The sequence below is a fragment of the Zobellia alginiliquefaciens genome (genome assembly GCF_029323795.1).
GTDB classification, from domain to species: domain Bacteria; phylum Bacteroidota; class Bacteroidia; order Flavobacteriales; family Flavobacteriaceae; genus Zobellia; species Zobellia alginiliquefaciens.
The window spans coordinates 2941242-3056584 of the sequence record NZ_CP119758.1 but is presented as its reverse complement, the minus strand read 5'-3'; the positions used below and the strand labels follow the sequence as shown (position 1 = coordinate 3056584).

At 38.7% G+C, this 115343-nt stretch carries 93 protein-coding genes, 2 tRNA genes and 2 riboswitches (1 of these 97 only partly in view); of the genes, 30 read left to right on the top strand and 65 right to left on the bottom strand.

Annotated features, from left to right (window positions below):
• The 3 genes in view from P0077_RS12800 to P0077_RS12790 are tightly spaced (at most 23 nt apart) and all read right to left on the bottom strand, a layout consistent with a single transcriptional unit that may run on beyond the window.
• Positions 1–846 carry the 5' portion of a prephenate dehydrogenase gene (locus P0077_RS12800; RefSeq protein WP_276165625.1) on the bottom strand. It extends 15 nt beyond the left edge of the window, so the window shows 846 of its 861 coding nt (coding positions 1–846); its start codon is at positions 844–846; its stop codon lies off the left edge, out of view.
• 23 nt (positions 847–869) lie between these two features.
• A complete protein-coding gene (locus P0077_RS12795) occupies positions 870–2015 on the bottom strand; it encodes a pyridoxal phosphate-dependent aminotransferase (protein ID WP_276165624.1) in 1146 nt (381 codons plus the stop codon).
• Complete coding sequence (locus P0077_RS12790; protein ID WP_276165623.1) at positions 2012–2839, bottom strand: prephenate dehydratase; 828 nt, start codon at positions 2837–2839, stop codon at positions 2012–2014. The genes P0077_RS12795 and P0077_RS12790 overlap by 4 nt, the downstream gene beginning before the upstream one ends.
• A 414-nt stretch (positions 2840–3253) precedes the next feature.
• On the opposite strand from P0077_RS12790, the gene gldA reads away from it, so the two are divergent.
• Entirely contained in the window at positions 3254–4150 is an 897-nt protein-coding gene (gene gldA / locus P0077_RS12785; RefSeq protein ID WP_276165622.1) for a gliding motility-associated ABC transporter ATP-binding subunit GldA, read from the top strand.
• A 60-nt stretch (positions 4151–4210) separates the two neighbouring features.
• Here gldA and P0077_RS12780 read toward each other — a convergent pair whose 3' ends face one another.
• The 16 genes from P0077_RS12780 to P0077_RS12705 form a co-directional block, all read right to left on the bottom strand.
• On the bottom strand, positions 4211–4678 hold the full coding sequence (locus P0077_RS12780) for a hypothetical protein (RefSeq protein ID WP_276165621.1): 468 nt from the start codon (positions 4676–4678) through the stop codon (positions 4211–4213).
• A 110-nt stretch (positions 4679–4788) separates the two neighbouring features.
• The gene (locus P0077_RS12775; RefSeq protein WP_276165620.1) at positions 4789–6165 is read right to left on the bottom strand and encodes a serine hydrolase domain-containing protein; all 1377 of its coding nucleotides are present in this window, start codon (positions 6163–6165) and stop codon (positions 4789–4791) included.
• A gap of 82 nt (positions 6166–6247) precedes the next feature.
• Positions 6248–7066, bottom strand: a complete 819-nt coding sequence (locus P0077_RS12770; protein ID WP_276165619.1) for a head GIN domain-containing protein — start codon at positions 7064–7066, stop codon at positions 6248–6250.
• A gap of 13 nt (positions 7067–7079) precedes the next feature.
• A complete protein-coding gene (locus P0077_RS12765) occupies positions 7080–8144 on the bottom strand; it encodes an acyloxyacyl hydrolase (RefSeq protein WP_276165618.1) in 1065 nt (354 codons plus the stop codon).
• A gap of 103 nt (positions 8145–8247) precedes the next feature.
• Positions 8248–9201 (bottom strand): methylenetetrahydrofolate reductase [NAD(P)H], encoded by a 954-nt coding sequence (gene metF, locus P0077_RS12760; protein WP_276165617.1) that lies wholly within the window; start codon positions 9199–9201, stop codon positions 8248–8250.
• A gap of 140 nt (positions 9202–9341) precedes the next feature.
• Positions 9342–9596 (bottom strand): hypothetical protein, encoded by a 255-nt coding sequence (locus tag P0077_RS12755; RefSeq protein ID WP_276165616.1) that lies wholly within the window; start codon positions 9594–9596, stop codon positions 9342–9344.
• Positions 9589–12327, bottom strand: a complete 2739-nt coding sequence (gene metH, locus P0077_RS12750) for a methionine synthase (protein ID WP_276165615.1) — start codon at positions 12325–12327, stop codon at positions 9589–9591. Before metH ends, P0077_RS12755 begins: the two co-directional genes overlap by 8 nt.
• Positions 12328–12391: 64 nt before the next feature.
• Positions 12392–13393, bottom strand: a complete 1002-nt coding sequence (locus tag P0077_RS12745) for a homocysteine S-methyltransferase family protein (RefSeq protein ID WP_276165614.1) — start codon at positions 13391–13393, stop codon at positions 12392–12394.
• Between the two features lie 132 nt (positions 13394–13525).
• Positions 13526–13633: riboswitch (SAM riboswitch) on the bottom strand.
• A 151-nt stretch (positions 13634–13784) separates the two neighbouring features.
• Positions 13785–14846: an NAD(P)/FAD-dependent oxidoreductase gene (locus P0077_RS12740; RefSeq protein ID WP_276165613.1), complete on the bottom strand. Its 1062-nt coding sequence runs from the start codon at positions 14844–14846 to the stop codon at positions 13785–13787.
• Positions 14847–14916: 70 nt separating this feature from the next.
• Positions 14917–15711, bottom strand: a complete 795-nt coding sequence (gene cobA / locus P0077_RS12735) for a uroporphyrinogen-III C-methyltransferase (protein WP_276165612.1) — start codon at positions 15709–15711, stop codon at positions 14917–14919.
• A 2-nt stretch (positions 15712–15713) separates the two neighbouring features.
• Positions 15714–17804, bottom strand: a complete 2091-nt coding sequence (locus P0077_RS12730; RefSeq protein WP_276165611.1) for a HEPN domain-containing protein — start codon at positions 17802–17804, stop codon at positions 15714–15716.
• Between the two features lie 119 nt (positions 17805–17923).
• Positions 17924–19171: a sulfate adenylyltransferase subunit 1 gene (locus P0077_RS12725; protein ID WP_194528124.1), complete on the bottom strand. Its 1248-nt coding sequence runs from the start codon at positions 19169–19171 to the stop codon at positions 17924–17926.
• A gap of 81 nt (positions 19172–19252) precedes the next feature.
• Positions 19253–20155: a sulfate adenylyltransferase subunit CysD gene (gene cysD, locus P0077_RS12720; protein ID WP_215941688.1), complete on the bottom strand. Its 903-nt coding sequence runs from the start codon at positions 20153–20155 to the stop codon at positions 19253–19255.
• A 71-nt stretch (positions 20156–20226) separates the two neighbouring features.
• Complete coding sequence (locus P0077_RS12715; protein ID WP_276165610.1) at positions 20227–20850, bottom strand: phosphoadenosine phosphosulfate reductase domain-containing protein; 624 nt, start codon at positions 20848–20850, stop codon at positions 20227–20229.
• Between the two features lie 8 nt (positions 20851–20858).
• On the bottom strand, positions 20859–21122 hold the full coding sequence (locus tag P0077_RS12710) for a DUF2061 domain-containing protein (RefSeq protein WP_215441174.1): 264 nt from the start codon (positions 21120–21122) through the stop codon (positions 20859–20861).
• Between the two features lie 179 nt (positions 21123–21301).
• Entirely contained in the window at positions 21302–21712 is a 411-nt protein-coding gene (locus P0077_RS12705; RefSeq protein ID WP_276165609.1) for an RrF2 family transcriptional regulator, read from the bottom strand.
• A gap of 677 nt (positions 21713–22389) precedes the next feature.
• On the opposite strand from P0077_RS12705, the gene P0077_RS12700 reads away from it, so the two are divergent.
• A complete protein-coding gene (locus P0077_RS12700; protein ID WP_276165608.1) occupies positions 22390–23037 on the top strand; it encodes a hypothetical protein in 648 nt (215 codons plus the stop codon).
• Positions 23038–23118: 81 nt separating this feature from the next.
• On the opposite strand, the gene P0077_RS12695 is transcribed toward P0077_RS12700, so the two are convergent.
• The gene (locus P0077_RS12695) at positions 23119–23595 is read right to left on the bottom strand and encodes an OsmC family protein (RefSeq protein ID WP_276165607.1); all 477 of its coding nucleotides are present in this window, start codon (positions 23593–23595) and stop codon (positions 23119–23121) included.
• A 166-nt stretch (positions 23596–23761) separates the two neighbouring features.
• On the opposite strand from P0077_RS12695, the gene P0077_RS12690 reads away from it, so the two are divergent.
• On the top strand, positions 23762–24502 hold the full coding sequence (locus tag P0077_RS12690) for an SDR family oxidoreductase (RefSeq protein ID WP_276165606.1): 741 nt from the start codon (positions 23762–23764) through the stop codon (positions 24500–24502).
• Positions 24503–24657: 155 nt separating this feature from the next.
• A complete protein-coding gene (locus P0077_RS12685) occupies positions 24658–25314 on the top strand; it encodes a hypothetical protein (protein WP_276165605.1) in 657 nt (218 codons plus the stop codon).
• A gap of 21 nt (positions 25315–25335) precedes the next feature.
• On the opposite strand, the gene P0077_RS12680 is transcribed toward P0077_RS12685, so the two are convergent.
• Entirely contained in the window at positions 25336–26100 is a 765-nt protein-coding gene (locus tag P0077_RS12680) for a helix-turn-helix domain-containing protein (protein ID WP_276165604.1), read from the bottom strand.
• A 48-nt stretch (positions 26101–26148) separates the two neighbouring features.
• Positions 26149–27288 (bottom strand): MFS transporter, encoded by a 1140-nt coding sequence (locus tag P0077_RS12675; RefSeq protein WP_276165603.1) that lies wholly within the window; start codon positions 27286–27288, stop codon positions 26149–26151.
• Positions 27289–27461: 173 nt separating this feature from the next.
• Here P0077_RS12675 and P0077_RS12670 point away from each other — a divergent pair, with 173 nt between their 5' ends.
• The 3 genes from P0077_RS12670 to P0077_RS12660 all read left to right on the top strand — a co-directional run bounded on the left by P0077_RS12670 (position 27462) and on the right by P0077_RS12660 (position 31791).
• The gene (locus P0077_RS12670) at positions 27462–28022 is read left to right on the top strand and encodes a carboxymuconolactone decarboxylase family protein (protein WP_194526125.1); all 561 of its coding nucleotides are present in this window, start codon (positions 27462–27464) and stop codon (positions 28020–28022) included.
• 311 nt (positions 28023–28333) lie between these two features.
• On the top strand, positions 28334–31081 hold the full coding sequence (locus P0077_RS12665; protein ID WP_276165602.1) for a T9SS type A sorting domain-containing protein: 2748 nt from the start codon (positions 28334–28336) through the stop codon (positions 31079–31081).
• The gene (locus tag P0077_RS12660; protein ID WP_276165601.1) at positions 31078–31791 is read left to right on the top strand and encodes a hypothetical protein; all 714 of its coding nucleotides are present in this window, start codon (positions 31078–31080) and stop codon (positions 31789–31791) included. The genes P0077_RS12665 and P0077_RS12660 overlap by 4 nt, the downstream gene beginning before the upstream one ends.
• Before the next feature lie 63 nt (positions 31792–31854).
• Here the strand turns inward: P0077_RS12660 and P0077_RS12655 are convergent, their stop codons facing one another.
• The 6 genes from P0077_RS12655 to P0077_RS12630 form a co-directional block, all read right to left on the bottom strand.
• Positions 31855–33018, bottom strand: a complete 1164-nt coding sequence (locus tag P0077_RS12655; protein WP_276165600.1) for a trans-sulfuration enzyme family protein — start codon at positions 33016–33018, stop codon at positions 31855–31857.
• 43 nt (positions 33019–33061) lie between these two features.
• The gene (gene thrA, locus P0077_RS12650) at positions 33062–36448 is read right to left on the bottom strand and encodes a bifunctional aspartate kinase/homoserine dehydrogenase I (RefSeq protein ID WP_276165599.1); all 3387 of its coding nucleotides are present in this window, start codon (positions 36446–36448) and stop codon (positions 33062–33064) included.
• A gap of 75 nt (positions 36449–36523) precedes the next feature.
• A complete protein-coding gene (locus tag P0077_RS12645) occupies positions 36524–37798 on the bottom strand; it encodes an O-acetylhomoserine aminocarboxypropyltransferase/cysteine synthase family protein (protein WP_276165598.1) in 1275 nt (424 codons plus the stop codon).
• A gap of 127 nt (positions 37799–37925) precedes the next feature.
• Positions 37926–38037, bottom strand: a riboswitch (SAM riboswitch).
• A 76-nt stretch (positions 38038–38113) separates the two neighbouring features.
• Positions 38114–39370 carry a methionine adenosyltransferase gene (metK, locus tag P0077_RS12640; RefSeq protein WP_276165597.1) on the bottom strand — a complete coding sequence of 419 codons (1257 nt, stop codon included), beginning with the start codon at positions 39368–39370 and terminating at the stop codon, positions 38114–38116.
• A gap of 262 nt (positions 39371–39632) precedes the next feature.
• Positions 39633–42311 (bottom strand): TonB-dependent receptor, encoded by a 2679-nt coding sequence (locus P0077_RS12635; protein ID WP_276165596.1) that lies wholly within the window; start codon positions 42309–42311, stop codon positions 39633–39635.
• Between the two features lie 48 nt (positions 42312–42359).
• On the bottom strand, positions 42360–43205 hold the full coding sequence (locus P0077_RS12630; protein ID WP_194526117.1) for a GLPGLI family protein: 846 nt from the start codon (positions 43203–43205) through the stop codon (positions 42360–42362).
• Between the two features lie 198 nt (positions 43206–43403).
• Here P0077_RS12630 and P0077_RS12625 point away from each other — a divergent pair, with 198 nt between their 5' ends.
• Positions 43404–44018, top strand: coding sequence for a deoxynucleoside kinase (locus P0077_RS12625; RefSeq protein ID WP_194526116.1), 615 nt, complete (start codon positions 43404–43406; stop codon positions 44016–44018).
• 7 nt (positions 44019–44025) lie between these two features.
• Here P0077_RS12625 and P0077_RS12620 read toward each other — a convergent pair whose 3' ends face one another.
• Complete coding sequence (locus tag P0077_RS12620; RefSeq protein ID WP_276165595.1) at positions 44026–45033, bottom strand: App1 family protein phosphatidate phosphatase; 1008 nt, start codon at positions 45031–45033, stop codon at positions 44026–44028.
• A 180-nt stretch (positions 45034–45213) separates the two neighbouring features.
• Between P0077_RS12620 and P0077_RS12615 the strand changes: the two genes are divergently transcribed.
• A complete protein-coding gene (locus P0077_RS12615) occupies positions 45214–45918 on the top strand; it encodes an energy transducer TonB (RefSeq protein WP_276165594.1) in 705 nt (234 codons plus the stop codon).
• 57 nt (positions 45919–45975) lie between these two features.
• On the opposite strand, the gene P0077_RS12610 is transcribed toward P0077_RS12615, so the two are convergent.
• The 4 genes from P0077_RS12610 to P0077_RS12595 all read right to left on the bottom strand — a co-directional run bounded on the left by P0077_RS12610 (position 45976) and on the right by P0077_RS12595 (position 52879).
• Positions 45976–48351, bottom strand: coding sequence for a sodium-translocating pyrophosphatase (locus P0077_RS12610; protein WP_276165593.1), 2376 nt, complete (start codon positions 48349–48351; stop codon positions 45976–45978).
• A gap of 108 nt (positions 48352–48459) precedes the next feature.
• Positions 48460–48987, bottom strand: coding sequence for an inorganic diphosphatase (locus tag P0077_RS12605; protein WP_276165592.1), 528 nt, complete (start codon positions 48985–48987; stop codon positions 48460–48462).
• 194 nt (positions 48988–49181) lie between these two features.
• The gene (locus P0077_RS12600) at positions 49182–51683 is read right to left on the bottom strand and encodes a DUF5686 family protein (RefSeq protein WP_276165591.1); all 2502 of its coding nucleotides are present in this window, start codon (positions 51681–51683) and stop codon (positions 49182–49184) included.
• A gap of 218 nt (positions 51684–51901) precedes the next feature.
• Complete coding sequence (locus P0077_RS12595) at positions 51902–52879, bottom strand: pyruvate dehydrogenase complex E1 component subunit beta (RefSeq protein WP_276165590.1); 978 nt, start codon at positions 52877–52879, stop codon at positions 51902–51904.
• Positions 52880–53053: 174 nt separating this feature from the next.
• Here P0077_RS12595 and P0077_RS12590 point away from each other — a divergent pair, with 174 nt between their 5' ends.
• From P0077_RS12590 to P0077_RS12555, 8 genes are all read left to right on the top strand, one after another.
• Positions 53054–53794 carry an electron transfer flavoprotein subunit beta/FixA family protein gene (locus P0077_RS12590; protein ID WP_276165589.1) on the top strand — a complete coding sequence of 247 codons (741 nt, stop codon included), beginning with the start codon at positions 53054–53056 and terminating at the stop codon, positions 53792–53794.
• 107 nt (positions 53795–53901) lie between these two features.
• Entirely contained in the window at positions 53902–54870 is a 969-nt protein-coding gene (locus tag P0077_RS12585) for an electron transfer flavoprotein subunit alpha/FixB family protein (RefSeq protein ID WP_276165588.1), read from the top strand.
• 85 nt (positions 54871–54955) lie between these two features.
• Positions 54956–55585, top strand: a complete 630-nt coding sequence (locus tag P0077_RS12580) for a bifunctional nuclease family protein (protein ID WP_194529711.1) — start codon at positions 54956–54958, stop codon at positions 55583–55585.
• A gap of 18 nt (positions 55586–55603) precedes the next feature.
• On the top strand, positions 55604–57061 hold the full coding sequence (locus P0077_RS12575) for a NupC/NupG family nucleoside CNT transporter (RefSeq protein WP_276165586.1): 1458 nt from the start codon (positions 55604–55606) through the stop codon (positions 57059–57061).
• Between the two features lie 106 nt (positions 57062–57167).
• Positions 57168–57992 carry a thymidylate synthase gene (locus tag P0077_RS12570; protein ID WP_276165584.1) on the top strand — a complete coding sequence of 275 codons (825 nt, stop codon included), beginning with the start codon at positions 57168–57170 and terminating at the stop codon, positions 57990–57992.
• 74 nt (positions 57993–58066) lie between these two features.
• Positions 58067–59227, top strand: a complete 1161-nt coding sequence (gene egtB / locus P0077_RS12565) for an ergothioneine biosynthesis protein EgtB (RefSeq protein ID WP_276165583.1) — start codon at positions 58067–58069, stop codon at positions 59225–59227.
• Positions 59228–59275: 48 nt separating this feature from the next.
• A complete protein-coding gene (gene egtD / locus P0077_RS12560; protein WP_276165582.1) occupies positions 59276–60247 on the top strand; it encodes an L-histidine N(alpha)-methyltransferase in 972 nt (323 codons plus the stop codon).
• A 68-nt stretch (positions 60248–60315) separates the two neighbouring features.
• Positions 60316–60597, top strand: coding sequence for a DUF427 domain-containing protein (locus P0077_RS12555; protein WP_276165581.1), 282 nt, complete (start codon positions 60316–60318; stop codon positions 60595–60597).
• 120 nt (positions 60598–60717) lie between these two features.
• Here P0077_RS12555 and P0077_RS12550 read toward each other — a convergent pair whose 3' ends face one another.
• Both P0077_RS12550 and P0077_RS12545 read right to left on the bottom strand, forming a co-directional pair.
• Positions 60718–61017: an isoamylase early set domain-containing protein gene (locus P0077_RS12550; RefSeq protein ID WP_276165580.1), complete on the bottom strand. Its 300-nt coding sequence runs from the start codon at positions 61015–61017 to the stop codon at positions 60718–60720.
• 169 nt (positions 61018–61186) lie between these two features.
• A complete protein-coding gene (locus P0077_RS12545) occupies positions 61187–62275 on the bottom strand; it encodes an aminotransferase class V-fold PLP-dependent enzyme (protein ID WP_276165579.1) in 1089 nt (362 codons plus the stop codon).
• 58 nt (positions 62276–62333) lie between these two features.
• Between P0077_RS12545 and P0077_RS12540 the strand changes: the two genes are divergently transcribed.
• Positions 62334–62723 carry a 2TM domain-containing protein gene (locus P0077_RS12540; RefSeq protein WP_276165578.1) on the top strand — a complete coding sequence of 130 codons (390 nt, stop codon included), beginning with the start codon at positions 62334–62336 and terminating at the stop codon, positions 62721–62723.
• A complete protein-coding gene (locus P0077_RS12535; protein ID WP_276165577.1) occupies positions 62720–63217 on the top strand; it encodes a dihydrofolate reductase in 498 nt (165 codons plus the stop codon). The genes P0077_RS12540 and P0077_RS12535 overlap by 4 nt, the downstream gene beginning before the upstream one ends.
• On the opposite strand, the gene murI is transcribed toward P0077_RS12535, so the two are convergent.
• Positions 63206–63994 (bottom strand): glutamate racemase, encoded by a 789-nt coding sequence (gene murI / locus P0077_RS12530; RefSeq protein ID WP_276165576.1) that lies wholly within the window; start codon positions 63992–63994, stop codon positions 63206–63208. The genes P0077_RS12535 and murI overlap by 12 nt on opposite strands.
• A 13-nt stretch (positions 63995–64007) precedes the next feature.
• Positions 64008–65669 carry an alkaline phosphatase PafA gene (gene pafA, locus P0077_RS12525; protein ID WP_276165575.1) on the bottom strand — a complete coding sequence of 554 codons (1662 nt, stop codon included), beginning with the start codon at positions 65667–65669 and terminating at the stop codon, positions 64008–64010.
• A gap of 112 nt (positions 65670–65781) precedes the next feature.
• Here pafA and P0077_RS12520 point away from each other — a divergent pair, with 112 nt between their 5' ends.
• Both P0077_RS12520 and P0077_RS12515 read left to right on the top strand, forming a co-directional pair.
• Complete coding sequence (locus P0077_RS12520; RefSeq protein ID WP_276165574.1) at positions 65782–66522, top strand: MlaE family ABC transporter permease; 741 nt, start codon at positions 65782–65784, stop codon at positions 66520–66522.
• Entirely contained in the window at positions 66519–67286 is a 768-nt protein-coding gene (locus P0077_RS12515; RefSeq protein WP_276165573.1) for an ABC transporter ATP-binding protein, read from the top strand. The genes P0077_RS12520 and P0077_RS12515 overlap by 4 nt, the downstream gene beginning before the upstream one ends.
• 18 nt (positions 67287–67304) lie before the next feature.
• On the opposite strand, the gene P0077_RS12510 is transcribed toward P0077_RS12515, so the two are convergent.
• The 3 genes from P0077_RS12510 to P0077_RS12500 form a co-directional block, all read right to left on the bottom strand.
• A complete protein-coding gene (locus P0077_RS12510; protein WP_276165572.1) occupies positions 67305–68786 on the bottom strand; it encodes a DUF389 domain-containing protein in 1482 nt (493 codons plus the stop codon).
• Positions 68787–68795: 9 nt separating this feature from the next.
• Complete coding sequence (locus P0077_RS12505) at positions 68796–69878, bottom strand: mannose-1-phosphate guanylyltransferase (RefSeq protein ID WP_276165571.1); 1083 nt, start codon at positions 69876–69878, stop codon at positions 68796–68798.
• Between the two features lie 83 nt (positions 69879–69961).
• The gene (locus tag P0077_RS12500; RefSeq protein ID WP_276165570.1) at positions 69962–70564 is read right to left on the bottom strand and encodes a SprT-like domain-containing protein; all 603 of its coding nucleotides are present in this window, start codon (positions 70562–70564) and stop codon (positions 69962–69964) included.
• A 115-nt stretch (positions 70565–70679) separates the two neighbouring features.
• Here P0077_RS12500 and eutB point away from each other — a divergent pair, with 115 nt between their 5' ends.
• Positions 70680–72995 (top strand): ethanolamine ammonia-lyase subunit EutB, encoded by a 2316-nt coding sequence (eutB, locus tag P0077_RS12495; protein ID WP_276165569.1) that lies wholly within the window; start codon positions 70680–70682, stop codon positions 72993–72995.
• Here eutB and P0077_RS12490 read toward each other — a convergent pair whose 3' ends face one another.
• The 6 genes from P0077_RS12490 to porV form a co-directional block, all read right to left on the bottom strand.
• Positions 72996–73676 carry an SDR family NAD(P)-dependent oxidoreductase gene (locus tag P0077_RS12490; RefSeq protein ID WP_276165568.1) on the bottom strand — a complete coding sequence of 227 codons (681 nt, stop codon included), beginning with the start codon at positions 73674–73676 and terminating at the stop codon, positions 72996–72998. It lies immediately after the preceding gene.
• A complete protein-coding gene (locus tag P0077_RS12485) occupies positions 73676–74707 on the bottom strand; it encodes a M28 family metallopeptidase (protein WP_276165567.1) in 1032 nt (343 codons plus the stop codon). The genes P0077_RS12490 and P0077_RS12485 overlap by 1 nt, the downstream gene beginning before the upstream one ends.
• 89 nt (positions 74708–74796) lie before the next feature.
• Complete coding sequence (locus P0077_RS12480) at positions 74797–76437, bottom strand: pyruvate dehydrogenase complex dihydrolipoamide acetyltransferase (RefSeq protein ID WP_276165566.1); 1641 nt, start codon at positions 76435–76437, stop codon at positions 74797–74799.
• An 8-nt stretch (positions 76438–76445) separates the two neighbouring features.
• The gene (gene pdhA, locus P0077_RS12475) at positions 76446–77441 is read right to left on the bottom strand and encodes a pyruvate dehydrogenase (acetyl-transferring) E1 component subunit alpha (protein WP_276165565.1); all 996 of its coding nucleotides are present in this window, start codon (positions 77439–77441) and stop codon (positions 76446–76448) included.
• A 157-nt stretch (positions 77442–77598) separates the two neighbouring features.
• Entirely contained in the window at positions 77599–78081 is a 483-nt protein-coding gene (gene cdd, locus P0077_RS12470; protein WP_276165564.1) for a cytidine deaminase, read from the bottom strand.
• A gap of 76 nt (positions 78082–78157) precedes the next feature.
• On the bottom strand, positions 78158–79309 hold the full coding sequence (porV, locus tag P0077_RS12465; protein WP_276165563.1) for a type IX secretion system outer membrane channel protein PorV: 1152 nt from the start codon (positions 79307–79309) through the stop codon (positions 78158–78160).
• Positions 79310–79773: 464 nt separating this feature from the next.
• Between porV and gldJ the strand changes: the two genes are divergently transcribed.
• The gene (gene gldJ, locus P0077_RS12460; protein WP_276165562.1) at positions 79774–81444 is read left to right on the top strand and encodes a gliding motility lipoprotein GldJ; all 1671 of its coding nucleotides are present in this window, start codon (positions 79774–79776) and stop codon (positions 81442–81444) included.
• Between the two features lie 70 nt (positions 81445–81514).
• Positions 81515–82789: a UDP-N-acetylmuramoyl-tripeptide--D-alanyl-D-alanine ligase gene (locus P0077_RS12455; RefSeq protein WP_276165561.1), complete on the top strand. Its 1275-nt coding sequence runs from the start codon at positions 81515–81517 to the stop codon at positions 82787–82789.
• 51 nt (positions 82790–82840) lie between these two features.
• Here P0077_RS12455 and P0077_RS12450 read toward each other — a convergent pair whose 3' ends face one another.
• The 4 genes from P0077_RS12450 to P0077_RS12435 form a co-directional block, all read right to left on the bottom strand.
• Complete coding sequence (locus P0077_RS12450; protein WP_276165560.1) at positions 82841–83665, bottom strand: mechanosensitive ion channel family protein; 825 nt, start codon at positions 83663–83665, stop codon at positions 82841–82843.
• Between the two features lie 18 nt (positions 83666–83683).
• The gene (locus P0077_RS12445; RefSeq protein WP_194529694.1) at positions 83684–83869 is read right to left on the bottom strand and encodes a hypothetical protein; all 186 of its coding nucleotides are present in this window, start codon (positions 83867–83869) and stop codon (positions 83684–83686) included.
• Positions 83870–83874: 5 nt separating this feature from the next.
• A complete protein-coding gene (locus P0077_RS12440; RefSeq protein ID WP_276165559.1) occupies positions 83875–84447 on the bottom strand; it encodes an RNA polymerase sigma factor in 573 nt (190 codons plus the stop codon).
• A gap of 973 nt (positions 84448–85420) precedes the next feature.
• A tRNA-Val gene (locus tag P0077_RS12435) sits at positions 85421–85495 on the bottom strand.
• A 429-nt stretch (positions 85496–85924) separates the two neighbouring features.
• Between P0077_RS12435 and P0077_RS12430 the strand changes: the two genes are divergently transcribed.
• Positions 85925–87295: a c-type cytochrome domain-containing protein gene (locus P0077_RS12430; RefSeq protein WP_276165558.1), complete on the top strand. Its 1371-nt coding sequence runs from the start codon at positions 85925–85927 to the stop codon at positions 87293–87295.
• Between the two features lie 132 nt (positions 87296–87427).
• On the opposite strand, the gene P0077_RS12425 is transcribed toward P0077_RS12430, so the two are convergent.
• From P0077_RS12425 to P0077_RS12395, 7 genes are all read right to left on the bottom strand, one after another.
• Positions 87428–87505 (bottom strand) — tRNA-Val (locus tag P0077_RS12425).
• 58 nt (positions 87506–87563) lie between these two features.
• The gene (locus P0077_RS12420; RefSeq protein ID WP_276165557.1) at positions 87564–88775 is read right to left on the bottom strand and encodes a bifunctional folylpolyglutamate synthase/dihydrofolate synthase; all 1212 of its coding nucleotides are present in this window, start codon (positions 88773–88775) and stop codon (positions 87564–87566) included.
• Positions 88772–89713 (bottom strand): energy transducer TonB, encoded by a 942-nt coding sequence (locus P0077_RS12415; protein ID WP_276165556.1) that lies wholly within the window; start codon positions 89711–89713, stop codon positions 88772–88774. Before P0077_RS12415 ends, P0077_RS12420 begins: the two co-directional genes overlap by 4 nt.
• Entirely contained in the window at positions 89713–90099 is a 387-nt protein-coding gene (locus P0077_RS12410; protein WP_276165555.1) for an ExbD/TolR family protein, read from the bottom strand. The genes P0077_RS12415 and P0077_RS12410 overlap by 1 nt, the downstream gene beginning before the upstream one ends.
• A gap of 10 nt (positions 90100–90109) precedes the next feature.
• Positions 90110–90802, bottom strand: coding sequence for a MotA/TolQ/ExbB proton channel family protein (locus tag P0077_RS12405; RefSeq protein ID WP_194526076.1), 693 nt, complete (start codon positions 90800–90802; stop codon positions 90110–90112).
• A gap of 51 nt (positions 90803–90853) precedes the next feature.
• A complete protein-coding gene (gene nhaD / locus P0077_RS12400; RefSeq protein ID WP_276165554.1) occupies positions 90854–92191 on the bottom strand; it encodes a sodium:proton antiporter NhaD in 1338 nt (445 codons plus the stop codon).
• 11 nt (positions 92192–92202) lie between these two features.
• Positions 92203–93435 carry a Glu/Leu/Phe/Val dehydrogenase dimerization domain-containing protein gene (locus P0077_RS12395; RefSeq protein WP_276165553.1) on the bottom strand — a complete coding sequence of 411 codons (1233 nt, stop codon included), beginning with the start codon at positions 93433–93435 and terminating at the stop codon, positions 92203–92205.
• A gap of 275 nt (positions 93436–93710) precedes the next feature.
• Between P0077_RS12395 and P0077_RS12390 the strand changes: the two genes are divergently transcribed.
• The 4 genes from P0077_RS12390 to P0077_RS12375 all read left to right on the top strand — a co-directional run bounded on the left by P0077_RS12390 (position 93711) and on the right by P0077_RS12375 (position 102115).
• Positions 93711–94853 carry an acyl-CoA dehydrogenase family protein gene (locus tag P0077_RS12390; RefSeq protein ID WP_276165552.1) on the top strand — a complete coding sequence of 381 codons (1143 nt, stop codon included), beginning with the start codon at positions 93711–93713 and terminating at the stop codon, positions 94851–94853.
• Between the two features lie 314 nt (positions 94854–95167).
• On the top strand, positions 95168–99676 hold the full coding sequence (gene gltB / locus P0077_RS12385) for a glutamate synthase large subunit (RefSeq protein ID WP_276165551.1): 4509 nt from the start codon (positions 95168–95170) through the stop codon (positions 99674–99676).
• A gap of 9 nt (positions 99677–99685) precedes the next feature.
• Positions 99686–101152 carry a glutamate synthase subunit beta gene (locus tag P0077_RS12380; protein ID WP_276165550.1) on the top strand — a complete coding sequence of 489 codons (1467 nt, stop codon included), beginning with the start codon at positions 99686–99688 and terminating at the stop codon, positions 101150–101152.
• A gap of 135 nt (positions 101153–101287) precedes the next feature.
• The gene (locus tag P0077_RS12375) at positions 101288–102115 is read left to right on the top strand and encodes a DMT family transporter (protein ID WP_276165549.1); all 828 of its coding nucleotides are present in this window, start codon (positions 101288–101290) and stop codon (positions 102113–102115) included.
• Between the two features lie 13 nt (positions 102116–102128).
• Here the strand turns inward: P0077_RS12375 and P0077_RS12370 are convergent, their stop codons facing one another.
• The 5 genes from P0077_RS12370 to P0077_RS12350 all read right to left on the bottom strand — a co-directional run bounded on the left by P0077_RS12370 (position 102129) and on the right by P0077_RS12350 (position 111463).
• The gene (locus P0077_RS12370) at positions 102129–103637 is read right to left on the bottom strand and encodes a sulfatase family protein (protein ID WP_276165548.1); all 1509 of its coding nucleotides are present in this window, start codon (positions 103635–103637) and stop codon (positions 102129–102131) included.
• A 47-nt stretch (positions 103638–103684) separates the two neighbouring features.
• Complete coding sequence (locus P0077_RS12365; protein ID WP_276165547.1) at positions 103685–105136, bottom strand: sulfatase family protein; 1452 nt, start codon at positions 105134–105136, stop codon at positions 103685–103687.
• A gap of 128 nt (positions 105137–105264) precedes the next feature.
• The gene (locus P0077_RS12360; RefSeq protein WP_276165546.1) at positions 105265–106716 is read right to left on the bottom strand and encodes a RagB/SusD family nutrient uptake outer membrane protein; all 1452 of its coding nucleotides are present in this window, start codon (positions 106714–106716) and stop codon (positions 105265–105267) included.
• An 18-nt stretch (positions 106717–106734) separates the two neighbouring features.
• The gene (locus P0077_RS12355; protein ID WP_276165545.1) at positions 106735–110193 is read right to left on the bottom strand and encodes a TonB-dependent receptor; all 3459 of its coding nucleotides are present in this window, start codon (positions 110191–110193) and stop codon (positions 106735–106737) included.
• 133 nt (positions 110194–110326) lie between these two features.
• Positions 110327–111463, bottom strand: coding sequence for a FecR family protein (locus P0077_RS12350; RefSeq protein WP_276165544.1), 1137 nt, complete (start codon positions 111461–111463; stop codon positions 110327–110329).
• 208 nt (positions 111464–111671) lie between these two features.
• On the opposite strand from P0077_RS12350, the gene P0077_RS12345 reads away from it, so the two are divergent.
• Complete coding sequence (locus tag P0077_RS12345) at positions 111672–112178, top strand: sigma-70 family RNA polymerase sigma factor (RefSeq protein WP_276165543.1); 507 nt, start codon at positions 111672–111674, stop codon at positions 112176–112178.
• A gap of 44 nt (positions 112179–112222) precedes the next feature.
• On the opposite strand, the gene P0077_RS12340 is transcribed toward P0077_RS12345, so the two are convergent.
• From P0077_RS12340 to P0077_RS12330, 3 genes are all read right to left on the bottom strand, one after another.
• Positions 112223–113344, bottom strand: a complete 1122-nt coding sequence (locus P0077_RS12340) for a hypothetical protein (RefSeq protein WP_276165542.1) — start codon at positions 113342–113344, stop codon at positions 112223–112225.
• A gap of 22 nt (positions 113345–113366) precedes the next feature.
• Positions 113367–114212 (bottom strand): sugar phosphate isomerase/epimerase family protein, encoded by an 846-nt coding sequence (locus P0077_RS12335; RefSeq protein WP_276165541.1) that lies wholly within the window; start codon positions 114210–114212, stop codon positions 113367–113369.
• A gap of 207 nt (positions 114213–114419) precedes the next feature.
• On the bottom strand, positions 114420–115301 hold the full coding sequence (locus P0077_RS12330; protein ID WP_276165540.1) for an AraC family transcriptional regulator: 882 nt from the start codon (positions 115299–115301) through the stop codon (positions 114420–114422).
• Positions 115302–115343 lie beyond the last annotated feature (42 nt).

Sequence of the window (115343 nt, the reverse complement as noted above, 5' to 3'; positions counted from 1 at the left end):
TGGTATTCCGTTTAAAATTTCCTTTATTTTATTTGTGTCGTTCATTTCGTTAAAAATTCCCGTGTAATCTCCTTTTTCCAACAGTTGTTTAAACTCCTGAAGGTTCTGTATATATTCGGTCAATGTCTCGACCACATTCTCTTTATTCTGTTCAAAAATGGGTGTCCACATGGCCGGAGAACTCTTTGCTAGCCTAACCGTACTTTCAAAACCACTGCCCGCCATGTCAAAAATATCACGTTCATTTTTCTCTTTATCGATTACGGTCTTTCCCAACATAAAAGCGCTGATATGTGACAAATGCGACACGTATGCAATGTGTTTGTCATGTGCTTCAGGGTTCATGTACCTTATGCGCATTCCTATCTGTTGAAAAAGCTCTAATGCTCTTTCCTGTAGCTTAAAAGCTGTCTTCTCAACTTCACAGATAATATTGGTCTTTCCTGCATACAAATTTTCTATTGCTGCAGACGGGCCTGAAAATTCAGTACCTGCAATGGGGTGTGCTGCCAAATAATTTCTTCGCTTTGGATGGGCATCCAAGGTTTTACAAATTAAACTCTTGGTAGATCCACCATCAAAAACTACGCAATCATCATTAACGGCATCCAATATCTTTGGAAGCTCCGTAACCATCACTCCCACCGGAATAGTCACAATCACCATATCGGCAATGGGCAGATCAGCGTAACTAGATGCGACATCAATAAAACCCAAACTTAAGGCCTCGCTCAAATGTGAATCGCTCGTATCTACTCCGTAAATTTTGCATTCTGGACGTAGACGTTTAATGTCCTTCGCAAAGGAACCACCTATTAACCCTACTCCAATTATAAAAACATTCATTCTATTAACTCTTCTTGGTCCTGCTAAAACCGACTAATTGCTTCCTTAATTTTATCCTCCGTAACGCATAGCGAAAATCTAATATACCCTTCGCCATTACTTCCAAAAATGGTTCCCGGTGTTATGAAAAGATTCTTATCGTACAACACCTCGTCTATGAATTCTTCTGCGGACTTACTTCCTTCGGGCAGTTTGGCCCAAACGAACATTCCTACGGCATCTGTATCATACGTACAATTCAACTTGTCCGCTAATTGATACATCAATGCCCTTCTAGTACTATATACCTCATTCAACTTATCAAACCACTCCTGACCGCTTTTTAGGGCTTCAATGGCTCCTTTTTGGATTCCGTAGAACATTCCTGAATCCATATTGCTCTTCACTTTAAGGATAGCATTAATATGATCCGTACCACCTAGGACCATGCCTACACGCCAACCTGCCATATTAAAGGTCTTGCTCAATGAATTCAATTCTAAGGCAACATCTTTTGCCCCATCTATGGACAAAATGCTTGATGGAGAATTATTAAGTACAAAACTGTACGGGTTATCGTTAACCAAAAGAATATCATTCTTTTTGGCAAAAGCGATCAACTTTTCAAACTGGGCTTTGGTAGCCTTTGCTCCTGTTGGCATGTGCGGATAACTCGTCCACATGATTTTTACTTTCGATAGATCATGCTCTTGTAGTTCTTCCAAATCCGGAAACCATCCACTTTCTGCCGTTAGGTTATAATATTTAGCTTCCGCTCCTACCAATTTCGTAACCGAAGTATACGTGGGATACCCTGGATTAGGAATCAAAGCTACATCTCCCTCATTCAAAAAAGCCATACTTATATGCATGATACCTTCTTTTGACCCCATCAATGGTAAAATCTCACTTGAGGCATCTAGTACAACCCCAAATTTTAGACTGTAAAAATCAGCTACGGCCTCACGCAATTCCGGCAAACCCTGATAACTTTGATACTGGTGCGCGCCGGCTTCCAAAACTGCTTCTTGCATGCTTTTAATTATCGCTTCAGATGGTGCCAAATCCGGACTACCAATACCCATATTGATAATTGGTCTCCCTTCGGCCATCAAACCACGTACTTCCCTAAGCTTCTTTGAGAAGTAATATTCTTCAACTGTATGTAAACGATTTGCCGTTCGTATCATATTCTAGCATTTTTATATTCACCCAACACCTTAAAATCCTCCGCCATGATGTTCAACAGTGATTTTGCCTTATCAAAATTGATGTAATCAGGAAAAGTAACATCCACAAAAAAGGCATATTTCCAAGGGGTCTCTATTATGGGCAAGGATTGTATTTTGGTTAAATTCAATCTACAATCACTCATAACATTAAGCACAGCAGCAAGACTTCCGCGTTTATGGTCCGTTACAAACCGTACCGATGCCTTGTTTATTTCCGCTTTTGGAAGCTCTTTATTTTTTGTCTTTACAATAATAAAACGGGTTGCATTATTTTGAATGGTCTGTATGTTGTCCGCTACGATGTCCAAATCATATAAACTGGCCGCAACCTCGGGTGCTATTGCCGCAATGTTCATTAATTGTTGATCTTGAATACGCTTTGCAGTCTCCGCCGTATCTACATCTTCCACCAATTTTATATGCGGATACTTACCAAAAAACTCTTTGCACTGCAACAGTGCCATTGGGTGTGAGCGAACTTCTTCAATATCAGAAATTTTCTGCCCTTTTAACACCATCAAATGATGATGAATATTTAAATAATGTTCACCAACCACATGTAAATCCTTATGATATACCAATGCATAATTAGGTATTATAGAACCTGCTATGGAATTCTCAATAGCCATTACGCCAACGTCCGCCTTTTTTGTCAAAAGTTGATCTACCAAAAAATCAAAAGACATACACTCTACCATTTCAACATTATCGTCAAAATATTCCCGAGCCACTTGATGATGGTTCGAACCCTTGATTCCCTGAATGGCTACTTTTAGTTTCATAACTACTTTCTTACTCGTGCTGACGCTTTTCTTAATTAAATTCCCAATAGGTATTGAACAAAAAAAGTCCCGTTTTTCACGGGACTTAAATTTGTTTATATCATGCAATATTTTACAACAGTCCCATACCTCTCTTAAAAAAGAAGTAAAAATAAAAACCGTTAAAAAAGAATTGCTTTGTCATAACACTTAAACTTCGGCTAAAGTAATAATTAAATTTAAAAATAAACCTTTAGATTACTTTTTTTTCCGTTTTATATGTATCTCTCAATCAGACCTTGATCATTTTTTGAATTCAACAACCTACTGTCTTAATTAAAATAGTGAATAGCTCTTTATTGCTTATTTTTGAGAAAGCAATAAAAAAGCTTTGCAAATAGTTCTTTGTAAAGAATCATATTTCAACAACGTATCATGTCAATAACCGTAAGCAATATCACTAAAAATTTCGGAACTCAAAAAGCTTTGAACAATGTTAGTTTTGAACTGAAAAAAGGGGAAATAGTAGGTTTTCTAGGCCCAAACGGAGCCGGAAAATCTACCATGATGAAAATATTGACTACCTATTACACTGCTGATGAAGGTGATGCGAAGGTCAATTCCTTTGATGTAAAAAATGAAAAGAAAAGTGTTCAAAAAAGTATTGGCTACCTACCGGAGCACAATCCGCTATACTTAGATATGTACGTAAAAGAATACTTGGCATTTAATGCCGATGTTTATAAAACCAACAAATCAAGAATTCCTGAAGTCATTGGGCAAACTGGCCTAACACCGGAAGCCCATAAGAAAATAGGACAACTTTCAAAAGGCTACCGACAACGGGTGGGCTTGGCTGCAGCCCTTTTGCACGACCCAGAAGTGCTGGTTTTAGATGAGCCCACTACAGGCCTTGACCCGAACCAACTTCTAGAAATAAGAAAACTCATAAAAGAAATAGGAAAAGAAAAAACGATTCTTCTTTCTACTCATATCATGAAAGAAGTAGAAGCTGTTTGTGACCGCGTACTTGTAATTAACAAAGGGGTTCTGGTTGCCGATAAAAAATTGAGCGAGCTAAGGGATGCAGACGAACAGATTATTGAAGTGGAATTTGATTACCGAGTTGAAGAAGCTTTTCTAAACAAATTACCAAATGTTACCCTTGTAAAGAATACTGGAGGTTTCGTTTATGAAATCACTTTTAATACCTCTAGGGATATGCGCCCCGTGGTTTTTGACTTCGCGCATGACAACGAACTAAAAACGCTTCAACTAAGCCGAAAGAACAAAAATCTTGAAAGCTTGTTTACCGAGCTGACTTCAAATTAAGCCAAAAAAAAATCCGGAAGTCAAAAAATTGAATTCCGGACCTTTAGAAAATCAGCTTAACTAAAATTTTAAGGCAAGTCCTACTCCATTTTCATTTACGGCAGGCACCATACGGAAAGAAGTTCCGTTACCTACGCTTTCATTATAATTCAGAATAGCTTCCTTTTTATTCTTCATAGCATGATGAAAGAAAATTGAACCAATAATTCCAGTTCCGGCAAAGGCAATTGCAGGTGCCGTAACACTTTTATCATCATTTTCGTTCACCAAAAACCAAATTGCAGTACCAAAATTAGCAACTCCAGCGGCCATTCCTCCCAACATTTGTTTCTTTGATTTCTGCCAGTTTACCTGAGCAACTTGGCTTTCGGACATTATTTTATTAATTTCTTTCCAGGACAATTTCTGTTTGTCCTGATAGAATTCCGGGCCGAATATTCCCGAGAAAGAAGTTATTTCCTGTGCACTCATGGTCAATGCAAAAAAACTGCATCCGAGGGCAAATAAAGTTGATTTAAAATTTTTCATCGCTTTTTTTATAAAGCTAATGGATTTACATACACAACACAATGTTCCAAGGGAATGAAAACCTTATGCATCAACCCTTTAAGTTTTTGGGTTAAAATTGAATGTAAAATCTAGCCCATTGGACTATCGGCAGAGATAAGTAAATCAATAATTGTATCCAGTTGGGACTGAATTTTTGGGTCTGTGCAATTGGTTAATATTGAAAAAACCATGTTTTCCTCCGGATATACAAAGAAGTTGGAATATCCACCCACACCATTGCCCACATGTCCAAAATAAGGTCTTCCTTTTGCATCTTCACTTACTTGCCAGCCCAAACCGTAATAAACTGAGGCTCCATTGACCTTTTGCGCCGATAGAAACTCCTTTCTAAGTTCCTTGTTCAATACCTTACCTTCTAGATAAGCTTGTCCGAATTTAGCAATATCCTTGGTTGTAGAAAGAAACCCTCCACCTGCTAGTTTATAAAAATTATCTACAGGAATAGCTTCCCTAAAACCTATTTTGTTCTTGGAGTAAAACTTGACCACATCGCTTGTTCTCGACTGCGCTCGAACTGACGCTCCTGAATATCCATCAGAACTCGACTGTGCTCGAACTGACGCTCCTGAATATCCATCAGAACTCGACTGTGCTCGAACTGACGCTCCTGAATATCCATCAGAACTCGACTGTGCTTGAACTGATGCTCCTGTATTTCCATCAGAACTCGACTGTGCTTGAACTGATGCTCCTGTATTTCCATCAGAACTCGACTGTTCCCGAACTGATGTTTCCTTTTCCTCTTCAAACGCCATTTGCGTTTGCCCCAACTCATCAGTTAGGCCAGACTGAGCGCAGTTAAAGACAGGCCAAAACGTATGGTCCATTCTTAAAGGCCTCAATACCTTCTGCTCCACATATTCTTCAAAAGCAATTCCACTTGCTTCTTGCATCGCAAGGGAAATCAGCACCCAATCAAAACTGTTATACAGATAATCCGTTCCGGGCTCGAAAAGGAGCTCATCGTCTTTAAAAATACCGATACTTTCCTTTATGGAATATGGTTTGTTAAGGCCATATTCTATACCACGATATCCGCGGATTCCAGCGGTATGGCTCGCCAATTGCCGAATAGTGAAATCATATTTTTTCTTGGGATAATACGGTACATAGGTATAAAAAAAAGCATCCAAATCAATCAACTTTTCATTGACCATATATGCCAAAGCAGTGGCGGCAATAGGCTTTGAAACACTCGCAATTCTAAAAACCGAGGTTTCCGGATTTACACGTGTTCCCTCTTCCCTATTGGCAAAACCATATCCTTTTTGAAAAAAAACCGATCCTTTTTTTAGAACTGTGATTGCCAAACCTGGGACTTTTTTCTCTTCAACCAAATTAGCAAGAAGCGTATCTGCAGACACCAACCCGTTTAGTGACGGATTATCACCTAAAACACGTTTTTTAGCGAACAGATTCGTTAGATATTTTTTAATGGGATGCATATGCGGTTTTGGTCAATGCAAAGTTACAGATTGCATTTATGCCTTATCAATAATGTAGATAGAAGTTTTAGCTCAAAAGGAATTACTCAAATACCAAACGCCCTTTGTACAGCTCTTCCACATCAATTTCAGCTGGTCGGTTTGAACAGAACACATCACCAACCCCACGAATAACACCTTTTATAGATTGTTGCGGATTGATAAACATATCGTTTGAGCCTCGGTGATTTAGATTCACATTTTGGGCAATAAGGTTCTCCGCCTCAATACGGGAATCACCGGCTGCTATTGTCAGGTTCAAGTCTACGGCAGCCCCTTTCAGTTTAAAATAAGCAATACCGTTTACTACAACGCTCAACGTTTCAGTATCTACCTCTAGATCAAACTCGCCATCTGTAGTTTCAGATGATGCATCAATAAAGCTTTCCGATACAAGTGACAACTGCGGATAAGCCAAAACTCCATCACTTGTTATAGGCCAGCCCGTACTGCTCCGTATTTCCGTAATATTGGGTGAAGTCACGTAAATTTTAGTCACTCCATAATCCCTAAAATAATTACAGTCGTTCGTGTCTCTCAATAGCAATCGTCCGTCTAAAACCTCAGCCGTAACCTCGTTTCGCAAAACGCTCCCTGTTTCAAGTTCTACTTTTTGTTCATCTCCCTGTTTCAAGATCATGGTCACGTTCTCATAAACAGTAATTTTGGTGAAATTTTCAACGGTAACTTCTTCCCGAACCGTATCACCAGTATTTTGAAAACAATCCGAAGCATTTTCTCCATTACACGAAATAAAAAGAACAATGCCGGACAGAATTATTAAAAAACGAGATGCGTGCACCCACTTTGCTATTGCTAAAAGTACAGTTTTGTTATCCCTATTTTTTGTTTCTCTTATCATCTTTCGCCCCTCTTTACAACCGTATGCCTATACCAAATTCTACTGCTTCCGCGGCAGCCCCATGGGATTTTAAGCTAACCGCCCCAAATATTTTATCTCCAAAATAACGTTTCAAACTAAAACGGTTATAGACCCTTCCCTCAAAATCAAAAGGATAATACACGTAATACCCCAATTGGGTTTCAATGGATAGTTTATTAATGAACAGTTCATGACCTACAAAGACTCCAACACGTTTAAAATCCGTATCGGCATCTATATTATTTTCAGGAAAAGCAATGGATTGATATTCTATCAGTTCTTTCAAGAAATTACTAAAGAACACGTCTGCTCCCAATTGTAATGCGCTTTTGCGGCCTAATCTTTTATCGGCATAACCCGAAAAAATATAAAACGGATACTGACCATGACCAATATTATCACTCTCGTTTATTCCCGTTCTAAACGCCAAATTATAACGAATAGGCTCAGTAACCTTCACTTTCTCACGATGAATATATTCAGTATCCTTACCTTCTAAAGTGTAAGTTATACCTGCGTTAAAAGCAAAGGTGTTGGTTGACGTGTTGGGTGCTTTTACATTCGCATTTGAATAGTGCATGATAGAAATACCCGCTTTAAAACCCAAGCCTTTGTATATGTTCTCTTTATGGTAGTTTATCATGGCGTAGGTTGAACTCAACAACTTGGAACCATACGCATTGTTCCTAAAATTGGTTTCCCTATCATAGGGGTTGGTCATATATGCCACGCCCTGCCCCACTCTAAACTGCAGGTTCCGCTTTAAAAAGTAAAAATTGAAATGAGCATATACTCCGTAGGCTTCACCCAAGGTAGAACTATTGGTGTTCTGATAAATGAAGGAGGCCCCAACATCTGGGTAATTGTATAACTGCTGCCACTCTTCAAGACCATAGGTCTTTCTGTTGTACGCTAGTATAATACCCGCAGGGTGGTCCGTAATTAAATGCGAAATATCAGGATTATGAAGGATAATAGAACCGTAAAATTGGTTCGCATCAAACGTATAGCTGTGGATTCTTTCGGGCTCTTGCGCAAAACAAAAACCGACACACATCAGAAAAAATAAAAACACCCTTGGGTTCATGGAGCGCAAAAATAATACTATTCGTTATTTTAAACCCAAGGATTGCTAATATTTTCCTACAATGGTAAAATTTCTAAAATATCTGTTCGGCAATAGCCTTAATATTATCGGACTTACCCATTGAGTAATAGTGAAGTACAGGTACGCCAGCCTCTTTTAGTTCTTTAGATTGTTGAATGGCCCACTCCACACCAACCTGGCGCACATCTTTGTTCGTGGCACAATTGTCTACCGCATCAATCAAATCCTGTGGCAAATCTATTCTAAAGACCTGTGGCAACAACTGCAAGTGCTTCTTTACAGCAATAGGCTTTATACCCGGAATAATAGGGATGGTAATGCCCATTTTCTTCGCCTCTTCTACAAATTCAAAATACTTCTGGTTATCAAAAAACATCTGCGTTACCACATAATCGGCACCGGCATCTACTTTTTCTTTCAATCTCTTTAAATCAGATTTTAAAGAAGGTGCCTCTAAATGTTTTTCAGGATAGCCCGCTACCCCAATACAAAAATCGGCACAGTTATCACTGTCCACCGTATCATGCAAATAGTTACCACAATTCAAATCATGAACTTGTTTTACCAAATCTACAGCATACGTATGACCCCCTTTTGTGGGCTGAAAATATTTCTCATCTTTCATGGCATCTCCACGTAAGGCCATAATATTGTCAATACCTAAATAGTGGCAATCTACTAAAAGATACTCGGTCTCTTCTCTGGTAAAACCACCACAAAGCACATGTGGCACGGTATCTACATCATATTTATGTTTTATGGAAGCACAGATCCCCACGGTACCGGGACGCATACGAGTCAGTTTTTTATCCAAAAGACCATCACGATCAATATACACATACTCCTCACGAGAAGTAGTCACATCAATAAACGGAGGCTTAAAATCCATTAAAGGATCAATATTATCGTAAAGCTGTTGAATCTGATGCCCTTTTACCGGTGGTATAATTTCAAAAGAAAATAAAGTTTTGCCTTTTGCTTTCTTTATGTGGTCCGTTATTTTCATGTATGCTACCCTGTTTTCAGGAAAATTTAATTTGTATTTTATTTTATGGCGTTCGAGCGGGCTATTCGCTAAATTTTTCAAATCCTAACGGACTTTAAAAAGATACCGCTTCTATCCCTAACGCATTTTTTCTCTTAAATCTAATAAGCGTCTGAAAGCATCTGTTTCACCTCTTCATAACTTTCTTCGTACTCCCAATAAATCCATCGGCCATCTAAATAATCGGTCAGGATATATTTTTCACTTACCGACTTAATACGATTCACCGCAACCAATTTTTTAGAAAATCCATCAACAACTACTCTTTCTTCAATTTCATTATTTTTTTGGTCGTATCCATGGCTTATCATAAAACTGCCCATGCCCACTTCTATAAATTTTTTCATATCAATCATCGGCAATATTAGGAGCTAACCATTTTGTAGCTTTCTCTACCGTGATGCCTCTGCGCTCAGCAAAGTCTTCTACTTGGTCCTCTTTTATTTTTCCTAATCCAAAATATCTAGATTCCGCATTACCAAAGTAATACCCTGAGACTGATGAGGCGGGCCACATGGCCAAACTATCCGTTAATTTTACACCTATACGCTCCTCCACCTTTAGCATATCCCAAAGGGTTAACTTTTCTAAATGATCCGGACAAGCAGGATACCCAGGTGCAGGACGAATACCCTTGTATTTTTCATCTATCAATTCATCATTTTCTAAATGCTCATCAGAAGCATAGCCCCAGTGCTTTGTTCGCACCTCTAAATGCAGGTACTCTGCAAAAGCTTCGGCCAGACGATCACTTAAAGCTTTTACCAAAATGGAATTGTAATCATCCAAATTTTCACGATACGTATCCGCCAATTCATCGGTTCCGAAACCTGTAGTTACACAGAAGCAGCCTACATAATCCTGTTTACCGGATTCTTTTGGCGCAATAAAATCGGATAAAGCATAATCTGGCACGCCCTCTCTTCTTTGCAATTGCTGACGTAACGTTCTAAACGTATACTTCTTCGTTTCATTACCGTCCTCTACATCAACCTCTATATCATCATAGTTTTCCAGCGTATTGGCAGGAAAGATACCGAACACCCCTTTTCCCGTTAACTTTTTATCCTTTAGAATATCATTCAACATTTTCTGAGCATCGGCAAAAAGCTCTGTTGCTTGTTCGCCCACAACCTCATCCGTTAAAATATCAGGATACTTTCCGTGCAGTTCCCAACTTCTAAAAAAAGGTGTCCAATCTATAAAAGGAACCAACTTCTCTAAATCAATATCTTCAATAACCTGAATACCTAACTCCTTAGGCTTTACGATTTCCGAAGCATCCCAATCAATTTTAAATCGGTTCTCTCTTGCAGCTTCTATAGTTTTGTACTCCTTCTTTTTTGTTCGGCTCAGGAACTTATCCCTGAAGACATCATAGTCTTCTTTGATTGCTTTCTTATACCCGGCCGATGTTTCTTTCTGGAGCAAGTCACCAACCACTGTCACTGCTCTTGACGCATCATTTACATGAACTACGGCCTCACTATATTGTGGGTCAATTTTAACCGCAGTATGAGCTTTACTAGTAGTTGCCCCACCAATGAGCAACGGCAGTTTAAAGTTCTTACGCTCCATTTCTTTGGCCAAATGCACCATCTCATCAAGAGAGGGAGTTATAAGTCCGCTGAGGCCTATTACATCTACGTTGTGCTCAATAGCAGCTGCTATAATTTTCTCGGGTGGCACCATAACCCCAAGGTCCACTATTTCATAATTATTACAGGCCAGAACAACGCTAACTATGTTTTTACCAATATCATGAACATCACCTTTTACGGTGGCCATCAATATTTTTCCATTCCCCTTATCGTCACCAATCTGAGGGTTTTTCAACTTCTCTTCCTCAATGTACGGTAGTAAATAAGCCACCGCTTTTTTCATTACACGAGCAGATTTCACTACCTGCGGCAAAAACATTTTTCCGCTTCCGAAAAGGTCGCCTACCACGTTCATACCGGCCATTAAGTTTCCTTCAATGACCTCAATTGGTTTGTCTGCCGCGACACGTGCCTCCTCTACATCTTCTATTATATATTGATCGATTCCCTTTACAAGAGCTCTCGTAATTCTATTTTGTAAAGGCTCTTCACGCCACGAAAGGTCTACTTTGCTTTCTTTGGCAGTACCCACAACGGATTCCGCAAAATCTAACAATCGTTCCGTTGCATCATCTCTACGGTTTAGAATAACATCCTCAACATGTTCCAACAAATCCTTTGGAATATCATCATATATCTCCAACATGGTCGGATTGACGATTCCCATGTTCATACCCGCTTTTATAGCGTGGTACAAAAAGACGGAATGCATAGCTTCACGCACAGGATTATTACCCCTAAAGGAAAAAGAAACATTACTTACCCCTCCACTAACACTGGCATGAGGTAAATTTTCACGAACCCACTTCGTTGCCCTTATAAAATCTAGCGCATTAAGTTTGTGCTCGTCCATCCCCGTTGCAACGGGAAATATATTCAGGTCAAAAATGATATCCTCGGGCGCAAAACCTACTTCGTCTACCAAAATATCATAAGACCGTTTAGATATTTCTATCCGCCTGTCATAATTATCGGCCTGACCTACTTCGTCAAAAGCCATTACGATTACCGCTGCTCCGTATCTCTTGATAAGCTTGGCGTGTCTTACGAACTCTTCCTTACCTTCTTTTAAACTAATGGAGTTTACCACACACTTGCCCTGAACCACTTGTAGACCTGCTTCAATAATATCCCATTTGGAACTATCTATCATGATAGGCACACGGGCAATATCAGGCTCCGCAATAACAAGGTTCAAAAATTTAACCATGGCTTCTTTACCATCGATCAAACCATCATCCATATTAATATCGATGATTTGGGCCCCACCTTCCACCTGATCTCTGGCAACATCTAGGGCTTCTTCGAACTTACGTTCTTTAATAAGTCGTAAAAATCGTTTAGATCCAGCTACATTGGTACGTTCGCCCACATTTACGAAATTGCTTTCAGGGGTGATGACCAAAGGCTCTAGACCGGATAGTTTTAAATGTCTAGTTGCTGGTTGTTGGTCGTTGGTTGTCAGTATATTTGAGTTGTCACTCATAGTATCTCAATCACTTTTGTGATAATTGATAATTGTTCTTTATTTGTTCACTGTATCTTTCCAATCAAGATGCCACGTTTATTCCTCTTGGATCATACTTGTTTACCAAGTCTGCAATTGCCTTAATATGTTCCGGTGTAGTACCACAGCAACCGCCAACGATATTGACTAGACCTTTTTCTACATATTCTTTTATCTGTGCCGCCATTTGCTCTGGCGTTTCATCGTATTCCCCAAAAGCATTTGGCAAACCGGCATTAGGGTGAGCAGAAATAGCATGTTCTGATTTGGATGACAAAACTTCTAAGTGAGGTACCAACTGGTCCGCGCCCAAAGCACAATTAAAACCAACCGAAAAGATTGGAATATGCGAAACTGAAATTAAAAATGCTTCAGCCGTTTGCCCTGATAAAGTTCTTCCCGAGGCATCGGTAATCGTGCCGCTTACCATTATTGGGACATCTATATTACGCTCTTCCTTTACTTCTTCTATTGCAAATAATGCCGCTTTGGCGTTCAACGTATCAAAAATAGTCTCAACCATTAGCATATCCACCCCTCCATCCAACAAAGCTTCTACCTGCTGTTTGTATGCTATTCGTAACTCATCAAAAGAAACCGCTCTATACCCAGGGTCGTTCACATCGGGAGACATGCTTGCCGTTTTATTGGTAGGTCCTAAACTACCCACTACAAAGCGAGGTTTATTTGGCTCTTTGGCCGTAAACTCATCTGCAACCATTTTAGCAATTCGCGCGGATTCAAAATTCAAATCATACACTAACTCTTCCATGTCGTAATCTGCCATGGCAATTGTTGTACTGGAAAACGTATTGGTTTCTACAATATCCGCTCCTGCGGCAAAGTATTTTCTATGTACTTCCGCAATGGCTTCGGGTTGGGTCAAAGACAACAAATCATTGTTACCTTGCACCGGAGATTTCCAATCTTTAAAACGCTCACCGCGAAAATCCTCCTCGGTAAATTTATAGCGTTGCAGCATAGTACCCATGGCACCATCTAACACCAATATGCGCTCTTTTAATATTTCTTGAATACTTTTCATTTTCCTTTACCCTTCTTATTAGGTATTCTGCTTTAATATCATCCGACTTAACCTATCGAAAAACATTATTCTAAAATCAATCTGCAGACAATTATCAAGTAAAAGAATAAGGACAAACATATTTGCCTCTCTTTGTTATCTGTCCCATGAACACATAGGATAGAATGTAGCACCTTCTTTATAAGAAAAGGGTTGCCAAGGTTTCAAAGGGTCTATTCCCTCCACCTTTCTTGATAACAGTCACGTATTTTAATGAACGGTCTGCAAAGTAACACCACATTGATATTAAAACCAAAGAAACCCAATTGTTTTTGGCGCTTTACAGTAGATAAAAGCCTTCCATCAAAATGAGATAACGGAAGGCTTTACCAATTATATGCACTAATACAAATTAAACTATACTCTTTACTACTTCTTTTTTCGCCACTTTTTTAGTACCGTCAAATCCTTCTACACCACCAACGGTGGTATATTTCATAACGTATCTCTTACCAGGGTTAATCAACTGATAAGCGTACTGACACATTACGGCAGCCTCATGGAAACCAGATAAAATCAGTTTTAATTTCCCTTCGTAGGTGTTCACATCTCCAATAGCAAAAACACCAGGTATGTTGGTCTGATAATCTTTGGCATTGTTTACTTTAATAGCATTACGCTCTATTTCAAGTCCCCAATCACCTATTGGTCCTAATTTTGGAGAAAGACCGAACAATGGAATAAAGTTATCTACCTCAACATAGCTTTCCCCTTTTTCTGCGTCATTATGTTTGATAACAACCGCTTCCAAATGGTCATCACCGTACAATTTTTTTACTTCGGCCTCAGTAAATAATTTTATTTTACCCGCTTTTGCCAATTCAGATGCTTTTTCCACAGAATCCAAAGCTCCTCTAAATTCGTTTCTACGGTGTACCAAAGATACTTCCGAGGCAACATCTGCCAAGAAAATAGCCCAGTCCAAAGCAGAATCACCACCACCGGCTATCACTACCTTTTTATCTCTATATACTTCAGGGTCTTTTACCATGTAAGCCACACCCTTGTCCTCAAAATCAGAAATGTTTTCGATAGGCGGTTTTCTAGGCTCAAAAGAACCGAGTCCACCAGCAATAACTACTACTGGCGCATGGTGTTTTGTACCTTTGTTTGTTGTTACGATAAAAGAACCATCTTCTTGTTTATCCAAAGTTTCAGCACGCTCACCCAAAGTATAACCAGCCTCAAAAGGTTTGATTTGCTCCATTAGGTTAGTTACCAAATCACCTGCAAGAATTTCCGGGAAAGCCGGGATATCATAAATCGGTTTCTTCGGATAAATTTCCGAACACTGTCCACCTGTTTGTGGCAAAGCATCTATCAAGTGGCATTTTAACTTCAATAAGCCTGCTTCAAATACCGTAAAAAGACCTGTAGGGCCTGCGCCAATGATGAGAATATCTGTTTTTATCATTACTTCTTTGTATTGAGTAATTAGAATTGAGTATTGAGCATGCTGAACTCGTTACCTGACATCAATTACTTTATTTAACTACTTCTAAAAATTCTTCTTTAAGGCTTTCGACACTTTCTCTGTGCCTAACTACTTCACCTATAATAATAATTGCCGGATTGGCCATCTGTTGCTTTTCCACTTCATATTCGATGGAAGCAATAGTACCTACCGCAATTTTTTCGTCTTTTCTGGTTCCGTTCTGCACAATGGCAATTGGGGTTTCAGCCTTGCCTTCGGCTTTGAACAATTCCGCTATTTGCGACAGTTTGCTCATGCCCATAAGAATAACCACTGTGGCATTGCTTTTAGCGGCCAAAGCAACATCAGCAGAAAGTTTATGCTCTTTTGTTGTACCCGTGATTACCCAAAAACTTTCGGCGGCACCTCTTTTAGTAACCGGAATGTTCTGATATGCCGGAACCGACAAACATGATGATATACCGGGCACCATAGCTACTTGCAACCCGTGGGCTGCAGCATACTCCATTTCTTCCGCACCACGACCAAATACAAATGGATCTCCACCTTTTAAACGTACCACATGGGCATTGGTTTTTGCTCGGCTAACGATCAACTCGTTTATCTGTTCTTGCTGATAGGCATAGCACCCCTTTCTTTTGCCAACAAAAATTTGTTCGGCATTAGGTGCATAGTCCAACAACTCAACGGACACCAACGCATCGTACAACACCACATCGGCACTTTCCAACGCCTTGATGGCCTTGAGCGTAATAAGCTCAACATCACCAGGACCTGCACCAATTACCGTAAAGCGACCGCCTACATGGGATAAAGTGTTGTTATTTTCGTTGGAATATTTCATTCTTAAGCTTCTGCTAATTCTTGTTGTCTAAACTTTTCAACTGCTTTTAAAAATGCTTTTGCATCTTCTAAATAGCTTTTTGCAAAAGCTTCAGTTGGCTCATTCTTGTTCAATTGTAAAGCAAGTTCTTCAAAACCTTGACCTAAATCTATTCTACCAGAGGCAACGAATTTTTCATCAAAATCCTTGATTATTCTTGCATGCGTGTTCACTTTCGCTTTTTCGGAAGTCAACATTGCTTTTGCAGAGTTTACCATTGAAGAATAGGAGTGATAGATACTAGCCGCCCATTTATTTTCTTCAAAAGCCTCTTGTGCATTCTGTATTTTTTCTTCGCTTTCGAAAAGTAATGTAGCGATAAGGTCAATTACCACACCGGCACATTCACCAATACCAATCGCTTTTTCGTATCGTTCCGAATTACCCCAGTCAATAAAATCTTCTGCAGTAAGATTCTCAACATCCGATAATGGCGTAAGAAAATCATAGAAATACATTTGTCCTTTTTCCTCGTAGTAATCGGCATACGATTTTCCGTTTCCGTTTTGGTCGTAATCGTCCAAAATCAATCGTAATGCTTCAGGACCTCTTTTAGAAGGAATTTTTACTACTTTATCTGCAAATCTTCCGCTTCCATCACCATCGTTACCACCGCCCAACAACACTTGAAGTGCCGGCGCCACCAACTTATCTTTGGTTCTTACACTCATACCCTGAAAACCGATATTGGCCATGTTGTGCTGACCACAGGCATTCATACACCCACTGATTTTGATTGCTACATCAGAGTTGCTGATGTACTGAGGATATTCCACCTTCATGATTCTTTCCAATTCCTCAGCAATACCCGTACTACTGGCAATACCCAAGTTACAAGTATCCGTACCAGGACAGGCCGTAATATCTATGGCTTTGTTATACCCTGCTTCTACAAAACCTAGTTTCTTAAGTTTGTTGTAGAAAAACGGAACCAAATCATTGGCTACGTAAGGAATCAATATATTTTGACGCAAGCTCAATCTCAACTCGCCAGCAGCATATTGCTCTACCAAATCAGCTAATAATCTTGCTTTATCCGTATAAAAATCACCTAAAAGTACTTTAATACCGATAGCCGAATACCCTTCCTGCTTCTGAGGTATAAGGTTCGTAGATTTCCAGATTTCAAAAGCTTCCGCATCTTCAATCTCCACTTGTGGCGCATCTACCTTAGCTACTTCAACTTTAGGATATGCATCTGCATCAATATGAAAAGTTTGAAAAGGAATCGCTTTTTGCTCTTCTTCCAATAGCGCTTTGAACCCGTCAAGACCTAAATCTTTCAACAAGAACTTCATTCTAGCCTTTGCCCGGCTCTTTCTTTCTCCGTAACGGTCAAACACACGTACCACACCTTCCATTAATGGAATAATTTTATCCGCTGCAAGAAATTCAAAAAGTAGCTCGGCATGACGTGGTTGTGAACCTAACCCACCGGCCAACATCACTTTAAAACCTCTTACGCCATCCTGTATTTTGGCAATAAAACCAAGATCGTGCATATACGAAAGACCCGTATCCGCATCGCTGGCAGAAAAAGAAACTTTGAACTTACGGCCCATTTCTTGACTGATCGGGTTACGTAAGAAATACTGAAAAAGTGCATGGGCGTATGGCGAAACATCAAACGGTTCGTCTACATCTATACCGGCAGTTTCACTAGCCGTTACGTTACGTACCGTATTACCACAAGCCTCACGAATGGTAACGTCATCTTTCTCTAGCTCCGACCAAAGTTCTGGTGTACGGTCAAGATCAACATAATGTATTTGAATATCTTGACGTGTAGTAATGTGCAATCTACCTCTAGAATATTCGTCAGAAACATCACTGATACGCTTTAATTGCTTAGAGGTAACCTTACCGTAGGGCAATTTAATACGAATCATCTGCACGCCAGGCTGACGTTGACCGTAAACACCTCTAGCCAAACGCAAACTGCGGAACTTTTCTTCATCTAAATTACCTTCTTTGAACTGGCGTATTTTAGCCTCTAAGGCCAAAATATCCTTTTCAACTACGGGATTTTCTATTTCTGTTCTGAAACTTTGCATGCTGTTTATATCTAGTTTCTTACCTTTTTATCGGTAGATTATTATTTATCTATTTTTCCTATGGATTTTATAGAGATATTTAAATGTCCCCTTTAATCCGTTGGATAACTTCTGGTTTCCTAACTTATGAAACCAGCCCCTACAGTACTGTTGGTCTGAGTATCGATTAAGATAAACGAACCATTGGTACGGTGATTTTCAAATTTGTCGTAAAAAATTGGCTTGTTTAATTTGAAGGTTACCTGAGCGATATCATTCATACCCAACCCTTGTACTTCTGTATCTATACCAGAATAATCAGGATTGATTTTATGGTGAATATTATCAACCTTGGCCAACACTTTGTTTACACCGTGTTGTACCACATATTTCTTACCTGCTGTCAATTGATTTGAATCCATCCAAGAAATAGTAGCGGTAAACTGCTTATCGATAGTAGGTAAATCTTCAGCTTTCACCAACATATCCCCTCTACTGATATTAATTTCATCTTCTAAAGTAATCGTTACCGAAGACCTTCTTGAAGCCGTCTGGAACTTCTTGTCGTAGAAATAAATATCCTTGATCTTAGACCTTGTTTGCGATGGAAGAGCCACAACCTCATCTCCAACACTCAACTCGCCACCGTAAACCTTACCGGCAAAACCTCTAAAGTCATGATGCTCATCTGTCTTAGGACGGATAACATACTGAACCGGAAAACGCGGTGTACCTACATTAAAAATATCCTTACGATCCAAAGCCTCAAAATGCTCCAATAAAGTAGGACCTGTATACCAAGGCGTCTTATCCGTTTTGTTCACAACGTTATCACCTTTTAAAGCACTAACAGGAATGAAGGTAATCTTCTGATCTTGGTAATCTCTTTTTGCCATCAACTCCTCAAAATCGGCTTTGATTGCATTGTACGTTTCCTCGGAATAATCAACCAAGTCCATTTTATTAATAGCTACCACAACATCTTTGATGCGCAATAGGTTATTGATAAAAAAGTGACGGTTGGTCTGCTCTATAACTCCTTTTCTAGCATCGATCAAAATAATTGCTGCTTGAGAAGTAGAAGCACCAGTAACCATATTACGTGTGTACTCTACATGACCGGGAGTATCGGCAATAATGTAACTTTTCTTTGCAGTTGAAAAATAGATATGTGCCACATCTATAGTAATACCTTGCTCACGCTCGGCCACTAGACCATCTGTAGCCAATGAGAAATCTAGGTAATCATACCCTTTGCTCTTACTGGTCTTTTCTATGGCTTCTAGCTTATCGCTAGTCAATGATTTTGTATCATACAGAATTCTACCGATCAAGGTACTTTTTCCGTCATCTACACTACCTGCTGTTGCTATCTTTAATACGTCCATGTTCTTTGGCTGTAAGCCTTAAGCATTATGCTCTTGGCGTTTTTTAATCAATATTTTAAACTAAATCCCCTGGTGAGAATTCTAAAAGTATCCTTGTTGTTTTCTTTTCTCCATTGCCGCTTCCGATCGTTTATCGTCAATACGGGCTCCTCTTTCAGAAATACTGGAATCACGAATCTCCTCCACAACAGATTCAATATCCGTTGCATCCGAAAATACGGCTGCCGTACAGCTCATATCCCCTACAGTACGGAAACGCACCATACGTTCCAACACTTCCTCATCTTCCTCTTGGTACACATAATCCGAATGTGACCAAATCAAACCGTCACGCAAGAATACTTTACGTTTGTGTGCAAAGTAGATAGAAGGTATTTCAATTTCTTCTTCTTTGATATAAGACCAAACATCTAACTCTGTCCAGTTCGAAATTGGGAACACACGTACGTTCTGTCCCAATTCTATCTGACCGTTCAACATATCAAAAAGCTCCGGACGCTGGTTACGTTCATCCCACTGACCAAAATCATCACGCACAGAAAAAATACGCTCTTTTGCCCTTGCTTTTTCCTCATCTCTACGAGCTCCACCTATACAAGCATCAAACTTGAATTCTTCAATAGCATCTAACAACGTAGTAGTCTGCAATGAATTTCTACTTGAGTACCGACCCGATTCTTCTTTTACCTTACCTTGATCAATAGAATCCTGAACATTTCTTACGATAAGTTCTAGACCCAACTCCTCAACCAATCTATCTCTAAATTCTATTGTTTCAGGAAAGTTATGACCTGTATCAATATGCATTAAAGGAAAAGGAATCTTTGCAGGCCAAAATGCCTTTTGCGCCAAACGCACCAATGTTATTGAATCTTTTCCGCCGGAAAATAAAAGTACCGGTCTTTCAAATTGAGCAGCTACCTCTCTAAAGATGTAGATGGCCTCGTTCTCTAAGGCGTTGATGTGTGATGTATCTTGGCTCATAATTTTATGAATATATTTTCGCTATCTGCTATGCTTCTATTATTATTTTTTCGCTTAAAGCGGAATCTCCTTTAGGTATGCAATCCACATTCGCGGTTCTCAAGAACTTTGGTCGGATCAAAATATTTATGCTCGTTAGGTAATTCTCTTTTTTCCAGGTAAGCATCTAACTGTGCGTCGCTCCAGTGATAAAACGGACTCACTTTAAGAACTCCGTCTTTGCTTACACTTAGAATATCCAACGAATCCCTCAACGCAGTTTGCCCCTTTCTAAGGTTGGTAAACCAAACATCTGGCTTATGCGCTTCCATAGCCCTTTTAAAAGGCTCCAACTTAACCTGTTCTGTAAAAACCGCATGCTTTGGGTCATCTATTTGAGGTATTCCCATTACACTATCACGATGAGCACTGGTTTGCTTTGGCACATACAAATCGATGTTCAAACCTAATTTCTCAATTAGCTCTTCCGCATGCTTGTAAGTATTGGGCGTATTATAACCCGTATCGCACCAAATCACAGGAATATCATTCTTTACATCGGCAACGGCATGTAAAATGGCCACCTCGTAAGGTCTAAAATTTGTAGTAACCACTGCATTATTGGCATTCTCAATGGCCCAATCGATAATAACCGAAGGGTCTGCATTTTCAAAACGCTCGTTAAGTTTCTTTATCTGATCTTCTGAAAAACTCATAACCTTATTTATTTACCCCAATTAATTTTGTTCCATAAACGCTCGTGAAAGAAGTACAAAAACATCTTGGTCACAAAATCTATGGAAGCAATAGAAGCTGCAATAGCCACCTCACTAGTTAACAAATAAGAAACCAGCAAGGTATCCAAAGTACCTATCACCCTCCAGCTTACCGCTTTGGCGATACTACGGATTGGCTTCTCAGATTTTTTATCTTCTGAATATTTCTTCTTGGAAGCTGCTTTATCTAAAATCAACTGATCTACTATCATTTTGGTGTTAATCTAATTACCCTATCAATTTAATAGAGTAAACAAATGTACTCCATTTTTATTGTGTTAGACGAGCAAAAGCAAAAGAATTTACTTTTACCCTATAGATTTAGTAGATTTTTAAAAAAAAGCAACTAAAATTGAAGATATTCTACCGGATATTGGCTTTGATCAGAAAATCAGGCTATTAAATCGGCCAAAGTATTGTTACGGTATACCTCAAGATTGGCATCGCGTACCATAAGCATGAGTTTATTTACGGAGCAAGTGGCTTCATCCGGGCAGTCCGCACATTTTTCGTAGAAATTAAGACTTACACAGGGCACCATGGCAATTGGACCTTCGAGTATGCGCATGACATCTGTCATTAGGATTTCTTTAGGGTCCTTAATTAAATAGTAGCCGCCACCTTTACCCTTTTTAGAGCCTAAAAATCCGCTCTTGCGCAAGGACAACAAGATACTCTCCAAAAATTTTTGCGAGATGTTTTCGGCCTTTGCAACTTCCGAAATTTGCACAGGCTGTTTGTCTTTCTGCGAAGCCAAGAAAGCCAACGCCTTTAACCCATATTTTGTCTTTTTTGAGAGCATGGGGTAAATATAGGAAAAATAGCTGTGGAACGTAAGTTTAGAAAGGGTCACCTCATCAAGATTCACAATTTGTCAACTCTCATCATCCAACACAAAATACATCCACAATACGAATCTAAAATATGTAAGATTTTACCTGTTTTGGTGACACCAATGATTTAGTATCCTTTAGACTCCTAAATTATACAAACGGTAAAAACATGTAAAAATTAGATATACCAAGAAGCGCCTAAACTTCAATATTATCATAACCTGTGTATGGGGTGTTCTTTCCGTTCTCACCACACTTTCGGATAGAAAAAAGGAATATATTGACTATGCCTTTTTCCTATCGTTATTAAAAAAGAACTTAGCTTGACCGCTTCGTATTACTTTCTCACTTTTAGACCTCCCAGCTATATGGACAGCCTGTGTTCCGTTTGTTTGTCAAACCGCCCCTTACCTTCACACACTATCTTCAATCAGCAAGACCGGGCTTACATTAGCCCTTAATGTTACGCGAACGTTAAATTGCTCATATCTAAGTAAATCCTACATGAAAAATATATTGAATCACCCATATTAATCGTATTATTGCAATAACACAATATGTTATTCATATAACCCATCAACAACGAATAAAAAAATTTGAATCAATTAATCGTTATATCGCAATAAGTAAATTTAAAATGACCCTCATGAAAACAAAAACTACACTCTCAACATTAGCTTTATTGCTATTTTTTCAATTAGCAATAAACGCACAGAAACTAAATTCTAAAATTGAAAAATCAGTGGTTCAGTTTAGCACAACGTTTGACGAAATTCCAAAAGACAGACAACTATTACTTGACCGGACCGCATCTACAATCTTACAAACGGCTGACAATGCAGGAAAAACGGATGTTGTCTTCATCGACAAAAATAACCAGCAGTCCAGTCAATTGGCTACAGTTTGGTTACAGACAGGAATGGTGTATTATAAACAACAAGATTTATTGAGCATACACTCTGCAGGAACAGCACCGGAAATTAAACCTATATCCGCCCTAGCTTCTTTAGATAACTATGGATTCAAAGTTAGGAATGCTCGCGGGGAAAATCCCATATCGTACAATGTGAAATATGGTTCCGATAGTTGGCTTATATACCCAAAATCATTGGATGCATTGCAACAATCCATAGATAGTAAGGTGAAAGTAATTTTGGAAAAAAACATCACCGAGGGTCATGATGAAAACTCCATAGAATTGATTGTCTCTGAACCTAATGACATTGCCAGAGAAATGCTATATCTAGCCAAGCAGTTGAATAAACTAAAAACTGCTAATGGGGTTACCAAATAAGGGTAAAAAAATATGCTGTAGGACGAATCAAAACAAAATACCCCTTTTTGATTCGTTCCTGCTGTTTTTCTTTATGCAAACTTAATTCTCAAGGCTCAAGCAACTGGCCTTATGCTTTACAACAAAGCTTACCGAATTGGCTATAAAACAAAGCGTGTTTGCCTTTTTATGTAATTCTTGTGCTTTCTCTACCATTTCAGACACCTTTACCGTAACCACTGGATGTAAGGTAACTTCACTAAAACGTCCACCTCCATCTGCGGTTTCTATCATGGTACCAGTAGCGTTATCCTTATAGTCAACGACAATAACGCCAGCTTCGGAACACAAATGCAGGTACCAAAGCATATGACATGAAGACAAAGAGGCTACCAACAGCTCCTCTGGATTATATTTTGTAGCATCACCTCTAAACGCAGGGTCCGAAGACCCTAAAATATCCGGTTTATTTTCAATGGAAATAGCATAGCTGCGTTCAAAATCTCTATAACCGGTGGTACCACTACCCGTGTTTCCGGTCCATTTAAGGTTTGCTTTGTAATGGTGCTCTTTTTTCATCTTGAGATGTATAGTTTTTAGCAACTAACTGCTTATCAAAAGTACTACAGCTCAAATTAACCTAAGTTCAATTTTAAATCCAATTCAGAAAATAACGTATTCTTAACTACAGCTAACAACCAATCTATAATACCTTTGTTCTTTGAGATTCTTATAAATTGGACAGATGAAAAACTTAAACGATAAAGTGGCATTGGTAACTGGGGCATCAAGAGGAATTGGTGCTGAAATTGCAATTCAACTGGCCTCTGCAGGCGCAAAAGTAATCGTGAATTATTCCGGAAGCAAACAAAAAGCGGATGATGTTGTGAACCAGATACAATCCAGTGGAGGTGAAGCTATTGCTCTACAAGCAGATGTTAGCATTACCGAAGACGTAAAAGCCCTTTTTAATAAGTCCATCAGTCATTTTGGAAAGATAGATGTATTGGTCAACAATGCGGGAATCATGACCAACAAACTGATAAAAGATACTACGGATGAGGATTTTGACAAACAATTTAATGTGAACGTAAAAGGCACTTTCAACACTATGAGGGAAGCAGCTACTAGTCTAGCCGATAATGGAAGCGTTATTAACGTGTCATCCACTACTACCCGCCTCATGTTACCAACTTACGCCACATACGTAGGCACCAAAGGTGCTGTAGAACAAATGACCCGGGTATTTTCCAAAGAAATCGGCACAAGGGGTATAAACGTAAATGCCGTATTGCCGGGCCCAACAAATACCGAGCTGTTCACAGAAGGTAAGTCCGACCACCAGATTGAACATTTGGCATCAATGAATGCATTTAACCGTCTAGCCGAACCCATTGATATTGCCAAAGTCATATGCTTTTTAGCCAGTGATGATGCCAAATGGATAAGTGGACAGACTATTGGTGCCAATGGTGCAATGGCATAACTAGTGATTAATTATTTAGCTCCGCTAGAATTCCTTTTGTCCATTTTAATATAGCTTTTTACAACTCAGCCTTCCATTATGACGATTCAGAAATCTAAGCTTCTCAAAATCAAATTATCATCCGATTTTTGATTCATCAACCAAAAATCACTATCATGGAAGAAATAATTACCAATTTAATTTACATTCATGCTTTTCTAGGCGGAATAGGATTGACCACAGGCATAGGTAGTATCATCGTCAAAAAAGGAAGTCCTTTGCATAAGAAGCTGGGTAAATTGTTTTCCATAGGTATGATAGGAAGCTCACTACTTTCTATACCTATTGCCATGATGCCCAACCACGAGAACCTCTTTTTATCGCTAATTGGTGTATTTACAATTTACTTGGTTCTTGTGGGTAACCGTGCCCTAAAATTTAAAAGGAAAACCAGAGCGGATATAACAGATAAAATAATTTCTGGGACTATGTTTTGCCTATCTATGGCCATGCTCGCAACAGGAATATACAATCTTATCAATTCCAGTTCAATAGGCACGTTATATGCCTTCTTTGGAGGGTTTGGCATATTCTTGACCGTTTCCGACTTTAAATTCTACCGTAATCCACAGAAAACAAAAAATGCTTGGCTGGCATCTCATATTGGCAGAATAATGGGAGCCTTGATTGCTTCCATAACCGCATTTATTATTGCAGGATTAAATATAAAGCATTTGATTGCATGGACGCTACCAACCCTGCTCGGAACCATCTATATTATGTATTGGAAGAGAAAAGTTACACCAAAGACTTTAGTGAAACCCAAACTCTAAACAGACCGGAACCCTAGGAGATTAACGATGATTTATCCTAAAGGTTGAAGGACTCTCCCCTACCGTTTTTTTAAAGAATCTAGAAAAACTGCTGAGCGAATCAAAACCTAAAAGAAAAGCTAGTTCTTTTATTGTGAGTTCACTTTTAATAAGTCTGCGTTTGGCTTCTGTAATCTGTCGTTGCTGAATAATCTGCTTTGCCGTCATATTCAACTTTTCCTTTAAAATCTGATTGAGGCGTTTTTCACTAATCCCAATTTGGGTAGCATAGTAAGCTGATGTAGTTTGTGTGAGAAATGTAATTTCCATCATTTCCAGAAATTGAAACAGACGTTTCTGATTAAGGTCTTGTCCAATAAAATCATCATTACGAAACCGGATCAAAGTTAGTAGCAACACCTTCAATACAGTTTTAAGCATGATGTAAGATGAATTGGGATTGTTGTATTCATCAACAACTAGATGCATCACCTTTTGAACTTGCTCAACTTCATTTTGCTTATCTAATTCTAATTGAGGCGATTGGTTAAAACAGGACATAACATCTAGCGCATACTCAATATCGTCTTCTTCTATTAAATCGCGTTCAAAATTGAACAGTATACCATTTTTAGTTCCATAGGCCCTTTCAGAAAATGATTCGTTCAAAGGCTTAAAATGTACAATTAAATTAGTCTCCGACCTGTATTCAACATAAATGCCAAAAGAGTTGACCGACAACATTTCTGTATTTCGGTCAAGCCCCTTGGCAATTTTAATTTTATCGGCCCAAACTTCCTTAGTCATAGATTCTTTATACCTAGACCAAAAGTAGAAAGAATAAAATTGATTTATCTAGGCATCAGATTTCTTAAAGGCAATATACATACCTATAGCTATAAAAAATGCCAAAACCGCTGCAAAACCATAAATCATTGCATAATCATTAGAAACATAATCTATAAAAGTAGATAAGAACTGTCCACCAAAAACACCCATAGAATAAAGTCCCAAATTCTTGCCCAAGTTCTTATTAGAACTTGCTTCGATCATCATATGGTTCAATAACGGAATTGTGAACCCAAATCCTATGCCGATAAAAATAGCGACTAAAATCAAGAATATGATACTGCCCGACATTACTAGGCTGGCATACCCTAAAAGGAAAAATACAAAGCCCAAAGCTATCGTATTACCATCGCCAATTTTCTTTACCACTTTAGGCATTTGACTGGCCGTAATTATGGCAACAACCGAAATGAAAGCCATATAATATCCGGTAACAGATTCACTAAAACCGAAGGTACTTGGCAAATAAATTGGTAAGGTCACGAAACTGACAAAAAACAAGACCATTGCCAATAGCGACGCATAGAAAATAAGCATTACATTATTGTTATTTTCCGTTTTAGCTTCATTAGACTCATCTACTACAGATTCCTTTTTAGTATAATTAGGTAATGTTTTAACCACAAGCAGCAAGCAGATAAGAGCTAATAAATAAATGTAGAACGGATATTGCCAGTGAAACTCACCGAGGACGCCACCAATCGATAAAAACAGCACACCGCCAAGTTCTATGGCCATCCCCTGCCATGCGATAAGTTTCATTCGTTTTTCGCCAGTAAAAAAATCGGCGATAAAAGAAGTTACCGATACTTGAACCGCCACGGTGGCCCCGCCAAGTAAAAACCGATCTACCATTAAAATATAATCATTCTCCAAATAGGCCCCTACGACACCTAATAAGGCATAGGGCAGCAATCCAAAACATAACATTTTAAACGACCCAATTTTAGGCAATAACCGCCCAACCAACGGTGCAAAAACGACTACACCAAGCGAAGGCAAGGTGATAAGCCAACCTGGTGAAAAGTTGAAATTTAAATTCTTTACTAGCCCAGATAATGCGGGCGCTATAACGGTACCTACCATAATGGTCAGACTACTGACCATCAGTAAGGTAAATATTCCAATGTTTGTTATTTTTTTCATGGTGCAAAGTTGCAGCGCTATTTGCACACATGTTTGACCACTTTTCTAAAAAACTATACCAAAATGGAAATGGGCTAAATAATTAAAATTCCGACACTTACCTTTGATATAAATACTATAAACGAAAGCCTTTGCAAGAAAATAAGTGTCTTGCATTACTTAAAGACAACAATATGAAAAATTTTACAAAACACACAATAGAAAGTGCACCTGAAGAATCAAAAGAACTTTTAAAATACGGAGAGAAAAAATACGGAACATTACCTAACCTTTTTAGATACATGGCGGGTGCCCCTGCTTCTTTGGAAGCTTACAATAGTTTATTCAAAATATTTGGAAAGACGACTTTTACCGCGGGTGAACAGCATTTAATTTTGTTATCTGCCAGCGTGGTGAACGAATGTGCCTATTGTACGGCTGCACACACTAGAGCAGCTAAAGCAAACGGAATCAGATCCTCTATTTTAAATGCGGTTCGCAAAGAGAAGCCTGTTGATGATGAAAGGCTGAATGTATTGGTAAACATTACAAAGAAACTAACAGAAACCAGAGGGCACATAGATAAGAACGACTTGGAAACCTTCTACAATGCCGGATTTTCGCCTGAAAATGTTTTGGAAATCATTACGGGTATCGCGTTGAAGACTTTAAGCAACTATATAAATCACGTTACAGAAAATGTAATTAATGAATCATTGGAGCCTTTTGCCGTTGGCAAAGAAATTGAAGATTAAATACCTTTTCATAAAACTTACTACGAAAAAAAAGCTTCCCGAAGGAAGCTTTTTTTTGCGATATACCCAATCATAACTTTTAGGTTCAGTTTAAAAATCACCAAAAAACACCACTATTTTTTAATGATATTTGACAATTCTGCAGTTTTACCTCAATAAACTACTAAAAACGAACTGATCAAACACTTGACAAAATACGCACATTGGTTATAATTAATCATTTGTTGTATCTATTTGATCATTTGCTTTTTGAGACTGTTCGCCATTCATATAGATTTGGTAGAATAACCCAGCTAATCAAAACTAAACCTATGCAAGTATCACTGAAACTGATATGCCTATCATTAGTATTATTTCTAGTTAGTATAAGTTCGTTCTCCAAAGATATCTACGTTGCCAAGAATGGAGATGATACCAATCCGGGAACGCTAGACAGTCCGTATTTGACTATTTCAATGGCAGCCAGTGTAGCTGTTGCGGGTGATGTTGTATTCATAAGAGAAGGCACCTACCAAGAAACCTTAAATCCCGTAAACTCGGGAAGCCCAGGTCAACCCATTATTTTTCAATCTTATCCTGGTGAAAAAGTTGTCATTTCCGCTATGGACACTTTATCCGGTTGGACTCAGGATAGTGGCTCGGTATATAAAATTACAATTCCTTTCCCATCCCTAGGGCAAGAAAATTTCGTCATGAACGATGCTACGGCTTTGGACTTGGCCCGTTGGCCCAACAAAACCGAACCCGACCCTTTTGCTTTGGGAACGATTAGAAATACCGGTGGCAGCAATGGCGATGTCATCAACGGTGCCCATTTATCGGAATCTACAATTCCAGGAATAGATTGGACCGGCGGAGCAGTATGGTTTTATGGGGATAAAAGTGGAAGCGGTTGGTTAGCCTGGAAAAGGCAAATTACCAGTAGTTCTTCCGGTAGGGTCAACTTCAACCTCACGACTACAAATAATGAAACATGGGTCCGAACATTTCATGCCCCGGCAGATTTAGGTGACTTTTACTTAGAAGGCGCAAAGGGTGCTTTAGACTACCAAAACGAGTGGTATTATGAAGAGTCTACTAATACGCTTTATGTGCAACTCCCCAACGGCAGTGCTCCGGAAGATGGTATGGTAAAAATGAGACGCCGTTTGGAAACCATCAATCTTAAAGACAAAAAATATATAGAAATACGTAATCTTGCCGTTTTTGGAGGTAGCATCAATATGGAAGATAGCTCTACTTGGTGGGGCGCCAACCCAAACAGTTTAACTACGAACAACGTACTTTTTGGGGTGACATCCCTTTATGGAAACCACACCCAAGGCATCACGGATAGTTCACGCACCAATAAGGCAAACGTACATGTGCAAGGTTCGAACAACAGAATCGAAAAATGTGAAATAGCCTTCAACGCGGGTGCCGGTTTGGTCGTAAGGGGCAATAATCATCAGATTCTAGACAATTACATTCATGACTGTAACTTTTTAGGATTTTACGATGGCCCGCTAGTGGTTAGAGGCATCAATAATACTTCGGTGAAAAACAATACCGTCTTTAGAGGTGGTAGGGATGCTATTCAATACAACGGGTCCGACAATGAGTTTTCGTATAATGATATCTCACAAAGTAATTTGGTTGCAGATGATTGCGCCCTATTCTATACGGTAGGGCCGCAATACACTACTGAAATTCACCACAACTGGTTTCATGACACGGCATCGGGAGGAACTAAATATAAGGCTGCAGGAATTTATTTGGACAATGATGCCGCAGGGTTTATAGTCCATCATAACGTGGTCTGGAATACCGAGTGGACCAGCGTACAGATCAACTGGAACGGAACGGATATTGACATTTTCAACAATACGCTTTGGAATGGTTCAGAGGTGATGGGAGCATGGCATAAAGAGGGAACATCATTCTCTAACGTTCGGGTTTGGAACAATCTGGGAAGCGATGAAAATTGGGAACCACAGTCGGACAAACAGAATAATCTAGTGGTTTCCCCAAATGTTTTTGTAAATGCGGATAATGCCGATTTCAAGCTAAAATCAGACACCTCACCTATTGATCAAGGCCGCGAAATTTCAGGAATTACCGAAGGCTATATAGGCAACAAACCTGATGTTGGTGCTTATGAAAATGGTGGTGAGCAATGGGTGGCCGGCATCACATGGAAACCCTTATACGGTCCTATTGGCTTAGGTTGCTACGGTCTTCCCGGAGAGGATTGTATCGCTTTTGACCCTAACGACAGTGATAGTGATGGGGTTGCAAATGTTGATGACGACTGCCCTGATACGCCTTTAGGCAGTACCATAAACACCACAGGTTGTAAAGTTTTTAGCCTTCCGGCGGATAATTTTAAGGTGAAAGGAACTAGCGAATCCTGTAGTGCTAACGATGACGGTATTATCTCGATTAGTTCTGCGGATACCTCTCATCAATTTAAAGCAAGTATTTCTGAAACCGGTGAAGAAAAGAATTTCAATTCAGACGTTTTGTTCAATGGTTTAAGCGCCGGCGATTATACCATTTGTATTACTACCTCTTCAGATGCCAGTTATGAGCAATGTTATATAGTTACCATAGACCAGCCGAAAGACCTATCTGTTACCTCTAAGGTAGACGACACAAAAAATCAGGTTACACTCAACCTAAAAGGAAGCATAAACTACAGTATTGACCTGAACGGACAAATAACACATACAGACCAGAGTGAAATTACCCTTGACCTCTCTAAAGGCCAAAATAACATATCCGTTCAGGCAGATAAAAATTGCCAAGGCACATACAATGAAATCATTAGTGTTTTTGAAGGGGTTACCGTTTTTCCGAATAAAGTAGAAGACCAATTGACCGTAGCCTTTTCTGATGACATTGAATCTTTGGTAACCCTAGAAGTAGTATCGGCTACGGGTAAAGTTGTAATGAACAAAACGGAAACAATTTTAAACCGAACCACAACGGTAGACACGGCAAACTTAAGTTCCGGTCTGTATTTCCTGAACATAACCGCATCTAACATAAACTCCCAAGCTAAAATCATCAAGCAATGATAGCCAACCGATATCTCAGATTAAGCCTTTTTTTTCTATGCCCGATTCTTTATAGCTGTAGCAGTAGTGATGGTGATAATGGAGGAAATGAGACTCCCCAAGATATTCTTCCGCCAAAAGCTTCTGTTTTAGTTTTGCCCGATAAAGGTGAAGAATGCAATCAAGGGGATATAATCTCCGCTACGCAGAGCCGGGTAACCTTTGAATGGGAGACCTCCGAAAACACGGACAGCTATATTTTGGTTCTCAAAAATCTAAAAACGAACGAAACCACAGAAAATGAAGCTCCCAACAATTCTTTGGCTTTATCTATATTAAGAAATACCCCCTATTCCTGGAGCATTATTTCAAAATCAAGTGGAACAGCATCTACAGCCACCAGTGAAACTTGGATGTTTTATAATGCCGGAGAAGGCACTGAAAGCTACGCACCCTTTCCCGCGGAGGCCGTAAACCCGACAATGGGTGCGACCGTAGCTTCTCCTACAACACTACATTGGCTAGGCAGCGATGTGGATAACGATATTGTTTCATACGAATTGTATTTAGGCACCAACAATCCGCCAACAAAATTACTTGAAACCACGGCTGACACTAGTTTAGAAAATACAGCGCTGAGTGGAAATACGGTGTACTTCTGGAGAGTAAAAACAATTGATGCCAAAGGTTCCAGCTCTCAATCTCCTGTTTTTGAGTTTAAAACGGAGTGATTTTAATGTATAAAAAAACCAGCGCATAGACGCTGGTTTTGAAATTGTAATTATCATCTTATCTTAACCCAAAGCCTGAGAAATATCGGCAATGATGTCATCTATATGCTCCAAGCCTACAGAAACGCGTACCATACCGTCCGTAACACCGGTTTCCGCTCTTTCTTCCGGCGAAAGTTTGCTATGTGTTGTTGATGCCGGGTGCGTGACAATACTGCGTGCATCGCCCAAATTCGCAGAAAGGGACAGTAACTGTATGGAATCAAAGAATTTTTGACCTGCTTCTACTCCACCTTTTACTTCAAAAGCTACTACGCAGCCACCCGCTTTCATCTGTTTTTTGGCGATTTCATATTTAGGATGCGATTTCAAATGCGGGTATTTAACCCAATTCACCTTTTCATGTCCTTCAAGAAATTCCGCCAACTTTAAAGCATTATCACAATGACGGTCTACCCGAACAGCAAGTGTCTCTAGACTCTTTGAAAGCACCCAAGCATTAAAAGGTGATAATGCAGGCCCCGTAATTCTAGAAAAGCGATATACTTTATCTATCAACTCATTTGAGCCCACCGTAATACCTGCAAGTACCCTACCTTGCCCGTCCATCAGTTTTGTTCCTGAGTGGATGACCAAATCGGCTCCAAATTTTATTGGCTGTTGCAAATAAGGCGTAGCGAAACAGTTATCGATTACCAAAATCAAATTATGTCTTTTGGCAATCTTTCCCAAAGCCTCTAGATCCAATACATCAACCCCTGGATTTGTTGGAGATTCTGCATATATTATTTTAGTCTTTGGCGTAATCAACTCCTCAAGCTTGTCTAGCTCATCAATCTTAAAATAGGTATGATCAATATTCCATTTTGGGAAGAAATTGGTGAACAGCGAGTGTGTAGAACCAAAGATGCTACGTGCAGATAATACATGGTCCCCACTATCTAATAATGCAGCCAATGTAGAAAACACAGCGGCCATCCCGGATGCAAATGCGAATCCGTTTTCGGCACCTTCCATTTGGCACACCTTTTCGATAAACTCAGAAGAATTGGGATTGGAATAACGCGAGTAAATATTTCGGTCTTTCTCTTCCGCAAACGACGCCCGCATATCTTCGGCATCTTCAAACACAAAACTAGAGGTCACGTACATAGGTACGGAGTGCTCTAAATTTTTAGTGCGTTCCAACTGCGTTCGGATGGCGTTTGTCTCAAATTTCTTTTCCATGTTCTTATAAATTGATGAAAGCTAACTTTCTCTTTTGCTTTGTTTATCCTTTTTCGGCTATACGGAGAATATCTCCAAAAACACCACGTGCCGTAACCGCTGCTCCGGCTCCGGCACCCTGAATTACCAATGGGTTTTCTCCATAGGATTCAGTATATATTTCTATTATTGAATCCGAACCTTTTACCTGCCCTAAAGCACTTTCTTTAGGTACAGAAACCAATTTTACATCTAGAATTCCTTTTTCCTCTTGAAGGTTACCGTGCAAATCGCCCACATATCTGAGTACATGACCAGGTTCTTGGTTCTTTTTTATTTCGTTGAATTTGGCATCTACCACATCAAGGTTGTCCAGAAAGTGGTTTACATCTCCATCTCTTAATTGCTTCGGAATTAAGTTTTCGATATTTATATCGTCAAACTCATTGCTCAAATCAAGCTCTCGTGCCAAAATCAGTAACTTACGCCCAACATCGTTTCCTGAAAGGTCTTCACGAGGGTCTGGCTCCGTAAAGCCACTTTTCATTGCGGCCCTTAATATGTTCGAAAACGGCTCTTCGCTTTCTGAAAAAGTATTGAAAATATAACTTAACGAACCGGAGAAGACCCCTTTTATTCCTGTTATATTTTCCCCTGAAAGATGCAACAACCGAATAGTATCAATTAACGGCAAACCAGCTCCTACATTGGTTTCGTATAAGTATTGTTTTTGATGTTTATCCAGTTCTTCACGTAACAGTTGATAGTAATCAAACCCAAGGGTGTTCGCTATTTTGTTTGACGAAACGATATCAAAACCGTTCTCTACAAACTCAAAATAGTGGGCCACAAAATCTTTATTTGCGGTATTATCAACCACGATAAGATTTTCTAAATGGTGCTCTTTTGTGTAAGCAATGACATCTTCAATTTGATACGGAACACCTTTTTTCTCAACAGCGGATTTCCAGTTTTTAGGAACCCCTTTTTTGTTCAAAAGTATCTTTCTAGAATTGGCTACGCCAAATACGTTCAAGTCGATTCCCTTTCGTTTCTGAATGGTTTTGTTCGACTTTAAAATTTGGTCAATGAGTGTTCCTCCTACATTTCCATGACCAAAAATAACCAAGTTTACTTTTTTGCTGATACCGAAAATCTGACCGTGCATCACGTTCAACGCTTTGCTTAAATCCGACTTTTTCAACACAAGACTTACGTTCTTGCCAGATACCGTATTATTGAAAAGTAAAGGCGCAATCTGATTTTTTATCAACGAGTTGTACGGCCTATGGAACGTACTCAAATCCTGCCCAACAATGGAGATAACGGAAACCTCATCAAGCACCGTAATCATATTAATGTCCTTGGACTCATAATCACTTTCAAACTCCCTATCCAAAGCTCGTTTTGCATCTAGGGCCCGGTCTGCATTTACCACCAAACCGATACCACGCTCCGAAGAACCTTGCGAAATAATACTTACACTGATATTGCTCTTTTGCAATGCGCTAAAAATACGGGCATCAACACCAACTTTACCTAAAAGCCCCCTACCCTCAACATTGATCAAAGAAACATTTTCAATAACCGATAGTGATTTTATACCACCTTCTTCGGTCTTGGCACTGATCAGCGTACCTTCATTATCGTTGTTGAATGTGTTTAAAATACGAAGGGGAATATTCTTTTCTATTAATGGGATGATCGTCTTAGCGTGTAAAATTGTTGCTCCAAAATTCGCCAGTTCATTCGCCTCACCATAGGAAAGGTGCGATATCCTTTTCGCATCGGAAACCAAATCCGGGTTGGCCGTGTAAACCCCATCTACGTGGGTAAAATTCTGAAGCTCTTCCGCATTTAGAAAATTAGCGAACAATGCAGCAGAATAATTACTACCGTTTCTACCCAAGGTGGTGGTTTCACCATTTTCATCAGAAGCTATAAACCCAGTAATAATCGGCACCGCATCTGTATCTAACTTAGCGAATCTGCGCAGCACATTTTCTTTTGACAAAGCCTCGTTCACGGAAGCATCCCCAAAATTAGAGTCGGTTTTTATCAGCTCCCTAGAATCGAGCATCACAGCATTGATACCTTTTCCGATAAGCAGCTTGGTGACCAGTTTTACAGAAATGAGTTCACCAAAAGACAACAGCTGGTCTTTAATTTTAAGGCTATAATCCCCTAAAAGGGAAACCCCTTCCAGCAACTTTGCCAAATCTTTAAATTCCTGCGAAAGATTGACATTCTTAAACGTATGCTTTTGATATTTCTCGAAAGCCTCAAAGTCTTTATAGTAGTTTTCCCCCTTGGCTGCTTTCTCCAAAATGGCCTCTAACTGGTCCGTAGCCTTTGCACGGGCAGACAAAACAACGGCAATGTTTTCTCCTTCTTCCACCTTATCAGAAACAATATTCAGAACACGTTCCAACCCTTCGCCATTGGCGAGAGATTTTCCACCGAACTTTAAAACCTTAGCGTGTTTTGACTTTCCGTTTCTACTGAAAACAGGTTCCAGAAGTCTTTCCATTTGGTCAAATTCAATTAAAAAAGCATCGTGACCATGCAGGGAATGTACCTCTCCGTACGTTACGTTTCCGTTCGCCTGTGCCAAACGTTTAAAAGTCTCTTTATTTTCCTTTGCCGTAAAGAACAAATCAGAGTCTACACCTATAATATGAATATTCGCATCACTATTTTGTAGGTCTACGAAATTCTGCTCACCATTTCTCATAACGTCAATGGTCTTGAGCAACTGGTTCATTAATTTATAGGCCGAAAGCTGAAAACGTTCTTGTAATTTTTCACCATGGTGCATTAACCAACTCTCCACGTTAAAAACCTGAAGTTCCTCATTGGTACTTCGCTTAAAACGGTCCTTGAACGATTCCGGCGTACGGTAACACAACATGGCATGCATGCGGGCATCGTGAACCGGCTGCTTACTGTTCACCAAAAATTGCTCCTGAATCTGGCAGTTACCGATCAACCAATCCGTAGATTTCCAGTCTGACGCCACAGGAATTAAATGCTCAGTAATCTTTGGGTTGAGTGCCGCCATTTCCCAAGCGATACCTCCTCCTAAAGAACCTCCTAAAAGAGCGAACAATTTACTGATTTCAAGTTGCTGAAGACCCAATAAGAAAATTCTAGCGATGTCTCCCGCTACAAAATCCTTATAATTATCGATTATGAATTTATCGTATCCGTTACCCGGAATATTAAACGATAAAATCGTGTATTTTTTGGTATCTATACACTTGCCTTCTCCAATAAGTGCGGACCACCAGCCGTCATCTCCCGTAACATTTGAGTTACCGGTTAAGGCATGGTTTACCTGAACTATGGGTGCCGTGTGCAATTCTTGACCGAACAATTGATAAGACAGCTCAATATCTTGAGTCACCCCACTGATCGTGGTATAGTTTGCTAATTTCAAATGATGTAGCATACGATATATGTTAGACCCGACCCTTGGTTAAAAGGGTCAGATCTTATTAATTTCTAAAAGAAAATTTTATATTGATTAAAGCGCTGAGAATGCGTTTTCCAAATCGGCCTTTAAGTCTTCAATATCTTCCAGACCAACTGACAAACGAATTAAGTCTTGACCTACACCCGCTCCTGCCAATTGCTCCTCATTTAACTGTTGGTGCGTAGTACTAGCTGGGTGAATGATCAATGACTTGGTATCGCCAATGTTGGCCAATAGAGAGAACACTTTAGTAGCATCGGTAAATTTCTTGGCAGCCTCAAAACCACCTTTAATTCCAAATGTTACCAATCCACTTTGACCTTTTGGCAAATATTCTTGTGCAAGATCATAGTATTTACTGCTCTTAAGTCCTGGATAATTTACCCACTCCACTTCATCTCTACCTTCTAACCAAGTAGCCAGTTCCAGTGCATTTTCACTATGTTGTTTGATACGAACATTTAAAGTCTCCAAACCTTGAATAATTTGAAAAGCATTAAACGGACTTAAAGCACCTCCAAAATCACGCAATCCTTCTAAAATTAATTTAAAAGTGAAAGCAGCGGCTCCTAAAGCTTCGCTATATACCAACCCGTGGTAGCCTGCGGAAGGCTCAGTAAATTCAGGGAATTTTCCGTTGGTCCAATCAAAAGTTCCGGCATCAATGATAGCTCCCCCTAAAGACGTACCTTGACCACCAATATATTTAGTAAGCGAATGAATAACCAAGTTGGCTCCGTGCTCAATAGGGTTTAAAAGTGCTGGCGAAGCTACCGTATTATCAACGATAAAAGGAACTTGGGCAGCTTTCGCCTGTTTTGAAATCGCTTTTAAATCAAGTACATCTAATTTTGGGTTACCCAATGATTCTACAAAGAAAGCCCTTGTATTGTCCTGAACCGCCTTGCCAAAACTTTCCGGATCGGAAGCATCAACAAAAGTGGTAGTGATTCCTAACCTTGGTAGGGTAACGTTCAATAAGTTGAAGGTACCACCGTATAAACTACTAGAAGCAACGATATGGTCTCCCGCTTTTAAAAGGGTCATTAACCCCGTAGAAATAGCCGAAGTTCCCGAAGCAAAAACAACTGCGCCTACTCCACCTTCAACTGCAGCTAAACGCTCTTGAAGAATTTGATTGGTAGGGTTGTTCAGTCGGGTGTATATAAAACCGAGTTCAGCAAGTGAAAATAAGTTTGCCGCATGATCCGTATCATTAAAAACATACGAGGAAGTTTGATAAATGGGCACGGCACGTGTACCTCCAGTCTGAGTTGTGTCATGTCCGGCATGCAATGCGTTGGTTGAGAATTTTTGATCACTCATAATTTCTGATTTTTAATTGTTATTTAAAATAATTAAAAGCCCGACCAACCTCAGCCATATATGTTATGGCAAGGTGTAATATCTAAAAAGTTATAAGAAAGTATAAGATTAGTATGAGTAATCTGTTTTGTTATCTGTCCCTGTATAAAAGGGATAGAATGTAGCACCTTCTCTGCACAAGTGGCAAAGGGTTGCTAAGGTTTCAAAGGGTCTATTCCCTCCACCTTTCTTGATAACTATTCAATACGTGTTTGAACTTTTGGAATTACAAATATATGGTCGGCGAATTTAAATTCACCAACATTTTTGAAAAATTTACAAATTAAACGCTTTTTTAACCTCGCCTACCTTATCCAACTTTTCCCAAGTGAACAATTCCACTTCTTTTTCGATACGACCGTTGTAGGGAGATTCAAAAACCTTAGTTACTATTTTAGGTTCTTTACCCATATGGCCATAAGCGGCAGATTCTAAATAAATAGGGTTTCGCAACTTTAACCGCTCTTCAATAGCATGTGGGCGCATATCAAAAAGCTCTTTGGTTTTGATGGCAATTTCACCGTCAGTCAAATCTACATTAGATGTACCGTAAGTATCTACAAAAATAGAGGTAGGTTCAACAACACCAATAGCGTAGCTCACTTGCACTAAAATCTCATCAGCGACACCTGCTGCTACTAAATTCTTTGCAATATGGCGTGCAGCGTAAGCCGCACTTCTGTCTACCTTACTCGGGTCTTTTCCGCTAAAGGCACCACCACCGTGCGCTCCTTTTCCGCCGTAGGTATCTACAATAATTTTTCTTCCTGTAAGTCCTGCATCTCCATGAGGACCACCAATTACGAATTTTCCGGTTGGGTTAATATGATATTTAATCTGATCATCAAAAAGAGCTTGTGTTGACTCCGGAAGCTGGGCTACCACCCTTGGTATCAAAATTTCTACCAAATCTTTTTTGATTTTGGCCAGCATCTTTTCATCATCAGTATTAAAAGCATCATGCTGCGTAGAGATCACGATAGTATCTATACGCTGAGGAACGTTGTCATCTGAATATTCTATGGTTACCTGAGACTTGGCATCTGGTCGTAGGTAATCAATAATCTTACCTTCGCGACGTAGTTCCGCTAAATTCTGCAATATTTTATGCGAAATATCAAGTGCAAGCGGCATGTAGTTTTCCGTCTCTTTCGTAGCATAACCGAACATCATACCTTGATCACCGGCACCTTGCTGCTCCTTTTCTCCACGGTCTACACCTTGACTAATATCTTGAGACTGTTCGTGAATTAGAGAAATAACTCCACAAGAATCACCACTAAATTGATATTCACCTTTGGTATAGCCAATTTTGTTAATGACTTCCCTAGCTATATTTTGAACATCTAAATAGGTATTGCTCTTAACCTCACCGGCCAATACAACCTGCCCTGTGGTCACCATGGTTTCACAAGCAACTTTACTTTCTGGGTCAAAAGCCAAAAAATTATCCAACAAGGCGTCACTAATTTGATCGGCAACTTTATCTGGGTGTCCTTCGCTTACGGATTCGGAAGTAAATAAATATGGCATAACAAACTTTTATTTTTTGTAAAAGGATTTGAAGATATGCCGAAAAGAAGATGATGTGAATAGTGCAACATCAACTGCTTTAGCATTTTTTCGTTTTTATTGCCGTTTTGGCTCAAAACAGAGGTTGCAATCAGTCAAATCCCTCCTCTTTATTTTAATTAGGACGCAAAAATATAAAAAATGTTGAGTTCCCTATCTTAATATGATGTTATTTATTGAATCAATTGATAAATTAATTTAACCCATATAGATTTAAGACAGGCTACAGGTCATATTTTACCGAGAAGAGTACATACCGTGGCTGTACAAAATAAGCTTCCGTTGTAAAAAACAAATCGTTTGTACTATCCCTATTTAATGTGGTCGTATTTAATAGATTAGTTCCTTTTACGCCATATTCCCAGCGGCTATCTTTCTTCTGGTAGGTTAAGTTAGATTCAAGAAAGCTATACTTATTATCGATTGTATTCTCCTTGTCCGTATAATTATAATAGTCATAATCTACCGTAAAAATAAAGTTCTTCAAAAAAGCGGCATCAAAACGGGCATACGGTCTACTGGTGTAATATGTGGTTTCTAAATTTCCGTTTTCATAGTTATTTACGGTATATCTGTAACCCAGTTCCAAGTTGGGGGCATTCTTAAAATTAGTTGATAATGCGCCCGTATAATTCTGAGTGAACGAATTAGAAGTACGTTGCTGACCGTCTACTAAGTTATTGGTTGTAGACCAACCAACATTAGCACGTGCAGATGCTTTTATCTTACCAAAGGTTCGCTCGTACCTTCCGTTTGCGGTTAACGACTCATCTTCAAAATTAGAATTGATCGTAGTACTTACTCTATTGATTCCAATTATATCGGCATTATTTTTTAGTGCGTCTATACGTTTGGTGTAGGCTACATTCGCAAAAATATTAGTAAAATTGAACATATTGAAGCTAAAGAAATTCAAGGAAAGGTTATGATTAAGTGCACTTTCCAAATCTCTATTCCCATTATAAAGCGAGTTATAATTATTCAATACATACCCTTGCGCAAAATTACTGACATCAGTAAAAGAGCGTGTCACCCTATAATTAAACCGTATGTTTTCTGATTTTTTAAGTTGTGCGTTTATATACATGTCCGGCAACAGTGACGTAAGGTTATCCTCTACCACACTACCCAATTGCTCGTTCTTAACATTATACTGATGGAGAGTAACCCCAGGATTAAATGTAAAAATTCCCGCTATTACTTTATAGTGAAACCCCAAATAAAGATCGGAGACATTGAAATTCACATCATTTTCAAAATCACTTCCCATCATATCCAAGGTGGTTTCATTATCTAAAACCTGAAAGATATCCGAGTTGAAATTCTGATGACTTTGCGTTGTACCCAACGTAAAATTTATATTGCTTTTAGAACCCAGCACCCTATAATAATCAACCTTTGCATCTACTTTATTGGTAACTATATTTTTAGATTGATTTAAATTATACAAGCTCTGATTTTCATCTACCGGAAAAATATCCACAAAGGCAAACTCATTACGAATTGCTTCATAAAAAGGGTCTTCATCTTGATATAAGTGTTGCGCCTCTACAGCAAAAATGTTCTTTTCATCTAAGGTGTAGTATATATTAAGATTTTGATTTACCGATAAAGGTTTTTGTTCTTTTACCTCAGAAATTTCATCCGTAATATCGGATATTGAAAGTACATCCACTACCTCATTATCATCGGATTGTTTTAAAAGTCCGTCATAGTCCAACTGAAAATTGGCATTGGGCTTATACCTCGCACTCAATTTTGCCAATCCAAGATGAACCGTCTGATCGGTATTGGTTGTAGCATTCTCCACATCATTACTAGCTATATAAGCAGTATTTCGCTCAGATTTCATAAGCGTTCCGGTATAGGAATAAATACCAAATCCACTTAAGTCAAGTCCATCCGTTGGCGCATAGCTAAAGTTTACCGCAGCAAACTTGGTATCTATATCGTTAGCCCTATTATTTTGAGTAGTAGAAAGGCCTAAACCATCTGCTCCCGTAGCAATGGAACTGCCTCCTCTAGAATTTATATTTCTAAAACCTCCCGTGAAATTCCTATAATCATTACGGGTAAACGGCACCTCGCCAATGTTATTTAAATCCGTAATAATATTGATGCTGTATTTAGGACTGTAATAAAACAATTTTGGGTGGGCCAAATACCTATCATCAGGACCATACCCCGCCGTTATCTCCCCAAACCAAAAGTTCTTTTTCCCTTCTTTTAACCTTATGTTCAAAGCCACATTATCATCGTCATTTGTAAGGCCTTTCATTTGTGAAACCTCATTAAAATTCCGTAACACTTCAACTTTACTCAACGCATTTGCCGGAATATTTTCAACGGCCAATTTAGAATCACCATCAAAAAAATCTTTCCCCTCAACCATAACTTTACTCACGGTTTTTCCTTCTACCTCAATCTGCCCATCATCATTTACCTCAATACCCGGTAGGTTCTCAAGCACATCTTTCAACTTTTTCTCCGTACCGGAAACAAAGGAGTCCGTGTCATAAACAATAGTATCGCCCTTTACAGACACCGGCATTTCATAGGTTACCTCTACCTCATCTAACTGCGCCGCCTGCTCTTGCATTACAATATCCTTAACCGCATCAACATCTGTAGCAGTAAACGTGAAAGATTCAGTCTTAAACCCTAAGTAACTTACCTTTACCGTATACTGAAATCCAGATTTAAGCTTCAATTTATATAGGCCTGCGTGGTTCGTAATTCCATAGGACTCCAAACCTTTAGTTTCGGTATTAATGGCTATAACATTGGCCATATCCACACCTACCCCCAGACTGTCCTTAACCGTACCTGTTAGCGAAATTTCTTGGGCCCAGCCCATTGCAACCACCAAGAAGAAGGTGATAAGAAATAATAGATTCTTCATTATTATTTTTGTAAGATGTGAAAAGTAACTTGTTTATGGAAAGAACTACTACTGGGGTCGTCCGCCTCCCCGACCTCCTCGGTTTCTGAAATTTTCACGCATCTCTTTCATTTTTTCTTGCGAGATTTTATCATATTCCGCTTGGGTCACTTTTTTACCCTTGCTAGGTGCCTTGATCTCTATTTTTTCATTTGGGTTCAAAGTAATTTCCGAGCATACTATTGTAGTAATATCATCACTTACAGCAAGTATTAATCCTGGAAGCCCCCAATATGTAGACGGACCTTGATTTACGGGTATTTCTGGTGTATACCATGCTACAACCTCTACTTCTTTTATTGTGAATTCCTCTTCTTTTTTCTCCTCTTCATTATCTCTATTGGGTCTACGGAAAATAGCCCTCATATTCGGTCTTTTTATTGTCTTGGTAGCCGTTGCTTTGAACGCCGTATAATTGCCTATTTGCTTGGTATCGCTCTCTAGTTTCCAGTCTAGTTTTTCCAACTCATCATCAACAAGAAAAATTTTACCCAAAAGCTCATTCTTTACTAAATACCTCTGGTCTTTTATATTCTTGTACAAATCTCCATCTGTACCTGACATTCCTCCAAACCTTGGACCACGCCCTCCTTGTCTACCTCCGGGCTGCTCTAATTGCTCTTCTTCTTCGTAAATGGATTCTGTTTGGTTAAAATTAAGTTCAAAGGTTTTTTCATTGGCCTTCTTTATACGCTCCATTATCTCTTTTTTACGATCTTCAGGCATTTGTCTATTGCCAAAATCCATATCTACTTGCGTCTTACTAAAGTAAACTGCCTTTCCCTGAAAATCTTGAGCTTGTAAGCTTCCGTAGAACAAAACAAAGACCAATACTATATACCATCTATTTTCCATAATGCTAGTTAGTTAATATGATTTTAAGACTGTTTAAATATCATTTGGTTTAATCCAACTAGAAAAAGAAATTTTTAAAACACCGTACATTTTTTATATTGTGAATAAAATATGTTTTTACTTCCTAGAGTTATCTTGTATCTTGTACCTTCTAATTCCACTAGGAACAACAACACAACCATTAATTAATAAAGCTCTATGCACATAGCAGTTGCCGGAAACATCGGTGCAGGAAAAACAACCTTAACAAGGTTACTAGCAAAACATTACAACTGGGAAGCCAATTTTGAAGATGTAGTAGACAACCCGTATTTAGATGATTTCTACAATCAAATGGAACGCTGGAGTTTTAACCTTCAGATTTACTTTTTGAACCATAGGTTTCGTCAAATCCTTCAAATTAGGGAAAGCGGCAAGGATATTATACAGGATCGTACCATTTACGAAGATGCCTATATTTTTGCGCCCAATTTACATGCCATGGGCCTATTGACCAATAGAGATTTTGAAAATTACAAGAGCCTTTTTGAGTTGATGGAGAGTTTGGTACAACCACCCGATCTACTTATTTATTTACGTAGTTCCATTCCTAATTTGGTAAAGCAAATTCATAAAAGGGGACGGGAATATGAAAATAGTATTTCCATTGACTACCTAAGCCGACTTAATGAACGTTATGAAGCTTGGATTCATGGGTACACAAAAGGGAATCTTTTGATAATTGATGTAGACGATTTGGATTTTGTTGATCAGCCTGAAGATTTAGGAACAATCATCAACAAAATAGATGCCGAAATTAATGGCCTTTTCTAAACGATCGTTAAATTACAAATCCATTTTCTCGCGCATGATCAATTGCCTGTTCACTACTTTCCACGAGTAGCACAGGTGTAGTTTTGTAGGTTTCAAACAATCCGCTTACGCGTTCCATTTTTCTTTTGTGAGCCACACTCCTCAAATAAATGGCACTTATTTGATTGGGATATTGTTCTGCAATTTCCTTATAGATATCCGCATCATGCTCACCACTATCCCCAATTAAGATAAATTTTAAACTCGGATAAGTTTTTAGAATGTTCAATATTTCCTTTTGTTTTTGGGGTTTTTCACCCTGCTTCCTTCTTAAGCCCAAACGCGGAAAGTTTCGCAATAGAATTGGCCCTTTAGGAAAATTATTTTTCTGCAGAAAAAATTCTAAATACCTATACAGGTTCCATGGGCTGTGACTCACATAAAAAATAGGATTCGCCTCTTTTCCGGAACTACCCCTATGCAATAACGAATAAAACTTGGCCGCACCTTCAAGAGGCGTACGCTTGCTTGCCCTTTTAAATAGCGTATTGAATACCACACGCCATTTTAATGATGATACAACACCTGTATGCAAAATGGTATCATCTATATCGCTAATCACCCCAAAACGGGCATTTTCCGATGGAATCAACAACTCACCCGGAAAACGGTTCTGATGTAAAACCTCCCGTCTTAAATTACTATTGGCATAAGACATTTCGTAGCTTAGCCAACCTTCTTCATTGGTCAGTTCCCTAAGATTTTCCAAGGGTTCATCAAAAATATAATACCCCCTACCATCCGTTTTTCCTGTAAACGACTTACCGCTACCTAGCTTCAACCTAACCGGCGTATTTCTGATCTCATCCGTTTCAAATCGCTTGTAGCTATTCCAAAGTAAGTTTATGAAACCCTTTCTAGACAAATCTATTTCCTCGTCCTCCAAAGCTCTTCCCCGCGCATAAAAATGCGAATCGGTACCATAGCTCTGAAAAGCAATAATCTGCAACTTATCTTTCTTACCGAATAATCCCATAGTAACATCAAATATACTTAAATATAGCACTTAACCCCACCTTTAAAGCCGTCAAAAGTCCGGTTCACGCATTCAAAGTAAAGCTTCACTCATTACCCATTTTTAATATAAAAGTCTAGAAGTAAGTTTAGATATGTTTAACCAAGCCGATTTAAACAAAAGGCATTAAATACATTGAATATGGAACTCAAGAAAAACCCTAAGAAAGATCTTAACCACCAACGCCCTATTTATTTTCTGTTTGGACTGCTATTTGTTCTCATGCTGACACTTGCTGCATTTGAATGGAAAACGTATGACAGTACCTATGATTACGATATCTCAATGAACATTGAGGACGAACTCACCGAAGAGCTCCCTATTTTAGTTGAATTTAAAACACCACCTCCACCAAAACAGATTCAGGCGCCACCAATTATTGAAGTGATCGATGATGAGGACGAGGAAATTGAAGATGTATTTGAATCTACCGAGACCGATCAAAACGAAGAAATTTTAGAAGTGTCCGATATTGAGGTTTTGGAAACGGATGAACCTGAAGAAATGTCATTTATGGTTATTGAAGATGTACCCGTTTTCCCTGGATGCGAAAATGAAAAAAACAAAAGAGCTTGTTTTCAAAAAATGATGAACAAACACATTGCCAAGAACTTTAGATATCCTGAACCTGCGCAAGAAATGGGCATTCAAGGCAGAGTGAATATCATGTTCGTTATTCAGAAAGATGGAAGCATTGGAAGTGTTCAATTAAGAGGACCGGACAAGAGTCTTGAAAAAGAAGCCAAGAGAATTATTGATAAGCTTCCACAAATGAAACCTGGTAAGCAAAGAGGTACACCTGTGCGGGTTCCTTTTAGCATTCCCATCAACTTTAAACTTCACTAGAAATCATAAATAAAGGGACTGTTTTACAGTCCCTTTTCCCACGTAAAATTGAATTAGCTATTTTTTAATATCAATTTTTTCAATGGTGATTTCGGTTTCTTTACCTTTATTCAACTGCACACCTTTTTCAAAAGCCATCAGTTGGTCCTTTACATCGGATTCGGTTCCTTTGAAAACCTTTTCTTGAACCAATTTCTCTCCGTTTACAACGGTAGTATAAGCAATTGTTCCCTCGGCCATATCCGCATCAAAGGCATTCATCTCAATTTTAATTTCGTTATTCTTTTCAATTTCAGCCAAACCCGTTGTATTCATTGCAATACTTGGCGCAATAACCAATGCCACTACGGACATTAATTTTAAAAGAATGTTTAACGAAGGGCCTGACGTATCTTTAAAAGGATCACCAACAGTATCGCCCACAACGGCTGCTTTATGCGCATCCGTACCTTTACGACCATCTGATTCTATCATTTTTTTAGCGTTATCCCACGCACCACCGGCATTAGATTGAAAGATTGCCATTAACACGCCACAGGTAGTTACACCAGCCAAAAGACCACCTAACATCTCTGCACCACCAATAAAACCTACTGCCACAGGTACAGCAATAGCCAGCAAACCTGGTAACACCATTTCTTTAATAGATGCTTTTGTAGAAATATCCACACATTTATCATATTCTGCATATCCATCAGCGGCATCAAAAATGGCTCGCTGCTCAGGCGTTGCCTTAGACATATCTGCATCTACTTCTCGCATAACCTGCAAAGCCGCTTTTAACTGAGGAATATCCCTGAATTGACGTCTTACCTCTTCAATCATAGCCATAGCAGCACGACCCACAGCGTTCATGGACAATGCCGAAAACACAAAAGGAAGCATACCTCCGACTAAAAGTCCAGCCATAATCTTAGGCTGAGAAACATCAATAGAGGTTACATTAGCCACCTTCATAAAAGCGGAAAAAAGAGCCAAAGCCGTCAGCGCCGCAGAAGCAATAGCAAAACCCTTACCAATTGCCGCTGTAGTATTACCAACCGCATCCAATTTATCCGTTCGCTCCCTAACCTCAGCAGGCAATTCTGCCATCTCTGCAATACCTCCCGCATTATCGGAAATAGGTCCGTAAGCATCTACCGCCAATTGGATTCCGGTATTCGCCAACATACCCACAGCAGCGATTGCAATACCATATAAACCAGCAAAATGATGTGATACCAAAATTGCAGAGGCTATTAAGATAATAGGAATCATAGTAGACATCATACCTACACCCAAACCGGCAATAATATTGGTTGCCGCACCTGTTTCCGATTGTTTTACAATGGAATTTACCGGTTTTGTTCCGGTGCCCGTGTAATATTCCGTAATCTTACCCACACCCAAACCAGCTACCAAGCCGGCAATAGTTGCAATGAATATACCCATTGCCCCCATTGGAAGACCTTCTACACTCTCAGGAATTAAAGCATTAATTATAAAATAAGAAGCAATTACCATAAGGCCCGCAGAACCAAATTCGCCAATATTCAATGCCGTTTGCGGGTTTCCGCCATCCTTTACTTTCACAAAGAAGGTTCCGATAATTGACATGATAATTCCCACCGCAGCAAGAACTAACGGTAAATACACGGCCCCCATTCCTCCAAAATCCGGAGTAATAATAAAAGCACCTAAAACCATGGTTCCGATAATTGAACCTACATATGATTCGAACAAATCTGCTCCCATACCGGCAACATCCCCCACATTATCACCAACATTATCTGCAATAGTAGCAGGATTCAACGGGTGATCTTCTGGAATACCAGCCTCAACCTTACCTACCAAATCCGCACCAACATCTGCTGCTTTCGTATAAATACCACCTCCTACACGTGCAAAAAGTGCAATAGAAGAAGCTCCTAAAGAAAATCCGGAGAGTACATTCAATACCAATCCTAAATTATCCGCGCCGGGCCACATGCCTTGGTATAACATAAAAAGACCACTTAGCCCCAAAACACCCAAACCAACAACACCAAGTCCCATCACAGCTCCTCCGGCAAAAGCAACCTCAAGTGCTTTACCCAAAGATGTACGCGCAGCCTGTGTTGTTCTTACATTGGCCTTAGTTGCTACTTTCATGCCAATAAAACCGGCCAACGCAGAACATATGGCTCCTACGATAAAAGATAGGGCAACCATTCCGTTAGAGCCTACCTCATTGCTTCCTTTAAAGTAAAGGAGCACTGCAACGGCCAACACAAAAATTGCAAGGATTTTGTACTCGGCTTTCAAGAAAGACATTGCTCCATCTGCAATGTTCTTTGCTATCCGTGCCATTTTGGCGTCACCTTCGTCCTGTTTGCTCACCCATACATTTTTGACGAAAACGAACACTAGCGCCAATATTCCAAATACTGGCAAAAATTTCACTACTAATTCCATTCGAGTTGATATTTAAGATTTCTAATGTCAACTAAAGTAATGAAATTGATCTTATAAAAAAAAGCCTTTTTTATTGCTAAAAAAGGCTTTTAATAAGGTGATAATTATTTATATCGTAAAAGTGCGTTTCTTCTTCAAATCACTTTCATCATAACGTTGAACACATTCGTGATAGATTTGAACGGCCTCTTCGGCATCGCCCCACCCACCGGTATCAACTTTCTTCTCTTCCAAATCTTTATATACCTGGAAGAAATGCTCAATTTCTTTTAAACGATGCGGATTTAAATCACTTATATCATTATTATTGCTCCAAATAGGGTCCGATACAGGAACACAGATAATTTTCTCATCAGGTCCCTTCTCATCGGTCATATGGAAAACACCAATTGGCTTAACTTCCATAACCACCATAGGATAGGTTGGCTCCGTACCCATTACCAAGACATCTAGTGGATCTTTATCCAAAGCCAAAGTTTCAGGAATGAAACCGTAGTCTCCAGGATACATCATAGATGAGAAAAGCATACGATCAAAACGTATCTTATTCAATGTAAAATCGTATTCGTATTTATTTCTACTTCCTTTTGGAATCTCAATTAAAACGTCAAAAGTTATGTTTGCTTTTTTTCCCATTTTTTAGGTTTATTTTACAGCTGCGAAGGTACAAAATTGCATACGTGCCAAACCCCAAATTTCGAAAAAACATCAGGCTTTTCTGTAATAATTAGAATTCTTAAATTCTTAAGACCTTCATGATGTAAATAATGAATTTATTCACAACAAATCCTAAACAATTCTAAACGAATGAACTACAAAAAAACATCCTACTAGAAGTCAAAACCAAATGTTCCGGTAACACTGAAAGGACGGGCATCTGGAGCATCTAAATAGTTACCCCTAAAATTAAAGTCTATTCTAAGAATCTTAAAGATGTTTCCAATACCGAACGAATACTCGTAGTAAATTTTATCCGAGGGTGCTTGCAAGGGTGTATTTACCGTAGCAGGTGCACTTAAGGCTATATTCTCATCGGATAAATCTCCCCAAACCCCTCTAAGTCCAATAATTTCACGCAAATTTAGTTTTCTCAATAAGGGCACCCTAGAAAAAAGGCGACCATTGAAATTATGCTGAAGGTGCAACGCGACATACGTATCCGTAACAAATTCATAAAAATCAAGATTAGGAAAAGTCCCGTAATTAGAAAAGAAGGTTTGGTTACCTGGCACAACATTCAACAGACCTAGGGGTACATCATTAAAGGTTTTTCCCATTTCCAAAGTTGAGAACAACCTACCAAAGCCCCCAATTTGCCATGGCTGGCTATATGAAAACTGTAATTTACTGTAACTAAAATCACTATCAAAAACCACATCTACCCCCTTTGTATAACTTAACAATAAGGTACTATAGTCATCGTTCATACCTTTACGTTCCACACCATAACCAATGGTTCTTTTTCCTGGAGTATAAATTAATAAGGCATTAAAATCAAATTGACGGATTTCCGAAGACACCCCTGTTGGCGATTCCGGATCAACATAATCTAGGCTAAAATCATCTGGTAACGCAGAACTCAAGGTCCTAAAAGCCCCTCCAACGCCAAACCTGAGGTTAGTTACAGGTTCTATTTCTATATTAAAGGTACTTAGGTTGATATTGGTAAGCCTATTATTGGCCCCTACCGTTACTAAAGATGAGGAAGCAATACTTCTGCCGAGCACATCATTGGTAGCCGTTAAACTCACCCCTAGCTGTTCAATATCCCGTCTATTACCTCCTGAAATTATAAGTCGGTTTTTTCTATCCAACAATAACTTACCGGATACACCATGCTTTAATTTATGATCTTCAAAACCATAAGCGGCATACCCCTCTACTCGCCATAGGTCATTTTCGCCAAAATAGGAACGAGCCCCTAAACGCACACGTGGTCCTTCTGCTTGGTTGTAACCAAAAACATCGTAAACAGAACCGATATCCATATTCCATTTATCTATTTCCACATAACCGCTTCCCAGGATACTGACCAGATTGTAGTATGATTTAAATTTGGGAACAGTCTTTAAGGTATCCAATAACTGATAGATTCCTTTTTCGTCCTTATTCAAGGATTCAAGTCTATTGTTTTCCCAAAAGGTACTATCCCTGTTTAAAACTGTTGGGTCATAAGGGTTACTCTCAACTTTATAAAATTCTTTGGGTTTCTTCTTATCGAACTCGTAGTTATCAAAAACGGTGGTACGTTTTCCATACATACCCCTTGACTCTTCTTTTTTCTGAAAGCTGAAATCGCTCATCATATAATCCCTCTTTAGAAGAAATACCGAATCGTTAACGACTTCAAAATCCTGTTCAATATAGATTTCCTTAACCCAGTTGATGTTGGCGCTTTTGGTAACCTCAAGATTAATGTTCTTTACAGCGTACGTACTATCGTTCACCCAGAAATCTCCCTTAAAGGTAAGTTCGTTCTTTCTTCTTGGATAATAGACAATATTGTAACACCACTTATCCTCTATAAAAGCACTGTCTCGTAACGCGTAATTATAAACATCAACACCTGTTCTTGACAAAGGACTTGTGAAACTTTTATCAAAGAATTTTAAGTAATTATCATATATATCATACTCTTGATAGAGATCGGCAACAAAAGCTATGATAGCCTGGTTGTTATCAAAACCTGAGTTTTTATTTCCTAAGATGTCTTCTTTTTCTTGATCAAGACGATTATCTCCATAGACTTTAGAGAAAGTTTCGTTCAAAAATATCGGCAGGTAGGTTTTGCCTGTTATGCGGGAAGTATCTAAATCTTTAAAGACAAACTCTAATCCTTTAAAAATCTTCTTTTTCATTAAGGCACTATCAATAGTATTGAGGTCAAACTCTACCTTTTCATACTTCTCAAAGGCATATTGATCAAACTTGCTCAGACCGTTCTCCCGCTTCTTTGCCCAAATTTTTCGCAAAATGTCTATGGCAGGGTTATTTTTCTTAGGTTGTTTTCCCCCAACAAGCACAACTTCATCTAATTGTTGTGAAGACTCTTTCATGATCACATTCATCTTATAGGTCACTTTAGAGGTAAGTGGCACCTCTACATTCTCGTAACCGATAAAAGATATAACAAGGGTATCATGAGTATCATCGGACTCCATGTAAAAATTACCATTGTCATCTGTGATCGTCCCCTCGTACGAACCTTTAAAAATAATATTGGCGAAAGCTACCGGCTGGTTATCTTCGTCTACAACTATACCGCCAACTTTTGTTTGCGCACCGGCAAGAAAAGAAAAAAGCAGCAACACACATAATAGAAGGTTTTTCATTGAAGAAATTTTCTCTGTACTTTATAAACAAATAATGTACCAGAAGAGATTATATTGTAAATCCAGGTTTGTTTTTATTCAAAAAATTAAAACGCTATCATATTTCTTTCACAAAAGCCTGAATCCATGCTAAAAAATTCAAAACCGAACCGTTAAAAAAAAATGCTTCGCCAACACTAAGTCGGCGAAGCAAAAGTACCTTTACAAATTTATTATATCTATTTGTATAACACTTTCTTAACAGCATTTACCACATCTGTATGATTTGGCAACCACTCTGCTAGCAATACAGGAGAATACGGAGCAGGTGTATCTGCAGTATTTATCTTCTCTATGGGCGCATCTAGGTAATCAAAAGCATTAGACTGTATATGAAAGGTTATTTCTGTCGCTACGTTACCAAAAGGCCAAGCTTCTTCTAAAATAACCAAACGGTTTGTTTTCTTCACTGATTTTAAGATAGCATCATAATCCAACGGCTTTACAGTACGCAAGTCAATGATTTCACAGCTAATCCCTTCTTTTTGAAGTTCATCTGCCGCCTTATCTGCCTCTTTAATTATTTTCCCAAAAGATACGACAGTAACGTCAGTACCTTCTCTTCTAATATCGGCAACGCCTATCGGAATAGTATATTCCCCTTCCGGAACTTCACCTTTATCACCGTACATCTGCTCAGATTCCATGAAAATAACCGGATCATCATCACGGATTGCAGATTTCAACAATCCTTTTGCGTCTGCAGGGTTAGATGGCACAATCACTTTTAGACCTGGACAGTTAGCATACCAGCTTTCAAAAGCCTGTGAATGCGTAGCTGCCAATTGACCGGCCGAACCAGTAGGTCCTCTAAAAACGATAGGACATGGGAATTGACCACCGGACATTTGACGAATCTTAGCCGCATTGTTGATGATCTGATCGATACCCACTAAAGCAAAGTTAAAAGTCATGAACTCTATTATAGGACGGCAACCGGTCATAGTAGAACCAACGCCAATACCAGCAAAACCAAGCTCGGCAATAGGTGTATCTATAACGCGTTTAGCGCCAAACTCATCTAGCATTCCTTTAGAAGCTTTGTAAGCGCCATTGTACTCGGCCACTTCCTCACCCATCAGGTAAACTGACTCGTCTTTTCTCATTTCTTCCGACATCGCCTCGACAATGGCTTCCCTAAATTGTAATGTCTTCATATTATATGGAGTATCTTTTTGTTATGAACGTTAAAAACGCAAGCAAAAATAGGAAAATATATATCAAATAAAGGGCTCTCAGAATCAAAAAAAGTTATAAAAAATACTATGCATGCATAGTATTTTTGAAAAAGTTTACATATCTTCGTGTGGATTATAAACAGCTTTATAGACATGAAAATATTAGTTTGCATAAGTAACGTTCCTGATACGACCTCCAAAATTAACTTTACGGATGGTGATACAAAATTTGATACCAATGGTGTACAGTTCGTAATCAACCCTAATGATGAGTTTGGTTTAACACGTGCCATGTGGTTCAAGGAAAAACAAGGCGCTACAGTACATATTGCCACGGTTGGCGAAGCTAGTGTAGAACCAACAATGCGTAAAGCATTGGCCATAGGTGCCGATGAAGCCATTAGAGTCAATGCTGCACCTACTGATGGATTTTTTGTTGCTGAACAATTGGCAAATATTATTAAGGACGGAGCCTACGACCTTGTTGTAGCCGGAAGGGAAAGTATTGATTATAACGGAGGGATGGTACCTGGTATTTTAGCCACACTTTTAGGGATGAACTTTGTAAACAGTTGTATTAGCCTTGAAGTTGAAGGGGCTACAGCCACCGCTATAAGAGAAATAGACGGCGGAAAAGAAACGGTACAAACATCATTACCTCTAGTTATTGGCGGGCAAAAAGGACTCGTACAAGAGAGCGATTTAAAAATACCTAACATGCGTGGTATTATGATGGCCCGAAAAAAGACGCTTAACGTAGTAGAGCCCATTGATGCTACAGTTGCAACCAAGGATGCCAAATTTGATAAGCCCGTAGCCAAAGGTGCCGTTAAGTTGGTTAATTCTGCAGATGAGCTAGTAGACTTACTTCATAATGAAGCCAAAGTAATATAAGTGCTATACAGATTTCCAATCTCATTAGATTGTTCCAATAGACCAAAAAAACATTGGAAATTAACTCAAATAGCAAAGATTATCTCAACAAAATAAAACAATACACAATGTCAGTATTAGTATATACAGAATCCGAAAACGGAAAATTCAAAAAGAGTGCTTTTGAAGTGGCATCATACGCCAAGGCTGTAGCAGACCAATTAGGTTCGTCGGTAACGGCAATTTCTTTTAATACCGAAAATAATGATGAATTGGGAGCTTACGGAGTTTCTAAAGTATTAAATGTAACTGATGACAAGTTAGCTACGTTCAATGCCTTAGCTTACGCCAACAGCATAGAGCAAGCCGCAAAAAGCGAGAGCACCCAAGTAATTATAGTAAGCTCTAGCACCAACAGTAAATTCCTAGCACCAATTCTAGCGGCAAAATTAAAAGCGGGTTATGTTCCCAACGTTGTTGCCGCACCAGAGAGTACTTCACCCTTTACGGTAAAACGTACTGCTTTCAGTAACAAAGGCTTTGCCCATACGGAAATCACTACAGAAACCAAGATAATAGGTGTCTCCAATAACGCTTTTGGCGTGAAAGAAAATCAAACCACTGCAGCAGTAGAAACGTTCAATGCAGAATTAAATGATACCGATTTTGCAGTTAAATCCATTGAAATAGATAAGGTCGCCGGTCAGGTTAGTATTGCAGATGCGGATATTGTAGTATCCGGAGGAAGAGGACTTAAAGGTCCTGAGAACTGGGGAATGATAGAACATCTTGCTGAAGTTCTTGGAGCGGCAACAGCTTGTTCCAAGCCCGTTTCAGATATGGGATGGAGACCACACGGCGAGCATGTTGGTCAAACCGGTAAACCTGTTGCATCCAATCTTTACATTGCTATTGGTATTTCTGGAGCTATTCAGCATTTAGCAGGAGTGAGTGCTTCTAAAACCAAAGTTGTTATCAACTCAGACCCTGAAGCACCATTTTTTAAAGCCGCAGACTACGGAATTGTGGGCGATGCCTTTGAAGTAGTACCAAAACTCATCGAAAAATTAAAGGAATTTAAAGCTCAGAACGCTTAATTTTTGTTAATTTGCGCTCATTAAAGGGCTGTTTAAATGCATGGTACGCCCGTATTTAAACAGTCTTTTTTATTTTAATGAATCTATGAGCTTAGTAAGGTTAAAAATAAAAGGTATTTCCTATAGCCAAACACAGAATGGGGCTTATGCCCTTATTTTAAATGAAGTGGAAGGCGATCGCAAACTACCCATTGTCATTGGTGCTTTTGAAGCGCAGTCCATTGCGATTGCTCTTGAGAAAGAAATAAAACCACCCAGACCTTTGACTCACGATTTGTTCAAAAACTTCTCAGACCGCTTTGATATTGTCATCAAACAGGTCATTATTCACAAGTTAGTAGACGGTGTTTTTTACTCGAGCATTATTTGTGAGCGTGATAAGATTGAAGAAATTATAGATGCAAGAACAAGTGATGCCATTGCTTTAGCACTTCGTTTTAATGCACCTATTTTTACGTATAAGACCATTTTGGACAAAGCGGGAATCTTCCTAAAATTCTCTTCAAAAGATAAAGAAAAAGAAGAAACGGACGACAGTATTGTGGTTGACGAAATTCTACAGGAAGGCGAAACCGTTGAAATTGAATCCGGTGCAACCGATGGCTATACAGAACTTTCAATTGATGAGCTTCATAAAGAACTTGATCAAGCCGTGGCCAATGAAGATTACGAAAAAGCGGCGAAGTTACGAGACGAGATCTCAAAAAGAAACTGATAAACAAGCAAGTACCTTATGAAAATCAACCCTTGGATTGTTCTGCTTGCCTTATTTTTTATTTTTCCATCCATAGCACAAGATAGTATTGCCACAGCTATCCCCGATGTCTCCGAAACAATTTTGCTTAATGATGTTGTTTCAGAAGGTGAGAATGGCATCAAACCTAACGCAGGCTTTAGCCTGAACAGTTTAGGCAGAGGTGTTTTAGGAATGGCAGTACTATTGATTATTTCATTTTTATTCAGCTCGAATAGAAAGGCCATAAACTGGAAAACAGTTGGCATAGGTCTAACGCTACAACTTTTCATTGCTATAGGAGTCTTAAAAGTACCTTTTATACAAAAGGGGTTTGAGTCCATTGGTGAAGTTTTTATCAGTATTTTAGGATTCACCCGTGCGGGTAGCAAATTCCTTTTTGAAGGTTTAGTTGTCGACACCAATACATTCGGCTACATTTTTGCATTTCAGGTATTACCTACCATTATATTCTTTTCCGCACTTACCTCATTGTTATTCTATTTAGGAGTAATCCAGAAAGTGGTTAGGGCATTGGCGTGGATGCTTTCTAAAACATTGGGTATATCTGGAGCCGAAAGTCTCTCCGTTGCCGGAAACATCTTTTTAGGTCAAACCGAAGCGCCGTTATTGATCAAGGCGTATTTGGAAAAAATGAACCGTTCGGAAATACTTCTGGTAATGATCGGTGGTATGGCTACCGTTGCCGGCGCTGTTTTAGCCGCTTACATTGGCTTTTTAGGTGGTGAGGACAAAATGCTGCAATTGGTTTTTGCGAAGCACTTACTAGCCGCTTCGGTCATGGCAGCACCAGGAGCTATCGTAATCTCAAAAATATTGCATCCACAAACGGAAGTCGTTAATACCGATATTGAAGTTTCAACGGAAAAAATCGGTTCAAATATGCTAGACGCCATAGCTAACGGAACAACAGAGGGTTTAAAGTTAGCTGTCAACGTCGGTGCCATGCTTTTGGTTTTCGTGGCTATGATCGCCATGGTCAATGGTATTTTAGGATATGCAGGAGACCTGACGAATTTGAATGATTGGATAGTAGAAAATACAGCTTATAAAAAATTCTCTCTAGAAGCCATTCTCGGGACCATATTTGCTCCCCTCATGTGGTTGATAGGCGTTGCAAAAGAAGACGTTATGTTCATGGGGCAATTATTGGGCATAAAGCTAGCAGCAAGCGAATTTATTGGCTACAAACAACTGGCCGAGCTTAAAGATTTAAGCAGAGGCGCTAACCTTACTTATAACAAATCTGTTATTATGGCCACTTATATGCTCTGCGGATTTGCAAATTTCGCTTCCATAGGAATTCAAATTGGCGGCATAGGCTCCTTGGCTCCAGGTCAGCGCAAGACACTTTCAGAATTTGGGCTTAAAGCGGTTTTAGGTGGCTCTATCGCTTCTTTATTATCTGCAACCATTGCAGGTATGATTTTGGGGTAACCCTGGATTTGATTTTCCAGCGAAAAAATTTCGGTTAATAAATTACTAATAACTCAGAGTAGTAATTCCTTCACCTTTTTCCATTACCCATTATCTTTACGCTACTATGAAACAATACCACGATTTACTAAAGCACGTACTCGAAAACGGTAATCAAAAAGGAGACCGCACAGGAACAGGAACATTGAGCGTTTTTGGACATCAAATGCGCTTTGACCTTAGCGAAGGTTTTCCCATGGTTACTACTAAAAAATTACACCTGAAGTCTATTGTTTATGAGTTGCTTTGGTTCTTGAAGGGAGATACAAATATTAAATACCTTCAAGAAAACGGCGTGCGTATCTGGAATGAATGGGCAGATGAAAATGGTGATTTAGGTCCTGTTTACGGTCATCAATGGCGCAATTGGAACAATGACGAGATAGATCAGATTAAAGATGTTATTCAATCTTTAAAAAATAATCCTAACAGCAGACGTATGTTGGTTTCCGCATGGAACCCAAGTGTTATGCCGGATACTTCAAAATCATTCTCTGAAAACGTAGCTAACGGAAAAGCGGCACTCCCTCCCTGTCATGCATTTTTTCAATTTTATGTCGCGGATGGAAAGCTTTCATGCCAGCTGTACCAACGTAGTGCAGATATCTTTTTAGGCGTACCCTTCAACATAGCGTCATACGCCTTATTTACCATGATGATGGCACAAGTCTGTGGATACCAGGCCGGGGAGTTCATTCACACTTTTGGTGATGCCCATATCTACAACAACCACATGGAGCAGGTAGAATTGCAATTGAGTCGCGAACCACGACCACTACCTAAAATGGTTATCAATCCAGAAATCAAGGATATTTTCGACTTTAATTTTGAAGATTTCACCTTAGAGGATTATAATCCGCATCCCCACATAAAAGGTGTCGTAGCTATTTAGAGTTCACTAAAATTACTATTGAGTCCATTTCATGCTTTCTATAATCCTTATATTTATAGGATAATAGAATTGCTATGACATTGACCGATTCCCTTTTAGATTTTTTTCTAGAGACCCGAGAACATACTGAAAACATTTGCAGGCCTTTAGAAATTGAAGATTATGTGGTACAGCCAATTGTTGACGTATCACCTCCAAAGTGGCACTTAGGTCATACCTCATGGTTTTTTGAAGAATTCATTTTAAAACCACATGATAGTGGTTATAAAGTTTTTGATGAAGACTTTTCTTTTGTCTTTAATAGCTACTACGAAACTGTTGGAAAAAGAGTTGTCCGTTCCGATCGTGGCAATCTATCTCGTCCTTCGGTAGACAGCGTATACACTTACCGTGCATATGTGACCGAGGCTATGAAAAATCTTTTTACTATCTCCCAAAATAAAGAGTTATATGACTTATTGGAAATAGGCATTCATCATGAAAAACAGCATCAAGAATTGCTGCTCACAGATATTAAATATATACTAGGCAACAATCCGTTACTCCCCTCCTATTCCGATAGTTTTAAGGAACACCCTCTAGAAAATACAGCTCAAGAATGGATTTCTATAGCGGAAGGAATTTATGAAATAGGACACAACTCGGATGCTTTCTGTTATGACAATGAATTAAGCAGACACAAGGTATACTTACATCCGTTTGAAATATCGAACAATTTAGTTTCCAACCAAGAGTATATTGAATTTATTGAGGCTGGAGGCTATCAAAAATTTGATCTTTGGCATGCCGCAGGCTGGGATTGGGTAAATCAAAATGAGATTTCCGCACCGCTTTATTGGCATTTAATAGATGATGTTTGGTACAACTACACATTAAACGGACTTCAAACAATCTCACTTGAAGCCCCTGTAACACATATTTCATATTTTGAAGCATTTGCATTTGCCCAATGGAAAGAATGCCGCCTACCCACGGAGTTTGAGTGGGAAGCCGCGCAAAACCGCTTCACTTGGGGCAAGCGTTGGGAATGGACAGAAAGTGCCTATTTACCCTACCCTAACTACACAAAAGCAGATGGTGCGCTAGGCGAATACAACGGTAAGTTTATGGTGAACCAAAAAGTTTTACGAGGAGGTTCCGTTGCTACACCAATGCGCCACACCAGACCCACCTATCGCAACTTTTTCCAGACCGATCTAAGATGGCAGTACACAGGCTTTCGATTAGTTAAATAAATTTCACCACACAGGTATAGTTTCTAAAAAAATCTCGACTTAAACATCATGCAAAAACCAACCGAAGTGCTTTTCGAAACCCAATTTGAAGAAGACGTTTTTACTGGTCTAACCACTTTTCCAAAACATTTGTCGTCCAAATATTTCTATGACGAAAAAGGCGACAAGCTGTTTCAAGATATAATGAACATGCCCGAGTATTATCTCACTCGCAAGGAATACGACATTTTAAAAAATCATACTACAGAGATTGCCAACTTGTTTGCGTCAGGAAACCCAAAATTCAAGCTTATAGAATTAGGTGCCGGAGATGGCAAAAAGACTAAAATTCTATTAAAACACCTTTCGGAAAATGGTTTTGATTTTAAGTATCAGCCAATAGATATTAGTCAAAACGTACTTAACGGTCTAGAAGACTCATTACAAAATGAACTTCCCAACGTTAAAGTAGAACCTCAACAAGGAACTTATTTTGAAGCTTTAAAAAAAATAAATGCTGAAAACGGCACTAAAAAAGTGATTTTGTTCTTGGGCTCAAATATTGGGAACCTTCTTCATGAGCAAGCCATAGTTTTTCTAAAAAGTGTACAACAGCTTATGGAAAAGGAAGACTTACTGTTCATTGGTTTTGATATGAAGAAAAACCCACAAACCGTATTGGATGCCTATAATGATCAAAACGGAATTACAGCGGCATTCAACAAAAATGTCCTATCTCGTATCAACAAAGAACTAGACGGAAATTTTGATTTAGATAAATTTCTACATTGGGAAGTGTATGACCCAGAAACAGGGACTGCAAAGAGCTACTTAGTGGCTAAAGAAGCACAAACTGTAAGTATTGCAAAGCTAGACGTACTAATTAATTTTGAGCAATGGGAAACGGTACACACCGAAATTTCTCAAAAATATGATGATAAAGTTGTTGCTTGGCTGGCTGAAAAATCCGGCCTAAAAATAGAAACTGAGTTTTGTGATACTGAAAAACATTACAAGAATTTTGTTCTTACAAAACAATAGCAACTTCCTTCTCATCATAATGCCATTACGAACCTACCATCTAACAAATGGTAAAAATATGTAGTACTATGAAAGCAATTTGGAACGATACGATAATAGCGGAGAGCAATGAAACCGTTGTTGTTGAAAACAATCACTATTTTCCAGCGGAAAGTATTAAAAAAGACTATTTTAAAACCAGTGAAACACATACTACTTGCCCATGGAAAGGACAAGCCCATTACTACACATTAGAAGTAGACGGTAAGCAAAATCCGGACGCAGCCTGGTATTACCCAGAGGTTAGTCCACTCGCAAAAAGCATAAAAGGTTATGTTGCTTTTTGGAAAGGCGTAACCGTGGAAAAATAAAAATAGGGCAAGCACCACATACTTTCATTTTTCAATAAGTGATGTGGATGTTGACTTAAAATTAAAAAGCCGGAGCATATAATAATGTTCCGGCTTTAATTATTTTTCTAACGAAAAAAACTATAGATCCAGAACGGCATTTTCGCCACCTGCATAATCGTTCCACTGGTAACGATCAGCTTCTGCTTCGTTTACGTAGTTTCCATCAATTATATATTTGAACTCAAAAGAAGCTTCTTTAGGAAGTTCTAAAGTGCCTTTGAAATTTCCATTTTTCAATTTTTTCAATGCACTTGCTTTGCTAGCTTTCCAGTTATTGAAATCACCAACTACAGCTACTTTTGTAGCCTCTTCCGCTGGAACGGTAAAAGTAACTTTACAAACGGGTTTTGTCTTTAGATACTGTTTTGAAATTGCCATGTATGTATTATTTTAAATTGATTTTTTTGTTTCGAAATCGGGGGTAAAACTAATATATTAAAATGCTCATATACAATGATTAACGCATTTTTATCATTTTCGCAATATTTACATAACAAATGGTGTGTAGATGCAAAAAAAGCAATTTTAATTTCTACATTACAAAGTGCTATGTAGCTGTTTCTATGATTTTTACAACCTTATCAATATCCTCTTCACTATTATAAAAATGAAAACTTAACCTTATGCCTTCTCCACGTTGCGAACAGATGACTCCGTTCTCCGTTAATTTTTGAAATAGAGCGCTATCTCCATTGATATTAAATATGGTACTATGGTCATCTCTCTCTAGTACAACCTTGGACAATAATCCCAACCGCCCAAACTCTTCTTTTGCTTTTATTGAGAGAAGTTTCAGCTGATTTTCAATAGTTGTTTTCCCTAAACTACTTAAATATTCCAAAGAAAATTTTAAACTCCCAAAATTCAACGTGTCCAAGTGACCAGGCTCAAATCGATTAGCAAAAGGTATTCTATCCCGCGCATCAATATCATGTCCCGATGCACTGTAACCTATGGTCTTAACGGGAAACATTTCCGCTAGCCCATCCTTAAATAACATAAACCCGTTTCCATAACCGGACAGCAACCATTTGTAGGCACTTGCCCCAAGAACATCCAAAGGTGAATTCTCAAAATTAAAATTAGTGGTACCACAAAACTGAGTACCATCTGCTATAATCTTCAAGTTAGGAAATTTATTTTTTATCTCCGTAAGAAAATTCATACTTATTTTAATGCCGTTAGTCCATTGCACCACACTCAAAGCCAAAATAGATATTTTTTCTTCTTGAATTTTATTTCTAATGCTTCCCTCCAGATTCGCATCCAACACTACATAATGGGTGTCAAAACCTCTATATTCAAACGGCCAGTTTAAAGACGGATAATCATCCTTGATCAATAAAACCTTATGGCTCTTATCCAAACCATCCAACAACATATTTAGGCCCAATGTAAAGTTTTGAACCAACGCCGTGTTTTCTTTTTTTGCAGCAAAGAAATTTGCCACCGCCTCACGTGTTTCGGGAATTAATTTAGTCACAGCTTTATTCCTAAAGTTACTGCCGCCGATCAGGTAATCCAAGTCATGCTCTTGACGCCACTCCATTAAATCATCATTAAGCAATCCTGCCGATGCAGTGTTCGCATAGATATACTGACTTAAAACAGGAAAGTGTTTTCTGGTATTTTTCATATGATATTTTCTGTGTCGGCAATTGCCTTATCTTTGTACTCTAAAGGTAACGATTCGTATGTTCTCTAAAAACAAAAACCGCTCTGAAGTAGACCTTGAGCAACATGAAATGCTCGAGAACGCTCAAACCCGTATCAAACAAAAGAAAAGGTTATTCACACACTTTGTAATCTTTCTTATTGGTAGTGTTTTCCTAATTCTGGTTAATAAGATTTTAAAATATGGTAATACGTATGACTGGTTCATTTGGGGTATTACCTTTTGGGCCTTTCTTTTTATTATACATGCCTTCAACGTTTTTGTAACTCAAAAATTCATGGGAAAGGAATGGGAACGCTCCCAACGTGAAAAACTGGTAGCAAAACAAAAGAAACGTATTGCCGAAATACAAAAAGAAATAGAGACCGATTTTCCCCTATCCAAAATCAACAAAAAAATAGAACCATGAACACCGTAGCTATGATAGCGGCAGCTGCCGAAAACGATGCTCTAGGAAAAGACAACGATCTCTTATGGTACCTTCCGGATGATTTTAAGAGGTTTAAAAGCCTCACATCTGGCCATACCATAATAATGGGTAGAAAAACATACGAAAGCTTCCCTAAACCTTTGCCCAACCGTAAACATGTTATTATAACGCGAGATAAGGATTATACCGTTGATTATGACGTTTGCGTTGTAGTACATTCATTAAACGAGGCCTTAGAACTGGTTAAAGATGAACCTTTGTCCTATATAATTGGAGGTGGAGAAATTTACAAGTTAGGCATGGAATACGCCAATAAACTTGAAATTACCCGTGTACATGGCACTTTTGAAGATGCCGATACTTTTTTTCCGGAAATAGACGAAACTATTTGGGAGCTTGCTACGGAACAGTATCACCCACAAGATGAAAAACACAAATACGCTTTCACCTATTTAACCTATCTAAAAGTCTAATCTTTGAACAGAAAGGGTAGCTTCTACGTCATTGACAAAACTCTCTAATACCTGCGGATTTATATTGGTAAACAATTCATGGATTGCTGAGTTATTGGATGTATTTAAAAGATCTTTTTTTTCCAAAACGGCTTTCACCTGCCGTGCAACTGCTTCACCTGAATCAATAATTTTCACATGGTCGGGTAAAATACTTTTTAAAGTAGGAATTAGATAAGGATAATGAGTACAGCCCAGTACCAGATGATCCATATCTTGTTCTAACATTGGACTTATATAGGTATTCAATAAGTTTATAGTTTCCTCAGTAGCTACTTTACCACTCTCTATTAACGGAACCAAACCCGTGCCCTCTTGTTCTATAATCTTAATTCCATTGGCATGGTTTTCGGATGTACTATGAAAAAGGCTACTAGCCAAGGTCCCCTTTGTTGCCAGTACTCCAACCGTCTTAGATTTAGACTGTAATGCAGCGGGTTTAATTGCAGGTTCAATACCAATAAAAGGGACCTTATATTGCGCCCGCAAGTTACTAATAGCATTTGTAGTTGCCGTATTACAGGCTACCACAATGAGCTTACACCCCTTCTCCAATAGTAACTCTGTATTTTTGATACTAAGTTGAAGAATCTCTTCTTGAGATTTTTCTCCGTACGGCGCATTCTTACTGTCAGCCAAATAAATGGTATCCTCATTTGGCAGCAGCTTTTGGATTTCCTTCCAAATGGAAGTCCCACCTACCCCTGAATCAAAAACACCTATAGGCTTACTACTCATATTCTCCCTTTAATTACTCCAAAACTTTTGCTATAGGGCTTCCTGTTGCCCCACTTGGAAAAGCGATACCCAGCAAAGATGCCACGGTAGGTGCAATATCGTCAATTTCAGTTTTTTCTACTGTACTGCCCTGCTTTATTCCGGCACCATAAAAAAGTAAAGGCACATGGGTATCATATATCTGTGGAGAACCATGTGTGGAACCTGTTTCAGGGTATGAAATCGTTCCTGGAGACAATACTACCAATACATCTCCTGAACGTTTTTGATTATATCCATTTTGAAGAATGTATGGAATACCGTGGGTATAATTATTCTGCCACATTTGGTACGCCGTATACACCCTATCAATTCCTTTATAAGTCAAGACCTCTTTGGCAATGGTCTCTTGTACCTCCTGAACACTTAAATCTAAATTTTCTATAATTTTGTGGTCCAAGAAATATTGCTCATTTGAAAAATCCTTAACAATGTCCGTGGTACCATAATTAAACTCTAAGAATTGAGAGAAATCGGCTTTCATGGCATCCCAACCTACATAATCCGCAGGTATTCTTTGATCTTTAAGGTACGCTGGCACATCAATTGCTGCGTGGTCTGCCGTTAAAAACACGGTATATTCCCCTTTGCCAACTTTACGATCCAGTTCTTTAAAAAGGCGCTCTAAATCTTCATCCAACCGCATATACGTATCTTGAACTTCTTTTGAGTTAACGCCAAACTTATGCCCTACATAATCCGTACTTGAAAAACTAACTGCCAAGAAATCCGTTATAGCATCTGCTCCTAACTGCTCTGCCTCTAATGCGGCTATAGCAAAATCCGCAGTCATAGAGTTACCAAAAGGAGTTGCTTTTAACATCTCATATTTTCCGTTCTCATCCCAAAGTTTTGGAAGGTCATGAGGAAAAACCGGAGACTTCTCTCCTTTAAACAAACCTTCGTAGGTATTGTAGTCTAGCCCACTTTCAACATAATCATTACTATTCTTTAAGGTTTTCCAAGGTTTTTTATAGGTATCAAAGGATTTCTCCGAATTAAATTTTTCGACCCAACTAGGTAATTTATCCATATAAAAAGAACTGGTTACCCATGCACCATGGCTAAACCAATAGGCTGCATTTGCCGTATGCCCACCAGGAAGTACGGCTCCTCTATCTTTTAAAGCTACCGCAATTGTTTTACCACGCATTTGGGTATGTAGCCTAAGCTCATCTGTTATAGTGGTAACCGTCATTCTATGGGGCGACATTTGCCCTGCTTCCGAAGTGGTACCAACTGAGTTATATGCAGAATCCCCGGCGCAGTACACATCTTCTTCTGCTGTTTTATCATACCAATTGTTACCTATTATTCCATGTACCGCCGGTGTTGTTCCAGTATAAACCGATGCATGACCAGGCCCTGTACTGGTAGGTGCGTAGTTAAAATGATTGTTTTTACAATTGAACCCTTCATTTACCAAGCGTTTAAACCCGCCATCACCATAATGGTTCCAAAACCGAGTGAGGTAATCATACCTCATTTGATCTACAACTATACCCACTACCAATTTAGGCTCAGTTTTTAATTGGGTTTTAGTTTGTTCTTTAGCTTTTCGTTGGCCAAATGAATTCGATGGTAAAAAAGCAATTGCAAAAAAGGTAAAAAATAAGATAAAAAAATTCTTGTGCATAGTAGATTTATTGAGGTAGCAAAAGTAAATAAATTCCCCTTTTAAACTTTAAATGCAGGTTAAATGAAATCGTTTATTGTTATTTTTGTTAGGATATACCTATTTTCATCACATGAACTACCTAACATCGATTGGCAGATATGCCATTATGATAAAAGAGGTCTTTAAGAAACCTACAAAATGGCGCATTATGAAGTCGCTGATTTTGAAAGAAGTAGATGAACTTATCTTCGGCTCCTTGGGCATCTTAATTTTCATTGCTTTTTTCATGGGCGCTGTTGTTGCCATACAGACAGCGTTGAATATAACTAGCGAACTTATTCCCAAAAGTTTAGTAGGTTTTGCCACAAGACAGTCCATTATTCTAGAATTCGCACCTACTTTCTGCTCTATTATCATGGCAGGGAAGGTAGGTTCCTATATTACATCCAGTATTGGATCCATGCGTGTTACCGAGCAAATAGATGCATTAGAAGTTATGGGCGTGAATGCACTCAACTATCTGGTTTTCCCTAAAATCGTTGCATTATGCCTGTACCCTTTCATTATTTCAATTGCCATGTATGTTGGTATTTTTGGCGGGTGGATGGCAGCTGTTTTTGGTGGATTTAGCACCAGCGCAGATTTTATAGAAGGGGTGCAATTAGATTTTATACCCTTTCACATAACCTATGCTTTTCTTAAAACTTTGGTCTTTGCTTTTGTTTTGGCCACAGTACCTTCCTACCATGGCTTCTACATGACCGGAGGTGCGCTAGAGGTAGGTAAAGCCAGTACTACCTCATTTGTATGGACAAGTGTGGTTATTATTGTTGCAAACTATATACTCACCCAACTCTTATTAGGCCAATGATAGAAGTAAACGACATACATAAGTCTTTTGACGAAGCCCATATCCTTAAAGGAATTACAACCAGTTTTCATAAAGGAAAAACTAACCTTATTATTGGACAAAGTGGATCCGGTAAAACGGTTTTCTTAAAATGCTTGTTAGGGCTTTTTACCCCTGAAGAAGGAACAATTAGCTATGATGGACAAGTTTATGCAGACCTTAGTAACGAGCAGAAAAGAGACTTGCGCCAAGAAATGGGTATGGTTTTCCAAGGAAGCGCCTTATTCGACTCCATGACCGTGGAGGGTAATGTAAAATTTCCCTTAGAGATGTTTACTAAGCAATCCAAATCCGAAATTCAAGACAGGACAGATTTTGTACTAAAACGTGTTAACCTCGTGGACGCACATCACAAATTCCCTTCCGAAATTTCTGGAGGAATGCAAAAGCGGGTTGCTATTGCCCGCGCTATTGTTATGAATCCAAAATATCTATTTTGTGATGAACCCAATTCCGGCCTTGACCCTAAAACAGCTATTGTAATAGACAACCTTATTAAAGAGATTACGGAAGAATATGATATAACCACTATTATCAATACACATGACATGAACTCTGTGATGGAAATAGGGGAAAAAATTCTTTTCCTAAAAGATGGATTAAAAGCTTGGGAAGGAAGTAATAAAGAAATATTTAAAACCGATAACGAGACCGTTACCGATTTTGTATACTCATCTAACCTCTTTAAAAAAGTGCGGCAAATGTATATTGAGGAGCGAAATTAAACACGGCCCCTTATAACTCTATTTAGAAGAGCCCCTTAACTGAATGGTAGTGTCTTTTAACCGTACTTTTAGCCACTCATGAACCCTTTTGTTTTCAGCAAGAATTTTACTTTGCTTTATACCTTCTTTCCACTTTACTTCAAAAATTGATAGTGTATCTATTTTATTAAAATCGGTGATTACCGCATTATCATATTGAAGAGAAACCAGATTTTCGTAATTAGCTTTTGCCTCCGCACTTATATCTTGAAAAGGTATTTGTTTCTGTCTGGAGGCATCTCTCTGAAGACGGGTAACCTCAGCCTCTAAAAAAGCAATTTTTTCAGCTTTACTCGATAATTGATTTTTCTGAGACTCGTATAGTTCGTTAATATATTTCAACTGGTCCCCTTGCTCATTTTGCGCTCCTTGTATCACATGTAACTCGGCATTACTTAACCGTTTATAATCTTCATCTTCTTTCAGCATGGTGTTCCACGAAGCAATGATATTTGCCGGAATGACTTCATTGCCCATACTAACAAGCTCAATTACAGGATTCTTTCCTTCGTTATATTCAATGGTCGTAAAATTGTCAAGATATCTACCTCCACTTGTAAACTGATATTTACCGATGGTAGCACTCACAAATTCTATAGCCTGTTTTTTAAACATGGACTCCTGAAAAACTTTATAGAACGTGTATCCTGCAGGAATCATTACCAATAAAGCAACCACCGAAGCAATACGTGCAATACGCCTTCTTTTGGCGGAATTCACATAACGAACCATTGGAAACTTCAATAGTTTTATGGTCAAAAATGTAGCAAGGGCTATGAAAATAGTGTTTATAATAAACAAATACATAGCTCCAAGTGCATAACCTGGGTTACCAATGGCCAAACCAAAGCCAACTGTACATAGCGGAGGCATCAAAGCCGTGGCAATAGCTACACCAAAAATAACACTAGCTATGGTCCCTTTCTTTGCTCGCGCGATTACCAGGGCAAGACCACCAAAAAATGCGATAAGAACATCACGAATATCCGGTGCGGTACGCGCTAAAAGTTCTGATGACTCATCTTGAATGGGGAAGAACTCAAAGAAAAGGTAAGCGGTCAATACACTAAGCACCACCATAACCCCAAAATTCTTTAGCGACCGTCTCAAGGTATCAATATCATTGATCGCCAAAGACATTCCCAGACCAAGAATAGGTCCCATTAGTGGCGAAATTAACATCGCTCCAATGACCACTGCAGTGGAGTTTGCGTTTAACCCAATAGATGCAATAAAAATTGAACAGATCAGAATCCAAGATGTGTGCCCCTTAAAAGGAATATCGGCAATAATAGCCTCCTTTGTAGCTTCCTGATCCGTATTCTCACGAATATCCAATAGTTCGCGCAAAAATCTTCGCAAACTTTCCAAAAGTCCTTTTGCATCTTTTTTTACCGCTTCTTGACTTTCCTTTGGCTCTTCAGTAGGCGTAATATTATCTTGGTTCAGTTTATCGCTCATATATTATTGTTAGGCATACTCATCTCCGTATTTATCCTTAACAGCACCTAATACCTTTTTGATATCTTGTTCTTTTGATTTCGGATATATTAAAAGTACTTCTTTTTTGTCTACGATGATATAGTCATTAAGGCCATCTACTACAACTATTTTATCTTTGGGAGACCTAATCATATTTCCCGAAGCATCAGTTGTTAAAGACTTACTGTTTACAACAGCATTATTGTCCTCATCCTTATCCAACTTATCATACAATGACCCCCAAGTACCCAAATCGTTCCAATCAAAAGTCGCCGGAAGCACAAATATGGCTTTCGAATTTTCCAAAATAGCGTAATCTATAGAAATGTTTTCCGCTTTTGGATAGTTCTCTTTTATAAACTCTTTTTCTTCTCCAGTATTGTAAGAAGACATACCAGATTCAAAAAGTGAATATTGTTCAGGTTGATAGTTTTTGAACGCACTTACAATAGTTTTCACGCTCCACATAAATATTCCGGCGTTCCATAGGAAGTTGCCCTGCGCCAAAAACTCTTTAGCGGTCTCATAATCCGGTTTCTCACGAAACTGATTTACCTTCTTAATTTCCTCTGTACTCTCTTTCTCAAATTCTATATAACCAAAGCCCGTATTCGGGAAAGAAGGCTTGATACCTAATGTACAAAGCACATCTTCTTTTTCACACTTATCAAAACAAGCTGTTACATCTTTTGCAAATGCTTCCTCATCTTCAATCCAATGATCACTAGGCGCCACGATCATTACACCATTTTCGTTCATTTTTTGAATCTTCAATGCTGCATATAAAATACACGGTGCCGTGTTTCGCATGGCAGGCTCCAACACTACCTGATCTTGTTTCACCAAAGGCAGCTGTTCCAGCACCAAATCGTTATAACGCTCGTTGGTCAAAATGAGAATATTCTCTGTGGGTACAAATTTATTCAGGCGCTTGAAGGTTTTTTGAATTAATGTATCGCCTGTACCCAACATATCATGAAATTGTTTTGGATAAGATGATGTACTAATTGGCCAAAATCTAGAACCGACTCCACCGGCCATTAAAACTGCGTAGTAATTTTTGTTTTTCATCTTTTGATTGCTATAGTAACGGAAGTCAAACGACCTTCGCCTTCTTAATTAAATAGTTAGTTATTCTTTGTTTCCTACAAATATCACTCAAAAACCAATTCAACCTCTGCATTTGGCTGAAAAAGATACGTTCGTCCTGTAGCGACTTCTACACATTCATATCGCTTTACTCTTCTATTTCCTTTTTTATACAATTTACCATTATATATACGAAAAATACTACCTAAAGGCACTTCAAACACGTAAGTTCTATTGGTTTGCTGTTCATCAAAATGCTTCAAAGCTATGGAAAGCCTAGCATCCGTGCTACTACTGGCCTTTGGATTCTTAAAATGATTAGCTAATAGCGGTAATAATTCAGTTGGAAATATTTCAGGACGAATAAATGGCAACATCAAATACTGAAAAATACGCTTCCATTCCTTACCATGGGGCTTTATACTCCTACCGTACTTTTCAAAAGCTACCAAGTGGGCAATTTCATGAATGAGTGTAATTAGAAATCTGTATTTATTTAGGTTTGAATTAACCGTTATTTGATGCTTACCGTTAGACATCCTTCTATAATCGCCATGACGTGTTACGCGTTCATTTACGATTTTCAAGTGGACACCCGTTTTTTGAATCAACTCCAAACATGATTCTACAGCCCTTTCGGGAAGATATTTTTGCAATACACTATTCACTGCTTACAAAAATAAGGGAACTTCATTAATAAATGGTTAAGCGAATGAAAGGCTTCATCAAAAATTTATAACTTACAGTATACCAACGAAGTGATTGAAAGATAAAAATTGAGATATGGGCCGTATAAACAGAAAACAATTCTTAACCAGAATGGGACTTCTAGGAATCTCATCCGTACTATTTAATCAAACCAGTCTTACCGCTCAAGCCTCTATTCCGCCACCTACAGAAGGTATTACCCTTTCAGAATTAAAAAAAGGAGAGTCTATTTTCGCTTACATCAAACGTCTAAAGGGAAAACTAGACCTAACACTTTATCGTCAAATACTGGGTGCTGCCAATGATTTTAAAGAAGGCGACCTAAGTTTGGGCCTAGCGGCTGCAGGCTCCGTTTCAAGAGAAAGAGCACGTACCTTGTTGAGTAATACCAGAATTAAAGATTTAAACGAAAAATCTATTTATATAGACGAAATAGCCAAACTGATCAGCTCTTCTACCCAGACCGATAGAACAATAGAAAATTGGACCATTGGAAAACTAAAAACTTACGTTTTGGACCAGCCCGAAGATGCCATCAAGAAAATCATGCCCTCACTCACTAGCGATATAATTGGTTGCTTGGTAAAACTGATGAGTAATGACGAATTAATACAGGTAGGCGAAAAAGTGTTTAACCCATTACCGAACAGCAAAATTGGGAGCAAAGGTTATTTGAGCGCAAGGGTTCAACCAAATTCACCTACGGATAATGAACAAGATATTTTATGGCAGGTATTCGATGCATGGTCCTATGGTGTGGGAGATTTGGTACTGGGCACCAACCCGGTATCTAGCGAAATAGAATCCGTTGCAAAAATAGAGCAGACTTTATTTGATGTTTTAACGGTTTTTGGACTGGAAAAAACAATGCCCAATTGCGTACTCTCCCATATTGATGTTCAAGCAGAAGTAGAAAAAATTCAACCTGGTACTACTGGCATTTGGTTTCAAAGTCTAGCCGGTACCGTAAATGCCAATACCACTTTTGATGTCAGCATTGAGAAAATGCAAAAGCATGTTGCCAACAGAACAGCACAGTATGGACTCTATGCCGAAACTGGGCAAGGAGCGGACTTCACCAATGGCCATGGAGAAGGTTTTGATATGGTTTTACACGAAGCACGCAAATATGGCTTTATCAGAGCTCTACAACTGAAAGCCAAACATGGAAAGCCAAATGAGAAAGCACCATGGTTCCATGTTAACGATGTGGCGGGTTTTATAGGGCCAGAGGTATTTAAGACCAAAGAACAGCTCGTTCGGTGTTGTCTGGAAGATACGGTTATGGGCAAACTACACGGACTAACTATTGGTTTAGACATCTGCTCTACCCTTCATATGGATGTTAGCCTTGAAGATTTAGATTGGTGCATTTCTGAAATAATGCCCGCCAATCCGGCTTATTTAATGGCTTTACCTACAAAGAACGACCCTATGCTAAGCTACCTTACCACTTCTTTTAGCGACCACGTGCGCATACGAGAACAGTTCGGATACAAAATTAACGATGCTATGTGGGATTTTTTCAAGCATATTGAAATCATAGACCAGAGCGGTAAACCTACAGAACATTTTGGAGACCCGCTGTGGGTATATTATAAATTCTGCAAAGCCAAAAAGGACAATAGGGACATAGCCGATATTTACGAGGAAGGAAGAAATATAATCGCACAGATAAAGGAACGTGGCGTTCCATTGGCGGAAGGGTATGGAGAAAATATCTGGAATCTTGATCCGCAACTGGAAAGAGAAGTAAAATTGCTTTATGAAGATGCCAAGGTTAGCTTATGGACAGAAATTACTCCAGAATTTATCTTAACCGTACCTCAAGCAATTTCAATTACAACAAACTCCACAGATCGCAAAGACTATGTTTACCATCCTGAATCAGGAGAACACTTAGGGCAAAAAGCGGTTAAAAGTTTAGAAAACTTACGTAATTCCTGGGCTGAAAATATTCCAGACATTCAATTTATAGTTTCTGATGGATTAAACCCTAGAGCCTTAATGGATGATGGTCACCTATTGCCTTACATTACCCATTTAAAAACCATCTTAAATAACAAAGGCTATTCCGTAAGCTCAAAGAATATCGTCATCAAACATGGTAGGGTACGTGCGGGATATGCCTGCGGAGAAATATTATTCGGACAACGCAACACTTCAGAAAATAAGGGCATTGTGCATATCATTGGTGAACGTCCGGGATCAGGGCACCATAATTTTTCGGCCTACCTCACCAGTGCACCAATGAGCACCTGGACAAACACAGGAGCCGTAGACCATAACATATCAAAAGTAGTTTCGGGTATTTCGGATACTTCATTAGCACCCGAAATTGCAGCAAAGCAGACCGTTACGATTCTTGACCGCCTGTTTACCGTATTTTAATTAAGGTGTACTATTGCTCACTTGCAGCAACTTTCCGTTGTAAAGTTGGTTTCCGGTCAACGCAAAACTCTTAATGTATTCTGCCATTTGCAATGCCGTAGTCGAAGCTTCATAACCAGGGAAGGCTTCCTCTAGCATTTCGGTTTGAACCGCTCCCAAGGCCAACACATTAAAAGAAGGTCCAGTTTCCTTGAACTCTTCCGCCCAAAGTTCCGTAAGTGTTATTACAGCTCCTTTACTAGAACTGTAAGCCGATAAACCCGGAAACTTAACGCTCCCCTGTACTCCGCCCATAGAACTAATGGTTACCACATGACCATTTTTCGGCATTTTAGGAATAACCCTTCTGGTCATTTCCGCAACACCGAACACATTCACCTTATAGACCGCTTCAAACTCTTCCGCTTCAGTTTCAAGGAATGGCTTGTTCAATAATCGTCCTGCATTATTGATCAACAGGTCTACAGAGTCAAAATTTTCATCTATGAAATCCTCCATCTTTTTAAAATCCGAAGGGCTTCCCAGATCAAATGGAAAGCTAGAGATATTTTCATGACCCAATTGAGAAATAGGCTTATCATTACGAGATAAAGCTAAAACCTTATGACCTTCGTCCGCAAATAATTTAGCAAGTTCAAAACCAATACCCCTGCTAGACCCGGTTATAATTACGTTTGCCATTAGTTGTATTTAATTTCTTTAGTTGATGAATTAGCGATGCCCTCAAGCACAGGTATACTTTTATTGATTAAGTTGGCCATATGACCAAAGTCCATCTCAGAAACCTCATCACCAACTTTGTGGTAGTGGTCAAAATTTGTAAAATCAAAAGTGCACAACGTTTGTGAAGGAACATTGAAAGCTTCGTGAAACGGATAATTGTCCGATCGTTTAAAAAGATTGAATTCTTTGGCTTTCGGTAAAAATCCAGCAAACTTTTCTGACGCATATGAATTTATGACCTCTGCCATATTAGACGCTTCATAACCCGTTAAATACGCCAAATAATTTTTTGCTACTAGAGGCACTCCTACCATCTCATAATTTATCATGGTATAAAGATTGAAATTCTGCTCTTTTAATTTCTGTGCCAAATGTTTTGAACCTAATAATCCTTTTTCTTCAGCGCTGAACAGTACGAATAGAATGCTACGCTTGTTAGTATTTTCTTTTCCAAAGTAACGCGCTAGTTCCAATACTGTAGTAGTACCGGCTGCATTATCATTGGCTCCATTTGCTATTTTATCTCCATTCTCTTCGGCAATCAGACCTATATGGTCATAATGGGCACCTACGATTATAAATTCATCTTTTAGTGAAGCATCGTTACCTTCTACTACACCAACAACATTAAATGCCGGTTGATCATAATTAGAAAGCTTATCCCTGTAGGAATCAAAATAAGGCTTGACATTGTTCTTGGAGAAGATATCTTCAATATACGTGGCCGCTTTATCTATGCCTTCACTACCGGTATCTCTGCCTTGAAGGTCATCCGAAGCTAAAAAATTCATCATAACACCCACTTGCTCCGCATTTGCAAATTGACTAGGAGATATACCCTCTAAATCACTGGCTTTTTTTGGCACTTCCATCAAGTTGCGGTCAAATTGAACCGCCTCTTCACTCTGAAGGGTTACCGATTCATCAATTTTTGAAGAACCACATGATAGGGCCAACATTCCAGCCAAAAACAGAATACTCTTTTTCATATGTGATATTATTTAAGGTACAATTTAGAAATAAAAAAAGGCATCCCGAAATAACCGAGATGCCTTTATTATAATAGTTTGCCATTGGTTTATGCCAGCATTGTCACCGGGTTTTCCAAATAAGCACGTAATGTCAATAAAAATTGAGCGCCTGTAGCACCATCAACTGTTCTATGGTCACACGCCAAAGTCACTTTCATTGTGTTACCCACTACAATCTGACCGTCTTTAACCACTGGTTTTTGAACAATAGCTCCAACCGAAAGAATTGCAGAATTAGGCTGATTGATAATTGAAGTAAACTCCGTGATACCGAACATACCTAAATTAGAAACCGTAAACGTACTACCATCCATTTCTGCAGGAGTCAGTTTTTTATTTCTTGCACGACCGGCAAGATCCTTAACCGCAGAACCTATTTGAGTAAGACTTAATTGTTCCGTAAACTTAACTACAGGAACAACAAGACCTTCATCTACCGCAACGGCAACACCCACATGTACATGGTGGTTATAACGCGTTGTATCTCCGTTCCAAGTGGTATTCACCTGAGGGTGTTTTTTTAATGCCATGGCACATGCTTTCACGACCATATCATTGAAAGAAACTTTAGTATCGGGCAATTCGTTAATCTGCTTTCTAGAAGCCATTGCGTTACCCATATCTACCTCTATTGTAAGGTAATAATGAGGCGCAGTGAATTTGGATTCAGATAAACGTTTCGCAATGGTTTTACGCATTTGCGAATTTTTCACTTCCTCAGAACTCTCTTCACCTACAGGTAAAATTACGGGAGCGCTTGCAGGAGCCGCGGCTTGGGAAGCTGCTTTTGGAGCTTGCGCTTCAGCAGCAGGTTTATAGCTTTCAATATCCTTTTTAACGATTCTTCCGTTGTCCCCAGAACCGGAAACATTAGATAGGTCAATTCCTTTTTCCTTGGCAATTTTCTTAGCTAAAGGTGAAGCAAAAATACGCTGACCATCATTTGTTGATTTAGAGCCCGATGTATCCTTAGCCGCCTCCTTCTTAGGTTCTTCTTTTTTGGTTTCGGCAGATGTACTTTCTTTTTTACCAGAAGATGGCTTAGCGCTCAAAACAGCATCAACATCCGTACCTTCTGGCCCTATAACAGCTAAAACAGCATCAACAGGAGAAGACTCACCTTCTTTAATACCAATGTATAATAAGGTACCAGAATAGAAAGATTCAAATTCCATTGTAGCCTTATCGGTTTCGATTTCAGCTAAAATCTCACCTTCTTCTACAGTATCGCCTACGTTTTTCAACCAAGCAGCTACCGTACCTTCTTCCATAGTATCACTAAGACGTGGCATCTTTACGACCTCAACTCCTTCAGGAATTTCTCCAGAAGCACTTGTATCATCAGATTCTTCCGAGCTTGAATTCTCCGGCTCATTACTTTCTTCCGCCTCGGCATCATCATCTTCAGAACTACCTGCACTACCGTTCAACAACGAAGAAATGTCCTCTCCTTCTTCACCAATAATAGCCAATAAAGAATCTACGGGAGCACCGTCTCCTTCTTCAATACCAATATGCAATAAAGTACCTTCATAGAAAGATTCAAATTCCATTGTGGCCTTGTCAGTTTCTATTTCTGCAAGTATATCGCCTTCCTCAACTTTGTCACCAACGTTTTTCAACCATTTGGCTACGGTACCTTCTTCCATGGTATCGCTCAAGCGGGGCATATTTATTACTTCTGCCATTTACTTAATTATTTATGTTGTACAAACGGAAAATCTTCTTGCTCATAGACCATATCGTACAATTGCTGTACTGGTGGATAGTCGGATTCATCTGCGAATTTTTCACATTCCAAAACCAACTCTTTCACCTTCTTGTCTATTGCCTTTATATCGTCTTCTGACGCGTACTCGTTCTCTTTAATAATATCGAGAACCTGAGTAATAGGGTCTATCTTTTGATATTCCTTTACTTCTTCTTTTGTTCTGTAGTGTTGGGCATCGGACATGGAGTGACCTCTATATCTATATGTTTTCATCTCAAGGAAAGTTGGTCCACCACCAGAGCGTGCTCTTTCTACAGCTTTACTAACCTCTTGAGCTACAGTTACAGGATCCATACCATCTACAGGACCACAAGGCATTTCATACCCTAAGCCCAATTTCCATATATCTGTGGAATACGATGTTCTTTCTACTGATGTACCCATGGCATACCCATTGTTCTCACAAATGAAAACCACCGGAAGCCGCCACAGCATAGCCAAGTTCAATGCTTCGTGAAACGAACCTTGGCGCACAGCACCATCGCCCATATAACACAAAGTAACATTATCCCTACCTGCGTACTTGTCTCCAAAAGCCATACCAGCACCTAAAGGAATTTGACCTCCAACGATACCATGACCTCCATGAAAACGATGTTCCTTAGAAAATATATGCATTGATCCTCCCATACCCATAGAGGTACCTGTAACCTTACCATATAACTCTGCCATCACTTTTTTAGGATCAACACCCATACCAATTGGTTGAACGTGGTTCCTATAAGCCGTAATCATACGGTCTTTGGTTAAGTCCATTGCATGCAATGAGCCAGCCAGAACAGCTTCTTGACCATTATACAAGTGTAAAAAACCTCTAACTTTTTGCTGAATGTAGACCTGTGCTAGCTTGTCCTCGAACTTGCGCCAGAACAACATATCTTCATACCATTTAAGATATACTTCTTTGGTAATTTTTTTCATCGATGCTAATAATTTGGATTCGTGGTTACAACATCCTGACTGTCCATTTTTATTTCACGGAGCCAACCAGAAGGGCAAAAATACATATTAAATCAATAGTTGAAAAAAATTGAAGTAAAAGGTTTGTTAGAATTTATCCCAAGGCCGTGAAGAACTGTTACAAAAAAGAGCTATTAAAGCCTAATGGTAAGATATCTGCCATAGAATTACATTTAAAAACCTTCCCCTTTTCCCCCATCATCATCAGGGCAATAGGCTTTTTCTGCTTCACTTCATATTCAGATATAGCCTGTCTGCAATTACCGCATGGAGCAGCTGGATCTGTCAACACATGATTAATGGATGTAGCCGTAATAGCTATTGTCTGGATACCTACTCCAGGATATTTAGCTCCCGCATAAAAAATTGCCACCCGTTCCGCACACAAACCTGACGGATAAGAAGCATTTTCTTGGTTGTTACCGGTAACAACTACGCCATTTTCCAACAGTATTGCAACTCCAACCTGAAAATTAGAATACGGGGCATAAGCATCCCCTCTTGCGGCTACCGCATCGTTCATTAACTTATTGTCTTCGGCAGAAAGCTCGTCAATTGAATCAAAAATGCTCAATTCAAAAGTTATATTTTGTTTTTGCATACTTCTTTTAGTGAGGGTCTAAAATAAGAAAACCTACCAAATGGCAGGTTTTCTTATGATATATTTATTCGATTACTTAATCATTGTAAAACTCGTCTCCTAAATTAAAAGTCAAAGAAAAGCGCAATGAATTTTCCACTGGGTTAGTAACTTTAGATGTAGAAAACAAGTATGAAAGGTCTATTTGAGCGGAGTTAAATTTAAAACCTGCACCAAGTGTAAAGTACTTTCTAAAGCCTTTTACATCACTCTCATTAAAATATCCCGTACGGAACATAAAAGCATCTTGGTATGTATATTCAGCACCTAAGGCCCAAGTCATTTCTTGAAGCTCTTCACTAAAACCGTCAGGAGCGTCCCCAAAAGATTTAAACACACCACTTAAGAACCCAATACTCTGATATTCATCATTATCTGCTGAATCTAAATTTCCATCGTCATTAAAATCCTGTGGAGTTGGCACCAACAGTTTATTGAATTCTGTTGTAAGACCAATTACGTTGTCTTGATCAAGAATAAAATCAAAACCAAAACCAAACTTTAAATTAGTCGGGATGAAGTTATCTTGCCCGTTTTCGTCATAAGCAATTTTACCTCCTAAGTTAGAGATATTAAAACCACCCCTCCAACGACCATCAAACCTATTATAAGCGATTTCTCTTGAACGATAAAAACCGGCTACGTCTACCGCAAAGGTACTTCCCGGTTTGGAATCTACATTATTGTCATTTTGAAATTTGAGGTTAGACCTAATATATCTACCCCCTACAGCCATTGAAAATGTAGGGCTCAATTTTAAGGAATAAGACCCATCAAAAGATAATTCATTAGGTTTAACTATAGTACCTACATCATCAAAAGTTTGTCTAAGCTCAATATCTCCCAACGTAAAGTAGCGAAGACTGACCGCAAACGCACTCTGATCATTTATCTTATTAAAATAACTGGCATTTAAAAGACCTATACCAGAAATAGCATTGCTCAAATACGGAGTATACCCCATACCAATACCCATTTTGCGTTCTGCGAATGCAAATTTCGCGGGGTTCCATTGTTGCGAATATGCATCGGTTGAAGTGGCTACACCTAAATCACCCATACCCGCCGCTCTGGCATCTGCTGTAATGTTTAAAAAGGGAACTGCTGTGGTAATAACTCGATCACCTGCTTCTTGGGCCGATATTTTGCAAGCAAATACAAGCAAAACAAGAATAGAAAGTTTTTTCATTTTTAAATAGAGCTAAATTTAGTCGGTCTAATGATACTATATAGTGTTACAATCCAAAAAAATATTAGATGTACTACATCTAAACGGGCATTTAAGGAATATCTTGTATAAAAAATGCAATATTTTTTAATTTACACTTCTAATTAAATACGCCGCGCAAAATACGTACATCTTTTGTAATTTCGTACTCCAATTAAAAAATCAAGCTTAGCTGGTGATTTTTAAGTAAAAGAAATGCAAGTAGCCATACTATAAACCTATTTGTACCGTTATGAATTTTAAGGCGGCATAGGTTATTTAGAAATACGAAGGCCCCAGTTTGACAAAATAATTTTTGGCAAATAAAATATTATGTGCAAAACATCGTTTTATATGCCGAAAGTGACACTAAAAATTAATCAAAATAAAATAACCAACTGCGCTACCATTTTAGCAGTGGTGCTATTTGAACTCAAGTCCTAATTATGAAAAAACAGTTTATCAAAGTTGTACTTTCTTGTGCAGTATTAGCTGGAGGTTTTACAGTTACTAGCTGTAAGAAATCTAGCTCTTCCAAAGATGTGTCGCGAGCCACAGGCTGGAAAATAAACGCCAAAGAAGGTGGTTTTCAATACAATACGGATTTCAAGGAACAAGAAACGGCGCCAGGCCTTGTATTTGTTGAAGGTGGTACGTTCACCAAGGGTAAAGTCCAAGATGATGTGATGCATGATTGGAACAACACCCCTACATCTCAACACGTACAGTCATTTTATATGGACGAGACCGAGGTAACCAATGTAATGTACTTGGAGTATCTTGATTATTTAAAAAGTGTTTACCCTCCGGAAAATCCGCAATATGCGAATATTTATAAAGGAGCCTTGCCCGATACTTTGGTTTGGAGAAACCGCTTAGGTTTTAACGAAACTATGACCAATAACTATTTGAGACATCCTGCTTACGCAGAATATCCTGTAGTTGGTGTTAACTGGGTTCAAGCAACACAATTTGCTGAATGGCGTACAGACCGTGTAAACGAAGTTATGCTAGAAAGAGAAGGATATTTGGCAAAAGATGCTAAATACCAAGCTGCACAAGGTGAGGTTGCAGGTACGTTCAGTACAGAAGCCTACCTTAACAGACCTGAATCAGTATATAACGGACAAATAGATTCTTTACAAGGGAAAGCTAAAAAAGACAGTGTAAATACATTCGCTAAAAGAAGTAGTGGTGTAATTATGCCAGAATATAGACTGCCAACGGAAACGGAGTGGGAATATGCCGCACAAGCTAACCAAGGTAACCGTGAGTACAACAATTACAGGGGTAGAAAAAAATACCCTTGGGAAGGCGATTATACTAGAAACGGACAACGTGTTGGTCGTGGTGATCAATTGGCCAACTTTAAACAAGGTAAAGGAGATTACGGCGGAATTGCCGGATGGTCTGATGATGGTGCCGATATTACTGCTCAAGTAATGTCTTACAAGCCTAATGACCTTGGTCTTTATGACATGGCAGGTAACGTTGCAGAATGGGTTGCTGATGTTTACAGACCAATAGTAGATGACGAAGTAAGTGATTTTAACTACTACCGTGGTAACATCTACATGAAAACTGCAATTGGTGAAGACGGTAAAGTCAACATCCTTAGAGATTCCGTAATGTATGACACCTTACCAAACGGAAAGATTGTTGCAGTGAACCTTCCAGGAGAAATTAAAATGGTTCCTGTAGACGAGGAAGAGACGTACTTAAGAACAAACTTCTCATCTAGTGACAACAGAGGATACCGTGATGGTGACCCAGGTTCTTCTAGATTCTTTGACCAATTTAGTGATGAAGACGAGGAGCAAGATGACAGCAAGAAAATGTACAACTCTCCTAAGCATAGTGTTGAACGTGATTCTGCAGGAAAATTGGTTAGACAATATGACCAATCAAACAATAGATCTACATTGATTAATGATGAAGTAAGAGTTTACAAAGGTGGATCATGGAGAGATCGCGCCTACTGGCTAGACCCAGCGCAAAGAAGGTATTTGCCACAATATATGGCTACTGACTATATTGGATTTAGATGTGCCATGTCTAGAGTAGGATCCAAGTCTAAAACAAAGAACAAAACACCAAGAGGCAAAAAAGTAAGATAAGCTCTTAAAACATAATTTTTATAGAAAGTCTCGGTACATAATGCCGAGACTTTTTTTATACTTTTACTTTATGAAAACAGCGCAACTGCACAGCATCTTTTTAGAGTTCCCCGAAATCTGTACGGATACCAGAAAAATAAAGGAGAACAGTATTTTCTTTGCTTTAAAAGGAGACAACTTCAACGGAAACAAATATGCTTCCGAAGCTCTTAAGAATGGCGCCGCTTACGCTGTTATTGACGAAAAGGAATTCGCAATATCCGACCAACACATTTTAGTTGATGATGTTCTGGTAGCCTTGCAAGAACTAGCTTCTTTTCACCGGAATTATTCTGGCGCTAAAGTTATTGGTCTAACAGGAAGCAATGGAAAAACGACCACTAAAGAACTAATAAATGCGGTACTATCTAAAAAATATCGCACCATTGCCACCAAAGGCAATCTCAACAACCATATTGGCGTTCCGTTAACCCTACTTGCTATAGAAGAAGATACCGAAATTGCTATAGTTGAAATGGGAGCCAATCATCAAAAAGAAATTGAATTTTTGTGCAGTCTAGCACAACCGGATTTTGGATATATTACCAATTTTGGAAAAGCTCATATTGAAGGTTTTGGTAGTGAAGAAGGGGTTATCAAAGGAAAGAGCGAACTGTATGATTACCTAATTAAAAACGGTAAGCACATTTTTATGAACGGTGATGATTCTATTCAATCTCAAAAACTAGGTAGTTACATAAAAAAATATGGCTTCAGTTCAGATCAAAAAGAGTTTTATACCATAGAGTTTTTAAGTGCGAATCCATTTGTAAAAGCATCCGTGGAAAATCAGGTTATAGAATCGCAACTCATAGGTAGTTACAATTTCACAAACTGTGCTGCTGCCATTCTTATGGGAAAGTATTTTAATGTACCCCTAACAGATATAAAAACAGCCATAGAAAGCTACGCTCCTAGCAACAACCGTTCTCAGATCATTACTCATAAAGGACATCAAATTATTCTTGACGCCTATAATGCCAACCCTACCAGCATGACGGCCGCTCTAAACAATTTCTCCCAAATGGAAGGAGAATCTAAAATTGCCTTTTTAGGCGATATGTTTGAACTGGGAAGTATTGCCTCTATCGAGCATGGAAATATAGCTGATTTAGCTAGCCAGCTAAACTTTGATACGACCTTAGTGGGTGAAAATTTTAACCGTATTAGTACAAATCTAAAAAAACACAGTTCATTTGATGAACTTAAAAAAAGTTTAAAAGACAAACCGTTACCTCCAAAAAGCCTAATTCTAATTAAGGGATCTCGCGGTATGGCCTTGGAGCGAATTTTAGATTATATTTAATAATTAAAAAAAAGGTAACACTCCCTAAAGCACCACCTCAACTACCTAATATTACTCCAACTTAACTCGGTTTTCTACAATCTCTTTAATAGGCACTATCAGCTTCCCTTCCTTGGTATTCAAGGTCACGCTAATACTATCTATAGCTACAATAGTACCTTCTATATCTGCAAATTTAATTTTATCTCCCGCAGCATAACTTTTTCTTGCATAAAATGTCTTCAGAAGACTTTCTACCACATTTCTAGACCCTAGCCCTAATCCTAGAGCAAAAGCCAATAAGAAAGCCCCTAATATAAGTGTGAAGTTACTGGTGAACATAGATGTATCTATGCCTGCCTGATTTAAGGCAGTTATAGTTACAAAAATTACGATAATATAGAAAACAATGCTACTAACAAGCTTTCCACCTCCAAAGCCCATAGAGTCAAAAACACCCTTAAGTGCAGATTTAATAAGTTTGGCAGCATACAGTCCGATCATAAAAATGACCATTGCACTTAACAAGATCGGCAAATAACGCAATAGGTTGGCAATCTCTTGTGAAATAATGGTCAACTCCACAATATCTGCCGCCACAATAATAAAGACAAGCAAAAGAATATACTTCACAAATTGAAGCAAGACCTTTTCTATATCGATTTTTACATTACTATCTCCAAACAATCTAGCTTCGTTGATTTTATCCGAAACTTTACTTAATTGTGCAATCTTGAATACTTTTTTCAAAATAAAGCGCACTACTTTACTAATGGCCCACCCTATTAATAAAATAACGATAGCTCCTAAGATATTAGGCAGTGCAGAAGCTATATCCGCCACAATGGTGCTTAAGGTATTAAAGGTTAAATTTTTCCACTCTGAAACTTTATCCATTTTCTTAGATATTACACGTTAAATAATGTCGGGGTTGGTTTTGAACATATCTTCTATTGCAGACTTATAATTGCATGTGAACAGGTTTGCCATGTCCATAACAAGTTTAGCCGAAGCTATATCATCCATAACCTTCTTCTTTAAATGAGGAGGAACCTCGTGCAACGAGTCTTCCATTTCCTTAAATGGGTTTTTCTTTTCCATAGACGTTATGGTATTTTATTATAAGCTTCCACTATCCTAGACTTTGCCCGTTTCAATCTCATTTTAACCGCGCTTTCCCCAATATCCAATATTGAGGTCAGCTCTTTTATAGAGATATCGTCTTGATATTTTAAAAGCAATATTTTCTTATCCTCAGGATCTACCAATTCCAAGGCCTTTTTGAGTTTTTCCGAACGCATATTAGCTATTTCCGTATCATCATCTACCACCGATATAGGTTTAGTTGATTGGGAAATAGAGTCGGATTTATCACTCATTAATCGTTGCTTATTCCTATTTAAATAGTTTACACAAAAATTATAGGTAAAAGCATACACCCAAGTAGAAAATTTGGACTTCCCTTTAAAGCTTGAAAGCTTAACAAAAAGCATCAAAAACACATCTTGAGTCAAATCCTGCGCTTCGGCCTGCGAATTAGCAAAACTATAGCACTTATTATACACTCTTTGCGCATACCTATCATAAAGTACCGCAAAAAGCAAAGCATCATTTTGCCTAGCTATCTTACGAACAAGTTCTTCATCCGATAATGATTCCGGTTGTACTTCTGTTTCCAATATTTGGTTCAGGTTGCTAGTTACTTAATTGTGACCCACAAATCAACAAAATGTCTCTTTATGTATCTTAACGGACTTGTCAACAACATGCAAAGGTAAAAATATAGTATAAGGAATTAGCTACAAAGCCAAAAGTAATTAGCATATTCTCTAAGAAGGCAAGATGAACCTATACAACAAATTTCAAAGAACATTAAAATCAAGCTTTCGTCATAACTTGATCAACTTAACAAAAATGAAATTACTTATCCGAGCATATTTCAACCCCAAGATTCTTATGCCTTTGACCATATGGTCTCCCAACCTCTTCTACTCCAGGTTTCTTTTTCATTTCGTCTTTGGCTACCAAAGATTTCTTCGTCTTAAACCGATTAGTTGAAAATAAAAAATTGGGTAACATAATTAGCATACCCAATAAAAAAATAGCAATGCTTATGCTAAAACAAAAAAATACAAGATCATTCATCATATAGCAATTTAGTTAGTGTATGTAGTTAGACACAGTGATTAACAAAAAGTCACTTTACTTAAACACACATGCAACTACTATCCTCACAAATAGATGGAATACAACAAAAAAACCTCTAATATTAAAACATAAATTCTATTCTGATTTTTCCTTCAATTTTTTTTGCCATTTAAACCCTTTCCGCAATCTGGTATAATTCCTACCTTCTTTAATATGCTTTTTAGAAGACAAAACAGAAGGTATTACAAACAACATAATCACTAGAAAAATGATTAGACTAATTGCTAAAAGCAGGACAAAGGGATTCAACACGCTTAGTAATTAATGGGTTATACACTTAGTAGGAAACCACTTAACGAAAAAAGTCACTAAAAAGGGCCAAAAAATCCATTTTTGCTACAAAACTTACATGAAATAGCGATTTATGGTTCATAAAGGCCAAAAAACTATGCCCATTTAATCAAGAAAAATAAATTTTGAGAAATAAATAGTGAAGAAACATTGTGGGTCATACTGGATTCGAACCAGTGACCTCTGCCCTGTCAAGGCAGCGCTCTAAACCAACTGAGCTAATGACCCCAAAATAGTGGGCCAAAGGTAAAATTAATTTCGGATTAAGAAAATATAAATTGCAGGGCTCAGATGATTAATTCACTACCAAACGTCAACACTTTTTTGATTAACTGTTCACAAAACCGTTAATCAAGCACAAATAAAACTTCAATATATAAAGTTATAACACACTATAATACTGAACTTTAAGACTTTTTAAAGTACACAAAAACTCAACATTACTTAAATTGACCATTTGTTGCACTATTGGTAACATTAGAAATACGTATTTTACGCCAACCGTATTAGATTTACTCGGTTTTATCAAAGTTTGCCTTAATATTTTAAAAGAAACTTAAACTACCGTTTATTTTTTAAGTAAAAGAGATATCCATAGAATATCGATAATTAATCAATTCACTCTCAACCGAAACAAACAGATTAGAACCAAAAATTATGATAGCATTAGAATTCTCAACATTTTTAGGCCGTTTTCACCCCCTTTTTGTACACCTGCCAATAGGCTTTCTATTCCTAGCTATTGTTTTGGAATGGTATGAAAGCTTTAGAAAAACTGAAGTTAAAAGTAAATTAATTCCAATAGCATGGTTACTGGGAGCAGTAAGTGCTGCTGGGGCAGCCGTTACCGGCTGGTTTTTAGGAGAAACAGGACTATATGAAGAAGAACATCTATTTTCCCACAGATGGCTTGGAGTAGCTCTTGTTGTAGTTGCTTTTATAGGGTGGTATTTAAAGAGTAAACCCAAAGCTTTCCCGGTTAAATTGCACCATGGTTTTAACATACTTCTCCTGGCCATGCTTTTTATTGAAGGTCATAAAGGAGGAAATTTGACGCACGGCGAAACCTATTTAACGGAATACGCTCCCGCACCCATTCAGAAACTTATAGGAGGCGGAGAAGAAAAAGATGCACTTCCTAAGTTTGCAACACCGGACTCCGTAAAAGTCTATGCGGATTTAGTAGCTCCAATTTTTGAGGCTAAATGTATAGGTTGCCATAATGATGAAATAAAAAGAGGCGGACTTAACATGAGTCACCCTGATTCATTACGAATGGGCGGTGATACCGAAAACATTGTTGCCGCTGGCAACACGGAGGGAAGCGAATTGTTCAAAAGAATTACACTTCCGCCTAAAAATATAAAATTCATGCCCCCTACCAACAACGCACTCACATATGATGAGATTAAAACCGTAGAGTGGTGGATCGAGCAAGGCGCCCCTTTTGAAGGTTCCCTTGCTAGTTTAAAGGTTACCGAAAATATTAAACCTATTTTACTAAGAAGATATGGTATTGATACAAATCCAAAGCCATGGTATGAAACCGTACAACTTCAAAAGTTAGATAGCACAAAACTTTCTATATTAGCACAAACTGGTTTTCAAGTTAAAACTTTAGGTCCTGACAATTCCTTACTGGACATTAAATACTCAGGTTCCGATCTTACTAAAGAGAAGCTCTCTGAGCTTGAAAAAGTAAAAGAATACGTTACTTGGCTATCCCTTGCCAATAGTAATGTTTCTGATGAATGGCTTTCTAGCGTTTCGCAATTCACTAACCTGACCCGTTTGGAACTAGAGAAAACAGAAATATCAGATAAGGGAGTAGCACATTTATCTGGATTAGAGCATTTAGAGGCGCTTAATCTTTACGGCACCAAAGTAACCGATGCCTGCCTTCCCCATATAGAGAAAATCAACAGCCTTAAGCGCGTTTATCTTTGGCAAACAGGCGTAAGCCCACAAACTGCCAAAAGCACGCAAGAAAACAACGAGAAGTTAAAAATTGTAATTGGAAAAGGCTAGACCGAACACCAGCCTTTGCAAGCCAAGACACCCATCTAAAAGAATTAGATGGGTGTCTTTTTTTATAGCATTAGATAATGACAAAACCTTATAAAACCAAAAAATCCTCAAACATTTAATGCTTGAGGATTCTGGTGGGCAATGAGGGATTCGAACCCCCGACCCCCTCGGTGTAAACGAGGTGCTCTGAACCAACTGAGCTAATTGCCCTAAAAGGTGTGCAAATATAAGACTCTTTTTTACTTCTCAAAAGAAAAAAGAAAAAAAATTAAATTACTTCTGAAACAGTGAACGTACTACCACCAACAAAGATAAAATCTTGCGGTCCGGCCTCCGCTAAAGCGGCATGATATGCAGCCTTAACCGTGGAAAAACTTTTGCCCGTTAAACCAAATTCCTCTGCCCTGTCTACCAATTCATTAACCTCTAGTCCACGGGAAATTTGAGGTGAGGAAAATAAATATTTCGCATCTTTAGGAAACAAGGGCAGTATGGTATTTAGGTCTTTCCCTTTTACAAAACCAAGAACAAAAATTAATTTTTTGAATTTTTGTTGAGACACCTGATTTATCACAATTGACAGTCCTTCTTTATTATGTGCCGTATCACAAATTACTTTTGGATTTTCCTGTAGTTGCTGCCACCTACCCATTAAGCCCGTGTTTTGGACCACATTTAGAAGTCCTGAACGTATTTGCTCCTGAGTTATATTAAAATCTTTAAGCTGTCTCACAACAGCTAAGACTCCTTTAATATTCTTTTTTTGGTACTCACCCAAAAGGGAGGTTTCATAAACCTCATCAATTTCCTTTTCAGCATAAATTAGTTTAGTACTTCTTGACCGAGCAACATTTTCAAAAGTTTCAGCAGTCTCTGGCTGATACTCACTAACAACTACCGTAACACCTTCTTTAATTATTCCAGCTTTCTCAAAAGCTATTTTAGGCAAAGTATCGCCTAGCATATCCGTATGATCTAATCCTATATTGGTAATAAGACTTACTTCGGGCATGATAATATTGGTGGAATCCAGCCTTCCCCCTAAACCAACTTCAACCACGGCAATATCTACTTTCTCTTTAGCAAAGTAATCAAAGGCCATCCCCACGGTCATTTCAAAAAAAGACAAATGGTTATTTTCAAAAAAAGATTGATTTTCGGCTATAAATTCAATTACAAAATTTTCAGGGACACATTCACCATTAATGCGAATACGCTCTCTAAAATCCTTTAAATGGGGTGAAGTATACAAACCGACCTTATAACCGGCCTCTTGAAGAATAGATGCCAACATATGACTACTAGAACCTTTTCCGTTGGTTCCAGCAACATGAATACTTTTAAACTTCGTTTCTGGATTATGAAGGTGGGCAGTAAAATTTTTAATGCCATTAAGCTTGGCATTAAAAGCAACTTTACCTTTTTGCTGATACATTGGAAGCTGTGCAAACATCCAATCTAAGGTTTCCTGATAGGTCACTCTCCCAATTTAAAGTTGACTACCACAAAACCTACCTGTTGACTAGGCGCATTAGAATCTAAGTTCCATTTATGCTTAAAAGCAGTTTTCTTTGCTGGATCCAATAGACAAGGACTATTATTGGTAGTTCCCTTAACACCTGGGGTGGCACTTACCACATTACCGTTTCGGTCTACAATGATTTTCACCACTACCCTACCTTCTTCGTTGCATTGCTGCTTTACCTGACCTTTACCGACCAAAGAACGGCCGTTAAGTCCGTAACCACCCGTTCCACTACCGGAGCCAGGGCTACCGTAATAACTTGTTGCATAAGGATCACCATCAGGTTGGCCTTTGTCCCCCGCTCTATTATCATCACCTTCACTACCCGAAGCGTTTCCATCGGATTTACTGATTCCGCCAATAAGAGCATCTAGCTTTTTCTTTTTGGCCTCTTGCTCTTTACGGGCCTTCTCCTCAGCAGCTTTCTTTTCTTGTGCCTTTTTTGCAGCTTCGGCCTGAGCTTTTTTCTGAGCGTCTTCCGCCTTTTTCTTGGCGGCTTTTTCTGCTTCTTCTGCTTTCTTTTTAGCGTCCTGAGCTTTTTTAATTTTAATGGATTCCTCGTTCTCTTGCGTCAAAACCTTTTCCGCAGGAGCTTCTTCAGCAACAACTTCTTCGGGCACATCTGCTGCTACATCCTCTACATCTTCAACAACTTCTTCTTGTTTAGAAGGTTCTACAGGCGGGGTCTCTACGGGTTCCGAACGAATCTTCTCTTTGGGCTGTACAGTACCACTACCAAAGTTGGTAGTACCGAAATTAACGGAAATCCCGTTTTCGATAGGTGGGTCCATATAGGTAAGGCCTATATAAAACAATACAAGCAAGAGCACGCTTAATAAAAAAGTAGTAAGCGTGAATGATTTTTTTTTGTGTCTCGTGTCTAGGAATGACATTAATCAGGTCGCACAGCCAAGATTACCTTATAACTATTTCTATTGGCAATATCCATAACGTTTACCGCTTCTTTGATGGCAACGCTTTCTTCCGCCCTTAAAATAATAGTGGGTTTATCTTGTCCTTCTAGTGCCTTTTTTAGTTCAATTTCTATGTATTCTCCGTTAATTCTCTCGTTATTGACGTAGTACTGTAAGTTCTTATCTATACTTACAGATACGTTTTGCGTATTAGTAGACTTACCTTTTGCCTTAGGAAGTAATAGATCCAAAGCATTGGGTGAGTTTGCAGTAAGCATGAAGAATATCAATAACAGAAATACGATATCTGTCATTGAAGACATGCTAAAATCCGGACTAACCTTGTTTCTTCCCCTTAGTTTCATGTCGTGTGAATTATAAAGGTTCGTTCAACAAGTCTAAAAACTCTACGGCATTAGCCTCCATTTTATGAACCACTTTATCGGTTCTGTTCACAAGGTGGTTATATCCTATATACGCTATAATACCAACAATAAGTCCCGCAACGGTAGTAGTCATGGCCGTATAGATACCCGATGCCAATGAGCCCATTTCGGCCTGTCCACCACTTGTTGCCATTTCATGGAATGCCAAAATCATACCAATTACAGTTCCTAGGAACCCGATCATTGGTGCAGCACCGGCAACAGTTGCTAAAATGCTCACGTTCTTCTCTAGTTTATACACCTCTAAGGTTCCTGCATTTTCAATAGCCGTATTGATATCATCCAACGGCTTTCCTATACGAGAAACTCCTTTTTCGGTTAATCTTGCAACCGGGGAATCGGTTTGCGCACAAAGTAATTTTGCCGCTTCCAATTTACCATTGGTAACATGATCCCGAATCTGGTTCATAAAGTTGCTATCTATCTTTGAGGCCGCTTTTATAGCAAAAATACGCTCAAAGTAAATATAGAGTGCAACGAACAACATGATAAAAAGTACCGTTATAATAAGCACACTACCTGTACCGCCATTAAATATCAAATCGATAACGGAAAGTGTCTTCTCTTCTGACATAACATCCGCAGCTGCAGGATCTTGAGCCATATCTTGAAATAACATCATAGAATTCTTAGGTATTAGAGTTGCCACTATAACGGTATTTTATCTATAAAATTATGCGTTTAATACAAAATCTCTTAATAAAATAAAAGTTACGGCTCCCGATATAAAACCGATTAATGCCAACCATGCTATTTTCTTTAAATACCAGAAGAAATCTATCTTCTCCATACCCATGGCAACAACACCCGCAGCAGACCCGATTATCAACATACTACCACCTGTACCCGCTGAATACGCAATGAAATGCCATAATGGATTATCCATTGGCTCTGAGAACATTCCCAAACTCGCAGCAACCAAAGGCACATTATCAATTATAGCGGAACCTATACCAAATAACATTACAACAATGTCCGTATTAGGAATAGCTTCATTTAAACTTTCGGCATAATGGAACAACATACCTAAAGATTCTAAAGCTGCAACCGCTAATAATATACCTAAGAAAAATAAAATACTTGGAAGTTCAATTTTTGAAAGTGAATGGTGAACTGGGCTATGGTGACCTGTAGCGTCATCTCCTTCTCCTTCTACATTTGAAATACTGAATTTTGAATTACTGTAAATTTCAGCGAAGGTAGCTACAACTGCTAATGACAACATCATACCTACGTAAGGAGGCAAATGCGTAACCGTTTTAAAGAAAGGTACAAATACAATAGCACTCAAACCTAAATACAACATGGTTGCTCCATATCTGGATTTTGGCTCCTCCAAAGTATCTATATCACTATCAATATTACCCTGAAATGCTTTAAATCTAGTAGCTATCAATACTGGCACTACCATACAAACTATTGAAGGAAGAAGAACGTGTTCCACCAATTGTAAAGCGGATACTTTGTTCGCGATCCACAACATTGTAGTGGTAACATCACCAATTGGCGACCATGCACCACCAGCATTTGCAGTAATAATAATCATACCGGCAAACCACAAGCGGGTTTCCCTATCATTAATTACCTTTTGTAATATGGTAATCAATACGATTGTAGCAGTTAAGTTGTCTATTATAGCCGAAAGAACAAAGGCCAGTATTGAAAACAACCATAACAGCTTTCGTTTACTTTTAGTTCGAATAAAACCCTTAATAGTTGCAAAACCATCAAAATAATCAATGATTTCCACAATGGTCATCGCCCCTAACAAAAACACTAGAATTTCTGCCGTTTTTCCTAAATGATGCAGTAGAATTTCATCAAGATGGGTGGGTTCGAGCTCCCTAAGTTGTGTATTTACCTCAAAAACATCCATATGGGTTAAAGCAATTATAGCCCAAAGAATAGCCATCATGGCAAGAGCCGGAATTAGCTTGTCAATTTTAAGGTTATGTTCAAGGGTAATCGCAAGATAACCTGCGAGGAATACAATAATAATAATGGTCTCCATACTCAATCTATTTATATTAGTTGTTTTAATGCAATTTCAAATGCCGTTTGGCTGATATTCTCTTTTGAAGAGTTTTGTTTATAGGTGTTCAAAATAGCTTTCCGGATAGTTTCCGAAGTGTCGTTAAAGATAAGCTCATCATCAATACCTACCCTTTTCTCCATAAAGTAAGCAAAAACGCGCGCCATTCCACAGTTAGAAATAAAATCAGGTATTAAACTAACCTTCCCATCTGTGTATTCCATTATAGGGCCAAAGAAAATTTCCTTATCCGCAAAAGGCACGTTTGCCCCGCAGGAAATAACTTCCAATCCCGTTTCAATTAAACTACTTATTTGATTTTTGGTCACTAACCGCGACGCTGCGCAAGGTGCAAAAATTTCTGTTTGCAAGGACCAGATGCGTTCATTGATTTCCTCAAAAGGAATCATCTCATCCGCACCCGCTATTAAATTGTTACCATCCTTATTAAGGAAGAAGGTCTTAATTTCTTCAAACGAGAACCCATTCTCATTGATTACGCCGCCGGCGCGATCTATAATTCCAACTATTTTAGCACCCATTTGCGCCAAATAGTACGCTGCAGCACTACCCACATTACCAAAACCTTGGATTACAGCTCTTTTACCAACTACATTGCCACCATAAATATCATAATAATGTTTTACAGCCTCCGCAACACCATAACCGGTAATCATATCCGCAACGGTATATTTCCTAGATACTTCGGGTGATAAATTACTGTTTTCCAACGCCTTTACGACCCCAAGTCGTAATTGCCCTATCCTATTGATCTTATCAGCTTCGGAAGGCCTAAAATGACCATTAAAAACTCCCTCTTGCGGATGCCAAACACCAGCATCTTCTGTAATAGGTATAACTTCGTGTATTTCGTCTACATTAAGATCGCCACCTGTACCGTAATAGCTTTTCAATAATGGCGATACTGCATGATACCAACGTTCAAGGACTCCTTTTTTCCTAGGATCCTTTGGATTAAAATTTATACCGGACTTAGCTCCGCCTATTGGTGGCCCGGAAACCGTAAATTTAACTTCCATTGTTTTTGCCAGCGAAAGCACCTCGTTCATATCCAACCCTTCTCGCATTCTTGTTCCGCCACCTGCTGCTCCACCTCTCAGTGAATTTATGACCGTCCAACCTTCTGCTTCGGTCTCACTGTCTTTCCAATTAAAGACTATTTCCGGTGATTTATTCTCGTATGCCTGTAGTAACTCTTTCATTTTAAATTGATTTAAAAAATAGTATGACTCTAATTCCTTTCATTTGAAAATCTTTCTTTCTTTACGCCAAAACGGCGTTACTGCTGTGTCATAACTTTACGTTTAAATCAATTCGAAAAACGAATTCAACAAATATAAAAATTTGGCTTGGGATAAAAAGTTTTTAACAGCTAATGAATCATCAATTTTTAAAAAAATTTAGCCAACAAAGCTAGGCTTCATATTTATTTCAGAAGCTTATATTTGTAGAAGCTCAACAAAAACACAAATAAACTATGGATTTCTCATTATCGGAAGAACATTTAATGATTAGGCAAGCCGCTCGTGATTTTGCACAAAATGAACTGCTACCAGGCGTGATCGAAAGGGACGACGCTCAAAAATTCCCCACGGAGCAAATTAAAAAGCTTGGAGAACTTGGTTTTCTAGGAATGATGACGGACTCCAAATATAATGGCAGCGGCATGGACACTCTATCCTATGTAATAGCCATGGAAGAACTTTCAAAAATTGACGCATCCGCATCAGTGGTCGTTTCGGTTAACAATTCCCTGGTTTGCTGGGGACTTGAAATGTTTGCCAATGAGGAACAAAAACAAAAATACCTTACACGTTTGGCTTCCGGAGAAGTCATTGGGGCGTTTTGCCTTTCCGAACCTGAAGCAGGTAGTGATGCCACTTCTCAAAAAACAACAGCAATAGACAAAGGAGACCATTATATATTGAATGGCACCAAAAACTGGATCACCAATGGTGGAACGGCAGATACATATTTGGTAATCGCCCAGACAGATAAAGAAAAAGGACACAAAGGCATTAACGCACTTATTGTTGAAAAAGGAATGCCCGGTTTTGAAATAGGACCAAAAGAAAATAAATTAGGTATTCGCGGTAGTGACACCCATTCCCTTAATTTCAATGATGTTAAAGTCCCAAAAGAAAATAGAATTGGCGAAGATGGCTTTGGTTTTAAATTTGCCATGAAAACTCTTGCCGGAGGACGCATAGGTATTGCTGCACAAGCTCTAGGTATTGCAGCAGGTGCTTACGAACTTGCCCTTAAATATTCAAAACAAAGAAAAGCTTTTGGCACAGAAATAGCCAACCACCAAGCCATTGCTTTTAAATTAGCAGATATGCATGTCCAGATCGAAGCTGCACGTAACCTAGTATATAAGGCTGCATGGGAAAAGGACCAAGGCAAGAATTATGATTTATCAGGTGCTATTGCCAAACTATACGCTTCACAAGTAGCAATGGACACAACGGTAGAAGCCGTGCAAATTCACGGAGGTAACGGTTTTGTGAAGGATTACCACGTAGAGCGCCTTATGAGAGACGCTAAGATAACTCAGATTTATGAAGGCACTTCTGAAATTCAAAAAATTGTAATATCGCGAAGTATACTAAAGGATTAAAATAAAAATAACAGAACACCCCGTTATTTTTATCGAACTTCACCTATATAATAGACTCAAACATAACAATACCATCAAAAACGGAGGGGGTCATATTAAAAAGTTAAGAAATATAACAAATACCCCCTCTAAAAACCTTTCACAGGTCTACTGAATATGCTAATTTTACCATTCTGATAATTTTAGCTCACATAAAAACCATATCTGAATAATTTTCAACGTTTTATTTGAAACGTTGAATTTTTATCTGATTAGACAAAAATAGCTGCTAATTATTCATCAGAAATGCTATTTTTGGATAAATACCATAATCTATGACGTTGAAGAAGCAAGGGTTGTACCTACCGGAATTTGAACATGACAACTGTGGCGCAGGTTTTATCTGCAGCCTTAAAGGAAAAAAATCTAATGATATCATCCATAAGGCACTGGAGATATTAGATAAGTTAGAGCACCGTGGTGCTGTTAGTTCAGATGGAAAAACCGGTGATGGTGCAGGTATACTTATAGATATACCACATGATTTTTTTAAGGCAGTTTGCGATTTTGAACTTCCGGAACCAGGTAAATATGCCGTAGGTAACATATTCTTACCTCAAAAAGAGAATCAGCGTGAATTCTGCACTTCTACTTTTGAAGAAAACATAAAAAAACAAGGTCTAAAATTGCTAGGCTGGAGAGATGTTCCTGTAAACCGATCTATTCCGGGTCGTGTTGCCATGGAAACCGAACCTTATGTTAAACAGGTTTTCATTGCAAAAGAAAATGAAGAGCAGGACTATTTTAACTTCAACCTTAAATTGTTCATTGCAAGAAAAGTTACGGAACATGCCGTAATCAATTCAAAACTTTCGGAAAGCAAGTTCTTCTATGTGCCTAGCCTTTCCACAAAAATCATCATATTCAAAGGGCTTTTGATGCCTAAAGACATCAGCCTATACTATAAAGATTTAATGGATTCTCGTGTGGTAACCCGTTTATCACTGGTTCACCAACGATTTTCTACAAATACATTCCCTACTTGGGATTTGGCACAGCCTTTCCGCTATATGTGTCACAACGGTGAAATAAACACCCTTCGTGGTAACGTATCTAGAATGCGCTCACGCGAAGAGTTATTAAAGAGTGATTGGTTCGGAGACGAAATAAAAAGTATACTACCTGTAATACTTCCAGGAAAATCAGATTCGGCCACCATGGATATGGTAGTTGAACTATTGCTAATGACCGGTAGATCTTTACCTGAGGTAATGATGATTTTAGTACCGGAAGCTTGGGAGAAGAATCCGGATATGTCCGAAGCTAAAAGAGCTTTCTACGAGTACCACTCTTGTATGATGGAACCATGGGACGGACCGGCGTCTGTTCCGTTTACCGATGGAAATTACATTGGTGCCGTTCTTGACCGGAATGGTTTAAGACCTTCACGTTATACCGTAACGAAAGATGACTACGTAATAATGTCATCTGAAACCGGTGTTGTGCAAATTGCTCCAGAAAACGTGGAATTTCACGGAAGATTGGAACCAGGTAAGATGTTCTTGGTAAACATGGAAGAAGGCCGCATCATTAATGATGAAGAAATTAAGGAAGATATTGCCAGTCGCCAACCTTATAAAGAATGGTTAGACAAAAATTTGGTTCACCTAAAGAACATACCTTATAATGACTGTCCGTTATTTTTAGGCGAAGCTTCTCTAGAAAAACGTAAATCGGTTTTTGGATATACGCTTGAAGATATCAATACCATTATCCTTCCTATGGGAAAAACTGCTAAAGAACCTATTGGTTCTATGGGGTCTGATACTCCAATTGCAGTATTATCTCAGCGCCCACAGTTGATCTATAATTATTTCCAACAATTATTCGCTCAGGTAACGAACCCGCCTTTAGATGGTATTCGTGAAGAATTGATTACAGATATTAGTCTTACCCTAGGTAGTGACCACAATATATTTGACTTCTCCGAATTGCATTGTCGAAAATTAAAAATTCAGAATCCGGTTATATCCAAAGAAGATTTGGATAAAATCAAAAACTATGATGCTAGTCCTGACTATAAAGTAGTTTCCATCCCAACCCTTTACGAAATAAATAGAGGCCACAACGGTTTGGAAGACGCCTTAGAGTCTATTCTTGACCAAGCATCTAAAGCTATTGATCAGGGCGCGAACATCATCATCCTTTCGGATAGAAATGTAAACGAATCCCAAGCACCAATTCCAGCACTACTTGCCTGTTCCTATGTAAACAGTGGTCTACAGCGTTTAGGAAAGAGAAGTAAACTAAGTGTTATTATTGAGTCTGCAGAACCAAGAGAAGTGCACCATTTCTGCCTATTGTTCGGTTTTGGAGCCAGTGCAATTAACCCATACTTGGTAAACGAAATTATTGGAGAGCAGATTGAAGAGCATGACATTACCGACTTCACTTTTGAGGAAGCCGTTAAGAACTATAACAAAGCCATTGGCAAGGGTATTCTTAAGGTAATGAACAAAATTGGTATTTCTACTTTAAATTCATACCGAGGTTCTCAACTTTTTGAGTGTATAGGTATCAATAGTAAAGTGGTTGACAAATATTTCCCTAATACACCTACCCGTATTCAAGGTATCGGCTTGTATCAAATAGAGAAAGAAGTTGCAAAGCGCCACAAGAAAGCTTTTAGTACAAAAGAAGTTGCTGCCAACCTTGACCTAGAAATAGGTGGGGAATATCGTTGGAGACGTGATGGCGAAAAACATATGTTCAACCCATTAACGGTTGCAAAACTTCAAAAAGCGGTACGTGGTAATGAGAACGACACCTATAAGGAGTATTCTTCTATGGTGAACGAACAGTCAAAAAATTTGATGACCATTCGTGGTTTATTCGAATTCTCTAACTACGACCCTATTCCATTGGAAGAGGTAGAACCATGGACTGAAATCGTAAAGCGCTTTAAGACCGGAGCTATGTCTTACGGGTCTATTAGTAAAGAAGCCCACGAGAACTTGGCTATTGCCATGAACCGTATTGGCGGTAAAAGTAATTCTGGTGAAGGAGGAGAAGATTCTGAGCGTTTCTACAAAAACGCTACGGGAGACTGGAAAAACAGCGCCATAAAACAAGTTGCATCAGGTCGTTTTGGAGTTACCTCCGATTACCTTACCAATGCAAAAGAAATACAGATTAAAATGGCACAGGGTGCCAAGCCAGGAGAAGGAGGTCAACTACCTGGTCCTAAAGTGAACCCTTCCATTGCTAAAACTAGAAACTCTACACCGTATGTAGGTTTAATTTCACCTCCACCACACCACGATATTTATTCGATCGAAGATCTTTCTCAGTTGATATATGATTTAAAATCAGCCAACAGAGAAGCACGAATAAACGTGAAATTAGTTTCCGAGGTTGGTGTAGGTACAGTTGCCGCTGGGGTTTCTAAAGCAAAAGCAGATGTTGTTCTTATTTCCGGATTTGACGGAGGTACGGGAGCATCTCCATTAACCTCATTGAAACATGCAGGTCTACCATGGGAACTTGGTGTTGCGGAAGCACAGCAAACCTTGGTAATGAATGACCTAAGAAACAGAATCGTTCTTGAATGTGATGGCCAGCTTAAAACCGGTCGTGATGTTGCAGTAGCGTGTTTATTAGGGGCAGAAGAGTTTGGTTTTGCCACAGCTCCACTTGTAGCTTCAGGTTGTATTATGATGCGTGTTTGTCATTTGAACACATGCCCAGTAGGTATTGCAACCCAAAATCCGGAATTACGTAAGAAATTTGCAGGTAAGCCGGAGCACGTTGTCAACTACATGTATTTTGTTGCTCAGGAACTACGTGAAATTATGGCTCAATTAGGTTTCAGAACCATCAACGAAATGGTTGGTCAAGTTCAGAAGCTAGACCGTAAGAAAGCAATTGACCATTACAAATCCGCAGGTATCGATTTAACTCCAATTTTATATGAAGTTGATGTGCCAGCCGGAACTAAGTTCTACAACACTCAAGCACAAACCCACGATATTGATAAATCAATTGAATTTGATATCATCGCAAAAGCGAATCCTTCTTTATTTAGAAAAGAAAAACTAACATTAGATTTTCCTATTAAAAATACAGACCGTGCAGTTGGAGCCATCATCAGTAATGAGATTTCTAAAGTATACGGAGCACAGGGATTACCAATAAATACTTTAAAACTGAACTTTACAGGTTCTGCAGGACAAAGTTTTGGTGCTTTTGCCACCAGAGGTTTAACCATGACCGTTAATGGGAATACAAATGATTACCTAGGAAAAGGTTTATCTGGGGCTAAGCTGGTAATTAAAGTTCCCGAAAAATCTACCATCGTACCAGAAGACAACGTAATCACGGGTAATGTCACCCTTTACGGAGCCACAGCCGGTCGTGCTTATATTAACGGAAAGGCCGGTGAACGTTTCTGCGTTCGTAACTCCGGTGCCAAAGCTGTAGTAGAAGGTATTGGTGATCATGGTTGTGAATATATGACCGGCGGTGTTGCCGTAATTCTTGGTGAAGTTGGAAGAAACTTTGGTGCAGGTATGAGCGGCGGAATTGCTTTTATCTATGATGATAAAAATACCTTCAGAAAAAAATGCAATAACGAAGACCTGAATTTATTATCGGTTACCGAAGATGACGATATCAAACAATTGAAAGATTTAATCGAAAGTCACTACAACGCTACTTTGAGTCCGCTTGCACAGCGTATTTTAGAGAAGTGGGAAGATTGCCTACCTAAATTCGTTAAGGTTCTACCGGAAGAATACAAACAGGCACTACTACGTATGGAAAGAGAAAAATTAGAAACTATTTAAAGTCGAGAAATGGGAAAGATAACAGGATTTTTGGAATTCGATAGAAAAGTAGAATCGTACGCGCCTGTTGAAGAACGCGTAAAAAATTATAATGAGTTTACCGTTGCCTTAAACGAACCTGAATTAAAAGATCAGGGAGCAAGGTGTATGGACTGTGGCATTCCCTTTTGCCATAGTGGTTGCCCATTGGGTAATTTAATACCTGATTTTAATGATGCGGTATACCGTGCCAAATGGGAAAAAGCAGCTGAAATTTTGCACTCAACGAACAACTTCCCGGAATTTACCGGCAGACTTTGTCCGGCACCTTGTGAAGAAGCTTGCGTACTAGGCATCAACGAAGACCCGGTAACCATTGAGAATATTGAGAAAAATATTGCAGAAAAAGCTTTTGAAAAAGGTTGGATCGTTGCTGAACCACCTAAAAATAGAACGAATAAAAAAGTTGCCATTGTAGGGTCTGGTCCTGCTGGCCTTGCTGCAGCTCAACAGTTAAACCGTGCAGGCCATACCGTTACCGTTTTTGAAAGAGACGAAAAACCAGGCGGCCTTTTGCGTTATGGTATTCCTGACTTTAAAATGGAAAAACATATCATAGACCGTAGACTTAAAGTACTAGAGGAAGAAGGTATAGAATTTAAATGTGGTGTTCACGTAGGAAAAGATATTTCTGGGGAAGACCTTAAAAATGATTTTGATGCCGTTGTTCTTTCAGGAGGAGCAACCGTTCGTAGAAACCTACCTATTGAAGGTGCGGATCTAAAAGGTGTTGTACAGGCTATGGATTTCTTACCGCAGAACAATCGAAGAGTAGACGGAGTGAAAGATTTTGAGAATGAAATTTTAGCAACGGGGAAAGATGTTGTTGTTATTGGTGGTGGCGATACCGGGTCTGACTGTATAGGTACTTCAATAAGACACGGAGCAACCTCTGTTTCTAACTTTGAGATTATGCCAATGTCTACCACAGAAAGACCGGAAGGTCAGCCATGGCCTTTCTGGCCTATGCGCTTAAAAACGAGTACGTCCCACAAAGAAGGAGCCGAACGTTTTTTCAGTATATCTACTAAAAAGTTTTTAGGAGATAAGGACGGTAACTTAACAGGTTTAATTACTTCTCAAGTAGAATGGGTCAAGGAACCCGGAAAATCTATGACTTTAAAAGAAGTAGAAGGTACCGAGAAAGAATGGAAGTGTGAATTGGCACTTTTAGCACTAGGTTTCACCGGTTCTGAAATGACTATTGCCGAGCAATTAGGCGTCGAAGCTGACGGTAGAACAAATATTAAAGCAAGCGAAGCAGATTATAAAACAAACGTACCTGGTGTATTTGCAGCCGGTGACCAAAGACGCGGGCAATCATTAATTGTCTGGGCTATTTCTGAAGGTCGTCAAGCAGCTTACCATGTAGACACCTACCTTATGGGAGAATCTGCACTGCCTTTAAAAGGTGAAGGAGATTTACCAAGGGTATAACCTAGGGTTAGTTTTATAGACTAATAATTTATATGATCCAACCCAATTAATTGGGTTGGATTTTTTTTATCCACTACACTTCCGTAGTAAACTCCCCATGTTTCTGTTATGAACATAAAAAAGGTCCTCTTTTACATGATTATTAGCGCTTTGGCATTTACCTTAATGAATGTCTCCGTTAAACAGTTACAGCACTATAGCGTTTATCAAATTGTATTCTTTAGAGGTTTTGGTTCCTTCTTACTTACCATGGCTATTTTAAAACGTCTAAAGATTTCCATAATGGGAAACAACAAGAAATTGCTAGTCTTGCGAGCCGTTGTCGGGACTAGCTCCATGACCTTGTTCTTTATGTCACTGAGATACCTTTCCGCCGGAACAGCGGTTTCATTACGTTATTTGGCGCCCATTTTTTCCGCAATTTTTGCGATATTCTTTTTAAAGGAAAAAATTAAGCCTGTTCAATGGCTATTTTTTATTATCTCTTTTATAGGTGTTTTGATATTAAAAGGATTAGACACCCATTTACACAATACGGGACTAGCCCTAATAATAGGTGCCGCTGTGCTTAGCGGACTGGTGTACATTATTATAAGTAAAATAGGAAAGAGGGATCACCCAATTGTAATTGTAAACTATTTTATGTTTACAGCCACTGTTTTTGGAGGCCTATTGATGCTATCCTACTGGGAAACACCTACTGGTATAGACTGGTTATTTCTATCTACTTTAGGGGTTTTCGGGTTTATAGGGCAACTCTACATGACAAAAGCCTTTCAAATTGCCTCGAACAACCTTGTAGCCCCTTTTAAATACCTAGAAGTACTATTTACCGGACTTATTGGTTTTATGTGGCTAGGTGAAGTTTATACCTTGTGGAGTTTTGCAGGTATACTTTTAATTATCATAGGCCTGGTAATGAATGTTGCCTACAAGGCCCGTGATAAAAGATATACTATTTAAAATAATGTTGCCCTTAGGATTTATTGAGCGTCTTCACATAAATCGCTTGCAGAGACAATTTATCATCCATCGTTTTTTGAAGTTCTAAAAGATCAGTAAACAATGTTTCGACCTTTTTAATGTATTCAGGCCTATCCGCCAAGTCGTTCATTTCATTCGGATCTTCTTCCATATCGAATAAAAGTACTTTTTCTATTTTCGGATATACCAATAGCTTGAAACCATCTTTACGAATCATTCGCTGAACATTCTCATAGGCGCCATAGATTCCACTGTAGTGACTATTTTCACGCTCCCCGTTGACAATATCCATAAAGCTATGAAACTGTACATGGTCAGGCTTGTCCACATCTGCTAACTCCAAAGTTGTAGCCATGATATCTTGCAAATAAACATCTTGACCTAAAACTTTCCCTTTAGGTATACCCGGACCTACAACCATCATAGGTATACGCACGCTATGATCAAACATACTCTGTTTTCCAATTAGCCCGTGATGCCCTACAGATATGCCGTGATCCGCACCAAAAAAAATATAGGTATTTTCCATTTTTCCACTTTCCTCCAAAGCATCAAGAATCTTTCCTATTTGCTCATCCATATGGCTCAACAATGCATAATATTCTTGACGATGGACTTTAACCGCATACTCGGTTCTTGGAAAAGGGGCCAAAGCTTCATCTCTAAGCCCAGGGTGATTACCCATGTCATCCTTCCAAGGATATTCCGGCATAAAATTTTCTGGCACTTTAATATTTTCCAAAGGATACATATCTAAAAAACGCTGGGGAGCTTGCCGCGGATCATGAGTAGCACTAAACGCCAAATACATAAAAAAAGGATTATCTTTTTGCTTTGCTATTTCAATAAATGACAGGGCATCGTCCCGCACTACTTCACTCCAGTGCTTACCACCTTCCCAAAAACCTCCCTGCAGGGTATCGGCAGGTGACCACTCCGTATCCTCAGGACCAGTTGGGCGACCATATCCTACAGGCATATAATCGTTCCAATTCTTCATATCGCCAGATTCCTTTTTCCATCTTTTTATTGCGGCATGCAACTCTCCTCTTTTATCACCGGGCATACCAGGACGTACGTGCCTTGCATCATTAAAAACTGCAGTGGCCGGGGCTTCTACATGCCATTTTCCGGTCATATAGGTATCATATCCTTGCTTTTCCAATAGCTTTGCCCACGTTTGATCTACTGCTTTGGCATCCCCTTTTGCCCATTTTTCACTTTTTTCTTGAGCATTCCATATATATGATCCCGAAATAATCATAGCACGTGAAGCGACACAAATTGCACCGCTCCACCCGCCCATATTGTAGGCATGGGTAAAAGACGTGCCGTTATTTACCAAACGATCTAAATTTGGCGTATAGACCTCATCAAAACCATGTGCACGAATACTTTCAAAGGTCTGATCATCAGAAAATAAAAAGACAAAATTGGGTTTCTCTTGTGCGGATAGCCCAAAAGATGTAATCACTATTAGATAAATATATAACTGTCTCATTTTTAAATTCAATCGTTTTTAAAACCTATCTTATAAAAGACGGCTTATTAATAATCATTTTCTTGGGCACTATTCTCTTGAGAAGTTTTCCATTCTCTCCAAACGAATGTCATTGCATTCAATATTTCAGGTTCTTCTTTTGAAAGGTCCGTCTCCTCGCCCGCATCATTCACAATATTATAAAGTTCAAAATGTTCCCCTCCGTCATTGCTATAAATCTTATACTCATTATCCATCAATGCTGCTTGTTTTTGAAACTCGAATGCTAAAGGGGTTGACCTTTGTTTAACTTTTCCCTTTACAATGGGAAGCAAATCAACACCATCATACGGGCGCTCATTTTTCTTTAAATCAACACCCAGTATATTTGCTATCGTAGGAAAATAGTCAGAAGTAAAGCAAGGCACTTCTATTTTGGTATCTGGTTGAATTTTACCTTGCCATTCCATAATTCCCGGCACTCGGATTCCACCTTCGTAAAGACTTCTTTTTCTACCTTTTAGCCCACTGGTAATTCCTTGGGTTCTTCCTGAAACCGATTTCCCTTCGGGACCATTATCACTCGTATAAAAAAGAACGGTATTCTCCGCTGCACCCAATTCTTCTAATTTATCACGAAGACGCCCCACCTGTTTATCCATAGCCGAAATAACACCATAATAATGTTGCTGATCTTCGGATAAATTGGCATACTGTTCCCTATCATCACCACCTGCCAAGACAGGGAGATGTGGCGTATGAAACCAAATTATACTTAAAAAAGGTTTTTCACTTTTTACTGCATTTTCAATAAAAGGAATCGCCCGATCCATAATAACTCTTGAATCATCACCCTCTAAATTATCGGTTGCTATTTGACCCGGTCCTGTCCAGTATGAAGTAAAAAAAGGTTTACCTTCTTCCAAATCTCCGCGTACATCACCAGAAGATTTTGGTGGTGTAATCATCGGGTTCCAGGTTGGCACTTTTGATTCCGTAACAAAACTAACATCAAAACCATGATCCCAAGGTGGAGCATAATCAGCATCGAATTTAGGCCTCCCACCCCGGTTTGCCTCAACTGTATCTCGTGTGAGCGTACCTAAATGCCATTTACCAAAATGACCTGTGGTATACCCCAGCTTTTTTACCATTTCCCCTAAGGTAATTTCTTCCGATTTTATATGACCACAATTGGCATGACATATCCCATAACGCAAGGGGTGTCTACCGGTCATTACACTACCCCTTGTTGGAGAACATACTGCAGACGCCGCGTAGAAACGCTCAAAAACAACTCCATTCCTGGCCATTTTATCTAGATTAGGAGTTTTTAAATGTGGATGGCCATTATAGCCCGTATCTCCCCAACCTTGATCATCTGCCATAAGTAAGATAATGTTCGGTCTCTCATTGTCAATGGTTTCAACAGCTGCTGTTTTAGTTTTTTCAGAACAGCTCAACAAAGTAATCAATGTAAAAAATCCGCTTACAACTAATTTTATATCCGTTTTTGTCATTATTTTGATTACCATTAAAAATTAAAACATTAAACATATCTGGTCAGAGAGACATGAAAATCCCTCCAACCAAATACATTAACTAACTCACGAAATAAAACTATATTAATTGTCAAGGTCCGTATGAATTACCAACCCTCGTTTTGAGTTAAATTTGGATTTAACCTAACCTGATTGTTAGGAATAGGAAAAAGCAATTTGTAATCTTCCACCGTTTTACCTTGAGCTCTTAAGGTGGTTAAAAAATCTCCCCTCCTTTTTAAGTCCCATGCTCTTTGTCCTTCAAAGGCCAACTCAAACCTTCTTTCCTCGAGCACAGCGGTTCTAAATTCGTCTTGTGAAAGACCTGCCAAGTCGGGAAGGTCTGCTTCTACTCCATTTCTTGCTCTCGCTCTCACTTTGTTTATCCATGTATACTTTTCGGAAGCAGCTGGATCAACCTCGTTTGACGCCTCTGCCGCAATCAACAAAACATCTGCATACCTAATTACATTTAAATTTACTCCTGATTGCAATTCTGCCGCACGATCATCAAACTTACTAACGTAGTATGGAAAAACACCAGGACCGTAGGCTTCTTCCATGGTAATAGTTCCGGTAACACCATCAATATGCTCATAACTATCTGCTATGGTAACGGATTTCCTATAGGATGTTGGATTTTCAGAAACGAATTCATCACTTGGAGCTATTGACCCCCCAACAACCGTATTTGCCCAAAAAGAATTTCCATACTGCCCCGGAAGAGCACGGGGGCCAAAGGTTCCGGGAATGGGATTGTTCCTCTCCCCACTCAGGTATTGAATCTGATAAATATGCTCAATACCATTGTTGTGCTCTGTTTTAAAAATATGTGCATAATCCGCAAAAAGATCAAATGAACCTGAATCAATTACTCGTTTGGCATGAACCAATGCATTAGGAAAATCATTTCTATACAAATATATCCTAGCCAATAAGGCATCCACAATGTGGGCATTTAGTCTACCGGCAAGGCTAGTAGTGGGTAATTCCAAAGCAGCTTCGGTCAAATCCCTAAAAATCAAAGCATACACTTCTTCCTCAGTTGCACGGGCCCTATCCACCTCTTCAAAGCCTATTGTAGGGATTTCATAAATAGGTACTCCTCCCATTATACGTACCATATGCCAGTAAAAAAGTGCACGCAATGCCTTTGATTCGGAAACTATATCCGCTCTTTTTTCTTCATCAAAATCTATTTCTGCTGTGTAAAGTGCAACTTCGTTAGCCAAGTTTATTCCGTCATAAGCTGACCTCCAAAACCCTTCCGTAAGCTCGTTGCTATAGGTAAACTCATCCCACTCGAACAAATCTGAAACATTTGGAGATACCGTAGCATTATCCGCATTTACCTCTCCATAATTTATTATTGTGTTACCATACAGGTCATACACTGAGTTATAGACTCCGTATAGACCCGTTACCGCATCATCCTCCGAAGAATAAAAATTTGCAATACTGATATTCCCAGCAGGATTTTCCTCTAGATCACTTTCACAAGACGTCAACCACAGAGCGAAAGACATCATAACACTACCTATGTATTTTATATTTTTCATGATATTTTTCTCTTTAATTTAAAATCCCAATTTCATTCCAATCCTAAACGTACGTGATGACGGATAGGCTCCGTTATCAACACCAAAGCTGACGTTACTAGAAGCATATAAATCTACTTCTGGGTCAAAACCGGTATAATTGGTTACTGTAATTAAATTATCTGCCGCAATAAACAATTGAGCACTTCTAAACCAATTGAAACCCAGGTCATCTACAGGCAGATTGTATGAAAGATTTATGGTTTTTACTCGCAAATACGAACCATCTTCAACATTTCTATCACTAAAATTCTTCCACTCACCGGCATTGGTAAGAGGGGCTTCAATGGTGGTGCTGGTTCCCGGTCCTTGCCAACGTTCATCAAAAGCTTTTTGTAATACATTGTGCTTTTGAGGTTGAGCGTATAGGCCAATCGTATTCATATTTGCCAAATCATTGCCTTGACTACCATTGATAAATATGGAGAGGTTCAGGTTCTTATACGCAAACGAATTGGTGAATCCGTATATGAAATCTGGATTAGGATTACCTACAATTTCCTTATCATCTAAATTTTGCCTGAAGCCGTCACCATTTAAATCTCTGTATTTAGGAAGTCCTACCCTATTTACACCGCCAACTGTATTTCCACCAGCTATAATTTCTTCTTCTGACTCCCAAATACCATCAAAACGGTATCCAAAGAACTGACCTAATGGCTCCCCTACCCGAGCTATAGATTGTCCGTAAGCAGTTTCACCTCTTCCAATTGTATTGATCAATTCGTCCGTTCCTTCGGGAAGTTCCAGTAACTCATTACGATTAAAGGAAATATTGAAATTAGAATTCCAAGTAAGCTGTCCAAAATTATGACTTATTCCAAGATCAAATTCAAACCCCTTATTCTCCACTTTCCCGATGTTTTGTACGCTAGTATTGTAACCTGATTGCGTAGGAATGGCCACGCTTAACAAAAGATCTTCGGTAGTTTTCACATAGTAGCCGGCCTCTAAATTCAGATGACCATCAAAAAAACTCATTTCAAGTCCAGCATCGGTCTGTTTTGTACGCTCCCATTTTAAGTCAGGGTTATTAATACGATTTGGAGCCAAGCCAACAACCGGAACACCGCCAATTATAGGTTGATTGGTTGCCTCATACAATGCCAAGGAATTATAGGCTCCTATAGATTCATTACCTGTTAGACCATAGCTACCTCTAAGTTTTAAAGAACTAAAGACATTAAGGTTTTGAATAAAGTTTTCTTGTCCTAATTTCCATGCTATTGCTCCTGATGGAAACACACCCCATTTCTTACCCGTACCAAATTTAGAAGAACCATCTCTACGGATAGATCCGGTAATTATATATTTATCATCAAAAACATAGTTGATTCTACCCAAGTAGGACAATAGTGAACTCTCTGTTGCACCACTCGCAGATGGTCTCGGATCAGAACCCAGTTCAAGATTATTAAACTCCACTAGATCTGTAAAAAAATCATCGGTACGCGAGAATACGCTCTCCACCTTATTATTCTGATACGTATATCCTACGACAGCATCTATACGGTGCCGTTCGCCTATAGTCTTATTATAGTTGAATGTATATTCTGCCAATAAGTTTGTTCGTTGTAAAGAACCAATAGATGCAATTCCATTATTAGGGAGCGCCTGCGTTTCTGCCGTTGTAGGGGTATACGCATTTCTTTTTGAGTTGATTAAATCCGCACCAAAATTTGCCTTGAAAGAAAAACCATTAAAAAATTGATATTGTAAAAAAGCGTTACTTAAAATTCGTGTGGTGTAAGTAAGATCTGTTCGCGTTTTAGCAATTGACACGGGGTTCTCCAGTACTTTTACCGTTTCATCATGATTGTGCACATAATTACCATCTTCATCGGTAACGGGAATTACGGGAGTAGTAGCCAAAGCATTCCACAAGGGTGTATCATTTTGATATCCTCCACCATCAGAATCTACAGCATCATTTATGGTTCTGGTAATATTGGTATTCATGCCGAACTTTAGTCTTTCTCCTAAATCTTGGTCCAGATTGAATTTAAGCCCTGCTCGTTTAAAATTAGATTCAATTATTATTCCATCTTGATCCATATAATTACCGGAAACCAGATACCTAGTTCCTTCCTTCCCCCCAGAGACGGTAAGATTATAATTATTGGTAATTGCACTTCTAAAAATCTGGTCTTGCCAATCTGTTCCCTCACCTAAATCTGCAGGCAATGGTTTATTTATTCCATCATAAATTAAAGGAAGGTCATTATTTGTAGCCCATTCATTGGTTAAAATTGCCAGCTCTTCGGCATTTGTCAAATCTAACTTTTTCCTAACCGTACTAATGCTTGTTGAATATTCAAAATCGATTTTAGCCTTACCTATACCACCTCTTTTAGTGGTAACGATCACAACACCGTTAGCACCTCTTGCTCCGTAAATTGCCGTTGCCGAAGCATCTTTTAGAACTTCAATAGATGCAATTTCCGAAGAACTGATACTCGTTAACGGATCGCTTGCAGAGGCTCTGTTACCTCCAGCTTCCGGAGTTGTATTGCCATTATCAATTGGAAAACCATCAACCACATAAAGAGGTTGACTAGAAGCGTTAATTGAGTTCGTACCCCTTACCCTAATTCTAATACCTCCTCCTGGCGCGTTGGATGCCGCCCTAATATCAACACCCGAAGCCTTACCCTGTAAGGATTGTACAAAGGTATTGGATGGTGTTTTTTCTAGATCCGATCCTTTTACCGAGGATACCGACCCCGTTAAATCTTTTTTTCTCACCGTACCATAGCCAACCACAACAACTTCGTCAAGACCTGCAGCATCTTCCGCTAAACTAACAGAGATATTAGCTTGACCATTTATACTGATCTCCTTAGTAGCAAAACCTATATAGGAAACCACCAGAACGGCAGTATCATCAGCTACTTCTAGTAAAAATTTCCCATCAAAATCTGTTTGGGTACCATTGGTTGTTCCTTTCTCTACAATGTTTGCACCCGGCAACGGAGCCCCATCCGCATCCAAAACCATACCGGATACTTGAAATTGGATGTCGTCCTCTTTACTTTTTGATTTAGATTCAAAAACGCCAGGAGACTTACCTATTACCAAGTTTTTTCTTGCTAGTATTATCTGCCGATTACGTGTTTTAAAACCCACATCCGTATGGTTGAACAGTTGATTTAGAATATCAGAAATTTTCTTATTCTCAACATGAAGCGTTACCTTTCTTTTAAGGTCTATCTGTTCACTTTCATATAAAAAGCGAAATTCAGATATAGATTCGATTTTATTAAAAACCTGCTCTACACTTGCATTTTCAAGGTCCAATGTCAATTTCTTACCCTGTGCATAGGAGTTAGCCTGAATCTTGAACAATGAAACTATAATTAAGATAGTGGTCAGTTTCATTTTTAGGTCCATTTTAGGGAAATACCTAAGCGGCACCCCCCTACTAAAGAATTTTTTCATAGTTTTGGTTGGATTAAATAATTAAGAAAACGTTGTTTAATTCGCACTTATTCAATCGGGAAATGGTCTCAAGCATTTTCCGATTTTTTCATTCATAACTTTATTACATAGGCAATGTTTTTATTTCTGTTACTTATTGTATTGTAATTTCCTCTCCACTTATCTCATATTTCAAGGGGTAGATCTCCCCAATGGATTTCATTACATCTTCAATAGATTCTATATTCACATTAAAATGGGCATTCAATTTTTTGTTCGCTAATTCTGTGTTGTAATTTGTAATGGACACATTATAACTTCTCTCTAGTTTCTTCTGCATATCAGAAAAAAGTGTACTTCTAAATCTAAGTTTGCCGTCTATCCATCCTGTATACAGATTCACATCAACATTTTCTGTTTTAGTAGCGTATGATTGTTTGTCCCATGTGGCTTTTATACCTGGCTTAATTACTATGTTATCTTCCGGAGAAATACTGTTGCTAATACTTACAGACCCCTCTACCAATATCGTGTTTATCTCCTTATCTTCTTCATAGGAGGACACATTAAACTCCGTACCCAATACTTCAACCGCAACTTCGTTAGCATGAACGATAAAAGGGTGTTCCGTATCTTTAGACACCTTAAAATAGGCTTCTCCTTCAATAAAAACTTCTCTTTTTGTTTTTTTCAAAAACTTTACCGGATACCTTAACTTAGAACCTGAGTTTAAATGAACAACTGTTCCGTCCGATAATTCAACATTAAAAATTTTACCAAAAGGAACCTCCAATTCATTATAGATTAATTCCTCTATATCAGAATCTGGGCTATACGTAATTTTATCATCTTGCTGGATACCTAAAATCTTACCTGTGCTAGAAACGATTTGTTGACTCTCCCCTTTTTTTAAAACCTTTACGTCATTATCTCCAACCTTTAACTTTATCGCCATTTCTGAAATGGGAAACGGCTTATCATCTTTATCATTAACCAAGAAATACCCCACAGATAAGAAGGCAATTACAATTGCCGCATATTTTAAGTAGGGCTGTACAAAATTACTTGAGCTCTTTTTTGAACCCATCTTTCTTTGTAGCAATTGCTGCCATTCCTTATCCGTATCTAATTCTTCCAAAAAGAGTAAGCCCTCTGTAATAAGATTCTCCTCATAAAGTGAAAAGACCATCTCCTTTTCACTTTTGGTTAACCCGTTTAAGGCTCCTTCGTCAATTTCACCGGACTCTTTAATGTTCAATAAAACCGACTTTATTTTTTCTATACGGCGCATTATTAGGTGCTTTTACTTATAGGTTCTCATAAAAGAAAATTAGGGTGACAACAAATTGTGATTTTTTTAAGAATATGATAATTTTTTATATTAGCTGAAATTAAATCACTATAATTGACTTTAATTTTCCATCAAATAATCAATTTTAACCTTTTGTAAATCAACATTTTTTAGCATGCCCTTGTTCAAAAAACAAACGAACCGTGAAATGGAATTACTCTTCAAAGAGTACTTTCCTCTTCTATGTTTGGTATCGTTTGGAATTGTAAAAGACAGGGATACTGCCAAGGATATAGTTCAAGAATTTTTCATCTCATATTGGCAACGTAAAGAAGCGATTTCGCTTACGGTTTCCTTTAAAGCTTATGCCATTAAAGCCGTAAAAAACCTGAGTCTGAAAAACCTTGAGAAAGCAAAAAAACAAAAATCCGTTCTGGAGAATTTGTCTATTGAACGTTCCGAAGAACCAAAAATAACCGACATTCCTTCTGCTAACGGAAGCATTTTGGCTCTTTTAGACCAACTCCCGGATAGCAGAAGACAAATATTTATTTCTGCTATATTAAATGGTCAGAGCTATGCGGAAATTGCCGAAAACCAAGGCATATCCATAAATACGGTAAAGACTCAAATGAAGCGCGCCTATGCGTTTCTAAGACAAGAAAGTGCACAAAAGATAATCCACTCTTTGGTATGGATATCCCTTCTGCACTAACCCATTTTTATACCGTGTCGTCTTCAGCCGTTCCTTTAAATATACTACTCAAAACTCTCTACATTCACTTGTTTTGCCGGCCAGTAATCGTCTTTTCTAAACTCGAATTTTGTAGGTTGATACTCCCCTACCAAGCTTACATCTGCCTTTTCCGGTATTTCTAAGTCAAGAGACCAGAATACACCGTTCACCAATAATCTTCGTGTTCCTTCTATTAACAAATCGTTCGCAGCACCAACGGTAGAAGTAAAAGCTTTCCCTTTTTTTCCGCCTGGTAATTGGTAACTTTTTACCCAAGTAACGGGCATTAATTCGTCACCAAGGCTTTCACCATCCTTATTGGTTGTAGCTATTTCATCATCGGTAGGTTTCATTCCATAAAAGACATCATTTTCATCAAACTCGCCCTTTCTATTCATTACTTGACCTAAAATGATAGGCTGAGAATCTCCCGGAAGCGGAAGACGAACCCCGTAAACATCGCTCGCGCCCCATACGTCACCATCAGAAATTCCATTGGTAATACCAGTTGTTTGCGCTCCAATAGCTACCATACCTTTAGTACTTTGATGCTTGTGATGACCATGATGATTTATCCATTTTTCACCAAGAACCAAACGCCCAAATCCGCCATGCCAATCCGTTTTATCCCCTTCGTAATTATGACTATAATGTGCATATTCAGAATCTGAGTTTTTAGGAAAATTAAAAGCATGAGTAGCCGTCCTAAGCCCCATTACCGGTTTTCCCGATTTTAAGTAATCATCAATAAATTTCATCTGATTATCCGGCAACGCCCGAAAACGTGTAAAGATCACCATCATATCTGCCGAAGTCAAAGCTTCCAAACCTGGTATATTATTTACATGATTGGCGTTAACAATCCCGGGCTTATCCTCCTCTTGAGCGAACAATACAGTACATTTAAAACCATGATGATTTGATAGGATTTTAGCCAATTGCGGCAACGCTTCTTCTGAACGGTATTCTTCATCTCCAGAAATCATTACAATATGCTTGGCGTTTTCATCGGCACCTTCAAAGGTTAGCCATTTTTTAGGAGAATCTACCTCTTGAGCCATTTCAGGTTCTTTAGTAACGGTGTTTTTCTGCTCTTTACACGCAAATAAAAATAGACAAATTACGATTGGCAATACATTTTTCATTCTGTTCAAGTTTTAAAGATGCTTATTTGGTAATTCCCAATCCTTCGGATATGAGTTTAAATCCTTCTGTATACACTTCTTCTACGGGGGAGTAGTTTCGCCATACATTAATAGCATTAGCAAATTCCGGAATGGTTGTACTAAATGCTTCTATAGTTAGCCAACCTTTATAATCAATCTCTTTTAAAGCGGTAAAAACGTCTGGCCAGTTTACCTGCCCTCTACCAGGTGTTCCCCTATCATTTTCACTAATGTGTACATGTTTTAGATGCGGGGCTATGGTTTTTATAGCTCCAGATTGACTTTTCTCCTCTATATTGGCATGATGGGTATCAAACATGGCGCCTAAATTCGGATGGTTAACTGCTTTTACCATTTCACCTAAATCTGCCATTGTATTATATAGGTAACACTCAAATCTATTAACGGCTTCAGGGGTAAGCACAATATTGGCACCTTTGGCATACTCTGCTGCTTTTAACAACATTTCATTACTCCATTTTTTCTCTTCCAAAGTGGGCGGTTGCCTTGTAAATAGTGCAAATGTAGAATGAAACGGGCCACATAAAACCTCTGCATTTGCAGCTGCTCCCATATCAATAGACCATTTTAGACGCTCTAGTCCAGCTTCTCTAACTTTCTTGTCAGGACTAGCAATGTTCTGTTCTGCGGATAATGATGCAACACCGGTAACACCCATATTCATACCGGAAAAGTGATTGCCTAATTGCGAATAGTATTTTTCACTACCCTCTCCAAAAAAAAGTTCAATACCGTCGTATCCAGTTTCTTTTAGTGTGTCTACTATACTAAAGTGCTGCTCCGTGACATGGTTTGTCCACAGCAACATATTCATTCCTATTTTCATTCTATAATGGTTAATTTAAAATCTAGTATATATGTGGTAAAAGCTAAATTTTACTGCGCCTTTCTTCCGTATTTGACTATTATGCGCTATAAATTCTAAGCAATTAACAAATCTAGCACTTAATGAAACTTCAAAATTCCTTTATTTTCTTAAAGGTTGATACTTTTTTTCCCTATTCCAAGGTAAATTCCACTCACTTTTATAATACTAGACTGGAGTTTGAATATTTAAAAATAACTTTCTGTACTCAAGCGGACTCATGTCCGTAATAGACTTAAATTGTCTATTAAAATTGGATAAGGCGTTATAACCACACTCATAACTAATTTGAGAAATATTAAAATTATCTTCCAACAATAATTTTCTTGCATGCCCTATTCGTATTTCATTCACAAAACGCGTGAAAGTCTTATTGGCCCTAGGTTTAAAGTATCTACAGAAAGAAGTAGTAGTCATATTTAACAAGCTCGATGCTTCATCCAAAGAAATATTGGTCTTAAAATTTGTCATTACATAATCATATACTTTACGCATCTTTTCTGCATCGCCCCCTTTAAACGCGTTCATATAATTTGGGCTAGCCAATATGGTATATTCCGTACTATTGGCCAACGTATCTAAAATTTCCAAAAGTTTTAAAATCCGTTTAAAACCCTTTTGCTTATCTAGCTCCAAAAGAAACCTTATAATAATATCTCTGGTTTCCCCATGAAACTCTACCCCTCGCAATGAATGAGCAACAAGCTTATTAATTTTATAAAACTCTTCCATCTCCAGAAGTGGTTCGCTCAAGAGTACATGGTCAAAATAGATAACCAACCCTCTAGTTGATAATCCACTATCCTTTTTAAAATAGGCATTATCATTTCTCCACAAGTGAGGTAAATTTGGCCCTGTCATAACCAAATCACCCTTTTTAAAATTCTGAACATGGTCGCCAATAAACCGGGTGCCTTCACCTTCCATTATATACGAAATCTGAAACTCCGGATGAAAATGCCAATTGGGATTAAAAAAGGGACCAATGAGGTCTTTATATATAAAAGTTTCCTTTGGCGTTAACGTCTTTTCTATACTTGGAGCACTCATAAATTTTCTTTAGAAATACATTTAGACATCAATATATGATAA

Coding starts and splice junctions, on each gene's coding strand:
- P0077_RS12725 (WP_194528124.1), bottom strand. CDS start 19,171: ATGGACGTATTAAAGATAGCAACAGCAGGTAGTGTAGATGACGGAAAA.
- P0077_RS12630 (WP_194526117.1), bottom strand. CDS start 43,205: ATGGAAAATAGATGGTATATAGTATTGGTCTTTGTTTTGTTCTACGGA.
- P0077_RS12570 (WP_276165584.1), top strand. CDS start 57,168: ATGAAACAATACCACGATTTACTAAAGCACGTACTCGAAAACGGTAAT.
- P0077_RS12450 (WP_276165560.1), bottom strand. CDS start 83,665: ATGGATAAAGTTTCAGAGTGGAAAAATTTAACCTTTAATACCTTAAGC.
- P0077_RS12455 (WP_276165561.1), top strand. CDS start 81,515: ATGAAAACAGCGCAACTGCACAGCATCTTTTTAGAGTTCCCCGAAATC.
- P0077_RS12770 (WP_276165619.1), bottom strand. CDS start 7,066: ATGATAAGAGAAACAAAAAATAGGGATAACAAAACTGTACTTTTAGCA.
- P0077_RS12665 (WP_276165602.1), top strand. CDS start 28,334: ATGCAAGTATCACTGAAACTGATATGCCTATCATTAGTATTATTTCTA.
- P0077_RS12485 (WP_276165567.1), bottom strand. CDS start 74,707: ATGAAAAAGAGTATTCTGTTTTTGGCTGGAATGTTGGCCCTATCATGT.
- P0077_RS12520 (WP_276165574.1), top strand. CDS start 65,782: ATGAACTACCTAACATCGATTGGCAGATATGCCATTATGATAAAAGAG.
- gldA (WP_276165622.1), top strand. CDS start 3,254: ATGTCAATAACCGTAAGCAATATCACTAAAAATTTCGGAACTCAAAAA.
- P0077_RS12745 (WP_276165614.1), bottom strand. CDS start 13,393: ATGAAAAGTATTCAAGAAATATTAAAAGAGCGCATATTGGTGTTAGAT.
- P0077_RS12545 (WP_276165579.1), bottom strand. CDS start 62,275: ATGAAAAATACCAGAAAACACTTTCCTGTTTTAAGTCAGTATATCTAT.
- eutB (WP_276165569.1), top strand. CDS start 70,680: ATGGGCCGTATAAACAGAAAACAATTCTTAACCAGAATGGGACTTCTA.
- P0077_RS12330 (WP_276165540.1), bottom strand. CDS start 115,301: ATGAGTGCTCCAAGTATAGAAAAGACGTTAACGCCAAAGGAAACTTTT.
- P0077_RS12365 (WP_276165547.1), bottom strand. CDS start 105,136: ATGACAAAAACGGATATAAAATTAGTTGTAAGCGGATTTTTTACATTG.
- P0077_RS12335 (WP_276165541.1), bottom strand. CDS start 114,212: ATGAAAATAGGAATGAATATGTTGCTGTGGACAAACCATGTCACGGAG.
- P0077_RS12405 (WP_194526076.1), bottom strand. CDS start 90,802: ATGATGTTATTTCAAGATATGGCTCAAGATCCTGCAGCTGCGGATGTT.
- P0077_RS12350 (WP_276165544.1), bottom strand. CDS start 111,463: ATGCGCCGTATAGAAAAAATAAAGTCGGTTTTATTGAACATTAAAGAG.
- thrA (WP_276165599.1), bottom strand. CDS start 36,448: ATGCTACATCATTTGAAATTAGCAAACTATACCACGATCAGTGGGGTG.
- gldJ (WP_276165562.1), top strand. CDS start 79,774: ATGAAAAAACAGTTTATCAAAGTTGTACTTTCTTGTGCAGTATTAGCT.
- P0077_RS12660 (WP_276165601.1), top strand. CDS start 31,078: ATGATAGCCAACCGATATCTCAGATTAAGCCTTTTTTTTCTATGCCCG.
- cobA (WP_276165612.1), bottom strand. CDS start 15,711: ATGAAATATTCCAACGAAAATAACAACACTTTATCCCATGTAGGCGGT.
- nhaD (WP_276165554.1), bottom strand. CDS start 92,191: ATGGAGACCATTATTATTATTGTATTCCTCGCAGGTTATCTTGCGATT.
- P0077_RS12675 (WP_276165603.1), bottom strand. CDS start 27,288: ATGAAAAAAATAACAAACATTGGAATATTTACCTTACTGATGGTCAGT.
- P0077_RS12590 (WP_276165589.1), top strand. CDS start 53,054: ATGAAAATATTAGTTTGCATAAGTAACGTTCCTGATACGACCTCCAAA.
- P0077_RS12375 (WP_276165549.1), top strand. CDS start 101,288: ATGATTATTAGCGCTTTGGCATTTACCTTAATGAATGTCTCCGTTAAA.
- P0077_RS12585 (WP_276165588.1), top strand. CDS start 53,902: ATGTCAGTATTAGTATATACAGAATCCGAAAACGGAAAATTCAAAAAG.
- P0077_RS12370 (WP_276165548.1), bottom strand. CDS start 103,637: ATGAGACAGTTATATATTTATCTAATAGTGATTACATCTTTTGGGCTA.
- pdhA (WP_276165565.1), bottom strand. CDS start 77,441: ATGAAAAAAATTACCAAAGAAGTATATCTTAAATGGTATGAAGATATG.
- P0077_RS12655 (WP_276165600.1), bottom strand. CDS start 33,018: ATGGAAAAGAAATTTGAGACAAACGCCATCCGAACGCAGTTGGAACGC.
- P0077_RS12645 (WP_276165598.1), bottom strand. CDS start 37,798: ATGAGTGATCAAAAATTCTCAACCAACGCATTGCATGCCGGACATGAC.
- P0077_RS12510 (WP_276165572.1), bottom strand. CDS start 68,786: ATGAGCGATAAACTGAACCAAGATAATATTACGCCTACTGAAGAGCCA.
- P0077_RS12755 (WP_276165616.1), bottom strand. CDS start 9,596: ATGATTGATATGAAAAAATTTATAGAAGTGGGCATGGGCAGTTTTATG.
- P0077_RS12555 (WP_276165581.1), top strand. CDS start 60,316: ATGAAAGCAATTTGGAACGATACGATAATAGCGGAGAGCAATGAAACC.
- metH (WP_276165615.1), bottom strand. CDS start 12,327: ATGAGTGACAACTCAAATATACTGACAACCAACGACCAACAACCAGCA.
- metK (WP_276165597.1), bottom strand. CDS start 39,370: ATGCCATATTTATTTACTTCCGAATCCGTAAGCGAAGGACACCCAGAT.
- P0077_RS12410 (WP_276165555.1), bottom strand. CDS start 90,099: ATGAAACTAAGGGGAAGAAACAAGGTTAGTCCGGATTTTAGCATGTCT.
- P0077_RS12680 (WP_276165604.1), bottom strand. CDS start 26,100: ATGACTAAGGAAGTTTGGGCCGATAAAATTAAAATTGCCAAGGGGCTT.
- gltB (WP_276165551.1), top strand. CDS start 95,168: ATGACGTTGAAGAAGCAAGGGTTGTACCTACCGGAATTTGAACATGAC.
- metF (WP_276165617.1), bottom strand. CDS start 9,201: ATGAAAATAACGGACCACATAAAGAAAGCAAAAGGCAAAACTTTATTT.
- P0077_RS12355 (WP_276165545.1), bottom strand. CDS start 110,193: ATGAAAAAATTCTTTAGTAGGGGGGTGCCGCTTAGGTATTTCCCTAAA.
- P0077_RS12795 (WP_276165624.1), bottom strand. CDS start 2,015: ATGATACGAACGGCAAATCGTTTACATACAGTTGAAGAATATTACTTC.
- cysD (WP_215941688.1), bottom strand. CDS start 20,155: ATGAGCCAAGATACATCACACATCAACGCCTTAGAGAACGAGGCCATC.
- P0077_RS12345 (WP_276165543.1), top strand. CDS start 111,672: ATGGAATTACTCTTCAAAGAGTACTTTCCTCTTCTATGTTTGGTATCG.
- P0077_RS12575 (WP_276165586.1), top strand. CDS start 55,604: ATGAAAATCAACCCTTGGATTGTTCTGCTTGCCTTATTTTTTATTTTT.
- P0077_RS12605 (WP_276165592.1), bottom strand. CDS start 48,987: ATGGGAAAAAAAGCAAACATAACTTTTGACGTTTTAATTGAGATTCCA.
- P0077_RS12415 (WP_276165556.1), bottom strand. CDS start 89,713: ATGTCATTCCTAGACACGAGACACAAAAAAAAATCATTCACGCTTACT.
- murI (WP_276165576.1), bottom strand. CDS start 63,994: ATGAGTAGTAAGCCTATAGGTGTTTTTGATTCAGGGGTAGGTGGGACT.
- P0077_RS12610 (WP_276165593.1), bottom strand. CDS start 48,351: ATGGAATTAGTAGTGAAATTTTTGCCAGTATTTGGAATATTGGCGCTA.
- P0077_RS12390 (WP_276165552.1), top strand. CDS start 93,711: ATGGATTTCTCATTATCGGAAGAACATTTAATGATTAGGCAAGCCGCT.
- P0077_RS12765 (WP_276165618.1), bottom strand. CDS start 8,144: ATGTGTGTCGGTTTTTGTTTTGCGCAAGAGCCCGAAAGAATCCACAGC.
- P0077_RS12685 (WP_276165605.1), top strand. CDS start 24,658: ATGGAAGAAATAATTACCAATTTAATTTACATTCATGCTTTTCTAGGC.
- P0077_RS12580 (WP_194529711.1), top strand. CDS start 54,956: ATGAGCTTAGTAAGGTTAAAAATAAAAGGTATTTCCTATAGCCAAACA.
- P0077_RS12550 (WP_276165580.1), bottom strand. CDS start 61,017: ATGGCAATTTCAAAACAGTATCTAAAGACAAAACCCGTTTGTAAAGTT.
- P0077_RS12360 (WP_276165546.1), bottom strand. CDS start 106,716: ATGAAAAATATAAAATACATAGGTAGTGTTATGATGTCTTTCGCTCTG.
- cdd (WP_276165564.1), bottom strand. CDS start 78,081: ATGCAAAAACAAAATATAACTTTTGAATTGAGCATTTTTGATTCAATT.
- P0077_RS12700 (WP_276165608.1), top strand. CDS start 22,390: ATGAAAACAAAAACTACACTCTCAACATTAGCTTTATTGCTATTTTTT.
- P0077_RS12490 (WP_276165568.1), bottom strand. CDS start 73,676: ATGGCAAACGTAATTATAACCGGGTCTAGCAGGGGTATTGGTTTTGAA.
- P0077_RS12710 (WP_215441174.1), bottom strand. CDS start 21,122: ATGATAGTAGATCAGTTGATTTTAGATAAAGCAGCTTCCAAGAAGAAA.
- P0077_RS12715 (WP_276165610.1), bottom strand. CDS start 20,850: ATGAGTTTTTCAGAAGATCAGATAAAGAAACTTAACGAGCGTTTTGAA.
- P0077_RS12625 (WP_194526116.1), top strand. CDS start 43,404: ATGCACATAGCAGTTGCCGGAAACATCGGTGCAGGAAAAACAACCTTA.
- P0077_RS12775 (WP_276165620.1), bottom strand. CDS start 6,165: ATGCATCCCATTAAAAAATATCTAACGAATCTGTTCGCTAAAAAACGT.
- P0077_RS12380 (WP_276165550.1), top strand. CDS start 99,686: ATGGGAAAGATAACAGGATTTTTGGAATTCGATAGAAAAGTAGAATCG.
- P0077_RS12740 (WP_276165613.1), bottom strand. CDS start 14,846: ATGATAAAAACAGATATTCTCATCATTGGCGCAGGCCCTACAGGTCTT.
- P0077_RS12480 (WP_276165566.1), bottom strand. CDS start 76,437: ATGGCAGAAGTAATAAATATGCCCCGCTTGAGCGATACCATGGAAGAA.
- egtB (WP_276165583.1), top strand. CDS start 58,067: ATGACATTGACCGATTCCCTTTTAGATTTTTTTCTAGAGACCCGAGAA.
- P0077_RS12780 (WP_276165621.1), bottom strand. CDS start 4,678: ATGAAAAATTTTAAATCAACTTTATTTGCCCTCGGATGCAGTTTTTTT.
- P0077_RS12615 (WP_276165594.1), top strand. CDS start 45,214: ATGGAACTCAAGAAAAACCCTAAGAAAGATCTTAACCACCAACGCCCT.
- P0077_RS12340 (WP_276165542.1), bottom strand. CDS start 113,344: ATGAAAAATGTATTGCCAATCGTAATTTGTCTATTTTTATTTGCGTGT.
- P0077_RS12515 (WP_276165573.1), top strand. CDS start 66,519: ATGATAGAAGTAAACGACATACATAAGTCTTTTGACGAAGCCCATATC.
- porV (WP_276165563.1), bottom strand. CDS start 79,309: ATGAAAAAACTTTCTATTCTTGTTTTGCTTGTATTTGCTTGCAAAATA.
- pafA (WP_276165575.1), bottom strand. CDS start 65,669: ATGCACAAGAATTTTTTTATCTTATTTTTTACCTTTTTTGCAATTGCT.
- P0077_RS12695 (WP_276165607.1), bottom strand. CDS start 23,595: ATGAAAAAAGAGCACCATTACAAAGCAAACCTTAAATGGACCGGAAAC.
- P0077_RS12670 (WP_194526125.1), top strand. CDS start 27,462: ATGAAAAATTTTACAAAACACACAATAGAAAGTGCACCTGAAGAATCA.
- P0077_RS12600 (WP_276165591.1), bottom strand. CDS start 51,683: ATGAAAAACCTTCTATTATGTGTGTTGCTGCTTTTTTCTTTTCTTGCC.
- P0077_RS12595 (WP_276165590.1), bottom strand. CDS start 52,879: ATGAAGACATTACAATTTAGGGAAGCCATTGTCGAGGCGATGTCGGAA.
- P0077_RS12540 (WP_276165578.1), top strand. CDS start 62,334: ATGTTCTCTAAAAACAAAAACCGCTCTGAAGTAGACCTTGAGCAACAT.
- P0077_RS12635 (WP_276165596.1), bottom strand. CDS start 42,311: ATGAAGAATCTATTATTTCTTATCACCTTCTTCTTGGTGGTTGCAATG.
- P0077_RS12790 (WP_276165623.1), bottom strand. CDS start 2,839: ATGAAACTAAAAGTAGCCATTCAGGGAATCAAGGGTTCGAACCATCAT.
- P0077_RS12730 (WP_276165611.1), bottom strand. CDS start 17,804: ATGCAAAGTTTCAGAACAGAAATAGAAAATCCCGTAGTTGAAAAGGAT.
- P0077_RS12705 (WP_276165609.1), bottom strand. CDS start 21,712: ATGCTCTCAAAAAAGACAAAATATGGGTTAAAGGCGTTGGCTTTCTTG.
- P0077_RS12690 (WP_276165606.1), top strand. CDS start 23,762: ATGAAAAACTTAAACGATAAAGTGGCATTGGTAACTGGGGCATCAAGA.
- P0077_RS12430 (WP_276165558.1), top strand. CDS start 85,925: ATGATAGCATTAGAATTCTCAACATTTTTAGGCCGTTTTCACCCCCTT.
- P0077_RS12445 (WP_194529694.1), bottom strand. CDS start 83,869: ATGGAAAAGAAAAACCCATTTAAGGAAATGGAAGACTCGTTGCACGAG.
- P0077_RS12505 (WP_276165571.1), bottom strand. CDS start 69,878: ATGAAAAACAAAAATTACTACGCAGTTTTAATGGCCGGTGGAGTCGGT.
- egtD (WP_276165582.1), top strand. CDS start 59,276: ATGCAAAAACCAACCGAAGTGCTTTTCGAAACCCAATTTGAAGAAGAC.
- P0077_RS12620 (WP_276165595.1), bottom strand. CDS start 45,033: ATGGGATTATTCGGTAAGAAAGATAAGTTGCAGATTATTGCTTTTCAG.
- P0077_RS12535 (WP_276165577.1), top strand. CDS start 62,720: ATGAACACCGTAGCTATGATAGCGGCAGCTGCCGAAAACGATGCTCTA.
- P0077_RS12395 (WP_276165553.1), bottom strand. CDS start 93,435: ATGAAAGAGTTACTACAGGCATACGAGAATAAATCACCGGAAATAGTC.